Source organism: Ralstonia insidiosa (assembly GCF_008801405.1).
Classification (GTDB): domain Bacteria; phylum Pseudomonadota; class Gammaproteobacteria; order Burkholderiales; family Burkholderiaceae; genus Ralstonia; species Ralstonia insidiosa.
On sequence record NZ_VZPV01000004.1, the window covers coordinates 1 to 112063 of the forward strand.

The 112063-nt window shown below is 63.5% G+C and carries 114 protein-coding genes and 1 tRNA gene (1 of these 115 cut by a window edge); 103 read left to right on the forward strand and 12 right to left on the reverse strand.

Translation table 11 applies throughout. The features are described 5' to 3' along the window. The first annotated feature begins 1 nt into the window (after position 1). The 18 genes from tuf (F7R11_RS24585) to recQ all read left to right on the forward strand — a co-directional run bounded on the left by tuf (F7R11_RS24585) (position 2) and on the right by recQ (position 27589). A complete protein-coding gene (gene tuf / locus F7R11_RS24585) occupies positions 2-1210 on the forward strand; it encodes an elongation factor Tu (protein ID WP_151180573.1) in 1209 nt (402 codons plus the stop codon). 88 nt (positions 1211-1298) lie between these two features. Next, positions 1299-1374: transfer RNA gene (locus tag F7R11_RS24590), tRNA-Trp, on the forward strand. A gap of 56 nt (positions 1375-1430) precedes the next feature. Beyond that, positions 1431-1811, forward strand: a complete 381-nt coding sequence (gene secE / locus F7R11_RS24595; protein ID WP_064805486.1) for a preprotein translocase subunit SecE — start codon at positions 1431-1433, stop codon at positions 1809-1811. Between the two features lie 12 nt (positions 1812-1823). Then, positions 1824-2408: a transcription termination/antitermination protein NusG gene (gene nusG, locus F7R11_RS24600; protein WP_031330221.1), complete on the forward strand. Its 585-nt coding sequence runs from the start codon at positions 1824-1826 to the stop codon at positions 2406-2408. A gap of 175 nt (positions 2409-2583) precedes the next feature. Beyond that, on the forward strand, positions 2584-3015 hold the full coding sequence (gene rplK, locus F7R11_RS24605; protein WP_004634453.1) for a 50S ribosomal protein L11: 432 nt from the start codon (positions 2584-2586) through the stop codon (positions 3013-3015). 2 nt (positions 3016-3017) lie between these two features. After that, positions 3018-3713 carry a 50S ribosomal protein L1 gene (gene rplA, locus F7R11_RS24610; RefSeq protein WP_021197602.1) on the forward strand — a complete coding sequence of 232 codons (696 nt, stop codon included), beginning with the start codon at positions 3018-3020 and terminating at the stop codon, positions 3711-3713. Between the two features lie 370 nt (positions 3714-4083). After that, positions 4084-4590 carry a 50S ribosomal protein L10 gene (gene rplJ, locus F7R11_RS24615; protein WP_021197601.1) on the forward strand — a complete coding sequence of 169 codons (507 nt, stop codon included), beginning with the start codon at positions 4084-4086 and terminating at the stop codon, positions 4588-4590. A 63-nt stretch (positions 4591-4653) separates the two neighbouring features. Beyond that, a complete protein-coding gene (gene rplL, locus F7R11_RS24620) occupies positions 4654-5028 on the forward strand; it encodes a 50S ribosomal protein L7/L12 (RefSeq protein ID WP_021197600.1) in 375 nt (124 codons plus the stop codon). A gap of 472 nt (positions 5029-5500) precedes the next feature. After that, the gene (rpoB, locus tag F7R11_RS24625; protein ID WP_021197599.1) at positions 5501-9607 is read left to right on the forward strand and encodes a DNA-directed RNA polymerase subunit beta; all 4107 of its coding nucleotides are present in this window, start codon (positions 5501-5503) and stop codon (positions 9605-9607) included. 138 nt (positions 9608-9745) lie between these two features. Further along, positions 9746-13981 carry a DNA-directed RNA polymerase subunit beta' gene (gene rpoC / locus F7R11_RS24630; RefSeq protein WP_021197598.1) on the forward strand — a complete coding sequence of 1412 codons (4236 nt, stop codon included), beginning with the start codon at positions 9746-9748 and terminating at the stop codon, positions 13979-13981. A 229-nt stretch (positions 13982-14210) separates the two neighbouring features. Next, positions 14211-16079: a DUF2138 domain-containing protein gene (locus F7R11_RS24635; RefSeq protein WP_064805484.1), complete on the forward strand. Its 1869-nt coding sequence runs from the start codon at positions 14211-14213 to the stop codon at positions 16077-16079. Further along, positions 16076-16792 (forward strand): DUF1175 domain-containing protein, encoded by a 717-nt coding sequence (locus F7R11_RS24640; protein WP_021197596.1) that lies wholly within the window; start codon positions 16076-16078, stop codon positions 16790-16792. Before F7R11_RS24635 ends, F7R11_RS24640 begins: the two co-directional genes overlap by 4 nt. Before the next feature lie 32 nt (positions 16793-16824). Beyond that, positions 16825-21573, forward strand: a complete 4749-nt coding sequence (locus F7R11_RS24645) for an alpha-2-macroglobulin family protein (protein WP_390624429.1) — start codon at positions 16825-16827, stop codon at positions 21571-21573. A gap of 7 nt (positions 21574-21580) precedes the next feature. Beyond that, the gene (locus F7R11_RS24650; RefSeq protein ID WP_064805480.1) at positions 21581-23293 is read left to right on the forward strand and encodes a DUF2300 domain-containing protein; all 1713 of its coding nucleotides are present in this window, start codon (positions 21581-21583) and stop codon (positions 23291-23293) included. 23 nt (positions 23294-23316) lie between these two features. Continuing rightward, the gene (locus F7R11_RS24655) at positions 23317-24099 is read left to right on the forward strand and encodes a YfaP family protein (RefSeq protein ID WP_104577735.1); all 783 of its coding nucleotides are present in this window, start codon (positions 23317-23319) and stop codon (positions 24097-24099) included. A gap of 5 nt (positions 24100-24104) precedes the next feature. Beyond that, positions 24105-24944: a YfaP family protein gene (locus tag F7R11_RS24660; protein WP_064806468.1), complete on the forward strand. Its 840-nt coding sequence runs from the start codon at positions 24105-24107 to the stop codon at positions 24942-24944. A gap of 26 nt (positions 24945-24970) precedes the next feature. Next, the gene (locus F7R11_RS24665; RefSeq protein WP_048935972.1) at positions 24971-25561 is read left to right on the forward strand and encodes a class I SAM-dependent methyltransferase; all 591 of its coding nucleotides are present in this window, start codon (positions 24971-24973) and stop codon (positions 25559-25561) included. A 114-nt stretch (positions 25562-25675) separates the two neighbouring features. Continuing rightward, positions 25676-27589: a DNA helicase RecQ gene (gene recQ, locus F7R11_RS24670; protein ID WP_064805478.1), complete on the forward strand. Its 1914-nt coding sequence runs from the start codon at positions 25676-25678 to the stop codon at positions 27587-27589. On the opposite strand, the gene F7R11_RS24675 is transcribed toward recQ, so the two are convergent. Continuing rightward, a complete protein-coding gene (locus F7R11_RS24675; protein ID WP_064805476.1) occupies positions 27586-28509 on the reverse strand; it encodes a LysR family transcriptional regulator in 924 nt (307 codons plus the stop codon). The two genes, recQ and F7R11_RS24675, sit on opposite strands and share 4 nt — an antisense overlap. 98 nt (positions 28510-28607) lie before the next feature. Here F7R11_RS24675 and F7R11_RS24680 point away from each other — a divergent pair, with 98 nt between their 5' ends. The 37 genes from F7R11_RS24680 to dsbD all read left to right on the forward strand — a co-directional run bounded on the left by F7R11_RS24680 (position 28608) and on the right by dsbD (position 52184). Beyond that, positions 28608-29864, forward strand: a complete 1257-nt coding sequence (locus F7R11_RS24680; protein WP_064805473.1) for an MFS transporter — start codon at positions 28608-28610, stop codon at positions 29862-29864. 296 nt (positions 29865-30160) lie between these two features. Then, positions 30161-30538, forward strand: a complete 378-nt coding sequence (gene rpsL / locus F7R11_RS24685) for a 30S ribosomal protein S12 (RefSeq protein ID WP_021197587.1) — start codon at positions 30161-30163, stop codon at positions 30536-30538. Positions 30539-30737: 199 nt separating this feature from the next. Continuing rightward, the gene (gene rpsG, locus F7R11_RS24690; protein ID WP_004634470.1) at positions 30738-31208 is read left to right on the forward strand and encodes a 30S ribosomal protein S7; all 471 of its coding nucleotides are present in this window, start codon (positions 30738-30740) and stop codon (positions 31206-31208) included. Positions 31209-31327: 119 nt separating this feature from the next. Beyond that, entirely contained in the window at positions 31328-33496 is a 2169-nt protein-coding gene (gene fusA, locus F7R11_RS24695) for an elongation factor G (protein ID WP_064805471.1), read from the forward strand. A gap of 83 nt (positions 33497-33579) precedes the next feature. Beyond that, on the forward strand, positions 33580-34788 hold the full coding sequence (tuf, locus tag F7R11_RS24700) for an elongation factor Tu (RefSeq protein ID WP_021197867.1): 1209 nt from the start codon (positions 33580-33582) through the stop codon (positions 34786-34788). A 107-nt stretch (positions 34789-34895) separates the two neighbouring features. Then, complete coding sequence (gene rpsJ / locus F7R11_RS24705; RefSeq protein WP_004634473.1) at positions 34896-35207, forward strand: 30S ribosomal protein S10; 312 nt, start codon at positions 34896-34898, stop codon at positions 35205-35207. A 286-nt stretch (positions 35208-35493) separates the two neighbouring features. After that, entirely contained in the window at positions 35494-36147 is a 654-nt protein-coding gene (gene rplC / locus F7R11_RS24710) for a 50S ribosomal protein L3 (RefSeq protein WP_021197585.1), read from the forward strand. 11 nt (positions 36148-36158) lie between these two features. Further along, positions 36159-36779, forward strand: a complete 621-nt coding sequence (gene rplD, locus F7R11_RS24715; RefSeq protein ID WP_021197584.1) for a 50S ribosomal protein L4 — start codon at positions 36159-36161, stop codon at positions 36777-36779. Further along, positions 36776-37090, forward strand: a complete 315-nt coding sequence (rplW, locus tag F7R11_RS24720; protein WP_021197583.1) for a 50S ribosomal protein L23 — start codon at positions 36776-36778, stop codon at positions 37088-37090. The genes rplD and rplW overlap by 4 nt, the downstream gene beginning before the upstream one ends. 2 nt (positions 37091-37092) lie before the next feature. Continuing rightward, positions 37093-37923, forward strand: coding sequence for a 50S ribosomal protein L2 (gene rplB / locus F7R11_RS24725; RefSeq protein ID WP_021197582.1), 831 nt, complete (start codon positions 37093-37095; stop codon positions 37921-37923). Between the two features lie 21 nt (positions 37924-37944). Further along, entirely contained in the window at positions 37945-38220 is a 276-nt protein-coding gene (gene rpsS, locus F7R11_RS24730; protein WP_021197581.1) for a 30S ribosomal protein S19, read from the forward strand. A 9-nt stretch (positions 38221-38229) separates the two neighbouring features. After that, entirely contained in the window at positions 38230-38559 is a 330-nt protein-coding gene (gene rplV / locus F7R11_RS24735; RefSeq protein WP_004634479.1) for a 50S ribosomal protein L22, read from the forward strand. A gap of 9 nt (positions 38560-38568) precedes the next feature. After that, the gene (rpsC, locus tag F7R11_RS24740; RefSeq protein ID WP_021197580.1) at positions 38569-39366 is read left to right on the forward strand and encodes a 30S ribosomal protein S3; all 798 of its coding nucleotides are present in this window, start codon (positions 38569-38571) and stop codon (positions 39364-39366) included. A gap of 2 nt (positions 39367-39368) precedes the next feature. Next, a complete protein-coding gene (gene rplP / locus F7R11_RS24745; protein WP_003264123.1) occupies positions 39369-39785 on the forward strand; it encodes a 50S ribosomal protein L16 in 417 nt (138 codons plus the stop codon). 12 nt (positions 39786-39797) lie between these two features. Then, entirely contained in the window at positions 39798-39992 is a 195-nt protein-coding gene (rpmC, locus tag F7R11_RS24750) for a 50S ribosomal protein L29 (protein WP_004634481.1), read from the forward strand. Further along, positions 39989-40258 carry a 30S ribosomal protein S17 gene (gene rpsQ / locus F7R11_RS24755; RefSeq protein WP_021197579.1) on the forward strand — a complete coding sequence of 90 codons (270 nt, stop codon included), beginning with the start codon at positions 39989-39991 and terminating at the stop codon, positions 40256-40258. Before rpmC ends, rpsQ begins: the two co-directional genes overlap by 4 nt. 268 nt (positions 40259-40526) lie before the next feature. After that, on the forward strand, positions 40527-40895 hold the full coding sequence (gene rplN, locus F7R11_RS24760) for a 50S ribosomal protein L14 (protein WP_003264129.1): 369 nt from the start codon (positions 40527-40529) through the stop codon (positions 40893-40895). Positions 40896-40906: 11 nt separating this feature from the next. Beyond that, positions 40907-41215, forward strand: coding sequence for a 50S ribosomal protein L24 (gene rplX / locus F7R11_RS24765; RefSeq protein WP_021197578.1), 309 nt, complete (start codon positions 40907-40909; stop codon positions 41213-41215). A gap of 26 nt (positions 41216-41241) precedes the next feature. Then, positions 41242-41784 carry a 50S ribosomal protein L5 gene (gene rplE, locus F7R11_RS24770; protein ID WP_009241894.1) on the forward strand — a complete coding sequence of 181 codons (543 nt, stop codon included), beginning with the start codon at positions 41242-41244 and terminating at the stop codon, positions 41782-41784. A 9-nt stretch (positions 41785-41793) separates the two neighbouring features. Continuing rightward, positions 41794-42099, forward strand: a complete 306-nt coding sequence (gene rpsN, locus F7R11_RS24775; RefSeq protein WP_004634486.1) for a 30S ribosomal protein S14 — start codon at positions 41794-41796, stop codon at positions 42097-42099. A gap of 27 nt (positions 42100-42126) precedes the next feature. Continuing rightward, positions 42127-42522: a 30S ribosomal protein S8 gene (rpsH, locus tag F7R11_RS24780; protein ID WP_004634489.1), complete on the forward strand. Its 396-nt coding sequence runs from the start codon at positions 42127-42129 to the stop codon at positions 42520-42522. A gap of 12 nt (positions 42523-42534) precedes the next feature. Next, entirely contained in the window at positions 42535-43068 is a 534-nt protein-coding gene (gene rplF, locus F7R11_RS24785) for a 50S ribosomal protein L6 (RefSeq protein WP_021197576.1), read from the forward strand. 11 nt (positions 43069-43079) lie between these two features. Then, positions 43080-43436, forward strand: a complete 357-nt coding sequence (rplR, locus tag F7R11_RS24790) for a 50S ribosomal protein L18 (RefSeq protein WP_021197575.1) — start codon at positions 43080-43082, stop codon at positions 43434-43436. A 21-nt stretch (positions 43437-43457) separates the two neighbouring features. Further along, positions 43458-43976: a 30S ribosomal protein S5 gene (gene rpsE / locus F7R11_RS24795; RefSeq protein WP_013211230.1), complete on the forward strand. Its 519-nt coding sequence runs from the start codon at positions 43458-43460 to the stop codon at positions 43974-43976. Positions 43977-43998: 22 nt separating this feature from the next. After that, positions 43999-44181, forward strand: a complete 183-nt coding sequence (gene rpmD, locus F7R11_RS24800; RefSeq protein WP_003264137.1) for a 50S ribosomal protein L30 — start codon at positions 43999-44001, stop codon at positions 44179-44181. An 18-nt stretch (positions 44182-44199) separates the two neighbouring features. Next, positions 44200-44631 (forward strand): 50S ribosomal protein L15, encoded by a 432-nt coding sequence (rplO, locus tag F7R11_RS24805; RefSeq protein ID WP_021197574.1) that lies wholly within the window; start codon positions 44200-44202, stop codon positions 44629-44631. Between the two features lie 56 nt (positions 44632-44687). Next, entirely contained in the window at positions 44688-46010 is a 1323-nt protein-coding gene (gene secY, locus F7R11_RS24810; RefSeq protein ID WP_021197573.1) for a preprotein translocase subunit SecY, read from the forward strand. Between the two features lie 29 nt (positions 46011-46039). Beyond that, on the forward strand, positions 46040-46258 hold the full coding sequence (gene infA, locus F7R11_RS24815; protein WP_003264140.1) for a translation initiation factor IF-1: 219 nt from the start codon (positions 46040-46042) through the stop codon (positions 46256-46258). Between the two features lie 30 nt (positions 46259-46288). Further along, positions 46289-46405 (forward strand): 50S ribosomal protein L36, encoded by a 117-nt coding sequence (rpmJ, locus tag F7R11_RS24820; protein ID WP_003264141.1) that lies wholly within the window; start codon positions 46289-46291, stop codon positions 46403-46405. Between the two features lie 21 nt (positions 46406-46426). Continuing rightward, the gene (gene rpsM / locus F7R11_RS24825) at positions 46427-46792 is read left to right on the forward strand and encodes a 30S ribosomal protein S13 (protein WP_021197572.1); all 366 of its coding nucleotides are present in this window, start codon (positions 46427-46429) and stop codon (positions 46790-46792) included. Between the two features lie 24 nt (positions 46793-46816). After that, positions 46817-47218 carry a 30S ribosomal protein S11 gene (gene rpsK, locus F7R11_RS24830; RefSeq protein ID WP_021197571.1) on the forward strand — a complete coding sequence of 134 codons (402 nt, stop codon included), beginning with the start codon at positions 46817-46819 and terminating at the stop codon, positions 47216-47218. A 202-nt stretch (positions 47219-47420) separates the two neighbouring features. Further along, the gene (rpsD, locus tag F7R11_RS24835; protein ID WP_021197570.1) at positions 47421-48044 is read left to right on the forward strand and encodes a 30S ribosomal protein S4; all 624 of its coding nucleotides are present in this window, start codon (positions 47421-47423) and stop codon (positions 48042-48044) included. Beyond that, entirely contained in the window at positions 48044-48253 is a 210-nt protein-coding gene (locus F7R11_RS24840; protein ID WP_021197569.1) for a hypothetical protein, read from the forward strand. Before rpsD ends, F7R11_RS24840 begins: the two co-directional genes overlap by 1 nt. A gap of 32 nt (positions 48254-48285) precedes the next feature. Beyond that, positions 48286-49266, forward strand: a complete 981-nt coding sequence (locus F7R11_RS24845; RefSeq protein ID WP_004634508.1) for a DNA-directed RNA polymerase subunit alpha — start codon at positions 48286-48288, stop codon at positions 49264-49266. A 141-nt stretch (positions 49267-49407) separates the two neighbouring features. Further along, positions 49408-49803, forward strand: coding sequence for a 50S ribosomal protein L17 (gene rplQ / locus F7R11_RS24850; RefSeq protein ID WP_031330213.1), 396 nt, complete (start codon positions 49408-49410; stop codon positions 49801-49803). A gap of 167 nt (positions 49804-49970) precedes the next feature. Further along, positions 49971-50309, forward strand: coding sequence for a divalent-cation tolerance protein CutA (gene cutA, locus F7R11_RS24855; RefSeq protein WP_064805469.1), 339 nt, complete (start codon positions 49971-49973; stop codon positions 50307-50309). An 18-nt stretch (positions 50310-50327) separates the two neighbouring features. After that, positions 50328-52184 carry a protein-disulfide reductase DsbD gene (gene dsbD, locus F7R11_RS24860; RefSeq protein WP_064805466.1) on the forward strand — a complete coding sequence of 619 codons (1857 nt, stop codon included), beginning with the start codon at positions 50328-50330 and terminating at the stop codon, positions 52182-52184. Here dsbD and hemB read toward each other — a convergent pair whose 3' ends face one another. Both hemB and yihA read right to left on the reverse strand, forming a co-directional pair. Then, the gene (gene hemB, locus F7R11_RS24865) at positions 52185-53180 is read right to left on the reverse strand and encodes a porphobilinogen synthase (RefSeq protein ID WP_064805463.1); all 996 of its coding nucleotides are present in this window, start codon (positions 53178-53180) and stop codon (positions 52185-52187) included. Between the two features lie 150 nt (positions 53181-53330). Then, positions 53331-54032, reverse strand: a complete 702-nt coding sequence (yihA, locus tag F7R11_RS24870) for a ribosome biogenesis GTP-binding protein YihA/YsxC (protein ID WP_064805461.1) — start codon at positions 54030-54032, stop codon at positions 53331-53333. A 256-nt stretch (positions 54033-54288) separates the two neighbouring features. On the opposite strand from yihA, the gene F7R11_RS24875 reads away from it, so the two are divergent. The 8 genes from F7R11_RS24875 (at position 54289) to msrQ (ending at position 62234) form a co-directional block, all read left to right on the forward strand. Then, positions 54289-54948: a c-type cytochrome gene (locus F7R11_RS24875; RefSeq protein WP_064805459.1), complete on the forward strand. Its 660-nt coding sequence runs from the start codon at positions 54289-54291 to the stop codon at positions 54946-54948. Positions 54949-55059: 111 nt separating this feature from the next. Then, positions 55060-57279, forward strand: coding sequence for a cytochrome c biogenesis protein ResB (locus tag F7R11_RS24880; protein WP_064805457.1), 2220 nt, complete (start codon positions 55060-55062; stop codon positions 57277-57279). A 7-nt stretch (positions 57280-57286) separates the two neighbouring features. Next, positions 57287-58477 (forward strand): c-type cytochrome biogenesis protein CcsB, encoded by a 1191-nt coding sequence (gene ccsB / locus F7R11_RS24885; RefSeq protein ID WP_064805455.1) that lies wholly within the window; start codon positions 57287-57289, stop codon positions 58475-58477. Between the two features lie 113 nt (positions 58478-58590). Beyond that, a complete protein-coding gene (locus tag F7R11_RS24890) occupies positions 58591-59016 on the forward strand; it encodes a COG4315 family predicted lipoprotein (RefSeq protein ID WP_021197560.1) in 426 nt (141 codons plus the stop codon). Between the two features lie 27 nt (positions 59017-59043). After that, positions 59044-59589, forward strand: a complete 546-nt coding sequence (locus F7R11_RS24895) for an RNA polymerase sigma factor (protein WP_064805453.1) — start codon at positions 59044-59046, stop codon at positions 59587-59589. A gap of 8 nt (positions 59590-59597) precedes the next feature. Continuing rightward, complete coding sequence (locus tag F7R11_RS24900; RefSeq protein ID WP_064805451.1) at positions 59598-60473, forward strand: anti-sigma factor; 876 nt, start codon at positions 59598-59600, stop codon at positions 60471-60473. A gap of 98 nt (positions 60474-60571) precedes the next feature. Then, positions 60572-61567 carry a protein-methionine-sulfoxide reductase catalytic subunit MsrP gene (gene msrP / locus F7R11_RS24905; protein WP_064805449.1) on the forward strand — a complete coding sequence of 332 codons (996 nt, stop codon included), beginning with the start codon at positions 60572-60574 and terminating at the stop codon, positions 61565-61567. A 7-nt stretch (positions 61568-61574) separates the two neighbouring features. Beyond that, complete coding sequence (msrQ, locus tag F7R11_RS24910; RefSeq protein WP_064805447.1) at positions 61575-62234, forward strand: protein-methionine-sulfoxide reductase heme-binding subunit MsrQ; 660 nt, start codon at positions 61575-61577, stop codon at positions 62232-62234. A gap of 65 nt (positions 62235-62299) precedes the next feature. Here msrQ and lysA read toward each other — a convergent pair whose 3' ends face one another. Beyond that, on the reverse strand, positions 62300-63559 hold the full coding sequence (lysA, locus tag F7R11_RS24915; protein WP_021197555.1) for a diaminopimelate decarboxylase: 1260 nt from the start codon (positions 63557-63559) through the stop codon (positions 62300-62302). 66 nt (positions 63560-63625) lie between these two features. After that, the gene (gene lptM, locus F7R11_RS24920; protein ID WP_021197554.1) at positions 63626-63856 is read right to left on the reverse strand and encodes an LPS translocon maturation chaperone LptM; all 231 of its coding nucleotides are present in this window, start codon (positions 63854-63856) and stop codon (positions 63626-63628) included. A 126-nt stretch (positions 63857-63982) separates the two neighbouring features. On the opposite strand from lptM, the gene cyaY reads away from it, so the two are divergent. Continuing rightward, on the forward strand, positions 63983-64324 hold the full coding sequence (gene cyaY / locus F7R11_RS24925) for an iron donor protein CyaY (RefSeq protein WP_064805445.1): 342 nt from the start codon (positions 63983-63985) through the stop codon (positions 64322-64324). 69 nt (positions 64325-64393) lie between these two features. Here cyaY and F7R11_RS24930 read toward each other — a convergent pair whose 3' ends face one another. Further along, on the reverse strand, positions 64394-66817 hold the full coding sequence (locus F7R11_RS24930; RefSeq protein ID WP_064805443.1) for a penicillin-binding protein 1A: 2424 nt from the start codon (positions 66815-66817) through the stop codon (positions 64394-64396). 452 nt (positions 66818-67269) lie between these two features. Between F7R11_RS24930 and pilM the strand changes: the two genes are divergently transcribed. The 9 genes from pilM (at position 67270) to F7R11_RS24975 (ending at position 76145) form a co-directional block, all read left to right on the forward strand. After that, positions 67270-68340 (forward strand): type IV pilus biogenesis protein PilM, encoded by a 1071-nt coding sequence (gene pilM, locus F7R11_RS24935; protein ID WP_031330205.1) that lies wholly within the window; start codon positions 67270-67272, stop codon positions 68338-68340. A 10-nt stretch (positions 68341-68350) separates the two neighbouring features. Beyond that, positions 68351-68989, forward strand: a complete 639-nt coding sequence (locus tag F7R11_RS24940) for a PilN domain-containing protein (RefSeq protein ID WP_021197550.1) — start codon at positions 68351-68353, stop codon at positions 68987-68989. Positions 68990-68991: 2 nt separating this feature from the next. Next, positions 68992-69651 carry a type IV pilus inner membrane component PilO gene (locus tag F7R11_RS24945; RefSeq protein WP_064805440.1) on the forward strand — a complete coding sequence of 220 codons (660 nt, stop codon included), beginning with the start codon at positions 68992-68994 and terminating at the stop codon, positions 69649-69651. Continuing rightward, complete coding sequence (locus tag F7R11_RS24950; protein WP_064805438.1) at positions 69648-70193, forward strand: pilus assembly protein PilP; 546 nt, start codon at positions 69648-69650, stop codon at positions 70191-70193. Before F7R11_RS24945 ends, F7R11_RS24950 begins: the two co-directional genes overlap by 4 nt. A 2-nt stretch (positions 70194-70195) precedes the next feature. Beyond that, positions 70196-72337, forward strand: a complete 2142-nt coding sequence (pilQ, locus tag F7R11_RS24955) for a temperature dependent type IV pilus secretin PilQ (RefSeq protein WP_279630103.1) — start codon at positions 70196-70198, stop codon at positions 72335-72337. A gap of 140 nt (positions 72338-72477) precedes the next feature. Next, complete coding sequence (locus tag F7R11_RS24960) at positions 72478-73050, forward strand: shikimate kinase (RefSeq protein WP_192840354.1); 573 nt, start codon at positions 72478-72480, stop codon at positions 73048-73050. Further along, positions 73047-74153: a 3-dehydroquinate synthase gene (gene aroB, locus F7R11_RS24965; RefSeq protein WP_064805434.1), complete on the forward strand. Its 1107-nt coding sequence runs from the start codon at positions 73047-73049 to the stop codon at positions 74151-74153. The genes F7R11_RS24960 and aroB overlap by 4 nt, the downstream gene beginning before the upstream one ends. A gap of 19 nt (positions 74154-74172) precedes the next feature. After that, entirely contained in the window at positions 74173-75339 is a 1167-nt protein-coding gene (locus F7R11_RS24970; RefSeq protein ID WP_064805432.1) for a deoxyguanosinetriphosphate triphosphohydrolase, read from the forward strand. 80 nt (positions 75340-75419) lie between these two features. Next, on the forward strand, positions 75420-76145 hold the full coding sequence (locus tag F7R11_RS24975; RefSeq protein ID WP_064805430.1) for a carbonic anhydrase: 726 nt from the start codon (positions 75420-75422) through the stop codon (positions 76143-76145). Between the two features lie 150 nt (positions 76146-76295). On the opposite strand, the gene F7R11_RS24980 is transcribed toward F7R11_RS24975, so the two are convergent. Beyond that, positions 76296-76970 (reverse strand): OmpW/AlkL family protein, encoded by a 675-nt coding sequence (locus tag F7R11_RS24980; protein WP_064805428.1) that lies wholly within the window; start codon positions 76968-76970, stop codon positions 76296-76298. 273 nt (positions 76971-77243) lie between these two features. On the opposite strand from F7R11_RS24980, the gene F7R11_RS24985 reads away from it, so the two are divergent. From F7R11_RS24985 to tatC, 28 genes are all read left to right on the forward strand, one after another. Next, a complete protein-coding gene (locus F7R11_RS24985; protein ID WP_064805425.1) occupies positions 77244-77969 on the forward strand; it encodes a transposase in 726 nt (241 codons plus the stop codon). A 269-nt stretch (positions 77970-78238) separates the two neighbouring features. Next, positions 78239-82951, forward strand: a complete 4713-nt coding sequence (locus F7R11_RS24990) for a glutamate synthase-related protein (RefSeq protein WP_231973110.1) — start codon at positions 78239-78241, stop codon at positions 82949-82951. Between the two features lie 136 nt (positions 82952-83087). Continuing rightward, on the forward strand, positions 83088-84551 hold the full coding sequence (locus F7R11_RS24995) for a glutamate synthase subunit beta (RefSeq protein ID WP_064805421.1): 1464 nt from the start codon (positions 83088-83090) through the stop codon (positions 84549-84551). A 177-nt stretch (positions 84552-84728) separates the two neighbouring features. Continuing rightward, a complete protein-coding gene (locus tag F7R11_RS25000; RefSeq protein WP_064805419.1) occupies positions 84729-85760 on the forward strand; it encodes a tripartite tricarboxylate transporter substrate-binding protein in 1032 nt (343 codons plus the stop codon). A gap of 260 nt (positions 85761-86020) precedes the next feature. Further along, entirely contained in the window at positions 86021-86854 is an 834-nt protein-coding gene (locus F7R11_RS25005; protein ID WP_064805417.1) for an ABC transporter ATP-binding protein, read from the forward strand. Continuing rightward, the gene (mlaE, locus tag F7R11_RS25010; RefSeq protein ID WP_021197536.1) at positions 86851-87618 is read left to right on the forward strand and encodes a lipid asymmetry maintenance ABC transporter permease subunit MlaE; all 768 of its coding nucleotides are present in this window, start codon (positions 86851-86853) and stop codon (positions 87616-87618) included. The genes F7R11_RS25005 and mlaE overlap by 4 nt, the downstream gene beginning before the upstream one ends. A 28-nt stretch (positions 87619-87646) precedes the next feature. Next, positions 87647-88177: an outer membrane lipid asymmetry maintenance protein MlaD gene (mlaD, locus tag F7R11_RS25015; protein WP_064805415.1), complete on the forward strand. Its 531-nt coding sequence runs from the start codon at positions 87647-87649 to the stop codon at positions 88175-88177. A 3-nt stretch (positions 88178-88180) separates the two neighbouring features. Next, positions 88181-88996: an MlaA family lipoprotein gene (locus F7R11_RS25020; RefSeq protein ID WP_064805413.1), complete on the forward strand. Its 816-nt coding sequence runs from the start codon at positions 88181-88183 to the stop codon at positions 88994-88996. 153 nt (positions 88997-89149) lie between these two features. Continuing rightward, positions 89150-89785 carry an MlaC/ttg2D family ABC transporter substrate-binding protein gene (locus F7R11_RS25025; RefSeq protein ID WP_021197533.1) on the forward strand — a complete coding sequence of 212 codons (636 nt, stop codon included), beginning with the start codon at positions 89150-89152 and terminating at the stop codon, positions 89783-89785. Between the two features lie 64 nt (positions 89786-89849). Continuing rightward, entirely contained in the window at positions 89850-90161 is a 312-nt protein-coding gene (locus F7R11_RS25030; RefSeq protein WP_064805411.1) for an STAS domain-containing protein, read from the forward strand. 253 nt (positions 90162-90414) lie between these two features. Further along, positions 90415-91371 (forward strand): ABC transporter ATP-binding protein, encoded by a 957-nt coding sequence (locus F7R11_RS25035; RefSeq protein WP_021197531.1) that lies wholly within the window; start codon positions 90415-90417, stop codon positions 91369-91371. Beyond that, entirely contained in the window at positions 91368-92156 is a 789-nt protein-coding gene (locus F7R11_RS25040; RefSeq protein ID WP_021197530.1) for an ABC transporter permease, read from the forward strand. The genes F7R11_RS25035 and F7R11_RS25040 overlap by 4 nt, the downstream gene beginning before the upstream one ends. A 58-nt stretch (positions 92157-92214) precedes the next feature. After that, positions 92215-92451 carry a BolA family protein gene (locus F7R11_RS25045; protein WP_021197529.1) on the forward strand — a complete coding sequence of 79 codons (237 nt, stop codon included), beginning with the start codon at positions 92215-92217 and terminating at the stop codon, positions 92449-92451. A gap of 110 nt (positions 92452-92561) precedes the next feature. Further along, the gene (murA, locus tag F7R11_RS25050; RefSeq protein ID WP_064806466.1) at positions 92562-93827 is read left to right on the forward strand and encodes a UDP-N-acetylglucosamine 1-carboxyvinyltransferase; all 1266 of its coding nucleotides are present in this window, start codon (positions 92562-92564) and stop codon (positions 93825-93827) included. 7 nt (positions 93828-93834) lie between these two features. Then, on the forward strand, positions 93835-94524 hold the full coding sequence (gene hisG, locus F7R11_RS25055) for an ATP phosphoribosyltransferase (RefSeq protein WP_064805408.1): 690 nt from the start codon (positions 93835-93837) through the stop codon (positions 94522-94524). Further along, positions 94521-95849: a histidinol dehydrogenase gene (gene hisD / locus F7R11_RS25060; protein WP_064805406.1), complete on the forward strand. Its 1329-nt coding sequence runs from the start codon at positions 94521-94523 to the stop codon at positions 95847-95849. Before hisG ends, hisD begins: the two co-directional genes overlap by 4 nt. A 23-nt stretch (positions 95850-95872) precedes the next feature. Next, on the forward strand, positions 95873-96997 hold the full coding sequence (gene hisC / locus F7R11_RS25065) for a histidinol-phosphate transaminase (RefSeq protein ID WP_064805404.1): 1125 nt from the start codon (positions 95873-95875) through the stop codon (positions 96995-96997). Continuing rightward, the gene (hisB, locus tag F7R11_RS25070) at positions 96994-97584 is read left to right on the forward strand and encodes an imidazoleglycerol-phosphate dehydratase HisB (RefSeq protein ID WP_021197524.1); all 591 of its coding nucleotides are present in this window, start codon (positions 96994-96996) and stop codon (positions 97582-97584) included. The genes hisC and hisB overlap by 4 nt, the downstream gene beginning before the upstream one ends. Positions 97585-97639: 55 nt before the next feature. Next, positions 97640-98263 (forward strand): MarC family protein, encoded by a 624-nt coding sequence (locus tag F7R11_RS25075; RefSeq protein ID WP_021197523.1) that lies wholly within the window; start codon positions 97640-97642, stop codon positions 98261-98263. Continuing rightward, on the forward strand, positions 98260-98913 hold the full coding sequence (gene hisH, locus F7R11_RS25080; RefSeq protein WP_021197522.1) for an imidazole glycerol phosphate synthase subunit HisH: 654 nt from the start codon (positions 98260-98262) through the stop codon (positions 98911-98913). Before F7R11_RS25075 ends, hisH begins: the two co-directional genes overlap by 4 nt. Before the next feature lie 66 nt (positions 98914-98979). Further along, positions 98980-99723: a 1-(5-phosphoribosyl)-5-[(5-phosphoribosylamino)methylideneamino]imidazole-4-carboxamide isomerase gene (hisA, locus tag F7R11_RS25085; protein WP_004634607.1), complete on the forward strand. Its 744-nt coding sequence runs from the start codon at positions 98980-98982 to the stop codon at positions 99721-99723. A 36-nt stretch (positions 99724-99759) separates the two neighbouring features. Further along, the gene (hisF, locus tag F7R11_RS25090) at positions 99760-100536 is read left to right on the forward strand and encodes an imidazole glycerol phosphate synthase subunit HisF (RefSeq protein ID WP_064805402.1); all 777 of its coding nucleotides are present in this window, start codon (positions 99760-99762) and stop codon (positions 100534-100536) included. Continuing rightward, entirely contained in the window at positions 100533-100955 is a 423-nt protein-coding gene (gene hisI / locus F7R11_RS25095; RefSeq protein ID WP_064805400.1) for a phosphoribosyl-AMP cyclohydrolase, read from the forward strand. The genes hisF and hisI overlap by 4 nt, the downstream gene beginning before the upstream one ends. Continuing rightward, the gene (locus tag F7R11_RS25100) at positions 100948-101322 is read left to right on the forward strand and encodes a phosphoribosyl-ATP diphosphatase (protein ID WP_048935332.1); all 375 of its coding nucleotides are present in this window, start codon (positions 100948-100950) and stop codon (positions 101320-101322) included. The genes hisI and F7R11_RS25100 overlap by 8 nt, the downstream gene beginning before the upstream one ends. A 29-nt stretch (positions 101323-101351) precedes the next feature. Further along, on the forward strand, positions 101352-101726 hold the full coding sequence (locus F7R11_RS25105; protein ID WP_031330198.1) for a DUF4870 family protein: 375 nt from the start codon (positions 101352-101354) through the stop codon (positions 101724-101726). 74 nt (positions 101727-101800) lie between these two features. Further along, positions 101801-102052, forward strand: a complete 252-nt coding sequence (gene tatA / locus F7R11_RS25110) for a Sec-independent protein translocase subunit TatA (protein ID WP_021197517.1) — start codon at positions 101801-101803, stop codon at positions 102050-102052. Between the two features lie 20 nt (positions 102053-102072). Next, entirely contained in the window at positions 102073-102591 is a 519-nt protein-coding gene (tatB, locus tag F7R11_RS25115) for a Sec-independent protein translocase protein TatB (protein ID WP_021197516.1), read from the forward strand. A 52-nt stretch (positions 102592-102643) separates the two neighbouring features. Continuing rightward, positions 102644-103444 carry a twin-arginine translocase subunit TatC gene (gene tatC, locus F7R11_RS25120; protein ID WP_064805398.1) on the forward strand — a complete coding sequence of 267 codons (801 nt, stop codon included), beginning with the start codon at positions 102644-102646 and terminating at the stop codon, positions 103442-103444. Between the two features lie 70 nt (positions 103445-103514). Here the strand turns inward: tatC and F7R11_RS25125 are convergent, their stop codons facing one another. The 5 genes from F7R11_RS25125 to F7R11_RS25145 all read right to left on the reverse strand — a co-directional run bounded on the left by F7R11_RS25125 (position 103515) and on the right by F7R11_RS25145 (position 109947). Further along, complete coding sequence (locus tag F7R11_RS25125) at positions 103515-104591, reverse strand: ABC transporter ATP-binding protein (protein WP_021197514.1); 1077 nt, start codon at positions 104589-104591, stop codon at positions 103515-103517. Next, entirely contained in the window at positions 104584-106395 is a 1812-nt protein-coding gene (locus F7R11_RS25130; protein ID WP_082932853.1) for an ABC transporter permease, read from the reverse strand. The genes F7R11_RS25125 and F7R11_RS25130 overlap by 8 nt, the downstream gene beginning before the upstream one ends. 87 nt (positions 106396-106482) lie before the next feature. After that, positions 106483-107589 carry an ABC transporter substrate-binding protein gene (locus F7R11_RS25135; RefSeq protein WP_064805396.1) on the reverse strand — a complete coding sequence of 369 codons (1107 nt, stop codon included), beginning with the start codon at positions 107587-107589 and terminating at the stop codon, positions 106483-106485. 124 nt (positions 107590-107713) lie between these two features. Next, positions 107714-109246 (reverse strand): sensor histidine kinase, encoded by a 1533-nt coding sequence (locus tag F7R11_RS25140; RefSeq protein WP_064805393.1) that lies wholly within the window; start codon positions 109244-109246, stop codon positions 107714-107716. Further along, positions 109243-109947: a response regulator gene (locus tag F7R11_RS25145; protein ID WP_064805391.1), complete on the reverse strand. Its 705-nt coding sequence runs from the start codon at positions 109945-109947 to the stop codon at positions 109243-109245. The genes F7R11_RS25140 and F7R11_RS25145 overlap by 4 nt, the downstream gene beginning before the upstream one ends. Before the next feature lie 107 nt (positions 109948-110054). Between F7R11_RS25145 and F7R11_RS25150 the strand changes: the two genes are divergently transcribed. Both F7R11_RS25150 and F7R11_RS25155 read left to right on the forward strand, forming a co-directional pair. Beyond that, on the forward strand, positions 110055-111197 hold the full coding sequence (locus tag F7R11_RS25150) for an ABC transporter substrate-binding protein (RefSeq protein ID WP_064805388.1): 1143 nt from the start codon (positions 110055-110057) through the stop codon (positions 111195-111197). A gap of 336 nt (positions 111198-111533) precedes the next feature. Continuing rightward, positions 111534-112063: the 5' portion of a porin gene (locus F7R11_RS25155; protein WP_064805386.1), read on the forward strand. It continues 577 nt past the right edge of the window; only the first 530 of its 1107 coding nucleotides appear in the window; it begins with the start codon at positions 111534-111536; its stop codon lies beyond the right edge, outside the window.

A 112063-nucleotide genomic window follows, 5' to 3' on the forward strand; every position in this document is an offset into this window, starting at 1 on the left:
CATGGCAAAGGAAAAGTTCGAGCGGACCAAGCCGCACGTGAACGTTGGGACGATTGGTCACGTTGACCACGGCAAGACGACGCTGACCGCAGCGATCGCCACCGTGCTGTCGAGCAAGTTCGGTGGTACCGCCAAGAAGTACGACGAAATCGACGCAGCGCCGGAAGAAAAGGCACGCGGCATCACGATCAACACCGCGCACATCGAGTACGAGACGGCTAACCGTCACTACGCGCACGTTGACTGCCCGGGCCACGCCGACTACGTCAAGAACATGATCACCGGTGCCGCCCAGATGGACGGCGCCATCCTGGTGTGCTCGGCTGCTGACGGCCCGATGCCGCAAACCCGTCAGCACATCCTGCTGGCCCGCCAAGTGGGCGTGCCGTACATCCTCGTCTTCCTGAACAAGTGCGACATGGTGGACGACGCTGAGCTGCTGGAACTGGTTGAGATGGAAGTGCGTGAACTTCTGTCGAAGTACGAGTTCCCGGGCGACGACACCCCGATCATCAAGGGTTCGGCCAAGCTGGCGCTGGAAGGCGACAAGGGCGAGCTGGGCGAAGTGGCCATCATGAACCTGGCCGACGCACTGGACACCTACATCCCGACGCCGGAGCGCGCTGTTGACGGCACGTTCCTGATGCCGGTGGAAGACGTGTTCTCGATCTCGGGTCGCGGCACCGTGGTGACCGGCCGTATCGAGCGCGGCATCATCAAGGTTGGCGAAGAAATCGAAATCGTCGGTATCGCGATGGACGGCGACAAGCCGAAGATCGACAAGACGACGTGCACGGGCGTGGAAATGTTCCGCAAGCTGCTGGACCAAGGTCAAGCAGGCGACAACGTCGGTATTCTGCTGCGCGGCACGAAGCGTGAAGACGTTCAGCGTGGTCAAGTGCTGGCCAAGCCGGGCTCGATCAAGCCGCACACGGAATTCACGGGCGAGGTCTACATCCTGTCGAAGGACGAAGGTGGTCGTCACACCCCGTTCTTCAACAACTACCGCCCGCAGTTCTACTTCCGTACGACGGACGTGACTGGCTCGATCGCCCTGCCGGAAGGCAAGGAAATGGTCATGCCGGGTGACAACGTGTCGATCACCGTCAAGCTGATCGCCCCGATCGCCATGGAAGAAGGTCTGCGCTTCGCTATCCGCGAAGGCGGCCGTACCGTGGGTGCTGGCGTCGTTGCCAAGATCCTGAAGTAAGTGCTGTAACTCTTCCGTGCGGCTGCCAACCGGCCGCACGTGAAGTGCCAGAGTGGGGTTGACCGAATGGCAACCCCAAAGTTGTTCTAGGGGTATAGCTCAACTGGCAGAGCGTCGGTCTCCAAAACCGAAGGTTGGGGGTTCGATTCCCTCTGCCCCTGCCAATTCATCAGCCGCGTAGCGCGACACAGCGCCACGCGGCTTGTCTCGTTTGGGAAACATGGCCAATCCGAACGTCGAAACCGTTAACACCGCCAGCGGCAAGTGGCTGCTGGTCGTGGCGTTCCTGCTGGTGGTCGCCGGGGTGATCGGTTTTTATCTGCTGGCGCAGCAACCGAGCTACGTCCGTGCCGCTTCGCTGATCGGCGGGCTGGTGCTGGGCGCCGGTGTCGCGCTGGTGTCCTCGCCTGGGCAGAGCTTTATCGAGTTTGCCCGTGAGTCGTACCGCGAAGTTCGCAAGGTCGTTTGGCCGACGCGCAAGGAAGCTGGGCAGATGACCGGTCTGGTGTTTGCCTTCGTGGTGATCATGGCCTTGTTCCTGTGGTCTGCGGACAAGCTCATCGAGTGGGTGATCTTCTCGCTCGTGTTGGGCTGGAAATAATTGGGTGAAGCCATGACGGATAACGTAGCGAACGACACGTCCACGGATTCGTCCGCACCGGCCTCGAAGAAGCGCTGGTATGTCGTGCATGCCTACTCGGGCATGGAAAAAAGCGTGCAACGCGCGCTGCAGGAGCGCATTGAGCGCGAAGGTCTGCAACATCTGTTCGGCCAGATTCTGGTGCCGTCGGAAGAAGTGATGGAGAGCAAGAACGGTCGCAAGACCGTGACTGAGCGTCGCCTGTATCCGGGCTACGTCTTTGTCGAAATGGAAATGACCGACGTCACCTGGCACTTGGTGAAGAATACCGCCAAGGTTACGGGATTCATCGGTGGCACGGCTAACCGTCCGTCGCCGATTTCCCAGCGCGAGCTCGACAAGATGCTGGCTCAAGTCCAGGAAGGGATCGAGAAGCCTCGTCCCAAGACGCTGTTCGAAGTGGGTGAGATGGTGCGCGTGAAGGAAGGCCCGTTCACCGACTTCAACGGCAACGTCGAGGAAGTGAACTACGAGAAGTCGCGCTTGCGCGTTTCCGTGACGATCTTTGGTCGTGCGACGCCGGTCGAACTCGAGTTCGGCCAGGTCGAGAAGGTGTAAAGAATTTGGCGCGACGGCGTAAGCCGTTGTGCCAGTCGCCTAGTCCACTGGACTTGGCGGGCAACGGCGGTGTAGCTGCCTGAGCCAACAGAGGAGCGTCAGCCTCGCGCTGATGCGTTACCACTCAATAGGATTGCCATGGCTTCTTTGCTGGGCAATCCGGATTGGAGTCAAGATGGCCAAGAAAATTATTGGCTTTATCAAGCTGCAAATTCCGGCTGGTAAAGCAAATCCGTCCCCGCCCGTCGGCCCGGCCCTGGGTCAACGCGGTCTGAACATCATGGAGTTCTGCAAGGCGTTTAACGCGCAGACTCAAGGCATGGAACCGGGCCTGCCGGTGCCGGTGGTAATCACCGCCTTCGCCGACAAGAGCTTCACCTTCGTGATGAAGTCGCCGCCGGCGACCGTGCTCATCAAGAAGGCTGCCGGTATCCAGAAGGGTTCGGCCAAGCCGCATACCGACAAGGTCGGCAAGATCACCCGCGCCCAGGCTGAAGAAATCGCCAAGGCAAAGAATGCGGACCTCACCGCTGCTGATCTGGACGCCGCTGTGCGTACGATCGCCGGTAGCGCCCGTTCGATGGGTATTACGGTGGAGGGCCTGTAATCATGGCAAAGATTTCGAAGCGCGTGGCCGCGAACAAGGCCAAGGTCGAACGCACCAAGTTCTACCCGATCGACGAAGCGCTGAGCCTCGTTAAGGAATGCGCCAGCGCCAAATTCGATGAGTCCATCGACGTGGCCGTGCAACTGGGCATCGACGCCAAGAAGTCGGACCAAGTGGTGCGTGGTTCGGTTGTGCTGCCTGCTGGTACCGGCAAGTCGGTGCGCGTGGCTGTGTTCGCCCAGGGCGACAAGGCTGAGCAAGCCAAGGCTGCGGGCGCCGAGATCGTCGGCATGGAAGACCTGGCCGAGCAGATCAAGGCCGGCAACATGGACTTCGACGTTGTGATCGCTTCGCCGGATACGATGCGCGTGGTCGGTACGCTGGGTCAGATCCTGGGCCCGCGCGGCCTGATGCCGAACCCGAAGGTTGGCACCGTGACGCCGGACGTGGCGACGGCTGTGAAGAACGCCAAGGCTGGTCAGGTGCAATTCCGTGTCGACAAGGCCGGTATCATCCACGCCACCATCGGCCGCCGTTCGTTCGAACCGGCTGCGCTGAAGAGCAACCTGGCTGCGCTGCTGGACGCACTGACCAAGGCCAAGCCGGCCTCGAGCAAGGGCGTGTACCTGCGTAAGGTTGCTGTCTCGTCGACGATGGGTGTTGGCGTGCGCGTCGACCAGTCGACGCTGGCTGCCTGATCGTTTGAGAGTATTCGCGCTGGGTGGCCCGATAACCATCCCGGCGTTAGCAGTTTTCTCCGCGTAGCTCCGGCTGCGCGACCCCTTGAAGTTTGAGGGAAGAACTTTGGGCAGTGGCGGATGTGCGTGCAAGCGTGCTGATGCTGCTGGTTATCAAAGACCGTTGGCGGTGGAGGGCTCTTCGGGGCCGACACCTTAATCGCTGCGCAATCCGGCAACGGGGCGTACGGCCAACGCAGATGGCGCCCCCGAAGGGAATAAGTGACTTTGGTATTGCCGAAGTGATTTGTGCCAATCGGACGCCGTACTTTTGGACTGACCGAGGTGACCGCAATGCTTGCGGAAGCCGACGTCGTTTTGGAGCTTAACCGTGGCACTCAATCTCGAAGATAAGAAGGCCGTCGTGGCCGAGGTAACGGCGCAAGTCGCCAAGGCCTCGACCATCGTCGTTGCTGAATATCGCGGTATCACGGTTGGCGATCTGACCAAGCTGCGCGCGCAAGCGCGCCAGCAAGGCGTCTACCTGCGCGTTCTGAAGAACACGCTGGCACGCCGCGCTGTTGAAGGCACGCCGTTTGCCGAACTCGCTGAGCAACTGACCGGCCCGCTGATCTACGGTATTTCCGAAGACGCAGTGGCCCCGGCCAAGGTGCTGAACGATTTCGCCAAGGGCAATGACAAGCTGGTGCTGCGCGCCGGTTCGTACGAAGGCAAGGTGCTGGACGCCAATGGCGTGAAGGCCCTGGCTTCGATCCCGAGCCGCGAAGAACTGCTCAGCAAGCTGCTGTTTGTCATGCAGGCGCCGGTGTCGGGCTTTGCCCGCGCCCTGGCTGCTCTGGCTGCAAAGCAAGGCGAAGGCGAGAGCGCAGCAGCCTAATCGGCCGCAGCACCTCCCACAGATCGCACGATCGATACCGAATCACATTCTGGAGTTATTCAAATGGCAATCACCAAAGACGACATCCTCGAAGCCGTTGGCTCGATGTCCGTGATGGAACTGAACGACCTGGTCAAGGCGTTCGAAGAGAAGTTTGGCGTGTCGGCTGCAGCCGTCGCCGTTGCTGGCCCGGCTGGCGCTGGTGCAGCAGCTGCTGCTGAAGAGCAAACCGAATTCACCGTGACGCTGAAGAGCGCCGGCGCGAACAAGGTTGGCGTCATCAAGGCCGTGCGTGAAATCACCGGCCTGGGCCTGAAGGAAGCCAAGGACCTGGTCGATGGCGCACCGAAGCCCGTGAAGGAAGGCGTCGACAAGAAGACCGCCGACGAGCTGGTGAAGAAGCTGGTGGAAGCCGGCGCGGAAGCCGAAGCCAAGTAAGTGCAGGTCTCGCGTGCCGTATTCGGTACGCGACGGAGGCTGGCAAAGGGAGATTTCCCGGCGCCAGCCTTTTTGCGCTTGTGGGGCCGGTTGTTGAGCGATCCCGCAATCACGCTGTAAGTATCGTTGAAGTCTCGTTTGTGTCTTTCATGCCGGTTTTTCCGGCAGCCGGCCGAGTCAAGGCCAGCAGAGGCCAAACATCAGTGGCACACTAGGCAGTCCGCAGTCCGCTGATGTTTGTCTTCTGAACCGACTGCAGAAGGCAAGTTTGGTCGGGTACTCCCCCGTCCGTGGCATGGGCTCCATGGGTCCATGTGCGGGCGGCGCGCGCAATACCGTCAGCCAGAGGTTGGTAGCGGCCAACCGCCAAATCCCGTCACCAGTCGCTGAACACCTCAAGTGCCAGGCGTACTCATCGTTCTGAGTCCGGCCTTAAGTCCGTCGCGCGCACTTGCGATGATTCGGAGATCCCATGGCGTACAGCTTTACCGAGAAAAAGCGTATTCGCAAGAGTTTCGCGAAGCGCGCAACGGTCCATCAGGTTCCCTTCCTGCTTGCCACCCAGATTCAATCGTATGCTCAGTTCTTGCAGGCCGAGACCGGCCCTTCGCAACGCAAGACCGAAGGCCTGCAGGCTGCATTCAATGCCATCTTCCCCATCGCGTCGCACAATGGTCTGGCGCGCATGGAGTTCGTGTCGTATCACCTGTCCAACCCGCCGTTTGACGTCAAGGAATGTCAGCAGCGTGGTCTGACCTTCCACTCGGCGCTGCGCGCAAAAGTGCGCTTGATCATCAACGACCGCGAGAACCCCACCAAGGTCAAGGAGATCAAGGAGCAGGAAGTCTACATGGGCGAAATTCCGCTCATGACGGACACCGGTTCGTTCGTGATCAACGGTACGGAACGTGTGATCGTGTCCCAGCTGCACCGCTCGCCGGGCGTGTTCTTCGAGCACGACAAGGGCAAGACGCACAGCTCGGGCAAGCTGCTGTTCTCGGCACGGATCATTCCGTACCGTGGCTCGTGGCTCGACTTCGAATTCGACCCGAAGGACATCCTGTACTTCCGCGTTGACCGCCGCCGCAAGATGCCGGTGACGATCCTGCTGAAGTCGATCGGCCTGACGCCGGAACAGATCCTGGCGCACTTCTTCGTGTTCGACAACTTCACGCTCAAGAGCGAAGGCGCACTGATGGAGTTCGTGCCCGAGCGCCTGCGCGGTGAAGTCGCTCGCTTCGACATTGCCGACAAGAACGGCAAGGTGGTCGTCGAGAAGGACAAGCGTATCAACGCCAAGCACATCCGCGACCTGGATTCGGCCGGTACCAAGCTGATCAGCGTGCCGGAAGACTACCTGCTGGGCCGCGTGCTGGCGAAGAACATTGTCGACCCGGACACCGGTGAAGTCCTGGCCAACGCCAACGATGAACTGACCGAAGGCGTGCTCGAGAAGCTGCGCGACGCCGACGTGAAGGAAATCCAGACGCTGTACACGAACGATCTGGATCAGGGTCCGTACATCTCGTCCACGCTGCGCACGGACGATACCGCCGACCAGACCGCCGCGCGTATCGCGATCTACCGCATGATGCGCCCCGGCGAGCCGCCGACCGAAGACGCCGTCGAAGCGCTGTTCCATCGCCTGTTCTACAGCGAAGATTCGTACGATCTGTCGCGCGTGGGCCGCATGAAGGTCAACAGCCGCCTGAACCGCTCGGAAGGTACGGGCCCGATGGTGCTGACGGATGACGACATCCTCGACACGATCAAGCTGCTGGTGAACCTGCGTAACGGCAAGGGCGAAGTGGACGATATCGACCACCTCGGCAACCGCCGTGTGCGTTGCGTTGGCGAACTGGCGGAAAACCAGTTCCGCGCCGGTCTGTCGCGCGTTGAGCGTGCCGTGAAGGAACGTCTGGGCCAGGCCGAGACGGAAAACCTGATGCCGCACGACCTGATCAACTCGAAGCCGATTTCGTCGGCGATTCGCGAGTTCTTCGGTTCGTCGCAGCTGTCGCAGTTCATGGACCAGACCAACCCGCTGTCGGAAGTCACGCACAAGCGTCGTATTTCGGCACTGGGCCCGGGCGGTCTGACGCGCGAGCGCGCGGGCTTTGAAGTCCGCGACGTGCACCCGACCCACTATGGCCGTGTGTGCCCGATCGAAACGCCGGAAGGTCCGAACATTGGTCTGATCAACTCGCTGGCACTGTACGCGCAGCTGAACGACTACGGCTTCCTGGAAACGCCTTACCGCAAAGTCGAGAACGGCAAGCTGACCGATCAGGTCGACTACCTGTCGGCCATCGAAGAAGGCAAGTACGTGGTGGCGCAGGCCAACGCGACGGTGGACGAGAACGGCAACCTGATCGACGAACTGGTCTCCGCACGTGAAGGCAGCGAGCGTGAAACCCGTATGGTCACGCCGGACCGCGTGCAGTACATCGACGTGGCACCGTCGCAGATCGTGTCGGCCGCAGCTTCGCTGGTGCCGTTCCTCGAGCACGATGATGCAAACCGTGCACTGATGGGCGCCAACATGCAGCGTCAGGCCGTGCCTTGCCTGCGTGCGGACAAGCCGCTGGTGGGTACCGGCGTCGAGCGCACCGTGGCAGTGGACTCGGGTACGGCTGTGCAGGCTACGCGTGGCGGCGTGGTTGACTACGTTGACGCGAACCGCGTGGTGATCCGCGTGAACGATGCGGAAGCCGTGGCGGGTGAAGTCGGCGTCGACATCTACAACCTGATCAAGTACACGCGTTCGAACCAGAACACGAACATCAACCAGCGTCCGATGGTCAAGGTGGGCGATATCGTTGCCCGCGGCGACGTGATCGCTGACGGCGCCTCGACCGACATGGGCGAGCTCGCGCTCGGCCAGAACATGCTGGTCGCGTTCATGCCCTGGAACGGCTACAACTTCGAGGATTCGATCCTGATCTCGGAGCGCGTGGTGGCAGAAGACCGCTACACCTCGATCCACATCGAGGAACTGTCGGTCGTTGCTCGCGACACCAAGCTCGGACCGGAAGAAATCACGCGCGATATCTCGAACCTGGCTGAAGCCCAACTGGCGCGCCTGGACGAGTCGGGCATCACGTACATCGGCGCAGAAGTGGAAGCCGGCGACGTGATGGTCGGCAAGGTCACGCCGAAGGGCGAGACCCAGCTGACGCCGGAAGAGAAGCTGCTGCGTGCGATCTTCGGTGAGAAGGCGTCCGACGTGAAGGACACTTCGCTGCGCGTGCCGTCGGGCATGAGCGGTACCGTGATCGACGTGCAGGTCTTCACGCGTGAAGGCGTGACGCGCGACAAGCGCGCCCAGTCGATCATCGACGAAGAGCTGAAGCGCTACCGCCTGGACCTGAACGACCAGCTGCGTATCGTGGAAGGCGATGCCTTCCAGCGTCTGGAGCGTCTGCTGGTGGGCAAGGTTGCCAACGGCGGCCCGAAGAAGCTGGCCAAGGGCACTGCGCTCACGAAGGAATACCTGGCTGACCTCGACAAGTGGCACTGGTTCGACATCCGTCCGTCGGATGACGAGGTTGCCACCCAGCTCGAAGCCGTGAAGGAGGCCATCGAGCAGAAGCGCCACGACTTCGACCTCGCGTTCGAAGAGAAGCGCAAGAAGCTCACGCAAGGCGACGAACTGCCGCCGGGCGTGATCAAGATGGTCAAGGTGTACCTGGCTGTGAAGCGCCGCCTGCAGCCTGGCGACAAGATGGCCGGCCGTCACGGTAACAAGGGTGTGGTGTCGAAGATCACCCCGATCGAAGACATGCCGTACATGGCTGACGGTACGCCGGCAGACATCGTGCTGAACCCGCTGGGCGTGCCTTCGCGGATGAACGTGGGTCAGATTCTCGAAACCCACCTGGGCTGGGCCGCGCGCGGTCTGGGCGAGCGCATTGGCAACATGCTCAAGGCGCAAGCCAAGGCAGCCGAAGTGCGCAAGCTGCTGAACCAGATCTACAACGAGAGCGGCAAGGTCGAAGACCTGGACAGCCTGTCCGACGCCGAAATCCTGGAGCTGGCCGAGAACCTGAAGAAGGGCGTGCCGTTCGCGACGCCGGTGTTCGACGGTGCGCATGAGGACGAAATCCGCCGCATGCTGGACCTCGCCTATCCGGAAGACATCGCGAAGGAAAAGGGCCTGACCGCTTCCAAGCAGCAGGTCACGCTGTTCGACGGCCGCACCGGTGAAGCCTTCGAGCGTCCGGTTACGCTGGGCGTGATGCACATGCTGAAGCTGCACCACTTGGTCGACGACAAGATGCACGCGCGTTCGACCGGTCCGTACTCGCTGGTGACGCAGCAGCCGCTGGGCGGTAAGGCCCAGTTCGGTGGCCAGCGTTTCGGTGAAATGGAAGTGTGGGCACTCGAAGCGTACGGCGCGTCCTACGTGCTGCAGGAAATGCTGACCGTGAAGTCGGATGACGTGAACGGCCGGACCAAGGTGTACGAGAACATCGTCAAGGGCGAGCACTCGATCGATGCCGGCATGCCGGAATCGTTCAACGTGCTGGTGAAGGAAATCCGCTCGCTGGGTATCGACATCGACCTCGAGCGCAACTAAGCGCCCGAGCGATGGGAGCGTGGCAGCATGGGTTGTCCCAGCGGCCACGCTCCGGTAACAGCAAGTAGCCATTGACGAAGATTTAGGGCCGGTGCCTTAGCAACCTAGGGCACCAGCCTCAAACTCAAGGAGTTTGGAATGAAAGCATTGCTCGACCTATTCCGCCAGGTACAGCAAGAAGAGCAGTTTGACGCGATCAAGATTGGCCTCGCGTCGCCTGAGAAAATCCGTTCGTGGTCGTACGGCGAAGTCAAAAAGCCCGAGACCATCAACTACCGTACGTTCAAGCCTGAGCGTGACGGTCTGTTCTGCGCCAAGATCTTCGGCCCGATCAAGGACTACGAGTGCCTGTGCGGCAAGTACAAGCGCCTGAAGCACCGTGGCGTGATCTGCGAGAAGTGCGGCGTGGAAGTGACGCTGGCCAAGGTGCGCCGTGAGCGCATGGGCCACATTGAACTGGCTGCGCCGACCGCGCACATCTGGTTCCTGAAGTCGCTGCCGTCGCGTCTGGGCATGGTGCTCGACATGACGCTGCGCGACATCGAGCGCGTGCTGTACTTCGAAGCATTCGTCGTGGTTGAGCCGGGCATGACCGCGCTCAAGAAGAGCCAGATCATGTCGGAAGACGACTACCTGGCCAAGTGCGACGAGTACGGCGAAGGTGAATTCGTCGCCATGATGGGCGCCGAAGGCATTCGCGAGCTGCTGCGCGGCATCGACATCGAGAAGCAGATCGAGACGATCCGCGCCGAGCTGCAAGCCACGGGTTCGGAAGCCAAGATCAAGAAGTTCGCCAAGCGCCTGAAGGTGCTCGAGGCCTTCCAGCGTTCGGGCATCAAGCCGGACTGGATGATCCTGGAAGTGCTGCCGGTGCTGCCGCCGGAACTGCGTCCGCTGGTGCCGCTGGACGGCGGTCGTTTCGCCACGTCGGACCTGAACGACCTGTATCGCCGCGTGATCAACCGGAACAACCGTCTGAAGCGTCTGCTCGAGCTGAAGGCACCGGAGATCATCGTGCGCAACGAAAAGCGCATGCTGCAGGAAGCGGTGGATTCGCTGCTGGACAACGGCCGTCGCGGTAAGGCGATGACCGGCGCCAACAAGCGTCCGCTGAAGTCGCTGGCTGAAATGATCAAGGGTAAGGGCGGCCGTTTCCGTCAGAACCTGCTGGGCAAGCGCGTGGACTACTCGGGCCGTTCGGTCATCGTGGTGGGCCCGACGCTCAAGCTGCATCAGTGCGGCCTGCCCAAGCTGATGGCGCTCGAACTCTTCAAGCCCTTCATCTTCCACAAGCTGGAAACGATGGGCATCGCCACCACGATCAAGGCGGCGAAGAAGGAAGTGGAAAGCCAGACGCCGGTGGTGTGGGACATCCTGGAAGATGTCATCCGCGAGCACCCGGTGATGCTGAACCGCGCACCGACGCTGCACCGTCTCGGTATCCAGGCGTTCGAGCCGGTGCTGATCGAAGGCAAGGCCATCCAGCTGCACCCGCTGGTCTGCGCGGCGTTCAACGCCGACTTCGACGGTGACCAGATGGCTGTTCACGTTCCGCTGTCGCTCGAAGCGCAGATGGAAGCGCGCACGCTGATGCTGGCGTCGAACAACGTGCTGTTCCCGGCCAACGGCGATCCGTCGATCGTGCCGTCGCAAGACGTGGTGCTGGGTCTGTACTACACGACCCGCGACAAGATCAACGGACGCGGTGAAGGCATGACGTTCGCCGACATCTCGGAAGTGATTCGCGCTTACGAGAACAAGGAAGTCGAACTGGCTTCGCGCGTGAACGTACGGATCACCGAGTATGAGCTGGTGAACCCGGAAGCCGACGGCGACGCCCGTTTTGCCCCGAAGATCACGCTGCAATCGACCACGGTCGGCCGCGCGATCCTGTCGGAGATCCTGCCGAAGGGTCTGCCGTTCTCGGTGCTGAACAAGCCGCTGAAGAAGAAGGAAATTTCGCGCCTGATCAACACGGCGTTCCGCAAGTGCGGTCTGCGCGAAACCGTGATCTTCGCTGACAAGCTGCTGCAGTCGGGCTTCCGCCTGGCAACGCGCGCCGGTATCTCGATCGCCATCGACGACATGCTGGTGCCGCCGGCCAAGGAGAAGATCATCTCCGAAGCCGCCGCCAAGGTGAAGGAATACGACAAGCAGTACATGTCGGGTCTGGTGACGGACCAGGAGCGTTACAACAACGTCGTGGACATCTGGGGTGCCGCTGGTGACCAGGTGGGCAAGGCGATGATGGAGCAGCTCCAGACTGAAGACGTGGTCGATCGCCACGGCAAGACCGTCAAGCAAGAGTCGTTCAACTCCATTTACATGATGGCCGACTCGGGCGCACGGGGTTCCGCAGCGCAGATCCGTCAGCTGGCAGGGATGCGTGGCCTGATGGCCAAGCCGGACGGCTCGATTATTGAGACGCCGATTACCGCAAACTTCCGCGAAGGCCTGAACGTTCTGCAGTACTTCATCTCGACCCACGGTGCACGTAAGGGTCTGGCGGATACGGCACTGAAGACCGCGAACTCGGGTTACCTGACCCGTCGTCTGGTCGACGTGACGCAGGATCTGGTCGTGGTGGAAGATGATTGCGGCACCACCAACGGCGTCCTGATGAAGGCGCTGGTGGAAGGCGGTGAAGTGATCGAAGCCCTGCGCGACCGTATCCTGGGCCGCGTGGTCATTGGCGACGTGGTGAACCCGGAGACGCAGGAAACTGCGATCGAAAACGGCACGCTGCTGGACGAAGACCTGGTCGAGCTGATCGATTCGATCGGCGTGGACGAAGTCAAGGTCCGCACGCCGCTGACCTGCGACACGCGCTACGGCCTGTGCGCCAAGTGCTACGGCCGTGACCTCGGCCGCGGTGTGCTGGTGAACTCGGGTGAAGCGGTGGGTGTGATCGCTGCTCAGTCGATCGGTGAGCCGGGCACGCAGCTGACGATGCGTACGTTCCACATCGGTGGTGCGGCATCGCGTGCGGCAGTGGCATCGAGCGTGGAAGCGAAGGCAACCGGTATCGTGCGTTTCACGGCGACGATGCGTTACGTCACCAACGCGAAGGGCGAGCAGATCGTCATCTCGCGTTCGGGCGAAGCGCTGATCACCGACGACCACGGCCGTGAGCGCGAGCGCCACAAGATCGTCTACGGTGCAACGCTGCTGGTGCAGGATGGCCAGTCCATCAAGGCCGGCACGCAGTTGGCCACGTGGGATCCGCTGACGCGACCGATCATCTCGGAGTACTCGGGCACCATCAAGTTCGAGAACGTCGAAGAAGGCGTGACCGTTGCCAAGCAGATGGACGAAGTGACCGGTCTGTCGACGCTGGTGGTGATCGATGCGAAGCGTCGTACCACGGCTTCGAAGGGCATCCGTCCGCAGGTGAAGCTGCTCGACTCGTCGGGCGCCGAAGTGAAGATCCCGGGCACGGACCACTCCGTGACCATCGGCTTCCAGGTGGGCGCGCTGATCACCGTGAAGGACGGTCAGCAAGTGCACGTGGGTGAAGTGCTGGCACGTATCCCGACTGAATCGCAGAAGACGCGCGACATTACCGGTGGTCTGCCGCGTGTGGCCGAACTGTTCGAAGCCCGTTCGCCGAAGGACGCTGCCGTGCTGGCAGAAGTCACCGGTACGACTTCGTTCGGTAAGGACACCAAGGGCAAGCAGCGCCTGGTGATTACGGACCTCGACGGCAATGCCCACGAGTTCCTGATCGCCAAGGAAAAGCAGGTGCTGGTGCACGATGGCCAGGTGGTCAACAAGGGCGAAATGATTGTTGAAGGCCCGGCTGACCCGCACGACATCCTGCGTCTGAAGGGCGTGGAAGAGCTGGCGACTTACATCGTCGACGAAGTGCAGGACGTGTACCGTCTGCAGGGCGTGAAGATCAACGACAAGCACATCGAAGTGATTGTTCGTCAGATGCTGCGCCGCGTGCAGATCGCCGATGTGGGCGACACCCGCTTCATCCCGGGTGAACAGGTGGAGCGTTCGGACCTGCTCGACGAGAACGACAAGGTGATCGCGCTGGGCAAGCGTCCGGCGACCTACGAGAACCTGCTGCTGGGTATCACGAAGGCATCGTTGTCGACCGACAGCTTCATCTCGGCGGCATCGTTCCAGGAAACCACGCGCGTGCTGACCGAAGCCGCCATCATGGGCAAGGTCGACGACCTGCGTGGTCTGAAGGAAAACGTCATCGTCGGCCGTCTGATCCCGGCCGGTACCGGTCTGGCTTACCACCGTGCCCGCAAGGCCAAGGAAGCCGCCGACCGCGACCGCGCTGCAGCGATTGCCGAAGAAGAAGCCGCTTCGATCTTCGAGACGCCTGTCGTCCACCAAGAGGAAGGCGGCGCCGCCTGAAGTTAGGCAGCGTTCTCCGCATCAAAAGCCCGGCCCCCTCATGGGGTGCCGGGCTTTTTTTTGCCTGCATGTTGCGCAAACAACAATTGCGTCAATGCCGGCGTCAGCACGTTCTGATTTTCTCGAAACGTTAACCTGCCTTAACATCGCAACGGCTATGATCTCGCGGTTATAGACCGGCACTTTTTACAAGCCGCCGGCCCTCTCCAGCCTTGCCGCAGATTCCTCCATGAAGCTCACACGCAAGCAGATCGCCGTTGGCGCGGTCGCCCTGGTCGTTGCCGGCGCGGCGGTGGTGCAGATGGTCTGGCACCCCTTTCACCTGTTCGGCCGCACGCGTGCGCTGCACGCCCGCCAGGTCCAGCTCGACCTGACTTACCCCGATGCCCTGATCGACAGCCAGAGCCTGTCGCAACTGCCGCGCGACGTGCTGCGCGTGCCGTTGCTGCGCGACGTGCTGACCGAAGATTTCGTCGCCTACTACGAGGGCAACGAAGACCGCCTCTCGGTGGCCGGTGCGCTGCGCCGCCTCGCCTACGAGCAGAAGCTCGACCTGGCCGAGACGGTGCTCAAGCACGTGTTTGACGAGCCCGCCCGCGTGATGCTGTGGCGCGGCCCGGACGACAAGCTGCGCTACTGGGTGCTCTCCATGCAGCGCAACGGTCTTGCCAAGGCGCTGGAAGCCGTCGCCACCGTGGCCACGAGCGACACGCAGCTCACCAAGGTGGCCGATGCGCTGGGCGATTCCGGCGCGCCGGTCTATGCGTTGCGGCTCTCGGCCACGCGCTCGATCCTGATTGCCAGCAAGGGCGACCGGCTGATCGCGTTGTCGGAGCCGGGCATCCTGCTGGACAAGGACGGCAAGCCCGTCTCCAAGCAGGCAAACGCGCTCGCCGCACTGCTGTCGGATGACGCCGGCAAGCGCAACGTGCAGGGCAATGCCTATGCGCTGCCGACCGCAGAGACCACGGGCCACCACGTCGTGGTGAGCGCCAACTATCTGTCGTTTGGTTATCAACAGTACTTCCCAGGCATCGAGGCGTTGCGCTTCGACTTTGCTGCGGGGGCGTCTGGCAACGGCTGGCAAAGCGCCGCACTGATCGACCCGGGCCGCCTGTCCGGCAAGTGGGATAACGCTGCGTTGTGGCACGCCTTGCCTGCGGACCCCGCTGCCTGCGCGACCTTGCCGGTCGACTGGAAGGCCGCCGGAGCGCTGCTGCGCAATGTGGCCGGCGATGCCAAGGAGGTGACCGAAGCCGCCGCGCATGTTGGCGATGCGTTTGCCGGCCCGGCTGCCGCGTGCTGGTATGGCAAGTCATCGCTGGTGGCGCCTTTGTTTGTCGCCAAGCTGTACTCGCCTGCGCAAGCCGAAGCGGTGAAGCCCGCGCTGGGCGCGCTGTTCGGCCAGATCGTCGGGTCCTATGAAGCCAAGGCGCAGGCCGATGACAAAGCCGGTGCGTACAAGCGCCTGCCGGTGACCACGAAGCAAGGCCCGGCCAACGCCACGCTGTGGCAGCGCCCGGTGAGCGCGCGCTACGGCACGGCGCAGTCGGCCGGCGCGCCGTTCGCGGCGCAACTCTCGTCGGATCGCTACTTCCCGGTCACGCTGGCGATTGCGGGTGACGTGGTGGTGTTCTCGCCGGATGCCCGTCTTGTCGACGACGCATTGGCCGTGCTCGCCAAGCGCTTCCCTGCAGTGGCGGACAGCCTGCCGCGCGACAAGACCGACCGCATCGTCCTGACAATGACGCCCGCATCGCTGGCGCCGCTCGTCCGCCGCGAAGCCGGTGCCGCGCTGCCCGCCGACCAGGAAGCCGTCTTCCTGAACGCCGCGCAGACGCACTTGTTCCCGAAACTCAAGGCGCTGGCGCGATATGCCCCGGTGTCGCTGGCGCTGGATGGCGGCGTGCCGTCGTCGCGCGGCTGGGTGCCGGTGACGTGGCTGTCGAGCGGACGCGGCCTGCCTGCTGGTGGTGACGGTACGCCGCCTGCGCCAACCGATACGGCTGCAGCGTCGGCCCCGTCGGCGGCGCCTGCCGATGCGCCGGCCACCGAGGCGGCTGCGCCCGTTGCTGCAGACAACGTCAGTACGCAATGACACCGCGCGCCTCGGCCGCCGTGCTGAACCGCCGCCGCTGGCTGGCGGTGGCCGGCGGCTGCCTGCTCGGTCAAGCGGTCGTCACCCCGGCGCGCGCGTTGTCCGGCTGGGCGGACGCCGCACCGGCAGACCCCGACGCGCTCACGCCGGATCAATCCAGCGTGTTCCGCGCGTGGTTCGTGCGCATTGTCAACGAGCAGCTCCGCCAGGGGCCGACGCCGCGCTGGACGCATCGCGACTGCGCCGGCCTCGTGCGCTTCGCTGCTGGCGAGGCCTTGCGCTCGCACGACGCCCACTGGCTGCGCGCCAACGGCATGCGCGATGCGGAATCCGCACGGCAACTGCCGCCCGAGCTGAACCTCACGCCCGCCCAGCGCACGCTCACGCAGCGTTGGGCACGCATTGACGGCAGCACCGGTGCGTACGTCTCCGCGCTTGGCCTCATTCAGCAGAACAGCCGTTTTATTGCCAAGGACGTCAACCACGCGCTCCCCGGCGATCTGCTCTTCTTCGATCAAGGCGACGACCAGCATCTGATGATCTGGATGGATCGCTACATCGCTTACCACACTGGCACCGTCACCCGCACCGACAACGGTTTGCGCGCGGTCCCGGTCTCTGAATTGATGCAATGGAAAGACTCGCGCTGGCAGCCGCAGGGCGGCAATCCCAACTTCATCGGCGTGTTTCGTCTGGCCTTTTTGACACGGTAGAAAAATTCATGCGCAACCGCGGATGGTCATTCATGTCGTTCAATCTTGTTGCCGTCGTCTGCCTGACCGTGCTGGCGCTGGTCGGCCCTGCGCATGCGGCCGACGCACCCGAAAAGCCGAACCCCACGTTCGCCGATGCACCCCCCAGCGGCTACGAGCCGTTCAAGGGCCAGCCGTTCTTCCTGCTCTCGGACGCCAGCTACGGCACCGATCAGGAAGCGATGGTGCGCCTGGAAGCGCCGGGGCGTGAATACAAGGATGAACTCTCCCGCTACGGCGGTGCGGACATCCTCGTCTACCGCGTGCCGCAGCCGCTCGAGTTTTTGAAGGCGCAGAAGAACCTGCACCGCATCGACGTCAAGGCCAACTACACGGGCGAAGGTCTGGCCAACACGCTGGCGTATCTGTGGGACAACTGGACGCGCCAGGCTCGCCGCGCCTGGCAGCGCGTACTGTCGTTCGCCACGCGCACCAAGGCCGTGGAGACCGCGCCGCAGTTCAGCATGGGCGACCAGATGACCGCGCCCACACGTTTCTCGAACAACCCGCAGTACGCGCCGCTCAAGGGCTACGAACTGCTCGGCCGCTTCCGCTACCCGATCTGGGATGCCAAGCCGATTGCGCCGCCCAAGGACGTGAAGCTCGAAGGCAGCAGCAGCGAGTGGATGCCGCAGAACGTCGGCAACGTGATGATTCCGGTGGGCAAGCTGCCGGCGGGTTTGTACATCGTGGAAGCCGTGATTGGCGCGTACCGTGCGCACACGCTGCTGTTCGTGTCGGACACCGTGGCCGTCACCAAGGGCACCTCGCAAGGGATGATGGTGTGGACGGCCGAGCGCAAGAGCGGCAAGCCGGTGAGCGGTTCGGCCGTGAGCTGGACCGACGGCGTGGGCGTGCTCGCATCGGGCACCACCGATAGCGATGGTACGGCGGACCTGCGTCACGTCTCGCCCGAGCGCAGCTACGTGATCGGCAACGATCGTGCGGGCGGCGTGTTCATCTCCGAGAATTTCTATTACGACAGCGAGATCTACAACACCAAGCTGTACGCCTTTACTGATCGTCCGTTGTATCGCCCGGGCGATGAAGTGCGCGTCAAGTTCATCGGTCGCAACTTCAAGAACGCGACCGAATCGACCGTGCCGGCGGCTGGCGACATCAAGCTGCAGGTGCTCGATCCGAACGGCGCGCCGGTGGCCACGTCCACCACGCGCCTGGTCGGCGAGACGGGTGCTGACGCGCGCTTTACGCTGCCGTCCAACGCACCGGCCGGTGGCTACTCGCTGCGCTTCGATTACAACGGCGGCACGTACGGCGGCGCCTTCCGCGTGGCCGAATACATCAAGCCGCACTTTGACGTGAACCTGTCGCTGGACAAGGCCAGCTATGGCACGGGTGAGGCGGTCAAGGGCAAGATCAGCCTGCGCTATCCGGACGGCAAGCCGGTCAAGAACGGCAAGGTGTCGGTCAGCCTGCGTGCACAGCAGGTGACGATGGTGGAGGGCGAGCTGCGTTACGCCGGCCTGTTCCCCGTCAAGCTGGAGCAGCAGGAGCTGACCACCGACGGCGATGGCAACGCCAAGCTGGAGCTGCCCGCTGCCAAGGAACCGAGCCGCTACGTGGTGACCGTGTTCGCCAACGATGGTGCGGCCTACCGCGTGAAGGTCACGCGTGAACTGCTGATCGCGCGCGGTGCCACGCCGTACAAGCTGTCGACCACGTCGAATTTCACGACGCCAGGGCAGGACGTGTCGTTCAACCTGACGCCGATGCCGGTCGTGGGTGGTGCCAGCGGTGCCACTGCGCCGCCCGCCAAGTGGGACTTGGTGCGCCTGGAAACACGCGCCCGCACCGAAGGCACGTTGGCCCCGGATGCCAAGGGCAACGCGACCTTCCCGGTCAAGTTCGACCAACCAGGTTCGTACACGCTGTCGGTGCGCGATGCTGCCGGCAACCTGCTCGCAGCCGCCAGCCACTGGGTGGCCGGCGACGGCGTGCAGACCGTGCCCGGCAACATCGAAATGGTGTTCGACCGCGACCGCTACCAGATTGGCGACACCGCCGAGGCGCTGATCACTTTCCCGCTGCCGGTGGACGACGCGCTGCTCACGTTGGAGCGCGACAAGGTTGAGCGCCATGGGCTGCTCTCCAGCCCTGGCGACTGGCTCAGCCTGAAGAAGGTCACGCCCACGCAATACCGCGCCCGCATCAAGATCGGTGCCGAGTTCGCACCGAACATGACGTTCTCGGTGCTGTACGTGCGCGATGGCGACATGGTGTTCCAGAACGCCGGCATCGTCGTCACGCAACCGACGCTGGACCTGACGGTGCGCGCCGACAAGGCCGTGTATGCGCCGGGCGAGACGGTCACGCTGGACCTGACCAGCGCGCTGGCGGGTAAGGCCGTGCCGGCCAACCTGACGGTGTCGGTGGTCGACGAGATGATCTACGTGCTGCAACCGGAAGTGGCACCCAGCATCGTCGACTTCTTCTACCACCCGCGCCGCAACAGCGTCCGCACCACGTCGAGCCAGAGCTTCATCAGCTATGACTTAGCGCTCGCCTCGCTGCCGGGCAAGCCGGGCGGTACGTACGGTCGCCACAACGAGCGTGGCGTGAAGGTGCTGGAGCGCCCGCGTCGCGACGAGCAGGACACCGCCGCGTGGGTTGCCAACCTGCAGACCGATGCGGATGGCCGCGCGCGCATGACCTTCAAGATGCCGGATTCGCTGGCACGCTGGCGCATCACCGTGCGCGCCGTCTCGACCACCGGCGCCTCGGACGGCATCGTCGGCCAGCGCACAGCGAGCATCCGCTCCGACAAGCCGCTGTACCTGAAGTGGACCGGCCCGCAGCGCTTCCGCGAAAGCGACCAGCCGCGCCTGGACATGGTCGCCTTCAACCAGACCGACAAGGACATCACTGCCGACTGGATCGTCTCGGGCGCCGGCCTGAACATCAACCAGCGCGTGACGCTCAAGCGCGGCGCCAACTACCTGCGCGCGCCGGTCACGGCGTTGCAGGCGGGCGTCATCAATGCCGAGCTCAAGCAGGGCGATGCCGTGTCGGACCGCCTGCAGACCACGCTCAAGCTGGATGCCACCGGCTGGCTGGCGGACCGCGAAAACGTCGTCCCGCTCACGCAGCTGCAAGGCACCCGCTTGCCGCTCGGCCTGCCCGCCGATGCACGCGATGTGCGTCTGCGTGTGGTCGGCAACACGGCCAGCCAGTTCGCTCGCGTGGCGGATGACCTGATCGAGTACCCGTACGGTTGCGCCGAGCAGACTGCCAGCCGCCTGATTCCGCTGGCACTCGCCCAGCAGAGCCTGGCCGCCACCGGCACGCGCCTGGGTGATGGCGGCCCGGCCGGCACGCAAGGTGTCGACGCGCTGCTGCGCACGCAGCGCCAGCGCCTGGCACTGCTGGCCGGTACCAACGGCACCTTCGGCTGGTGGGGCGAGTTGACCACCAGCAGCGCGCTGATCACGTCGTACGCCTACTACGCGGATTGGCTGGCCAGCCGCTCGGTCGGTATCAGCCTGCCGGCCGACAACTGGAAGCAGGTGCTCGAAGCGTACAAGCGCACCAGCCAGAACGAGCCGCTGCTGCACCGCGCGCTGGCGCTGTGGTTTGCCAACGAGATGGGCCTGCCGGTGGCAACGCCGCTGTCGGGCGTGGCCAACGAGTTGGCTCGCAACGCCAAGGCCCCGGCCGATGCTGAGCCTGCTGCGGGCGACAGCCTGATCTTCGTCGCGCCGGACTCCCCGCGCGGCCGCCAGGTTGCGACGGTGTTGACCGCTCAACTGATGCGTCAGATCGGCCAGCCGGTGCCGGAAGCGCTGGTCTCCGCAGACATTGCCGCACGCAATGCGCTGGCGGCCGACAACTCGCCGCTGGTGCAAAGCCTGCTGCTGATGGGCGGTGGCCGTTCGGCTGCGGACCCGGCACCGCTGCTGGCCCGCGCCAGCGCCGCGATGCCGACGATGGATCGCGCCATCGCGCTGGTCTGGCTGCAGAAGGGCCTGGGCGGTCTGCAAGGCGCGAGCGTGGCTGCCATCCAGCCGGCGGTGTCGGCCGGCGGCTGGCAAGCGACGCGTTCGCCGGTGGGTGTGCCGACGTGGCGCTGGACGGGCGCCCAGGTGCCCGCCGCGCTGGACCTATCGGCCGCACCGTCCGACGTGACCACGCAATCGGCCATCGTGTCGTATCGCAGCCGGGCGCCGGAAGTCTCCAAGCTGCCGATTACGGTGGAGCGCAAGCTGTACCGCCTGGAGCCGATCGATTCCGCGCCGGCCAAGGCGGACCCGAAGGCACCCAAGCAGCCGGCAGCGGACGCCAACAGCAGCGGCATCGCCTTCAAGGCCAAGCCGGTCAAGCCGGGTGACACGCTCGACAGCAACGCACTGTATGTCGACGAGGTGGTGCTGACGCCGCGCCAGGGTACGTACCGCTACGGCCTGGTCGAAGTGCCGCTGCCGCCGGGCGCCGAAGTGGAAGCCACCACCTGGGGCATCCAGATCGACGGCCTGAAGGGCGAGCCGAACGAAGGCAACGGCCCGCAGCCGTTCGAGCGCAAGGCCGCCTACGAAATGGGCCAACTGTCGTACAACCAGCCGGTGCCCGCGCTGGAGCGCCCGACCGTGCTGCGTCAGCTTGTGCGCTTCTCGCTGCCGGGCAGCTTTGCGCTGCCGCCGGCGCGTTACTTCCGCATGTATCAGCCGGAAGCGAAGGCGTTGCAGGGCGACGGCAAGACGGCCAGCTATCCGTACAAGGTGGAGTGACGCGGCAATGCGCTTCGGCCTGCTTGCGCGCAGTGTGCTGACCGGCCTGATCTGGGCCGGCGGCGCACTTGCGTCTGCGGGCCACGCCATCGCGGCACCCGCGTCGGAGCCGCTGCGCTATGCCGCCCTGCAAGGCGATGAGGCTAAGCTCTGGCAATTCAGCACCAGCACAGTCACAAGCGCACCACAGGCCACCCCTTTGCCGCGCGACACCGAAACGCCGCTCGGCAGCGTCTGGAAACTCTTCGTCTACAGCTACCTCGTCTCGCGCCACATCAACACGCCCGACTACACGTGCCACGGCAACGATGCCGAAGAGGTCTACTGCTGCACGGCCGGCCAAAGCATCGACCGCGAGCGCGCGCTTATCCAATCGTGCGGTCGCTATTTCGAACCGGCGCGCCTCGGCCTCGATAGCGCCGACTGGCGCCGGTTCTGGCAGCAAGCCAACGCGCCCGCGTGGTTGCGCGACCTGCGTGCCATGCAGCCTGCGCGCCGCGTTCCTGTCACCGACTTGTTGACCGCGCTGCACAGCGTTCCCGCCGATGGGCGCGAGACGGCTGCGCAAACGCTCGTCTCCGTGCTGACTGTCGGGCGCGGTGAGGGCACCGTGTCGTACTTTGGCGGCTTGCTGCGCGCCAAGACATGGACCATGCCTGACCCGCAGCGCCCCGGCGCGTCGATCGGCGGCGCAGCCGGTTGGCTGGCCGATGGCACACCCGTGTGGTTGGGCGGCGCGGGTTCGAGCAATCAGGTGCTGGCTGCGGCTGCACCGCGCCTCACACCGCTGATTGCGCAGACGCCCGTGCCCGACGACGACGCCTGCGTGGCGGTCGATTTCTTTACGCGCTACCCCGTGCGGGAGGTGCGTGATGCCGATGGCAGGCCCGCTGTCCCCGGTCGGTTGGAAGGCCGCTACACCGTGCGCTTCGCCAATGGCAATACGCTGCCGATCGAGAGCCGCGGCGAGTTGGCGCTCGCACGCGAGAACAACGCGCCCACCATCACCGGTCGGCTCGGCATGAACGACTACGTGGCGCGCGTTGTGGAGCGCGAGGGCGATCTGGCCGAGCCGCAGGCCGCCCGCGCGTTGGCGGTGGCCGCGCGCAGCTACCTCGTGCAGCATGCCTCGCGTGGCAAGGGCTGCTACCGGATCGCGGATAGCTCGCGCACGCAGCGCGTGTTGCCGCGCCCGCCCGCGGCTGCCGCACGCAACGCGGCGGAATTTACCGATGCGCTGGTGCTGGTCGGCCAGTCTGTGCAGTACCACGGCACGATCAGCGCGCGTGGCCAGATGAGCTGGACTGCTGCACGCGCTGCCGCCCAGCGTGGCCAGGGGTTTGACGGCATCCTCGCGCGGTGGTGGCCGCAGGCCACGTTGACGTCGTTCCAGAGCCCGGTCGCGGGCGATTGCTCGCCGGTGGCGGGCGCGCAGCAATGGCTGCAGGCGCAGGCACCGCGTTGGTCCGCCCGACTGGGCGCCGAGCCCGGTTATGAGACGCCGCCGTTGCCCGCCGTGTGTGTGGTGCATGAAGGCCGCCCGTACGCCGATGCGCGCCGCAACCGGCTCTACATCCATCGGCTTGCCAGCGAGGAAGACCGCATCGCGCTGACGCACGAATACCTGCACCTGGCCTTTGCGCACCATCCGCTCGGGCAGGACGAACAGTTTGTTGAGGCGACAGCGCGCCGCCTGATTCGAGGGGAGGGCTTGCTGTGAACGTGAAGGCATGGACAGCGCGGATGGCCATGGGCGCCGCGGCCTTGCTGCTGGGTGCCTCGGCCGTTGCCGAGCCGGTGGTCGATCTGGAAGGCCCGATCGGCGGCTGGCGCAACAGCAAGCTGACCAACGAGCTGGAGCAGTACACCGCCGCATATCCGAAACCGCCGGTCGATCGTGGTGCGCAGAAATACCGCACGCTCATCGCAGGGCGCATTCGTGCGGCAGGCAAGCAGCGCCGCCCGCCGGTGCTGATCGTCAACGGCAATGCCATGCCGCTGTATGGCGACAGCGAAGGCCGCTTCGCGCGTCCGTGGGCATTCGGCCCGGGCTCGAACAGCGTGGAGATCGTCAGCCCCGATGGCCAGTCGCGCCAGCGCCTGCAGTTCTACGAGGCCGACACCACCAAGACGTCGGCCAAGCTGCGCGCCATCCTCACCTGGGACGACCCGCGCGCCGAGGTCGACATGCACGTCATCTCGCCGATTGGCGATCACGCGTTCTGGGCCGAGCCGCTGCTGTCCGACGGCGGCGGGCTCGACGTGGACAGCGTCGATGGCGCCGGCCCTGAGATTTTCTCCACCGCCGCGCCGCGCCCCGGCGTGTGGCTGTTCTACGTGAACTACTGGGGCAACTTCAACGCCGGCGGCTACAACTTCGACGAAAAGGCGCACGACCGCGATCTCATCACCGCGCAACTGACGCTGATCTATAACGAGAACACGCCCAACGAGCGGCGCGAGTTCGTCACCGTGCCGCTGCGCAAGATCGGCGAGCTGGCGTTGATGAAATCGATCCGCTTCTGATGCTCATGATGCCTTCCACATTCCGCCTCGCATTCGCCATTGCACTCGCCACGCTCGGGGCGTCGGGCGCATTTGCGCAAACCGATGCCAGCAATATCGAGATCACCACGCCGCTCAACGGCTGGCGCAACTCGGCCGGCGACGATTCGCGCTACACGCAGGACGTGCACTACCCGGCCGTGTCGGTCTCGACGCCGCAAGGGCAGGGCACCGCCTCGATGATTGCCGGGCGCATCCGCAACCAGCCCAAGGCCGCCGCGTCCGCCGATGAGAACAAGCCGCGCCGTCGTCGCGGTGCAGACGGCTCGTCGGTCGGCACGCTCGTCGTCAATGGCGTGGCGATGCCACAGCGCATCGAGGCAGACGGCACGTTCTCGCGTCCGTACGCATTTGGCGCCGGCAGCAACAGCGTCGAAGTGCGCAGCGCACGTGGCGATGCCAAGCGCGTGCAGTTCTACGACAGCTACGCTGGCAAGCAGCGCCCGCGTCTGCGCGTGGTCCTGTCGTGGGATACGGATGGCACCGATCTCGACCTCCACGTTGTCTCGCCCGATGGCCAGCACGCCTGGTACGGCAACCGCGTGGTCGAGAATGGCGGCGCACTCGACGTGGACGTCACCACCGGCTATGGCCCCGAGATCTATTCGAACCCGGCGCCCGTGCCCGGCACGTACCTCGTCTACGTGAACTACTACGGCAGTGGCAGCGATAACAGCATCATCACCACGGCCACCGTCAGCATCATCACGGATGAGAACACGCCGTCCGAGCGCCAGCAGACCTTTGTCGTGCCGATGCGCAAGGCCGGCGATCTGACGCTGTTACGCAGTTTCACGATGAAATAAGAACCGAGGCTCAGGAGCCCACCGCCATGGACACGCAGACCGTCGCCGCCTACGACACCCTCGCCGAAACCTTTGCGCAGGAGTGGCGCGAGCAGCCGGCGCCGGAAGACATGTACGCGTTGTTCCGGCGCGAGTTCAAGGCAGGCGGGGCCACGGCGGACATCGGCTGTGGCGCCGGGCGTGAGGTGGCCTGGCTCAACGCCAACGGCTATCCGGCCGTCGGCTACGATGCCTCGGCCGGGCTGCTGGAGGCAGCGCGCTCGCAATATCCGGGGCTGGCGTTTCGGCGGTCGCAGTTGCCCGAGCTGGTGGGCATTGCCGAAGGCGCTTTCGACAACGTCGTCTGCGAGACCGTCATCATGCACCTGCCACCTGAGCAGATCGGTGCGGCAGTGCAGCGGCTGGTGTCCTTGTTGCGGCCGGGCGGTACGCTGTATCTGAGCTGGCGCGTGACGCCAGACGCCGATCAACGCGATGGCCGTGGCCGGTTGTTCACCGCATTCGATGCGGCACCCGTGCGCGAGGCGCTGGCCGGCACCACGCTCGTTTTTGACGAGGCAGCCGTCAGTCGCTCGTCGGGGCGGACGATCCATCGCATCGTCGCGCGCAAAGCCTGACGGCATCATCCGCGGACAATCCGATTGTCCTGATTGACCATCCCTCGGCGGGGTTTGTCACAATAGCGGTTTCGCCTAGCCCGCGCGTGACACCACGTGCACTCCGCCGTCCCGATGTACGACTCTCCCGCCATAGACCACGCGCTGCAGGCGCTGCCCGAAGACACCGCTGCCGCCACGCGCGCCGTGCTGCACGATGTGTTCGGCTACAGCGCGTTCCGCGGCCCGCAGGCAGAGATCGTCACCCACGTGGCTGACGGCGGCGATTGCCTCGTGCTGATGCCCACGGGCGGCGGCAAATCCCTCTGCTACCAGATCCCGGCGCTTGTGCGGCATCGGCGCGGCCAGGGCGCGGGCATTGTTGTCTCACCGCTGATCGCGCTGATGCAGGACCAGGTGGCCGCGCTGGAGGAGGCCGGCGTGCGCGCCGCGTACCTCAACTCCGCGCTCACCGGCGCCGAGGCCGCACAGGTCGAGCGCGATCTGGCGGCGGGGCGGCTGGACCTCGTCTACGTCGCGCCCGAGCGGCTGATGACGCCGCGCTTCCTGGACTTGCTGGAGCGCTCGCGCATCGGCCTGTTTGCCATCGACGAGGCGCACTGCGTGTCGCAATGGGGGCACGACTTCCGGCCCGAGTACATCCAGCTTTCCGTGCTGCACGAGCGCTTCCCGCAAGTGCCGCGCATCGCACTCACTGCCACGGCTGATGCTGTCACGCGCGATGAGATTGTCGAGCGCCTCGCGCTCACGGGTTCGCGCGTCTTCCTCTCCAGCTTCGACCGCCCGAACATCCGCTACACCATCGTCGAGAAGGACAGCGCGCGCCAGCAGCTCCTGCGCTTCATCCGCGCCGAGCACATGGATGGCGAGTCGTGCGACGCCGGCATCGTCTACTGCCTGTCGCGCAAGAAGGTGGAAGAGACCGCGCAGTGGCTGGCCGAGCAGGGCATCCGCGCGCTGCCGTACCACGCCGGGATGGATTCGGAGATCCGCGCCCGCCATCAGGCCATCTTCCGCAAGGAGGAGGGCGTCGTGATGGTGGCAACCATCGCCTTCGGCATGGGCATCGACAAGCCGGACGTGCGCTTTGTCGCGCATCTGGACTTGCCCAAGAGCCTGGAGGGGTACTACCAGGAAACCGGCCGCGCCGGCCGTGACGGCATGCCTGCCAACGCGTGGATGGCCTATGGCCTGGCCGACGTCGTGCAGCAGCGCCGCATGATCGACGAGTCCGAGGCGGACGACGTGCACAAGCGCGTGTCCACCGCCAAGCTCGACGCGCTGCTCGGCCTGTGCGAAGCCGCAAGCTGCCGCCGCGTGGCGCTGCTCGCCTACTTTGGCGAGAGCAGCCAGCCGTGCGGCAACTGCGATACCTGCCTCACGCCACCGCAAACCTGGGATGCGACACGCGAGGCGCAGATGGCGTTGTCGTGCGCTTACCGCGTGCAGCAGGCCAGCCGCGTGAGCTTCGGCGCCGGGCAGCTCATCGACATCCTGCGCGGCAACGCGACCGAGCGCGTCAAGCAATGGCATCTCGAGACGGTGTCCACCTTCGGCATCGGCAGCGAGCTGTCGGAACCGGCGTGGCGCAGCGTATTCCGCCAACTGGTCGCGCAGGGTTTGTTTGCCGTCGACCACGGCGGCCATGGCGCCCTGATCCTGACTGACGCGGCGCGCCCCGTGCTCAAGGGGCAGCAGTCGGTGATCCTGCGGCGTCAGGCGGAGAAGGTGCGTGGTGCATCGTCATCGTCGGCCAAGAAGGAGCGACGCGCGGACCCAGCCGCCGATCTCTCCGATGAGGCGCAGGCGCGCTGGCAGGCGTTGCGTGCCTGGCGCGCCCAGACGGCACGCGAACACAGCGTGCCGGCCTATGTGATCTTCCACGACAGCACGCTCGCCCGCATTGCCGAGACCGATCCGGACTCGCGTGAGGCGCTGGGCGAACTGCCGGGCATCGGCGTGGCCAAGCTGGACCGCTATGGCCAAGCGTTGCTCGACGTGCTGGAGAAGTGCCGCGAGCAGGCCTAGGTGGCCGCTGTTGGCAGTGGTCCCATCACGCCGGTACGTGTCAGGTGTTCGCCCAGGAAATCTACAAACGCGCGCACCTTCGGCAGCAGATGCACGCGCTGCGTGAACACGGCGTGCAGCGGGACCTCGCGCGCGGTGTAGTCGGTCAGTACCGCCTGCAGACGCCCGGCCGCGATGTCCTCGCGCACCAGATACGCCGGTCCCAGCGATACCCCCAACCCTGAACGCGCCGCCTCACGCAGCACGAGGCTGTTGTTGGCCAGCATGGACCCCCTCACGTGCGCGACATGGCGCTGGCCCGCAGGGTCGGTTAACACCCAGTCGTACGGCCCATCGTAGTTGGCGTAGACGAGGCAGTTGTGCTCGCGCAGATCGTCAGGCGTTTGCGGAATGCCGCGCTCACGGAAATACGACGGCGCACCGTAGATGGCGTGTGCGCAATTTGCTAGCCGTCGCGCCACGAGCGATGAATCCTCCAGCATGCCGATGCGGATCGCCACGTCAATGCGTCCCGCCACCAGATCGGCGTAACGGTCGTTCATGTCCAGATCGATCTGCACGGCGGGATAGCGCGCCTGGAACGCGCCCAGCAGCGGCGCCAGTAGCGTCACCGCAAACGACGCCGGCGCCGACACCCGCAGCGTGCCACGGGCCTCATCGCGCAAGGCGGTCACGGCTTGCTCGGCGGCGTCCACCAGCGCCAGGCCCTCGCGGCTTTTCTCGAAGAAGGCCGCACCGGCTTCGGTCAGTGACAGGCGCCGCGTGGTCCGCTGCAGCAGGCGGGTGTCCAGCCGCGCTTCCAGTCGCGCCAGCGCCTTGCTGATGACCCCGCGGGATACCCCGATCGCATCGGAGGCCGCCGACAAGCTGCCACACTCCACCACCCGCACAAAGATCACCACGTCGGAGAGTCGATCCATATTTGCGCGTTTCTGGAAACAATATGACGCCAGAGGCTACCTTAATCTGCGCGAATCGGCTGGCTACGATGGGGCGTCCCGACCTTCCTCCCGCCATCATGACGACTGAAGCCCCTGACGTTGCCGTATCTCATCCCCTCGCAGATCGCTTGCCGCGCGGCGCAACGCCGTTGTTTGCGGCGGCGGTGGGGCTCATTGTCGTCAACCTGTTCGGCATCCAGCCGCTCGTCGCCGAGATTGCCGCCAGCATCGGCTGGACCACGGCCGCTACCGGATTGCTGGTGACTGCCACGCTGTTCGGCTACGGCATCGGTCTGCTGCTGTTGATGCCGATGACTGATCTGCAGGACAACCGCGCGCTGGCCTCGCGCACACTATGGGGCGCGGTCGCGTCGCTCGCGCTGACTACCGTGGCGCACAGCGGGCAGGTGCTGATGCTGGCCGCGTTCGCCATCGGGCTCACGTCGACCGTCATCCAGATGCTGATCGCGCTGGCCGGGCGCCTGGCGGCCGACCATCGGCGCGGGCGCGTGCTCGGCGACATCATGATCGGCCTGAATCTGGGCATCCTGCTGTCGCGTCCCGCAGCGAGCCTGATTGCGGCGCAATGGGGGTGGCGTGCGTTCTATGGTGCGTCGGCAGTGGCTATTGCGGTCTTGGCGATTGTCCTGCCGCGTGTGATGCCGACCTTTGTGCCGCCGCGTACGCAGTCGTACGGCGCGCTGCTGGGCTCGTACGGCCGCTTGCTGCGCAGTGAGCCGTTTCTGCGCCGGCGCGCCGCCACCCAGGCCTTGCTGATGGCGGCATTCACGCTCTTCTGGACGGCCGTGGCACTACGGCTGGCGGCAGCGCCGTTTCATCTGTCGCAAAACGGCATCGGCATCTTCGCGCTGTGTGGCGCGGCGGGTGTCCTGGCGGCACCTGTTGCCGGGCGACTGGCGGATCGCGGCTTGGTACGGTTCGGCACGCTGCTCGCGCACGGTAGTGCGGCCACTGGGCTGCTGCTCGCGCTGGCCTCGGCGCTGGTGCCAGGGTTGAGCGTTCCCGTCATGCTGGCGATGCTGGTGGTCGCCGCGCTGTTGCTGGACTTCGGCGCCATCGGTGACCAGGCGCTCGGTCGCTATCTGGTCAACACGCTGTCGCCGGAGATCCGCGGGCGTGTGAATGGCTTGTACACGGGCGCATTTTTCTTTGGTGCGGCGGCGGGCGGCGGTTTGGCCGGCGTGGTCTGGGCGCGTGCCGGCTGGATTGGCGTCTCGGTGCTCGCGCTGGGGTTTGTGTCGGCTGCAGCACTCGTCTTTCTCTGGCCCAGCGCGGCCCCGCGTGCCATTGGCGCCACACCGCGCCGCTGTTGATCTGCAACGCGCGTCGCCAGACTGGCGGCGTGCTTGACGCTTGCAAAACACCCCGCTATAGTGCCAGATTCGAGTTTTTGGCTTCTGGCTTCGCACGTCCATGCCCGGCAAAGCGCTGTGCAAGGCATCTGAACCAGACGGGCTCGCGCTCTTTGGTCTCGATCTGTTCCCGCAGGTCCTCTCTCTAGAGCGTTCTGCTCGCCACTTCCAAAACCCGATTGCGCCGATTGCCTCACATGTGAGGCTGCCACGTCATGTGGTCCGGCGATTTTTCAAAAACCAAGCTGGATTGAACAATGCCAACTATCAATCAATTGGTTCGCAAGCCCCGCGTCTCTGAAAAGCTGAAGAGCAAGAGCCCGGCGCTTGAGAACTGCCCGCAGCGTCGCGGCGTGTGCACCCGCGTGTACACCACGACGCCGAAGAAGCCGAACTCGGCACTGCGTAAGGTCGCCAAGGTGCGCCTGACCAACGGTTTCGAAGTCATTTCGTACATCGGCGGTGAAGGCCACAACCTGCAAGAACACAGCGTCGTGCTGATCCGCGGCGGCCGTGTGAAGGATTTGCCGGGTGTGCGTTACCACATCGTGCGCGGCTCCCTTGACCTGCAAGGCGTCAAGGACCGTAAGCAAGCGCGTTCGAAGTACGGCGCGAAGCGCCCGAAGAAGGCCTAAGTGGTCAGTGAGATCGGTCCGCGCGTGTTGTGCGAATGCGGGGTCACGGTCTTGTCATGAGCAGGCGGTACAACGGTGCGTTTTTTGACCGCACTGGCACCGTCGAGTAAGTGGTCACCCGGCTCAGATTGTTGGAAGACAAGCTAGTTGGTGGCCGGAGAACCGAAGCGGTTCTCAACTGAACAGAGAAGGAAAGAAGATGCCACGTCGTCGTGAAGTCCCCAAGCGGGAAATTCTGCCGGACCCGAAGTTCGGCAATGTGGAAGTCGCCAAGTTCATGAACGTCCTGATGCTGGACGGCAAGAAGTCGGTGGCTGAACGTATCGTTTACGGTGCGTTCGACCAGATCGAAAAGAAAGCAGGCAAGGCGCCCATCGAGGTGTTCACGCTGGCAATCGGCAACATCAAGCCGGTGGTCGAAGTGAAGAGCCGTCGTGTTGGTGGTGCTAACTATCAGGTGCCGGTCGAAGTCCGGCCGTCGCGTCGTCTGGCATTGGCGATGCGTTGGCTGCGGGAAGCTGCGAAGAAGCGCAGCGAGAAGTCGATGGCCCTGCGTCTGGCTGGTGAACTGCTCGAGGCCTCGGAAGGCCGCGGCGGCGCCATGAAGAAGCGCGACGAAGTGCACCGTATGGCAGAAGCCAACAAGGCGTTCTCGCACTTCCGCTTCTAAGCGACTCACGAACGTTGTTGGTTGCTGGGCGGGTTGTGCGCGCACATCTCGCCCATTTGTATTAGGGGCGCTTGCTATCCGGCAGCGCCCCGTTGACGAATCAGAGCAAAGGATTAACCGTGGCTCGTAAGACCCCCATTGAGCGCTACCGTAACATCGGTATTTCCGCTCACATCGACGCCGGCAAAACCACCACGACCGAGCGGATCCTGTTCTACACCGGTGTGAACCACAAGATCGGTGAAGTGCATGATGGCGCAGCCACCATGGACTGGATGGAGCAGGAGCAAGAGCGCGGCATCACCATCACGTCCGCTGCGACCACCGCCTTCTGGAAGGGCATGGGCGGCAACTACCCCGAGCACCGCTTCAACATCATCGACACCCCGGGCCACGTGGACTTCACCATTGAGGTGGAGCGCTCCATGCGTGTGCTGGACGGCGCGTGCATGGTGTATTGCGCAGTGGGTGGCGTGCAGCCGCAGTCGGAAACCGTCTGGCGCCAGGCCAACAAGTACAAGGTGCCGCGTCTGGCGTTCGTCAACAAGATGGACCGTACCGGCGCCAACTTCTTCAAGGTCTACGACCAGCTGAAGACTCGCCTGAAGGCCAACCCGGTGCCCGTGGTGGTGCCGATTGGTGCGGAAGAAGGCTTCCAAGGCGTCGTCGATCTGCTGGAGATGAAGGCGATCATTTGGGACGAAGCCAGCCAAGGCGTGAAGTTCGAATACACCGACATCCCGGCCGAACTCGTTGACACCTGCAACGAGTGGCGCGAGAAGATGGTCGAGTCGGCTGCTGAAGCCAGCGAAGAGCTGATGGAAAAGTACCTGGGCGGCGAAACGCTGACCCGTGCTGAGATCGTCAAGGCGCTGCGCGACCGTACCATCGCCTGCGAAATCCAGCCGATGCTGTGCGGCACCGCGTTCAAGAACAAGGGCGTGCAGCGCATGCTCGACGCCGTGATCGACTTCCTGCCGTCGCCGGTCGACATTCCGCCGGTCCAGGGCATCGACGAAACCGACGAAACGAAGAAGCTCGAGCGCAAGGCTGACGACAGCGAAAAGTTCTCGGCACTGGCGTTCAAGATCATGACCGACCCGTTCGTGGGTCAACTGATCTTCTTCCGCGTCTACTCGGGCAAGATCAACTCGGGCGACACCGTGTACAACCCGGTGAAGCAGAAGAAGGAACGTCTGGGCCGGATTCTGCAGATGCACGCCAACCAGCGCGAAGAAATCAAGGAAGTGCTGGCCGGTGACATCGCCGCTGCAGTGGGCCTGAAGGACGCCACCACGGGTGACACGCTGTGCGACCCGGCCGCGCCGATCATTCTCGAGCGCATGGTGTTCCCGGAGCCGGTGATCTCGCAGGCTGTCGAGCCGAAGACCAAGGCTGACCAGGAAAAGATGGGCATCGCCCTGAACCGCCTGGCCGCTGAAGATCCGTCGTTCCGCGTGCGTACCGATGAAGAATCGGGCCAGACCATCATTTCGGGCATGGGCGAGCTCCACCTCGAAATTCTGGTTGACCGCATGAAGCGCGAATTCGGCGTGGAAGCCAACATCGGCGCGCCGCAAGTTGCCTACCGCGAAACCATCCGCAAGAAGGTTGAAGACGTCGAAGGCAAGTTCGTCAAGCAGTCGGGCGGCCGCGGTCAGTACGGTCACGCTGTGATCACGCTGGAACCGCTGGACGAAGAAGGCAAGGCGGCAGCGAAGGCGGCAGCGACCACGTCGGCAGCAGCAGCTGCTGCTGCCAATGGTTTCGTCTTCGTCGACGCCATCAAGGGCGGTGTGATTCCTCGCGAATACATCCCGGCGGTCGAAAAGGGTATCGTCGACACGCTGCCGGCCGGTATTCTGGCTGGCTTCCCGGTGGTGGACGTGAAGGTCACGCTGACGTTCGGTTCGTACCACGATGTGGACTCGAACGAAAACGCGTTCCGCATGGCCGGCTCCATGGCTTTCAAGGAAGCCATGCGCAAAGCCACGCCGGTTCTGCTCGAGCCGATGATGGCTGTGGAAGTGGAAACGCCGGAAGACTACACGGGTACCGTGATGGGCGACTTGTCGTCCCGCCGCGGCATCGTGCAGGGCATGGACGACATGGTCGGCGGCGGCAAGGTCATCAAGGCCGAAGTCCCGCTGTCGGAAATGTTCGGCTATTCGACGTCGCTGCGTTCGGCCACGCAAGGCCGCGCCACGTACACCATGGAATTCAAGCAATACGCTGAGGCACCGAAGAACATCGCCGAAGCTGTGATGGCTGCCAAGGGTACGAAGTAATCAACGTGTTTTGGGCGATGCGCGCGTGCGTGTCGCCCACATCTAAATCTAGCAATTAGCCAATTCCGAATTGAGGAGCTGACATGGCAAAGGAAAAGTTCGAGCGGACCAAGCCGCACGTGAACGTTGGGACGATTGGTCACGTTGACCACGGCAAGACGACGCTGACCGCAGCGATCGCCACCGTGCTGTCGAGCAAGTTCGGTGGTACCGCCAAGAAGTACGACGAAATCGACGCAGCGCCGGAAGAAAAGGCACGCGGCATCACGATCAACACCGCGCACATCGAGTACGAGACGGCTAACCGTCACTACGCGCACGTTGACTGCCCGGGCCACGCCGACTACGTCAAGAACATGATCACCGGTGCCGCCCAGATGGACGGCGCCATCCTGGTGTGCTCGGCCGCTGACGGCCCGATGCCGCAAACGCGTGAGCACATCCTGCTGGCCCGCCAAGTGGGTGTGCCGTACATCATCGTCTTCCTGAACAAGTGCGACATGGTGGACGACGCTGAGCTGCTGGAACTGGTTGAGATGGAAGTGCGTGAACTTCTGTCGAAGTACGAGTTCCCGGGCGACGACACCCCGATCATCAAGGGTTCGGCCAAGCTGGCGCTGGAAGGCGACAAGGGCGAGCTGGGCGAAGTGGCCATCATGAACCTGGCCGACGCACTGGACACCTACATCCCGACGCCGGAGCGCGCTGTTGACGGCACGTTCCTGATGCCGGTGGAAGACGTGTTCTCGATCTCGGGTCGCGGCACCGTGGTGACCGGCCGTATCGAGCGCGGCATCATCAAGGTCGGCGAAGAAATCGAAATCGTCGGTATCGCCATGGACGGCGACAAGCCGAAGATCGACAAGACGACGTGCACGGGCGTGGAAATGTTCCGCAAGCTGCTGGACCAAGGTCAAGCAGGCGACAACGTCGGTATTCTGCTGCGCGGCACGAAGCGTGAAGACGTTCAGCGTGGTCAAGTGCTGGCCAAGCCGGGCTCGATCAAGCCGCACACGGAATTCACGGGCGAGGTCTACATCCTGTCGAAGGACGAAGGTGGTCGTCACACCCCGTTCTTCAACAACTACCGCCCGCAGTTCTACTTCCGTACGACGGACGTGACTGGCTCGATCGCCCTGCCGGAAGGCAAGGAAATGGTCATGCCGGGTGACAACGTGTCGATCACCGTCAAGCTGATCGCCCCGATCGCCATGGAAGAAGGTCTGCGCTTCGCTATCCGCGAAGGCGGCCGTACCGTGGGTGCTGGCGTCGTTGCCAAGATCCTGAAGTAAAAGGCGGATCGATGCGCTGTTCCTCGTAAGGGGCGCGGCGCATCGCCTGTTGCATCGCTCTTTCAATCTCCCGGCGGCTTGGCCGCCATGCTCTTTAAGGAAACATCATGCAGAACCAGAAGATCCGTATCCGCCTGAAGGCCTTCGACTATCGCCTGATCGACCAGTCGGCCGCTGAAATCGTCGAAACCGCCAAGCGCACTGGCGCGATCGTCAAGGGCCCGGTGCCCCTGCCGACCCGCATCCAGCGTTTCGACGTTCTGCGTTCGCCGCACGTCAACAAGACCAGCCGCGACCAGTTCGAAATCCGCACGCACCAGCGCCTGATGGACATCGTCGATCCGACGGACAAGACCGTCGACGCGCTGATGAAGCTGGACCTGCCGGCTGGCGTGGACGTTGAGATCAAGCTGCAGTAAGCAAGACAACGCTGCCGGATCACTTCGGCAACGGGCAAACGGCGAGCCAAGTGCTCGCCGTTTTGCTTTTTGGTGACGGATGTTGTGCCGCACGCCACGCCTGGGCGTGTATTCCGCAATCGTGCTTGCGGATTGTCCGCAACCGGGATATAGTGTAGGGCTACCCCTTTAGTCAAGGGGAGTGGGCTGGCCATTTGGCCGCGCGCTGTCTCTTTAGGCGCAGTCCAGTTCAAGATTCGTAGTATCAATCAGCCCCGGCCAATCGCAGCTGGGAATGGAGCAAACCATGAGCCTTGGCCTTGTAGGTCGCAAGGTTGGCATGACCCGTATTTTCACGGACGACGGCGATTCGATTCCCGTTACCGTGCTTGAGGTCGGCGACAACCGCGTGACGCAAATCAAGACGGACGAGACCGACGGTTATACCGCCGTTCAAGTCACCTTCGGCACCCGACGCGCCAGCCGCGTCACCAAGCCGCTGGCGGGTCATCTCGCCAAAGCCGGCGTGGAAGCGGGCGAAGTTATCAAAGAATTCCGAGTGGATGCCGCTCGTGCCGCTGAATTCCAGCCTGGCGCGAACATCAGCGTCGACCTGTTCGAAGTCGGTCAGAAGATCGACGTTCAGGGTGTGACGATTGGTAAGGGCTACGCCGGTACCATCAAGCGTTACAACTTCTCGTCGGGCCGCGCCACGCACGGTAACTCGCGCTCGCACAACGTGCCGGGCTCGATCGGTATGGCGCAGGATCCGGGCCGCGTGTTCCCGGGTAAGCGCATGACCGGTCACATGGGTGACGTCACCCGTACCGTTCAGAACCTGGAAATCGCCAAGATCGACGCAGAGCGCAAGCTGTTGCTGGTCAAGGGCGCGATCCCGGGCGCCAAGGGCGGTCAAGTCATCGTCACGCCGGCCGTGAAGGCCCGCGCTAAGAAGGCATAAGGAGCAAACGCATGGAACTGAAGCTGCTCCAGGACAACGGTCAACTCGGCGCTGGCGTTGCTGCCTCGCCGGAAGTGTTCGGCCGTGACTATAACGAAGCCCTCGTTCACCAGATCGTCGTCGCTTATCAGGCCAACGCTCGCAGCGGTAACCGTAAGCAGAAGGATCGTGAAGAGGTCAAGCACACGACCAAGAAGCCGTGGCGCCAAAAGGGTACGGGCCGCGCCCGTGCAGGTATGAGCTCCTCCCCGCTGTGGCGCGGGGGTGGTCGTATCTTCCCGAACAGCCCGGAAGAAAACTTCTCGCAGAAGGTCAACAAGAAGATGTACCGCGCCGGCATGCGCTCGATTTATTCGCAGCTTGCCCGTGAAGGTCGCATCAACGTCGTTGACAGTCTGTCCGTCGAAGCTCCGAAGACCAAGCTGCTGGCCGACAAGCTCGGCGCCATGGGCCTGGACTCGGTGCTCGTGATTACCGATAACCTGGACGAAAACCTCTTCCTGGCATCGCGCAACCTGGCGCACGTGCTCGTGGTTGAGCCGCGTCACGCTGACCCCCTGTCGCTCGTGCACTACAAGAAGGTGCTCGTGACGAAGGGTGCCGTCGCGCAGATCGAGGAGTTGCTGAAATGACGCAAGTTGCCAAGAACGACCATCGCCTGATGCAGGTGCTGCTGGCGCCCGTGGTGTCTGAAAAGGCAACCCTGGTGGCCGAGAAGAACGAACAGGTTGTGTTCGAAGTGGCTCCCGACGCCAACAAGATCGAGGTGAAGGCTGCCGTCGAACTGCTGTTCAAGGTGGAAGTCGCTGCCGTCCAGATCCTGAACCGCAAGGGCAAGCAAAAGCGCTTCGGTCGCTTCATGGGTCGTCGTAACCACGTGAAGATGGCCTATGTCTCGCTGAAGCCGGGCCAGGAAATCAATTTTGAAGCGGAGGCCAAGTAATCATGGCACTCGTCAAGACCAAGCCGACATCGCCGGGCCGCCGCTCGATGGTGAAGGTCGTCAACCCCGACCTTCACAAGGGTGCGCCGCACGCTCCGCTGCTGGAAAAGCAATTCCAGAAGTCGGGTCGTAACAACAACGGCCACATCACAACCCGTCACAAGGGCGGTGGTCACAAGCATCACTATCGCATCGTCGACTTCAAGCGTAACGACAAGGACGGTATCCCGGCCAAGATCGAGCGCCTGGAATACGATCCGAACCGTAGCGCCAACATCGCGCTCGTGCTGTTCGCCGACGGTGAGCGCCGCTACATCATCGCCCCGAAGGGCGCTGTGGTTGGCCAAGCCATCGCCAACGGCTCGGAAGCGCCGATCAAGGCCGGTAACAACCTGCCGATCCGCAACATCCCGGTCGGTACGACGATTCACTGCGTGGAAATCCTGCCGGGCAAGGGCGCTCAAGTTGCCCGTTCGGCTGGTACGTCCGCCGTGCTGCTGGCTCGCGAAGGAATCTACGCTCAAGTGCGTCTGCGCTCGGGTGAAGTGCGCCGCGTGCACATCGAGTGCCGCGCGACCATCGGTGAAGTCGGCAACGAAGAGCACAGCCTGCGCCAGATCGGCAAGGCCGGTGCAACCCGTTGGCGCGGTATTCGCCCGACCGTTCGCGGTGTGGTGATGAACCCGGTCGATCACCCGCACGGTGGTGGTGAAGGTAAGACTGCTGCTGGCCGTGATCCGGTGTCCCCGTGGGGTACGCCGACCAAGGGCTACCGCACCCGTCGTAACAAGCGCACGGACAGCATGATCGTCCAACGCCGTCACAAGCGTTAATCGGTAGGTAGGAGCTAAGAAATGACTCGTTCCGTAAAGAAAGGTCCGTTCATCGACGCCCACCTGCTGAAGAAGGTGGAAGTGGCGGTGCAGACGAAGGACAAGAAGCCCATCAAGACGTGGTCGCGTCGTTCGACCATTCTGCCGGACTTCATCGGCCTGACGATCGCCGTTCACAACGGCCGTCAGCACGTGCCCGTGTATGTCACGGAAAACATGGTTGGCCACAAGCTCGGCGAATTTGCGCTCACGCGTACGTTCAAGGGCCACGCTGCCGACAAGAAAGCGAAGCGATAAGGGGCAATCATGGAAGTTAAAGCGATTCATCGCGGCGCCCGTATCTCCGCACAGAAGACGCGCCTGGTTGCTGACCAGATCCGCGGCCTGTCGATCGAGCGCGCGCTCAACGTGCTGACGTTCAGCCCGAAGAAGGCGGCTGGCATCGTGAAGAAGGTGGTTGAGTCCGCCATCGCGAACGCCGAGCACAACGAAGGCGCCGATATCGATGAGCTGAAGGTCAAGTCGATCTACATCGACAAGGCAACGTCGCTCAAGCGCTTCACCGCGCGTGCGAAGGGCCGTGGCAACCGCATCGAGAAACAAACCTGTCACATCACTGTGACGTTGGGCAACTAAGGGGTCACGATGGGACAGAAGATTCATCCGACTGGCTTCCGTCTGGCTGTCAGCCGTAACTGGGCTTCGCGTTGGTACGCCAACAACACCCAGTTTGCGGGCATGCTCAAGGAAGACATCGAAGTTCGCGAGTTTCTGAAGAAGAAACTGAAGAACGCTTCGGTGGGCCGCGTGGTCATCGAGCGTCCGGCCAAGAATGCACGTATCACCATTTACAGCTCGCGTCCGGGCGTGGTGATCGGCAAGAAGGGCGAGGACATCGAGCTGCTGAAGGCAGAACTGCAGCGTCGCATGGGCGTGCCCGTGCACGTGAACATCGAAGAAATCCGCAAGCCGGAAGTCGATGCGCAGCTGATCGCCGATTCGATCACGCAGCAGCTCGAGCGCCGCATCATGTTCCGTCGCGCCATGAAGCGCGCGATGCAGAACGCAATGCGTCTGGGTGCCCAAGGCATCAAGATCATGAGCTCGGGCCGTCTGAACGGCATCGAAATCGCCCGTACCGAGTGGTACCGCGAAGGCCGTGTGCCCCTGCACACGCTGCGCGCCGATATCGACTACGGCTTCTCGGAAGCAGAAACCACCTACGGCATCATCGGTGTCAAGGTGTGGGTGTACAAGGGTGACCACCTCGGTCGCAACGACGCACCCGTCGTGGAAGAGCCGAAAGAAGACGAGCGTCGCCGCCGCCCGGGTCGCCCGGAAGGTCGTCGCCGTGAGGGCGATCGCCCGGCCGGTCAGCGCCGCGGTGCTGGTGCAGGTGCTCCCCGCCGTAGCGGTGGCGCCGACGCCAAGACTGGAGAATAAGCATGCTGCAACCTAAGCGCAGGAAGTACCGCAAGGAGCAGAAGGGCCGTAACACCGGTATCGCCACGCGCGGTAACGCCGTGTCGTTCGGCGAATTCGGCCTGAAGGCGATGGGCCGCGGCCGTCTGACCGCACGTCAGATTGAGTCGGCCCGTCGTGCGATGACCCGCCACATCAAGCGTGGCGGCCGCATTTGGATCCGGATTTTCCCGGACAAGCCGATCTCGAAGAAGCCTGCTGAAGTCCGTATGGGTAACGGTAAGGGCAACCCGGAATACTACGTGGCTGAAATTCAGCCGGGCAAGATGCTGTACGAAATGGACGGCGTCGGCGAAGAACTGGCACGCGAGGCGTTCCGCCTGGCTGCTGCCAAGCTGCCGATCGCGACCAGCTTCGTGGTGCGTCAGGTCGGAACGTAAGGAGCACACACCATGAAAGCATCCGAACTGCGCGACAAAGATGTCGCAGGGCTGAACCAGGAGCTCTCTGAGCTGCTGAAGGCTCAATTTGGCCTGCGCATGCAAAAGGCGACGCAACAGCTGCAGAACACCAGCCAGCTGAAGAAGGTGCGTCGTGACATCGCGCGTGTCCGCACCGTGCTGGGCCAGAAGGGGAACCAGAAATGACTGAAGCAGCAACGTCCCTGAAGCGCACGCTCGTCGGTCGCGTTGTCAGCAACAAGATGGACAAGACCGTGACGGTCCTGGTCGAAAACCGCGTCAAGCATCCGCTGTACGGCAAGTACGTGGTGCGCTCGAAGAAGTACCATGCGCACGACGAAGCCAACCAGTACAACGAAGGCGACAAGGTTGAGATCACGGAATCGCGTCCGATCTCGCGCACCAAGTCGTGGGTGGTGTCGCGCCTGCTTGAAGCCGCACGCGTGATCTAAAACAACAGCTAAGCAGTTTGCTGTTGCAAGACCGAGATTATGTGCTATAGTCTCGGTCTTTCCCTTTGAGAGGGTTACTGGCGATTCGGCTGGTGGCTCGGGCAAAGAGAAGAGTGAATGGGTCTGGTGGCACTCGCTGCCAGGCAGCTACCGACTTCAAGTTGATCAACCCAATCGCGGTTGGCGCAATGCCAGCAGCCGGCGGGACCAAGACTGATCGCTTCTACGCATTGTGCGTAAGGGCGAATTAAGTTGGGACGAGAACACCATGATTCAGACAGAAAGCCGGCTCGAAGTGGCCGATAACACGGGTGCGCGTGAAGTCATGTGCATCAAGGTGCTGGGCGGTTCGAAGCGCCGCTACGCCAGCGTCGGCGACATCATCAAGGTCAGCGTCAAGGATGCTGCCCCGCGTGGTCGCGTGAAGAAGGGCGATATCTACAACGCCGTGGTGGTGCGTACCGCCAAGGGCGTGCGCCGTCCTGACGGCTCGCTCATCAAGTTCGACGGCAATGCCGCCGTGCTGCTGAACACCAAGCTTGAGCCGATCGGCACCCGCATTTTCGGGCCGGTCACTCGCGAACTCCGTACCGAGCGCTTCATGAAGATCGTGTCGCTCGCGCCGGAAGTGCTGTAATCGGAGGCCGCATGAACAAGATTCGCAAGGGCGATCGCGTCATCGTCCGCACCGGTAAAGACAAGGGTAAGCAAGGGACCGTGCTGTCGGTGCTTGCTGAGCACGTGACGGTGGAAGGCGTGAACGTTGCGAAGAAGCACGTGCGCCCGAACCCGATGCTGGGTACCACGGGTGGTGTGGTCGACAAGGTCATGCCCATCCATATTTCGAACGTTGCGCTCGTGGATGCCAATGGCAAGCCGTCGCGCGTCGGCATCAAGGTTGAAGGCGGCGTGAAGACGCGTGTCCTGAAGACTACTGGTGCTGGCGTCGGCGCTTGATTCTGGGCAATAGAGAGGAGTTGAGCATGACTGCACGTCTGCAAGAGTTTTACAAAGAGAAGGTTGTGCCCGAGCTGATCAAGCAGTTCGGTTACAAGTCCGTGATGGAAGTGCCGCGCATCACCAAGATCACCCTGAACATGGGTCTTGGCGAAGCCATCAATGACAAGAAGGTCATTGAGCACGCCACCGGCGACCTGATCAAGATTGCTGGCCAGAAGCCCATCGTGACGAAGGCCCGCAAGGCTATCGCCGGCTTCAAGATTCGCCAGGGTTACCCGATCGGCACGATGGTCACGCTGCGTGGCCAACGCATGTACGAATTCCTGGACCGCTTCATCACCGTGTCGCTGCCGCGTGTGCGCGACTTCCGCGGTGTGTCGGGCAAGGCATTCGACGGTCGTGGCAACTACAACATCGGTGTGAAAGAGCAGATCATTTTCCCCGAGATCGAGTACGACAAGATCGACGCACTCCGTGGTCTGAACATCAGCATCACGACGACTGCGAAGAACGACGAGGAAGCAAAGGCGCTCCTCAATGCGTTCAAGTTCCCGTTCCGTAATTAAGGGGTTACCGTGGCTAAATTGTCTCTGATCGAACGCGAGAAGAAGCGTGCCAAGCTCGTGGCCAAGTACGCTGAGAAGCGCGCCGCTCTCGAAGCCATCGTGGCAGACCAAAGCAAGTCGGAAGAAGAGCGTTACGAAGCGCGCCTGAAGCTGCAAGCACTGCCGCGCAACGCGAATCCGACTCGTCAGCGCAACCGCTGCTCGATCACCGGTCGTCCCCGCGGTACGTTCCGCAAGTTTGGCCTGGCGCGTAACAAGCTCCGTGAGATCGCCTTCAAGGGCGAAATCCCGGGTCTGACGAAAGCCAGCTGGTAATCACGCACAGGCTACAGGAGAAACACTATGAGCATGAGCGATCCGATCGCCGATATGCTGACGCGTATCCGCAACGCGCAAGCGGTGGAAAAAGCGTCGGTGGTCATGCCGTCGTCGAAGCTGAAGGTGGCAATCGCCAAAGTCCTGAAGGACGAAGGCTACATCGACGAATTCGCCGTGACCGAGCAGGGTGGCAAGTCCACGCTGACGATTGGTCTGAAGTACTACGCCGGCCGTCCGGTCATCGAGCGCCTGGAGCGCGTCTCGAAGCCTGGTCTGCGTGTGTACAAGGGCCGTAATGAAATCCCGCAAGTGATGAACGGCCTGGGCGTCGCCATCATCTCGACCCCGCAGGGTCTGATGACGGACCGCCGTGCGCGCGCAACCGGTGTCGGTGGCGAAGTCATTTGCTACGTCGCCTAAGGGAGGGGAACCATGTCTCGCGTAGGTAAGGCTCCCATCGCGCTGCCCAAGGGCGCCGAAGTTAATTTTGCTGGTGGTCTGCTGACCGTCAAGGGCCCGCTGGGCACGCTGACGCAGCCGATTCACTCGCTGGTCAAGGTCAACACCGACAACGGCACGATCACGTTCGAGCCGGCAGATGAGTCGCGTGAAGCCAATGCGTTGCAAGGCACGATGCGCGCCCTGACGGCCAACATGGTCAAAGGCGTGACGACGGGCTTCGAGCGCAAGCTGAACCTGGTCGGCGTGGGTTACCGTGCTTCACTTCAAGGCACTGCCCTGAAGCTGCAACTCGGTTTCTCGCACGACGTGATCCATGAGATGCCGGAAGGCGTGAAGGCGGAAACGCCGACGCAGACCGAAATCATCATCAAGGGTTCGGACAAGCAGAAAGTTGGTCAGGTCGCCGCTGAAGTGCGTGGCTATCGTCCGCCTGAGCCCTACAAGGGCAAGGGTGTGCGCTACGCAGACGAGCGTGTGATCCTGAAGGAAACCAAGAAGAAGTAAGGGTGCACATCATGAACAAAAATGACTCGCGTTTGCGCCGTGCACGTCAGACCCGCCTGAAAATTGCGGAGCTGAACGTCGCTCGCCTGGCTGTGCACCGTACTAACCTGCACATCTACGCGCAGGTCTTCTCGGAAGACGGCACGAAGGTTCTGGCTGCGGCCTCGACGGCAGAAGCCGAAGTCCGCAAGGAGCTGAACGGCAACGGTGGTAACACCGCGGCTGCCACTCTGGTGGGTAAGCGTATTGCTGAGAAGGCGAAGGCTGCTGGCATCGAAGCCGTGGCGTTCGATCGCTCGGGTTTCCGTTATCACGGTCGCGTGAAGGCACTGGCTGACGCGGCACGCGAAGCTGGCCTGAAGTTCTAAGCCGGCATAGAGGATATCGTCATGGCAAAAATTCAACCTAAGGTCCAAGGGGACGAACGCGACGACGGTCTTCGCGAGAAGATGATCGCGGTCAACCGCGTGACCAAGGTGGTCAAGGGCGGCCGGATTCTCGGTTTCGCTGCTCTGACCGTGGTCGGCGACGGCGACGGTCGTATCGGCATGGGCAAGGGCAAGGCGAAGGAAGTGCCCGTGGCCGTGCAGAAGGCAATGGACGAAGCCCGTCGCAAGATGGTCAAGGTCCCGCTGAAAAACGGTACGCTGCAGCACGAAGTGGTTGGCAAGCATGGCGCCGCTAAGGTGCAAATGATGCCCGCGAAGGACGGTACTGGCGTGATCGCCGGCGGTCCGATGCGCGCCATCTTCGAAGTGATGGGCGTGACGAACATCGTGACCAAGTCGCACGGTTCGACCAATCCTTACAACATGGTGCGCGCAACGCTGGACGGCCTGCGCAAGATGAGCACCCCGGCTGAAATTGCTGCCAAGCGTGGCAAGTCGGTCGAAGAAATCCTCGGCTAAGCCGAAGGGATAGGTGAACGATATGTCGCAGAAAACCGTGAAAGTCCAACTCGTGCGTAGCCTGATCGGTACGCGCGAAGACCACCGCGCCACGGTGCGTGGTCTGGGCCTGCGCCGCATGAACTCGGTGTCCGAATTGCAGGACACGCCGGCAGTGCGCGGCATGATCAACAAGGTGTCCTACCTGGTCAAGGTCATCGGCTAAGGCAAGACGGAGAAGAACATGCAACTGAATAACCTGAAGCCGGCAGCCGGCTCCAAGCATGCCAAGCGCCGCGTTGGTCGCGGTATTGGCTCGGGCCTGGGCAAGACGGCTGGTCGTGGTCACAAGGGTCAGAAGTCGCGTTCGGGTGGTTTCCACAAGGTCGGCTTCGAAGGCGGCCAGATGCCCCTGTATCGTCGTCTGCCCAAGCGTGGTTTCACCTCGCTGACCAAGGAATTCACCGCCGAAGTGCGTCTGGGCGACCTGGCGGGTCTGCCGATCGAAGAAATCGATCTGCTGTCCCTCAAGCAAGCCGGCCTCGTTGGCGAGATGGTCAAGAGCGCCAAGGTGATCCTGTCGGGCGAGATCGACAAGAAAGTGGTTCTGAAGGGCCTGGGTGCAACGGCTGGGGCGAAAGCCGCAATCGAAGCGGCTGGTGGCTCGCTGGCCTAATGCCTGCTGTTTCACACTGACGGAGCATCCGTTTGGCCACGGCGAAACCTAATGTGATGGCCCAAGCCAAGAACACGGCCAAGTACGGCGACCTTCGCCGTCGGCTGGTGTTCCTGGTCCTGGCACTGCTGGTGTATCGGATCGGCGCGCACATTCCTGTGCCTGGCATCGATCCGGATCAACTGGCGCAGCTTTTCCAACGGCAGTCAGGCGGCATCCTCGGGATGTTCAACCTGTTCTCCGGTGGTGCGCTGTCGCGGTTCACGGTGTTTGCGCTGGGGATCATGCCGTACATTTCGGCGTCGATCATCATGCAGCTGCTGACGATCGTGCTACCGCAGCTGGAATCGCTCAAGAAGGAAGGCCAAGCCGGCCAGCGCAAGATTACGCAGTACACGCGCTACGGTACGGTCCTCCTGGCGACGTTCCAGGCGCTTGGGATTGCGGTGGCGCTCGAAGCACAGCCTGGTCTGGTTCTGGATCCGGGTCTGATGTTCCGAGCGACCGCAGTGATCACGCTGGTGACGGGCACGATGTTCCTGATGTGGCTGGGTGAGCAGATTACCGAGCGCGGTCTGGGCAACGGGATCTCGATCATCATCTTTGGCGGGATTGCAGCAGGTCTGCCCAATGCCATCGGCGGGCTGTTTGAGCTGGTGCGCACGGGATCGATGGGGATTTTCTCCGCGATTCTGGTGGTGGCGATCATTGGCGCGGTGACTTTCGTGGTGGTGTTCATTGAACGCGGCCAACGCAAGATCCTCGTCAACTACGCCAAGCGGCAGGTCGGTAACAAGATTTATGGCGGTCAGTCGTCGCATTTGCCGCTGAAGTTGAATATGGCTGGGGTGATTCCGCCGATCTTTGCATCGTCGATCATTCTGTTCCCGGCCACGATCGCGGGCTGGTTTACAGCCGGCAACTCGACGAATCCGGTCACCCGATTCGTCAAGGACCTGGCAGCAACGCTGTCGCCAGGTCAGCCGGTGTACATCCTGCTGTATGCGGCTGCGATCATCTTCTTCTGTTTCTTCTACACGGCGCTGGTCTATAACAGCCGCGAAGTGGCAGATAACCTGAAGAAGAGTGGGGCGTTCATTCCGGGCATCCGCCCGGGCGAGCAAACCACGCGGTATATCGACAAGATTCTGGTGCGTCTGACCCTGGCGGGTGCGATCTACATCACGCTGGTGTGTCTGTTGCCGGAGTTCTTGGTGCTGCGCTGGAATGTGCCGTTCTACTTTGGTGGGACGTCGCTGTTGATCATCGTGGTGGTCACGATGGACTTCATGGCGCAAGTGCAGTCCTACGTGATGTCTCAGCAGTACGAGTCTTTGATGAAGAAGGCGAATTTCAAGGGCAACCTGACGCTCCGTTAAAAAGAGCGGTCGCACGAAGCTAAAGAGACATGGCTAAAGACGACGTGATTCAGATGCAGGGTGAGGTGCTGGAAAACCTTCCCAACGCAACGTTTCGCGTCAAGCTAGAGAACGGCCACGTAGTGTTAGGCCATATTTCCGGCAAGATGCGGATGCATTACATCCGCATCTTGCCCGGGGACAAGGTGACGGTCGAATTGACCCCGTATGATCTGTCCCGCGCGCGCATCGTATTCCGGGCGAAGTGAGCGGACTGGAATTGAAGGAAGAGGAAAATCATGAAAGTGCTGGCTTCTGTTAAGCGCATTTGCCGCAACTGCAAAATCATCAAGCGCAAGGGCGTGGTGCGTGTGATCTGCTCGTCGGACCCGCGTCATAAGCAGCGCCAAGGCTAATTTCGCAAAGAGGATTGACGAATGGCACGTATCGCAGGGGTCAACATCCCCAACCACAAACATACCGTGATTGGCCTGACGGCGATCTACGGTATCGGCCGCTCGCGCGCTCAGAACATTTGCGAGGCTACTGGCATCCCGACCGACAAGAAGGTCAAGGACCTGACGGATTCGGACCAGGAAGCGCTGCGTAAGGAAATCGAGAAGTTCCTCGTCGAAGGCGATCTGCGCCGTGAAACGACGATGAACATCAAGCGCCTGATGGATCTGGGCTGCTACCGTGGCGTGCGCCATCGCAAGGGCCTGCCGATGCGTGGTCAACGTACCCGCACCAACGCCCGTACCCGTAAGGGTCCGCGCAAGGCCGGCGTCGCGCTCAAGAAGTAATCCGTCGGGTAAAGGATAGGAACTATGGCAAAAGCAGCGAATACCGCCGCCCAGCGCGCGCGTAAGAAGGTTCGCAAGAACGTCGCCGACGGCATCGCGCACGTTCACGCGTCGTTCAACAACACGATCATCACGATCACCGACCGTCAGGGCAACGCTCTGTCGTGGGCGACGTCGGGTGGCCAGGGCTTCAAGGGCTCGCGTAAGTCGACGCCGTTCGCGGCTCAGGTCGCTGCTGAAAGTGCTGGCCGCGTGGCGCAGGACCAAGGCATCAAGAACCTGGAAGTGCGCATCAAGGGCCCGGGCCCGGGCCGTGAGTCGGCTGTGCGTGCACTGAACAACCTGGGTATCAAGATCGCCGTGATCGAAGACGTGACGCCGGTGCCGCACAACGGCTGCCGTCCGCCGAAGCGTCGTCGTATCTAAGTGATTCGACCGGCCGCGCCAGTTGCTGGCGAGGTCGGTCTGCGGGTGCTATACTTGCCCGCCTGCCTGTCTTCCGGATTTTTCTGGAAGGCGGGTTTCGTCTTTTCATAAGCCCACCGTTCGCCTCGTTCCGATTGTGGAAGCGCTGGCGGACCATTCGCAGAGTTCAAGCTGCGGATGACTGATAACAAAGGAACGCAACGTGGCACGCTATACCGGCCCCAAGGCGAAACTGTCTCGCCGCGAAGGTACTGACCTTTTCCTGAAGAGCGCACGCCGCTCGCTCGCCGACAAGTGCAAGCTGGACAGCAAGCCTGGCCAGCACGGTCGCACTTCCGGTGCTCGCACCTCCGACTACGGCAACCAACTGCGCGAAAAGCAGAAGGTCAAGCGCATCTACGGCGTGCTGGAGCGTCAATTCCGCCGCTACTTCGCTGAAGCCGATCGCCGCAAGGGCAACACGGGTGAAACCCTGCTGCAACTGCTGGAATCGCGCCTGGACAACGTCGTCTACCGCATGGGCTTCGGCTCGACCCGCGCTGAAGCGCGTCAGCTGGTGTCGCACAAGGCGATCCTGGTGAACGGCGTGGCACTGAACGTGCCGTCGGCCCAGATCAAGTCGGGCGACGTGGTTGCCATCCGCGAAAAGTCGAAGAAGCAAGTGCGTATCGCTGAATCGCTGACGCTGGCTGAGCAAAGCGGTTTCCCGACCTGGGTTGCCGTGGATGCCAAGAAGATGGAAGGTACCTTCAAGCAAGTCCCGGATCGTGCAGATATCGCCGGTGACATCAACGAAAGCCTGATCGTCGAATTGTATTCGCGTTAATGACGACGCCCGTGCCGAAAGGTGCGGGCTTCTTGCGCTTTTTGGGGACGCTCATCGTCAACAAAATTGTGTTCGTGCGCCTGCCGTATCTTGGCGCCGTCCCAATCTGGTTCGTTACGTGCCGCAACGCGATTGCGGCACGCGCGTCTTCCGTCGCGGTGGACGCGACGGAATCTTTCCAGTCCAATCCGTCAGCCTTATCGGTGTAACGAGCCGAGGGTATTGAAACAGGACAACCTACATGCAAACAGCACTCCTCAAGCCCAAAATTATTGCGGTTGAGCCGCTTGGCGATCATCACGCGAAGGTCGTCATGGAACCGTTCGAGCGCGGCTACGGCCACACGCTCGGTAACGCGCTGCGCCGCGTGCTGCTGTCGTCGATGGTCGGCTATGCCCCGACCGAAGTCACGATCGCTGGGGTCGTCCACGAGTATTCCACCATCGACGGCGTGCAAGAAGACGTCGTCAACCTGCTGCTGAACCTGAAGGGCGTGGTGTTCAAGCTGCACAACCGTGATGAAGTCACGGTGTCGCTGCGCAAGGAAGGCGAAGGTGTGGTGACCGCTGCTGATATCGAGCTGCCGCACGATGTCGAGATCATCAACCCGGGTCACGTGATCGCCAACCTGTCGGCTGGCGGCAAGCTTGACCTGCAACTGAAGGTCGAGCAAGGCCGTGGCTATGTGCCGGGTAACGTGCGTAAGTTTGGCGACGAGTCGAGCAAGGTCATTGGCCGCATCGTGTTGGACGCCTCGTTTGCGCCGGTGCGCCGCGTGTCGTACGCCGTTGAGTCCGCTCGTGTGGAACAGCGTACCGATCTCGACAAGCTGGTGATGAACATCGAAACCAACGGCGTGATCTCGCCGGAAGAGGCGATTCGCCAGTCGGCTCGCATCCTGGTGGACCAACTGTCGGTGTTCGCTGCCCTGGAAGGCACGGAAAGCGCTGCTGAGGCCGCCGCCGCCCGCGCACCGCAGATCGATCCGATCCTGCTGCGCCCGGTTGACGACCTGGAGCTGACGGTGCGTTCGGCCAACTGCCTGAAGGCCGAAAACATCTACTACATCGGCGACCTGATCCAGCGTACCGAGAACGAGCTGCTGAAGACCCCGAACCTGGGTCGCAAGTCGCTCAACGAGATCAAGGAAGTCCTCGCTTCGCGTGGCCTGACGCTCGGCATGAAGCTCGAGAACTGGCCGCCTGCAGGTCTCGAGAAGTAATTGCAAGTTGTCGGCCGGTGCGTGTGCATCGGCCGGTTTTTCCGCCGTTGTTGTCTGGGCGGCTCATTGTTAAAGCTACCGGCCCGCGCCTCGCAAGGGGTGATAGAAGAGCTGGTCAAACACTCTTAAGAAGGAATCATCATGCGTCACCGTCATGGTTTGCGGAAACTGAACCGCACCTCGTCGCACCGTCTCGCGATGCTGCGCAACATGTCCAACTCGCTGCTGCAGCACGAGCTGATCAAGACCACCCTGCCGAAGGCCAAGGAACTGCGCAAGGTTGTCGAGCCGCTGATCACGCTGGCCAAGAAGGACACCGTTGCTAACCGCCGTCTGGCTTTCGCCCGCCTGCGCGACCGCGACATGGTCACCAAGCTGTTCACGGAACTGGGCCCGCGTTTCGCGACCCGTCCGGGTGGCTACACCCGTATCCTGAAGTTCGGCTTCCGTCAGGGCGACAATGCGCCGATGGCATTGGTCGAGCTGCTGGACCGTCCGGAAGTTGCCGAGGCTGTGGACGCCGAAGCCGCTGAGTAAGATCAGCCGAGGTTTGCCGGTGCGACACGTCGTCGCGCCGGGTGAGCCGAAAGTGCGCCGAATGTCCCTTTCGAGCGCGCATTACAATGAAGCCAGGATTCGCATCCTGGCTTTTTTGTTGTCTGCGCTCGGCTATTTGGCCATGGGAGCGCATCTGTGGAGTTTCCATGTCTGCCGGAACCGATGTGCTGCTGGTGCTGACCAATCTGCCGGATGCCGACAGCGCCGACCGTGTGACCAAAGTCGTGCTCGAATCTCGGCAGGCCGCGTGCGTCAATCGCTTGCCTGCCTGCGCGTCGGCATACTGGTGGAATGGCGCGATCGAACAGGCGACCGAGATTCCGCTGTTGATCAAGACCACGCGTGCGACGTATTCCGCGCTCGAAGCGGTGTTGCGCAAGGCACATCCTTACGAGGTGCCCGAGATCATCGCCGTGCCGGTGACCGCGGGCCTGCCGGCGTATCTTGCGTGGGTGGCCGGCGAGACGCGACCACCTTCTGTTTGAAGTTAGATTGCCGTTGATATGACCTTCTCTTCGTCCCCGCCAATGCGCCGTGTGCTGCAGTTGCTGATGCTGCTGGTCGCCGTGCTGATGCTGCGCGTACCGGTGCACGCTGCTGACGATTTCCTGCCGCCCGAGCAGGCGTTCCGCTTCTCAGCCAAGCAACTCGATGGGCAGACGGTCGAGGTCAAGTTCGCCATTGCCGACGGTTATTACATGTACCGCGAGCGCTTGGCCGTGGTGGCGGACCCCGCAACAGTCACATTCGCGCCGCTTGAACTGCCTGCGGGCAAGATCAAGCACGACGAGAACTTCAACAAGGAGGTCGAGACCTATCGCCATGAGCTCGTCTTCCACGTCAAGGCGCAAGACGCATCGGCGCCGTTCACGTTGGTCGTCACCTCACAAGGCTGTGCGGACCAGGGCCTGTGCTATCCACCGATGAAGAGCCGATTCCAGGTGGAGCCGGCCTCTGTGTCGAGTGTGCCAACGGCACCGGGCGCCGCAGTAGTCAGCGGGGCCGAGTCCTCTTCCGACGACAAGCTCGGCCGCATCGCCAGCACGCTGGGCAGTGGCAACCTCGGGGCAATTGCCTTGCTGTTCTTCGGCTTTGGTTTGCTGCTGACATTCACACCGTGTGTGCTGCCCATGTTGCCGATCATCTCGGCCATCGTGGTGGGCGAGCATGCCACGCGCATGCGTGCTGCGGTGGTGTCCGTGGCATATGTGCTAGGGATGGCGACGGTCTACACGGCGCTTGGCGTGGCGGCGGGCTTGGCGGGGCAGGGGCTTCAGGCTGCGCTGCAGAACCCTTGGGTGTTGGGCGCGTTTGCGTTGCTGATTGCATTGCTGTCGCTGTCGATGTTCGGCTTGTACGAGCTGCAGTTGCCGGCGTCGTGGCATCACCGGTTGACGCAGGCATCCAACAAGCTGAGTGGCGGCCAGATTGCGGGCGCCGCCGTCATGGGGGCATTGTCGGCGCTGATCGTTTCACCGTGCGTGACGGCACCCTTGGCGGGGGCGCTCGCTTACATTGCACAAACCGGCAATGCGGCAACGGGTGGTACAGCGCTGTTTGCCCTGTCCATGGGGATGGGTGTGCCGCTGATTCTGGTGGGCGTGGGTGCCGGCAATCTGCTGCCGCGGTCGGGGCATTGGTTGACCGTCACCAAGGCGATCTTCGGCTTCATTCTGCTGGCCGTGGCCCTGTACATCGTGCAGCCGGTGCTGCCCGCATGGGCTGCAATGGTGGCCTGGGGCGCGCTGCTGATCGGTGCGGCCGTGTTTCTGCGGACGTTCGATTCGCTGCCAGACGGCGCGGGCAACGTGCAGCGTCTGGGCAAGGTGGTGGGCGTGGTACTGGCGCTGGCGGGCGCGGCGCAACTGGTGGGCGTGGCCGCAGGTGGGCGAGATCCGCTGCAACCGTTGGCCGGCGTGCTGCGCGCATCGACCGGTGCATCCGCGCAAGCCGAGGCGCATGGCCTGACCTTCAAGCGCGTGAAGAGCACGGACGAACTCGACGCCGAGGTACGCAACGCCAGTGCGTCGGGTCGCGCGGTGATGCTCGACTTCTACGCCGACTGGTGCGTGAGCTGCAAGGAAATGGAGCGCCTGACCTTCACGGATGCGCGGGTGCGCACGGCGCTCGCCGATGTGGTGCTGCTGCAGGCCGATGTGACGGCCAACAGCGCGGATGACCAGGCGCTGCTCAAGCGCTTTGGCCTGTTTGGCCCGCCCGGCACGATCTTCTTTGATACGCAGGGTCGTGAGGCGCAGGCCCGCGTGGTCGGCTTCGAGCGCGCCGACACCTTCCTCGCCAGTCTGCGCCGCGCTCTCGGTGCAAGCGGCGCAGCACAGACGGCAAAAACTTCTACCTGATCACCCGCGCAGCAAGCGGGCGGCGTCCAGTGCGAAGTACGTCAGGATGCCGTTCGCGCCGGCGCGCTTGAACGCCAGCAACGATTCCAGCACGACCTTGTCGTGATCCAGCCAGCCGTTCTGCGCGGCGGCCTTCAGCATCGCGTATTCCCCGCTGACTTGGTACACGTAGGTCGGGAAGCGGAATTCATCCTTCACGCGGCGCACGATGTCGAGGTACGGCATGCCGGGCTTGACCATCACCATGTCGGCGCCCTCGGCGATGTCGAGCGCCACTTCGCGCAGCGCCTCGTCCGAGTTGGCCGGGTCCATCTGGTAGGTCATCTTGTTGCTCTTGCCCAGGTTGGCCGCCGAACCCACCGCATCGCGGAACGGGCCGTAGAACGCTGAAGCGTACTTGGCCGCGTAGGCCATGATGCGCGTGTAGATGTGGTCGTCGTGCTCCAGCGCCAGGCGGATGGCGCCGATGCGGCCGTCCATCATGTCGGACGGCGCGACGATGTCCACGCCCGCCGCGGCTTGTACCAATGCCTGCGCGGTGAGGATCTCCACCGTCTCTTCGTTCAACACATAGCCGTTGGCATCGAGCACGCCGTCCTGGCCGTGGCTCGTATATGGGTCGAGCGCCACGTCGGTCAGGATACCCAGCTCGGGGAAGCGCGCCTTGAGCGCCTTCACCGCACGTGGGATCAAGCCTTCGGGGTTGGTCGCCTCGATGCCGTCCGGCGTCTTGATCGACGGCTCGATCACGGGAAACAGTGCCAGCACCGGAATGCCCAGCTGCACGCACTGTTCGGCCACGCCCAGCAGCACATCAACCGACACACGTTCGACGCCCGGCATCGACGGCACGGCCTGGCGCACGTTGGTGCCTTCGAGGATGAAGACGGGGTAGATCAGATCGTCGGGGGTGAGGCGCGACTCGCGCATCATGCGGCGGGAGAAATCGTCGCGGCGCATACGGCGCGGGCGATGGTCGGGGAAGCTTGCAGTCATGTCAGCGGACTCTAAGAACACACTGTGAAGTTTGAAAACTTTCGTGGCGATTATCCATCCTATGCACGGACAATGCGCCCGCGACGCTGGTGCAGCGTCCCCCGCGGCTCCTCCCTGACGCGGGTTCCCATCGATGGCTCGATGGGGTCGTTACCCCCGTTGCGCTTTTGGCGACGGGGTTTTTTTTGCCGGTTCGCTTTGCAGCGCGGGCTCCAGGGCTTCGGGCAGACACAGCCAACCTGCGACAATTCGCTGCGCCTCTTCGATGCCGCGGCGCTTCAGGCTGGAGAACAGCTGCACCGTGAGTGACACGTCACCTTCGATCTGCGCGCGGTAATCGGCCAGCACCTTGCGTGCCGCCATCAGCGCGCGCGACGCATCGTTGTTGGTCAGCTTGTCGGCCTTCGTGAGCAGCACGTGGATCGGCTTGCCCGTCGGCAGGAACCACTCGACCATCTGGCAATCGAGGTCGGTGAAGGGGCGGCGCGCGTCCATCATGATGACCAGGCCGGCCAGTTGCTGGCGCGCCTTGACGTAGTCGCCCAGCAGATGGACCCAGTGCGATTTGGTTTCGCCCGGCGCTTCGGCATAGCCGTAGCCGGGCAAGTCGACCAGGAAGCCGAGCGGGTCTTCCGCCTTGGCCGGCATCACGGAGAAATAGTTGATGTGCTGTGTGCGACCGGGCGTCTTACTGGAGAACGCCAACCGCTTCTGGTTGCACAGGATGTTGATTGCGGTGGATTTGCCTGCGTTGGAGCGGCCCGCAAACGCGACTTCCGGCACAGCGGTTGCCGGTAAATCACGCAAATGATTGACGGTGATGAAGAAACGGGCTTGATGCAGGAGCGACATGCGCGGCAGTACCTGTAGACTGCAGTTCAGAACTGCGTGGTTGCTGCGCCGCGAGGTCGCATTGCAGAGGCGTTATTGTACAATATGCCGGTTTACGGACGTCCCCTCCAGATCCGTCGCAGGACCGCCCCGAGGCCCGGGCCGGTCCGTTTTCATGCACGGTTCCGGTACGAGGAGAAGGGGATGCCCGGCGCCGCAGGGTCCGGCATTGGGCGGCGCACGCAGCATTCGAAAACAATCTAAACAAGGTGTGCGAATGAACCGCATCGCGAACGTTCTTGCTGTCGCAGCGCTGTCCCTGGCATCGGCCCTTTCCGTGGCCCACGCTGAAGAACAAAAGATTGCCAAAGCCGATGCTGCACGCGGCGAAACGCTCTTCAACACCGGCGTTCCCGCCAACGGCGTGCCGGCCTGTACGAGCTGCCACGGTGCTGGTGGCAACAGCGCCATGAACGTCAACCCGAAGCTGGCGGGTCAGCACGCCGAGTACATCGAGAAGCAACTCAAGGATTTCAAGGCCAAGACCGACCGTAACTACGCGGTCATGTCGCTGTACGCGGGCGCGCTGTCCGATCAGGACATGAAGGACATCGGCGCGTACCTGGGCAAGCAGGCTGCCTGGAAGCCGGGCTCGGCCAAGAGCAAGGACACCATCGAGCTGGGCCAGAAGCTGTACCGCGGCGGTGACGCCAAGCGCGGCATCGCAGCCTGCGCAGGCTGCCACGGCCCGACCGGTGCCGGTATTCCGGCGCAGTATCCGCGTATCGCAGGTCAGTTCTCTGAATACACCGAGGCGCAATTGGTGGCGTTCCAGAACGGCACGCGCAAGAACAGCGTGCAGATGCATGACCTGGCCAACCGCATGACGACTGAGCAGATCAAGGCGGTGGCCGACTACATCGCCGGCCTGCGCTAATCTGCCGCACCTGACCGTCTGGCAGGCGGTCGCACAATCAACAAGAAGAACAGGGTGGCAATGCGCCTGGCATCGCCGCCCTGTTTTCGTTTCTGAACAGGCTTTCTTCGCATGTCTTCGGTCTCCACTTCCGGCGTCCAGATCCGCTCCCGCCGCCGTGCACTGCGCGAGACGGTCGAGCTGCTGTCGTCGATGCGCTTTGCGATCAGCTTGCTGACCGTCATCGCCATCGCCAGCGTGATCGGCACGGTGCTCAAGCAGAACGAGCCGTACCCGAACTACGTCAACCAGTTCGGGCCGTTCTGGGCGGAGGTGTTCCGCTCGTTGACGCTGCCCACGGTGTACAGCGCGTGGTGGTTCCTGCTGATCCTGGCGTTTCTGGTGGTGTCGACCTCGCTGTGCATCGTGCGCAATGCGCCCAAGATGCTGGCCGACATGCGTACCTGGCGCGAGAACGTGCGCGAGGGCAGTTTGCGCGCGTTCCATCACAAGGACGAGTTCGACGCGCCCGCCGACGCGGCCACCGTCACGGCGCGCTTGGCCGCGCTGGCGCAGAACCGAGGCTTTCGCATCAAGGCGTTTTCGCGCGACGGTGGGGCCACGCTCATCACGGCCAAGGCCGGCGCCGGCAACAAGATCGGCTATATCCTGGCGCATTCGGCCATCGTCATCGTCTGCATCGGCGGGTTGCTCGACGGCGACATGATGATCCGCGCGCAGATGTGGTTTGGCGGCAAGTCGCCCATCAAGGGCAACGCGGTCATCAGCGAGATCGGGCCGGAGCACCGGCTCTCGGTGTCCAACCCGGGCTTCCGGGGCAATGCGTTCGTGCCGGAGGGCTCGACCGTCAGCACTGCGATCCTGAACATCGCCGACGGGGCGCTGATCCAGGACCTGCCGTTCATGATTACGCTCAAGAAGTTCACCGTTGAGCATTATTCGACCGGCATGCCCAAGCTGTTCGCCAGCGATATCGTCGTGACCGACCGCCGCACCGGCAAGCAGGTCGATGCGCGTGTCGAGGTGAACAAGCCGTTCGTGTATGACGGCGTGGCGATCTACCAGTCGAGCTTTGAAGACGGCGGCTCCAAGCTCAAGCTGACCGGCTTCCCGATGGCGGGGGGCGAGGCCAAGACGTTCACGCTGTCCGGCGTGGTTGGCCAAGACACCAAGCTGACCGGCCACGGTGCTGACTACACGGTCGAGTTCACCGATTTCCGCCTGATGAACATCGAGACGGTGACGGACGCCTCCGGCAAGCCCGACGCACGGGGCGTGGGCAAGAAGGGCGGCAATCAGGGGGACGATGCGAGCGGCCTGCGCGCCGAGCTGGGCAACGTCACCAAGATGACGCACGACCGTGACCTGCGCAACGTCGGCCCGTCGGTGCAGTACAAGCTGCGCGATGCAAACGGCCAGGCGCGCGAGTTCAGCAACTACATGCTGCCGGTCACGCTGGATGGGCAATCGGTGTTCCTGGCCGGCATGCGCACGCAGCCGGACGAGCCGTTCCGCTATCTGCGCATTCCGGCGGATGCGCAAGGCACGGTGAACGACTGGATGCGCCTGCGCGCCGCGCTGCAAAACCCGGCGATGCGTGCGGAGGCGGCGCGCCGCTTTGCACTGCTCTCCATGCCCGGCGAGGATCGCGCCGCACTGCGCAGCCAGTTGACCGACAGCGCCCGTCGCGCGCTCGACCTGTTCGCCGGTGCCGCTGCTGACCTGAAAGATGCCCCTGCCGAAGCGCAAGGTGGTTTTACAGCGATCGCCACCTTCCTGCAAAAGTCAGTGCCCGAAGGCGAGCGCGAGAAGGCGGCCGACGTGCTGATGAAGATCATCAACAGCGCGATGTGGGAGCTGTGGCAACTGGCCCGCGCGCAGGATGGCCTGCCCGCGCCTACTGTCGATGCGACGAGCAGCCAGTGGCTGCAGACCGCCATCAACTCGCTGTCGGACAATGTTTTCTACGGCGCACCTGTGTATCTGCAGCTTGCCGACTTCCAGCAGGTGCAGGCCAGCGTGTTCCAGCTCACGCGTGCGCCGGGCAAGAACATCGTGTATCTTGGGTCGCTGCTGCTGGTGCTGGGCGTGTTCTCAATGTTCTACGTAAGGGAGCGCCGCTGGTGGCTGTGGGTCAAGCCGCAATCCGGTCAGACCAACGAACGCACCTCCGGCGCACATGTGCTGACCGCCATGTCGACCATGCGCCGCACGCTCGACTTCGACCGCGAGTTCGAGCGCCTCAAGCAAGATGTTCGCGCCGTGACGGGCGCCCCCGCGATCCCCGGTTCTGCCAGTGCAGCAGACACCGACCCCAAACCAATGAAGTGAGCAGGTGATGGAAGCGACGAATCCTCCCCAAACGACCGTGGCGAGCGCTGATCTGGGTGCACTAGAGCGTGCGTCGTATTTCCGCCGGCTGGGCTGGTTCGACTGGCTGTTTGCCGCGGTGCTGGCTGCCGGCGCTGGTTATGCGTTCTCGCGTTACGGCGCCTACATGGATGGCTACGAGCGCGGCATTCTCGTCGCGGCTGTCCCCGCCTTCGCATGGCTGGGCTGGACGTGGAAGCCGGTGCGGGTGCTGATGATCGGCATTGCCGTGCTGTCGCTGTTCGGCATCTCGCAGTACAGCGGTGCGAACGGCCCCGAGCTCGCTCGCGCTGAGCACGCCTTCTTCCTGAAGTACTTCCTCGCCAGCCAGTCGGCCATCCTGTGGATGAGCGCGCTGATCTTCCTGTCCACGCTGTTCTTCTGGACAGGGTTGGCGCTGCGCTGGGAAGCGGGCAGCTCGATTGGTAGCAAGCTGTGCTGGGCGGCCGTGGTGCTGGGTCTGACTGGCATGCTGGTGCGCTGGTACGAGTCCTACCTGGTGGGGGCGGATATTGGCCACATTCCCATCTCGAACCTCTACGAAGTTTTCATCCTCTTCACGCTGATCACGTCGCTGTTCTACCTGTACTACGAGCAGCGCTACAAGACGCGCGCGCTTGGCCCGTTCGTGATGCTGGTGGTGTCGGCGGCGGTGGGCTTCCTGCTGTGGTACACGGTGTCGCGCGGCGCGCAGGAGATCCAGCCGCTGGTGCCGGCGCTGCAAAGCTGGTGGATGAAGATTCACGTGCCGGCCAACTTCATTGGCTACGGCACGTTTGCGTTGGCTGCCATGGTGGGCGCGGCTTACCTGCTCAAGGAGCACGGCATCCTGGTCGATCGCCTGCCGTCACTCGAAGTGCTGGATGATGTGATGTACAAGGCCATCACCGTCGGCTTTGCGTTCTTCACCATCGCCACAATTCTGGGCGCGCTGTGGGCGGCGGACGCCTGGGGCGGGTACTGGAGCTGGGATCCGAAGGAAACCTGGGCGCTGATCGTCTGGCTGAACTATGCGGCCTGGCTGCATATGCGCCTGATGAAGGGCCTGCGTGGCCGCATGGCGGCGTGGTGGGCGCTGATTGGCCTGCTGGTGACGACCTTCGCCTTCCTGGGCGTGAACATGTTCCTGTCGGGCTTGCACAGCTACGGCGAACTCTAAGTCACAAAAAATCCTCAGCGGACTGGAATAAAGACGCGCCTAGCGTGTTTACTGCTCTGTGAGGGCGCCTCATTTTTCCCCTTCCGGCGCCCCTCCCACCCAAGGAGAACAAGATGAGCCAGTCCGCAGCTTCCCCCCTGTTGTTTAACGCACGCCTGGCATTTGCCGGGGCCGTGGCGCTTGCCGCGTTCGGCTTGGCCGGTTGCAGCAGCATGGGCATGGGGATGTCCACGCCGATGGCCGTGAAGGTGACCAACGGCACGCTCACCGACGCACACGGCATGACGCTGTACACGTTCGATCGTGATGCCGCGGCCGGCAAGAGCGCCTGCAATGGCAAGTGCGCCGACAACTGGCCGGCGCTGGCCGCCAATGATGCCGATCAGCCATCCGGCGACTACACCATCATCACCCGCGACGACGGCAAGAAGCAGTGGGCCTACCACGGCAAGCCGCTGTACCTCTGGAGCAAGGACAAGATGCCTGGCGACCAGACTGGCGATGGCTTCATGAACGTCTGGCACGTGGCCAAACCGTAAGCACCGCCGCCCGACTGCCCGCGCTTCATGACCGACCTTGCCGGCCGCCTGATCGCGCTGACGCCGCGCTTGCGCCGTCACGCCCGCGGCCTGGTGGGTGACGCCACCCGCGCCGACGATCTCGTGCAGGACACGCTGGAACGCGCCTGGCGTTACCGCTGGCGTTTCCAGTTGCGCCCGAGGTTTGGTGCCGCGAGCGGCGAGAGCGACGGGCTGTTCGCGTGGCTGCTGACCATCATGCACCGCCTGCACCTAAACGCCGTGCGCCGGCCGGATCGGATTGAGTTGACCGACACGCTGCCCGACATCCCTGTCGACGAAGACCCCGGTCTGCGCCGTGATCTGCTGCGCGCGCTGGCCTCGCTGCCGGAGGATCAACGCGCCGTGCTGCTACTCGTTGGACTGGAGCAACTCGCCTACAAGGAAGCCGCCGACGTGCTCGGCGTGCCGCTGGGCACGGTGATGTCGCGCCTGTCGCGGGCGCGCGAGCGGATGCGTGTAGCGCTGGAAGGGACGTCCACCGCGCCGGGCGCTTCCGGTGATGGCAGCACTGCGCTGCACCGAGTGAAGTGAGGCCGACCATGTCTGCCGATGTTTCCCACACCGCCATCCACATCGACGAGCTCCATGCTTACGCCGACGGCCGCCTGGCTGCTGCGCGCCGTGCCGCCGTGGAGGCGTACCTTGCCGCGCACCCCGGTGCCGCCGCCGAGGTGGCCGGTTGGCGCAAGACCGATGCGCAGCTCCATCGCGCGCTTGATCCGCTTCTCAACGAACCGGTGCCGCCGCGGCGCATTCCGGCCGCCATTCTGGCCGCTGCGCAGCAACCACCGCGTGCGCGCGGCTTCGGCACGATGCGCGGTTGGAGTGTGCTGGCCCTGGGCGTGGCGTGTCTGGCGATTGGTACCGGCGCGGGCTGGCTAGGCCGGGGTGCGTTTGAGCCGGCCGTGCCGATGCAACGCTTTGCCAACGATGCACTCGTATCGCACGTCGTCTTTGCGCCCGAGTCGAAGCATATGGTGGAGGTGCCGGCTAACGAAGAGGCTCATCTCGTCACATGGCTGTCGCGGCGGCTGGATGCGCAACTGCGCATCCCCGACCTGACGCCGCTCGGCTACCGGCTCATCGGCGGGCGCCAGACCGTATCGGCGGATATGCCCACGGCCATGCTGATGTACGAAGGGCCGGACGGCACGCGCATCTCCGTGCAGTTGCGGCGCATGCCGAACAACCGCGATACCGGCTTCCGTTTGGAGACGCTGACGCCAGGCAACCGTGTGCTGCAGGCGATTCACCCGGCGGTGGATCACCCGCAGCCGATGGCGTTCTACTGGGCGGATCACGGGCTGGGGTTTGCGGTGTCTGGGCCGCTGGCGCGGGCGCAGTTGCTGGAAGTGGCGCAGGCGGTCTTTCGTCAGTACAGCGAGTTCACCGGGGCGCCGCAGGGAAAGGAATAGCGCCACAGAAATTTTTCGCCTTGCGCTGTCAGGTCGGCGGCGCTGGCACGACCAAGGACCATGGGAGCCAGACTCCCGCACAACGAGGACCACTGATCATGCTGATCAAGACCGACCGCTGGCTGCACGGTGACGACATCCCTGCCAGCGAGATCACCCCGCAGCACATCTTCGAGCAGCGCCGCCGCTTCCTGGCCGCTGCCGCCATGGGCGCGGCCGGCGCGACGCTGGCGCCGTGGGCATCGCGCGAGGCTTTCGCCGCCAATGCGCCGCTGGCCAAGCTGGCCGCCAAGTCCAACCCGGCCTACACCACGGTCGAGAAGGCCACGCCGTACGATCAGGTCACGACGTACAACAACTTCTACGAGTTCGGCACCGACAAGTCCGACCCGGCGCGTTATGCCGGCACGCTGCGCCCGCACCCCTGGCAGGTCAGCGTGGAAGGGCTGGTGAAGACGCCCAAGACCTATGACCTGGACGACCTGATGAAGCTCGCGCCGATGGAAGAGCGCGTCTACCGCCTGCGCTGCGTCGAGGGCTGGTCGATGGTGATTCCGTGGGTGGGTTTTCCGCTGGCCGAACTGATCAAGCGGGTGGAGCCGCAGGGCAGCGCCAAGTACATCCAGTTCATCTCGCTGGCCGACAAGCGCCAGATGCCGGGCGTCAGTAGCCCGGTGCTGGAGTGGCCGTACAGCGAGGGCCTGCGCCTGGACGAGGCAATGCACCCGCTGGCGCTGCTCACCTTTGGCCTCTACGGTCAGGTGCTGCCGAACCAGAACGGCGCGCCGGTGCGCGTGGTGCTGCCGTGGAAGTACGGTTTCAAGAGCGCCAAGTCCATCGTGAAGATCCGCTTTGTCGACAAGCAGCCGCCCACCAGCTGGAACATCGCCGCGTCCAACGAATACGGCTTCTACTCCAACGTGAACCCGACCGTGGATCACCCGCGCTGGAGCCAGGCCACCGAGCGCCGCATCGGCGAGGACAAGGGCGGCTTTGGCGGCCTGTTCGCACCCAAGCGCAAGACGCTGATGTTCAACGGCTACGACCAGGTCGCCCCGCTCTACGCGGGCATGGACTTGCGCAAGAACTTCTGAGGACGACATGAAACTGCTGCCGCCCATGCTGTCGCCCAAGCAACTGCGTGTGATGAAGATCGCCGTGTGGCTGGTGGCGCTCGTGCCGTTCCTGCGCATCGTCTTTCTGGGGGCGACTGATCAGTTCGGGGCGAACCCGCTGGAGTTCGTCACGCGCTCGACCGGCACGTGGACGCTGGTGCTGCTGTGCTGCACGCTGGCCATTACGCCACTGCGTCGCATCACCGGCATGAACTGGCTGATCCGCATCCGCCGCATGCTGGGCCTGTACACGTTCTTCTACGGCACGATCCACTTCCTGATCTGGCTGCTGGTCGATCGCGGGCTCGACCCAGCGTCGATGTTGAAGGACATCGTCAAGCGTCCGTTCATCACGGTGGGCTTCGCGGCTTTCGTGCTGATGATTCCGCTGGCGGCGACATCCACCAACGCGATGATCAAGCGCCTGGGCGGCAAGCGCTGGCAGTGGTTGCATCGGTTGGTGTACGTGACAGGCGTGCTGGGCATCCTGCACTACTGGTGGCACAAGTCCGGCAAGCACGACTTTGCGGAGGTGTCGATCTACGCAGCGGTGATGGCGGTGTTGCTGGGGTTGCGCGTTTGGTGGGCATGGCGTGGCGCACGGCAAGGCGCGATGGCGGCCGGCGCAATGCCGGCGCGTGATTGACCGGCGCGGATCGCCAAAGAAAAAGCCTCGCAACTGCGAGGCTTTTTCTTTGCGGTGATGCTGCCTTATGCCGGGAACAGATGCTCGCCGCGGATCTGGTCTTCAAAGCGCTCGCGCTCGCGCGCCAAGTGCACCTTGTCGCCATCCACGATGACTTCCGCCGCACGATTGCGCGTGTTGTAGTTCGAGCTCATCGTGAAGCCATACGCGCCGGCCGATAGGATTGCCAGCAAGTCGCCCGCCTGCACCGCCAGCGAACGATCGCGGCCGAGCCAGTCGCCCGATTCGCACACCGGGCCGACCACGTCGTAGACGACCGGTGCGCTTTCACCTTCGCGCACCGCAACGATGTGGTGATACGCCTCGTACATGGCCGGGCGGGCCAGGTCATTCATCGCCGCATCGACGATGCAGAAGTTCTTGCTGGCACCCGGCTTGAGGTATTCGACACGGGTGAGCAGCAGACCGGCGTTGCCCACCAGCGAGCGGCCCGGCTCGAACAGCACGGTGCGATCGCCAAAGCCGCGTTGCTCCACACGATCCAACAGCGTGCGTGCGAAGGCGGTGATGTCCGGCGGCGTCTCGTCGGTGTAGGTGATGCCCAGGCCGCCGCCCACGTCGATGTGCGACAGGCGGATGCCTTCGGCATCAAGCTTGCTCACCACGTCGAGCACCTTGTCCAGCGCGTCCAGGTATGGCGACACCTCGGTGATCTGCGAGCCGATATGGCAATCGATGCCGACCACATGCAGGTTGGGCATGGCGGCAGCGGCGCGGTAAGTCGGCAGCACTTCGTCAAAAGCCACGCCGAACTTGTTGCCCTTCAGGCCCGTCGAGATGTACGGGTGCGTCTTGGCATCCACGTCCGGGTTGATGCGCAGCGACACAGGCGCAGTCTTGCCCATCGATGCAGCCACATCGTTCAGGCGATGCAGCTCCGGGATCGACTCCACGTTGAAGCACGCCACGCCGACTTCCAGCGCGAAGCGCATATCATCCGCGTTCTTGCCCACGCCCGAGAACACCACCTTCGAGGCCGACACGCCGGTGGCGAGTACGCGCTTGAGTTCGCCGGCCGAGACGATGTCAAAACCGGCGCCCAACTGCGCGAAGATTTGCAGGAGCGCAAGGTTCGAATTGGCCTTGACGGCGTAGTGCACATGCGCGTTGCGACCCTCGCACGCGGCGGCGTAGGCGCGATAGTTGGCTGTGAGCGCAGCGCGCGAATACACGTAGGTGGGCGTGCCGAACTGCGCGGCAATCGCGTCGAGCGCGACACCTTCGATCATCAGGGCGCCGTCCTGGCGGATCAGGGACTCGGACATGGGTGGAGAGCAATCAAGGCGCTGCGTTGCATGAGGCAGGCAGCGCCGGTTGAAAAGAGAAACAGATCAGCGGTTGGCGGGCACCGCGCTGGCGGCGTCTGTCGCAGGTTTGGCGCCAGGCACCGGCGGCTGCGGCACGGCGTTCGGTCCGGCGATGCCAGGGTCGGTTGTCTGGGGTGCAGTCGGTGCCTGGGGCACCTTGGGCATGTACAGCGGCCCGCGAATCCCGCAGCCGGATAGACCTGCGGCCGTCAGGGTCAGGCCGACAGTGGCTACAATGGCGGCGATTCGTGTCATCGGATGGTGGTGCGGAAAAGAGCCACAAGGGTGCAACCTTGCGGCAATCAGAGTCACATGGGGCGAGGCGCCAAACGGTCGAAAAAGGCCGCGATGCCGCGCCCGCGCAAGATTTTGGAGTGTAGCATGCCCCCCCTGACCGAATCGGAGTTCCTGGCGCTGGCCGACGCGGAGCTTTCCCGCATCGAAAGCATCGTCGAGATTGCTGCTGACGAAGCTGACGCCGACATCGAAGTCAGCCGTGTTGGCAACGTGCTGACGCTGGAATTCGACGATGGCTCCAAGATCATCGTCAACAGCCAGGCGCCGATGCAGGAACTGTGGGTGGCCGCACGTGCCGGCGGATTCCACTTCCGCCACACCGACAGCCGCTGGACAGACACCCGCAGCGGCGAAGAACTCTACGTTGCCCTGTCGCGCTATGTCAGTCAGCAGTGCGAAGTGGATGTGACGCTGGCGGCCAACTGACCGCCACGCCCATCCGCCGTGCAAAAGAGAAGCCGCCCCGAAGGGCGGCTTTTTCGTTGGCGATGAAGCTCAGTTACCGCGGAACATGTCGAGAATCTTTTGCTTCTCCTGTTCCGGCGTCGGCGCCAGGCTGCCGCCCGGCTGCGGCTGGTCGCCGCCTGGTGCCGAGGCAGGGCCAGCGGCGCCCGGCATTGCATCGCCCAGACCCACCGAGGCAATGCCCTGACCGTTGGCGTATTCCTCGTAGGCCCAGTCGCCGGCCATTTGCACCACACCTTCGGGCGGCTGGCGATCTGTCTCGGGCTGACCCTTGAGGGCATAGCTCATGTAGTTGATCCAGATCGGCAAGGCCAGGCCGCCGCCGGTTTCGCGGTCACCCAGGCTGCGCGGGTTGTCGTAGCCCATCCAGGCCACGCCGACCAGCTTGGGCGTATAGCCGCAGAACCACGCGTCGAACGAGTCGTTGGTGGTGCCGGTCTTGCCGGCCATGTCGTTGCGGCCCAGCTTGGCCTTGGCCTGATAGCCCGTGCCGTTCGATACCACACTGCGCAGCAGCGAGTCCATGATGAAGTCGTTGCGTGGGTCGATCACGCGCACGGCGTCCTTGGCGGCCGTCATCGGGTGCGTTTGCTGGATGACCGTGCCGCGTGCATCGACCACGCGATCAATGATGTACGGGTTGACGCGGTAGCCCCCGTTGGCGAACACCGAATACGCGCCGGCCATCTGCAGGATCGTCACCGAGCCCGCGCCCAGCGCCATCGGCAGGTAGGCGGGGTGCTTGTCCGCCTCGAAACCGAAGCGCGTGATGTATTGCTGCGCGTACTGCGTACCAATGGTGCGCAGGATCCGCACGGACACGAGGTTCTTCGACTTCTGCAGCGCGCGGCGCATCGTCATCGGGCCGTCGTAGCCGCCGCCGTAGTTCTTCGGCTCCCACACCTGGCCGCCGGTGTCGCCCGTCGGGATCGACAGCGGCGCATCGTTGATCACCGTGGATGGCGAGAAGCCCTTGTCCACCGCCGCCGAGTAGATGAACGGCTTGAAGCTCGAACCCGGCTGGCGCCACGCTTGCGTGACGTGGTTGAACTTGCTGCGGTTGAAGTCAAAACCGCCGACCATCGAATAGATCGCGCCTGTCTGCGGGTCCAGCGAGACAAAGCCCGAGGCCACCTCCGGCAACTGCGTGATCGACCACTTCTGTGTCTTCGTGTCTTGAGTCACGCGAATGACCGCGCCCGCACGCAGCTTGATCTTTGGCTGCGCATTGGCCGACAGCGCAGCCTGTGCGAATTTCAGGCCATCGCCCGCCAGATCGATCGTTTCGCCCGACAGCATCGTCGCGCGCACCAGCTTCGGCGCCACACTCACCACCACGGCCGATTGCAGATCGTCGCTGCTCGGGTGCTCGAGCAGGGCATCGTCGATGGCCTGTTCGCGGTCATCCGCGTCGGCCGGCAGGTCAATGAAGGCCTCGGGGCCGCGGTAGCCGTGACGGCGCTCGTAGTCGAGGATGCCGCGACGCACCGATTGATAGGCCACGTCCTGATCGCCCTTGCGCAGCGTCGTATAGACGTTCAGGCCGCGCGTGTAGGTCTCTTCGCGGTATTGCGCATACATGAGCTGGCGCACCATTTCCGCCACGTACTCGGCGTGCACATCGAATTCATGACCTTCGCTGCGCACCGGCAGTTGCTCGTTGATGGCCTGGGTGTACTGCTCCGGCGTGATGTAGTGCAGGTCGCGCATGCGCTGCAGGATGTACTCCTGGCGCACCTTGGCGCGCTTCGGGTTCACCACCGGGTTGTACGCCGACGGCGCTTTGGGCAGACCGGCCAGCATGGCGGCCTCGGCCAGGGTAATGTCCCTGATGTTCTTGCCAAAATAGATCTGTTCGGCGCTGGCAAAGCCGTACGCGCGCTGGCCGAGGTAGATCTGGTTCATATAAAGCTCGAGGATCTGGTCCTTGCTCAGGCTGGCTTCGATCTTGTACGAGAGCAGCATCTCGTAGATCTTGCGCGTGAACGTCTTCTCGCTCGAGAGGAAGAAGTTGCGCGCCACCTGCATGGTGATAGTCGACGCGCCCTGCGACAGGCCGCCGTGCAGGTTGGCCAAGCCAGCGCGCAGTACGCCAACGAAGTCCACGCCGCCGTGCTCGTAGAAGCGATCGTCCTCGATGGCGAGCACCGCGCGTTTCATCACGTCGGGGATCTGCGCAATCGGCACGAAGCTGCGGCGTTCCTCGCCGAACTCGCCGATCAGGACGTTGTCCGCGGTGTAGACGCGCAGCGGAATCTTCGGCCGGTAATCGGTGATGACGTCGAGCGACGGCAGGTTTGGCGCGGCCACCAGCAGGGCATAACCCACCAGCAGCGCCCCGACGACCCCCATGGCAACGAACAGGCCGAACATCCAGAGGAGCAGACGCGCCCACAGCGGGCGGCGGGCTTTGGGCGGCTTGGGCGAAGCTGGGGTGGTTTGGGCAGTAGCCATTACAGGTGGGCACCGGGGGTGTCAGTCAGCGTGGCGGGGATTATATCTTCGGGACCCATGGGGTCCGCCCGATGAGGGGGTAACAGCGCGTAACGGCTGTCACGACTGCAGCGTGTGCTGCACTCGGGTGGCGTATCCGGCACCGCGTGCGCGCGGATTGTGCGCCTGCGTTAGCCTGATTCAAGGCGGAGAAGAATCCGCCGTTAGAAGTAGACGAAGCGGAAAGCAAGTCAGACGAAAGGGGTATCCCTCGATCGTGGGGTTTTGACAACGCTTTACGAATCGGCACCTGCGAAATGCACTGCGGTCCGCCGGAGCGTTTGCCTGTTCTAAAGGATTTTGTGAGAATCCAGCAGCAAATCCATGCAGGCTATGGCGCACGTTGGACGTGGAGCGGGCGCCAGGGTTCAAAAATATATAAACGGTGGGGTGTCTCTGTGCGACGGGGTTTGTTGTCCGGCCTGCTGCGCCGCAATATCGTCGGGATTGATATCGGGTCTTCCAGCGTCAAAGTGGTGGAGCTATCCGCCAATGGCAAGCAGGGGGATTTCCGTCTCGAGAAATGCGCTAGCGAGCTCATTGAACGCAGTGCCGTCGCGGACGGCAATCTGGTCAATATCGACGCGGTGGGCAGCGCACTCAAGCGCGCCATCGCCAAGGCAGGCATCCGCAGCAAGGATGCGGTACTGGCCATTCCGTCCAGCCTGACGGAATCACAAACCGTCAGCCTGCCCGACAACCTGACCGAAGACGAGCTCTTCGTGCAGGTCGAGAGCGAGGCCAACCGGCTGTTTCCGCCCTCGCAGAACGTCAATTTCGACTATGTCGTGATCGGCCCGTCCGAAACCGAGGGCGGGGTCGGTGTGCGCGTGACGGCAACGGTGTCCGAGCGTGTGACCGAGCGCGTGACCGCTGCCGAGATGGCAGGCCTCAAGCCGATCGTCATGGACGTGGAAGAAAACGCCATCCAGCGCGCCATGACCCACATGCTGGCGGTCAAGCATGACGCCACCGAAACCGAGATGCGCGACATGCCCGTGGTGGCGATGTTTCATCTGGGCGGCGCCCGCTCGCACGCACTGTTCTATCAAGGTTGGAAGGAACTGTACGAGCAACCGCTTTCTGGCTCGGGTGACCAACTCACACAGAGCATCTCGCGCTTGTTCTCGCTCGACCTGCTCAAGGCCGAGGTAAAGAAACGCAAGAACACGCTGCCCGACGAATACCGCAGCCAACTGCTCAAGCCGTCGCTGGAGACGCTGGCGATGGAAATCAGCCAGGCCATCCAGAACTTCATGTCGACCTCGAGCGTTGGCCGGGTCGATGAGATCGTGCTCTCGGGCGGCCATGCATCCCTGCTGGGCGTGCAGACCGCCATTCAGCAGCAGACGCAGATCAACACGACGCTGGCCAACCCGTTTGCCAACATGGGTGCGGCCAAGAACGTCAACGCGCGCTATCTGCAACGCGATCTGCCGGCGTACATCGTCAGCGCGGGCCTGGCCCTGCGCGGGCTGCAATAAGGAGCGGGCGATGGCCAATGAAAGCGCGAATGCCGTGAATGCGCTCCCGAGCGTCAACCTGCTGCCGTATCACGCCGAGCGGCGTGCGGACAAGCGCAAGAAAGTCTTCATGAGCCTAGGCGGCGCGGCCGTCGCGGGCGCCGTGGTGGTGTTTCTGGGCGGCATGGTGATCGATCACCAGACCGAAGAGGCGCAGCGCATCAACGATGTTCTCACGCAGAAGAACGCGGAGATGGACAAGCAGATCGTTGAGGTGAACACGCTCAAGAAAGACATCGAAGACCTGCTACAGCGTCAGCAGGCTGTCGAGAGCCTGCAGAACGAACGCAACCGCCCGGTGCAGTTGCTCGAGGAGCTGGTGCGCCAAGTGCCGGAAGGTGTCTACCTGACCTCGCTCAAGCAGGATGGTGACAAGTTCACGATTTCCGGCGTGGCGCAGTCCAACGAACGCGTGTCGGATCTGCTGCGCAACCTGGGCGCGGTGCCCTGGCTTGACCGTGCTGAACTGGGGGAGTCCGTCGCCACCACGATGACGAACAACCTGAAGGAGCAGCGTCGTCTGTTCAATTTCACCGTCCGTTTCCAGTGGAAGGCTGAGGTGGCAACGCCCGCCAAGCCAGGAGCGGCCGGCGCAGGGGCAGGGAAATAATCATGGCGCTCTCGACCGAAATTTCGCTGGAAGACCTGGTCAGCCAGTTCCGTGGACTGAACCTGAACGAGCCTGAAACGTGGCCGATCGCGCCGCGCATCCTGTTCATGATCCTGGCCGCCGTGCTCGTGATCGTGCTGGGCTGGCAGTTCTACTGGAGTGGCAAGTTCGACGAGCGCGATGCCAAGCGCACCGAGCAAGAGCAACTGAAGTCTGCCTACCAGAGCAAGCTCGCTCAGGTGGTGAACCTCGAGGCACTGCGCAAGCAGAAGGCAGAGGTGGAGCAGCGCGTTGCCAAGCTCGAACTGCAACTGCCCAACAAGACCGAGATGGATGCGCTGCTGGCCGACGTCAACCACGCCGGTATCGCGCGTGGGCTGACATTCGATCTGTTCCGCCCGTCCGCCGCTGTGGTTAAACCGTACTACGCCGAGATCCCCGTCGCCGTGAAGGTGAATGGCCGCTACCACGACATGGCACTGTTTGCTGCCGATGTGGCTGCACTGTCGCGGATCGTCACGCTCCAGAACATCGCACTGACGGGCAACAAAGACGGTGGCATGGTGATGGAAGCGCGCGCAGAAGCGTATCGCGCGCTCGATCCGGACGAGCAGGCTGCTCAGCGCAAGGCCAACGCAGCCGCCAAGGGAGGCGCCAAATGAGGGGCCAGACCATGAGCCGCCGCCGGATGCCGCGCCTCGCGCGTATCGCCCCGCTGTGCCTGGTTGTTGTGCTGGGTGCCTGCGGCGCGAACGCCGATGACGAATTGCAGCAGTGGATGCAGCAGGCGCGCAACAACGTCAGCACAAAGCTGGCACCCCTGCCGGAACCCAAACCTTACGCGCCGCGTGAATACACGACCACCAAGCAGACTGACCCGTTCAGCGTGCAGAAGGTGGCGGAACTTTCGCGCGCGCAAAACGAATCGCCAGAACCGAACCGCCGTCGCGAGCCGCTGGAAGACTATCCGCTGGAAGCCTTCAAGCTGCTCGGGACGATGAAGCGCAATGGCGAAACGGAAGGCGTCGTGTCTGTCGGGGACAAGACGCAACACGTGCATGTGGGGCAGTACATCGGACAAAACTATGGTCGTATCGTCCGCATCGGCGATCAGGAACTCACCCTGCGAGAGCTGGTGCGCGAAGGCACGACCGAATGGAAAGAAAAAATGACTACCCTGAAAGTTCAGGAGGGCGCGCAATGACGATGCGTCTTGTGAAGGGAGGCCTGGCGCAGGCAGCCCGAGTGGCCCGGGGGGGCGCAGCTGCATGGCTTTCGCTGTGCATGTTCATGGTGGCGGGTCAGGCGCTCGCGCAGCAGGCCCCCGTCGCCGGCAATGTCATCGAAAAGGTGGAGCAGGCCACGGCCGGTGAGTCCACCGTCGTGACGGTCACCCTGAAGGACGCACCCGCACAGAAGCCGGTGGAGTTCAGCACGCAGCAGCCTGCGCGCATCGCCATCGACTTCTTTGGCGCGAGCTTCGCCCAAGGGCGCGCTAACTATCAATATGGCGGCAAGCTGCTGCGCTCGGCCAACGTTGTGCAGATCGGCGACCGCACGCGTGTCGTGCTCGACCTGGCGCGCCAGACGCAATACAAGTCGGAAGTGCGTGGTAACCAGTACGTGCTGACGCTGGAAGCGGCGCCGGTGGCGGCTGCAGTGGCTGCGCCGACTTTCTCCGCCCCGACACCCGTAGCGGGCGCTGTGCGCCCGGCCGTGCGCAACGTTGATTTCCGTCGTGGTGAGGATCTCGCTGGCCGTGTGGTGGTGGACCTGTCGACCGCCAACTCTGCGATCAACATTGCCCAGCAAGGTCAGAACCTTGTGGTCGACTTTGTTGGCGCGACACTGCCGCAATCACTGCGTCGTCGCTATGACGTGAGCGATTTCGGTACGCCGGTGCAGGCTATGCGCGCCACCGATACAGGTACCGGTGCCCGCTTGGTGATTGAGCCGCGTGGCAACTGGCAATACAGCTCGTACCAGACCGATACGCAGTTCGTGGTGGAAGTGCGCCCGACCAAGGAAGATCCGAACAAGCTGATCTCCGGCCCCGGCTACCGCGGTGAGCGCCTGTCGCTGAACTTCCAGAACATTGACGTGCGCTCGCTGCTGCAGGTCTTTGCGGACTTCACCAACCTGAACATCGTCACCAGCGACAGCGTGACGGGCACCCTGTCCCTGCGTCTGAAAGACGTGCCGTGGGACCAGGCGCTGCAGATCGTGCTGGACTCCAAGGGCCTGGCCTCGCGTCGCAATGGCAACGTGCTGTGGGTTGCGCCGCGTGGTGAGCTGGCGACGAAGGAAAAGGCCGAGTTGGAGTCGCAGCAGCAAGTGACTGAACTGGAGCCGCTGCGCAGCCAAGTGTTCCGCCTGAACTATCAGCGTGCGGATGATGTGCGCAACATGCTGCTGGGTACGGGGGCGGGGGCTGCCGGCGGTGCAGCAGGCGGTACTGCGTCTCGGATTCTCTCCAAGCGCGGCTCGCTGACTTCGGATGCGCGCACCAATCAGCTGTTTGTGTCGGACATTCCGAGCAAGCTGGAAGAGGTCCAAGCGTTCCTGCTGAAGATCGACATCCCGGTTCGCCAGGTGATGATCGAGGCACGTATTGTCGAGGCTGACGACACGTTCAGCCGCAATCTGGGTGCCAAGCTGGGTTTTGCTTCCAAGACCAACGGTGCAGGCTACGGCAACACCTATACCAACGTGGTGTCGCCGGTGACGCAGGGCGCCACGTGGGATAACAGCCCGGCCATCAGCTTTCCGGCCAACGGCATCAACGGCGTGAACGCCGCCAGCGTGGCCGTAAGCCTGTTCAATGCCGGTGCGGGCCGCTTCTTGGCATTGGAGCTCTCCGCGCTGGAAGCCGATGGCCGTGGCAAGATCATCTCCAGCCCGCGTGTTGTCACCGCTGACAACATCAAGGCGCTGATCGAGCAGGGTACTGAGATCCCGTATCAGCAGGCGACGTCTTCCGGTGCGACCTCGGTGTCGTTCAAGAAGGCCAACCTGAAGCTGGAAGTGACCCCGAAGATCACGCCGGACGGCAATGTGTTCCTGGACGTTGATGTGAACAAGGACAGTGTGGGTATCCAGACCACCAACGGCTTCGCCATTGACACCAAGCACGTGCAGACGCAGGTGCTGGTGGAGAACGGCGGCACGGTCGTGATCGGCGGGATCTTCACGCAGAACGAGCGGACCGACATCAACAAGGTGCCGTTGCTGGGCGATATCCCGGTGGTGGGCAACCTGTTCAAGAGCACCAACAAAATTAACAACCGCACCGAGTTGCTGGTGTTCCTGACACCGCGCGTGGTGTCAGACCAACTGTCGCTGAAGTAATCGGCAGCTCGGCGTCGCGAGCCGCAAAGCCCGGCCTCCTCACGGAGCGCCGGGCTTTTTTGTGTTCTGCAGCCGGGTTTGCGCTGGATGATGGGCAAATGCCACTACAATCAGGCTCAAATTCCTGATTTCACGCGATTTTGTCAGTTTCCAACGTTTTTTTCGTCGGCCTGATGGGCGCCGGTAAGACGACGGTCGGCCGTGCGGTGGCGCGCCGGCTCGATCTGCCGTTTTTCGACTCCGACCACGAGATCGAAACGCGTTGTGGCGTACGTGTTCCCATCATCTTCGAGCATGAAGGCGAGGTGGGCTTTCGCGATCGCGAGACCCATGTGATCGACGAGTTGACTGCGCGCAGCGGCGTGGTCGTCGCGACGGGCGGTGGTGCCGTGCTGCGGCCCGAGAATCGCGCCTTCCTGCGCGAGCGTGGCACCGTCATCTACCTGCGCGCCAATCCGCACGACTTGTATCTGCGCACGCGGCACGACAAGAACCGGCCGCTGCTGCAGACAGAAAACCCGCGCGCCAGGCTTGAAGAACTGCACGCGATTCGCGATCCTCTGTACCGCGAGGTGGCACACTTTGTCATCGAGACCGGCAAGCCCACCGTCGCCCAGCTTGTTAATATGGTGCTGATGCAACTTGAGGTGGCCGGCATCGTGGCGCCGCCAGCGGATTCCTCCACCTCCTCGCAAGTCTCCCCTCAGTCATGATTACCGTCGATGTCGACCTCGGCGATCGCGCCTATCCGATCCATATCGGCTCGGGGCTGATCTCCCAGGCAGCGCTGTTTGCCCCCCATATTCGCGGCGCGCGCGCCGTGATCGTCACCAACGAGACCGTTGCACCGCTGTATGCCGCCAAGGTTGAAGCGGCTGTCCGTTCGCTCGGCAAGGCTGTCGATACGGTTGTGCTGCCCGATGGCGAGTCGTTCAAGAAGTGGGAAACGCTCAACCGCATTTTTGATGCGCTGCTGACGGCGGGCGCCGACCGCAAGACCACACTCATTGCCTTGGGTGGTGGCGTGATTGGTGATATGACCGGCTTTGCTGCCGCTTGCTATATGCGCGGCGTGCCGTTCATCCAGGTGCCGACGACGCTGCTGTCGCAGGTGGACTCCTCCGTGGGTGGCAAGACGGGGATCAACCACCCGCTGGGCAAGAACATGATCGGCGCATTTCACCAGCCGCAGGCGGTGCTGGCCGACATCGACACGCTGCGCACGCTGCCTGCACGTGAACTGGCCGCCGGCATGGCCGAAGTCATCAAGCACGGCGCGATTGCCGATGCCGATTACTTTGCCTGGATCGAGCAGAACATCACCGGCCTCAACAGCTGCGACACCGGCCTGATGGCCGAAGCCGTGCGCGGCTCGGTACGCATCAAGGCATCTGTGGTGGCGCAGGACGAGCGCGAAACCGGCCTGCGTGCCACGCTCAATTTCGGCCACACCTTCGGGCACGCCATCGAGGCCGGCCTGGGTTACGGCGAGTGGCTGCATGGCGAGGCCGTCGGCTGCGGCATGGTGATGGCGGCCGATCTGTCGCATCGCCTGGGCTTTATCGATATCGACACACGCAACCGCATCACTGCGCTCACGCGGGCGGCCAACCTGCCAACCGTGGCGCCGGATCTGGGCATCGATCGTTTCATTGAGCTAATGCGCGTCGACAAGAAAGCCGAAGCCGGCGAGATCAAGTTCGTGCTGCTGCGCAAGCTGGGCCAGGCGTTCGTGACCACCGTGCCCGACAGCGACTTGCGCGCTACCCTGCAGCATGCGGTGCTGCACCCACCCACCGAGGCGCCCGTCGCCTGACGCCAGAAGAGATGGCCCGATGAACGATCGACTCGATTTGCCGCCCGCGCCGTTCGATCTCGAGGGCCATCTCGCTCCCTACGCCGCGCATGCGGCGCAGACGCGCGGCCGTATCCACGTGGAGCCGCCCTCCACCTCGCGCACCGAGTTCCAGCGCGACCGCGATCGCATCATCCACAGCACCGCCTTTCGCCGGCTCGAGTACAAGACGCAGGTCTTCGTGAACCACGAGGGCGACCTGTTCCGCACGCGTCTGACGCACAGCCTCGAAGTCGCACAGATTGCCCGCTCGATTGCCCGTAGCCTGCGGTTGAACGAAGATTTGGTTGAAGCGATTTCGCTCGCGCACGACCTGGGCCACACGCCGTTCGGGCACGCCGGGCAGGATGCGCTCAACGATTGCATGAAGCCGTACGGCGGCTTTGAGCACAACCTGCAGAGCCTGTTGGTGGTGGATCGACTGGAGGAGCGTTACGGCGGTTTCGACGGTCTGAACCTGACGTTCGAGACGCGTGAGGGCATCCTCAAACATTGCTCGCGCAACAACGCCGCCACGCTGGGCGATCTGGGGCGGCGTTTTCTCGAAGGGCGGCAGCCTTCGCTGGAGGCGCAGCTGGCCAACCTCGCGGATGAGGTTGCGTACAACAACCACGATATCGATGATGGCCTGCGCTCCGGCCTGATCACCCTAGAGCAACTGGAAGACGTGCCGCTATGGGCGATCCAACGCCGCGAGGCGGAGGCGGCGTTTCCGAATGCGGGTGGCCGGCGCCTGATCAACGAGACGATCCGCCGGATCATCAATGCGCTGATCGTCGATCTGATTGCCTCGACGCGCGCGGGCATCGCCGGGGTTGCGCCGCAAAATATCGATGACGTGCGTGCGGCGCCCGCACTCGTGGCGTTCTCTGAACCGATGCGTGAAGAGGCGCGCGTGCTCAAGCGCTTCCTGTTCGACAACCTCTACCGCCACTATCTCGTGATGCGCATGGCCGCCAAGGCACGTCGCATCATCGATGACCTGTTTGGCGCGTTCCTGGATGATCCGCGTCTGCTGCCGCCGCAGTATCAGGCCAAAGCCCACCCCGAGGAGCAGCCGCGCTGGATCGCGCATTACATCGCCGGCATGACGGATCGGTATGCCATCAAAGAGCATCGGCGCATCTTTGCGGTCGATGCCGCCTGAACCCGATATCGGACAATTCTGACTGACGGGGCTTTAGACGGTGCCTAGGATGACAGCCAATCTGTCATCCAGCTTATCTTATGCGCCGCCTCCTTTTGCCGTTGCTGATCGCCTCGGCGTTCAACGCTCATGCCGCCAGCCCGGCGGATCATTTCGATTACCAGCACCAGGCCGAATGGCACGCAGTGCACGATGCATTTCAGTCGCCCATCAACATCCATACCGCTGATGCGGTGGCCGTGGATGAAGATGAGCCCGATGCCGTGCAACCGCACTACGGTACGCTTGCCGGCATGGTTGTCGATACGGGCCACGCCCTGCAGGTGAACGTGCCCGGTGGTGATGCGAAGATTCGCGGGCGTCGCTTCATGTTGCGCCAGTTCCACTTCCACGCGCACAGCGAGCACACCATCGACGGCAAGTCGTTTCCGGCCGAGGTGCACCTCGTGCATGTGGCCAAGGATGGTCGCATGGCGGTGATCGGCGTGATGCTGGAAGAGGGTGCTGCTAACCCCGCGCTCGACGCCGTTCTCAAGGCTGCGCGCAAGGGAGCGGCGCACGAAGTGCCTGCTGTCGCCCCGGCTGATCTGCTGCCCAAGAGTGACGCCTACTATCACTACCTCGGCTCGCTCACCACGCCGCCGCTGACCGAGAACGTCGAGTGGTATGTGCTGAAGCAACCGATTACGGCGTCGCGTGCACAGCTTGACGCGCTACGCGGCTTCTACGCCGATAACTTCCGTACGCCTCAGCCGCTTGACGGTCGCATCGTCACGCAGTTCGATCCGGCACCGCTCAAAAGGTAAGCGCCCAAAAAAAATGCCCGGCCGCCCCAACGCATGCCGGGCCGAACGCGCCAACCACCGTCGACGAGCGCCCCCGCCGTCGACGACCCCTGCGGCACGTCGGAAAAGTCGATCAGAAGAAGGTCTGTTCGCTGATCGTCTCCCTCAAAGTTAAAAGCGGTAGCCCAGGCCGATACCCAGCAGCCACGGGTCGACCTTGACCTTGCTGATGGTCTGGCCGGCCATCTTCACGTCGGCGCTGATCCAGGTCTTCTTCAGGTCCATGTTGAAGTAGATGCGATCGGTCAGGCGGTAGTCGAAACCCACCTGCAGCGCGGGGCCGAAGCTGTTCTTGCTCAAGTCCAGCTGGCCGACTCCCGGCACCTGCAGGTTCACGTTCGAGATGCGTGTGTAGTTGATACCGGCGCCCACGTACGGCTTGAAACGCGATTCCGGCGTGAAGTGGTATTGCAGCGTCAGGATTGGCGGCAGGTGGCGGAAGTCGCCAATCTTGGTCGGGCCACCCAGCGCGCTCTTCATGACCGTCACGTCCTGTTGTTGCGGATAGGTCAGGATCAGCTCGGCCGCGATGTGCGGCGTGAAGAAGTACGAGACGTCCAGCTCGGGGAACGCCTTGTTGTTGATCTGGATGGCGTCGGCCGGAATGGCCAGTGCGTTCACCGGGTCGGATTTATTGGCGGCCATCAGGTTGACGGCGCGCAGGCGCACCATCCAGTTGCCGGTGGCCGGCGCCAGGTCGGTGCTCTGCGCAAACGCGGTTGGGCTGAAGATGCCAGCAAGGGCACCGGTAATTGCCGCAGCTGTGGCGAGGCGTGCAAAAGCCATGAAACGCTCCCTCTCGATATCGTCTTGTGAATGTGACGGGAGCCAGTCTCGCGGCAATGCGGGCGGGTCGATTTGCGCGGGATCAATTCGAGGCGCGGGCCGAAGCTCCCGCGCTTCGCGGTTTGATATCGGGCAAATCCGGCCGCGAATGTGGGCGATTCTCGTTGCGCTCGGGCGACAGCCGAAACGCAACCGTTTGCCCTGTGAAAAATTGGGGACAGATTCGGCGCTATCACGCTAGGATGTGCGCTTTCTCTGCCCGCTTTTTCCGTCATGGCACGCCTGCCTCGCCTTAGCCCGATCGATGTTCCCGTGCACGTGTTGCAGCGCGGCAACAATCGCCAGGCCGTTTTTCGCACGGACGAGGACTATGCCTTCTACCTCGACACGTTGCGCATGGCTGCGCGCGAGCACGATTTCGCCATCCACGCCTTCTCACTGATGCCCAATCACGTGCACCTGGTGGGCACGCCCAAGGTGGTAGATAGCCTGTCGCGCACGCTGCAAGCCGTGGGGCGACGCTATACGCGCTACTTCAATGGCGCGGCCGACCGCAGCGGCACGCTGTGGGAGGGGCGCTTCCGCTCGACCGTGCTGGACCCGGCCGAGTGGGTGCTGCCAATGCTGCTGTACGTGGAGTCCAATGCAGTACGAGGTGGTCTCGTCACCACGCCGGACGACGACCGGTGGAGCACGTATCGCCACCACGTTGGCATCCAGTCGATTCCGTGGGTGAGTGACCACTATTGCTATTGGCGCCTTGGCAACACACCTTTCGAGCGCCAGTCACGCTATCGGACGCTCTGGCACGAGGGGCTCGGCTCCGATCAACTCGCGCAGATCCGGCAGCACGTGCATAGCGGCTGGCCGCTGGGCGGCGAGGCTTTCCTGACCACCCTGGCGCGTTCAGGTGGTCGCCGTGTCGCGCCGCTGCCCAAAGGCCGTCCGCCGCGTAAAACCGCAGAGGTGGGAGCAGAGGACGCCGCCCCCGTGGAATAGCCGGGCGCCAAGGTGGTCGGTGCAGGGCGCACCAATCCGCACCAAATTAACCTGTCCCCATTTATTAACCCGCACCGATGGTGTGCATTTATTAATTTACTCCGACCCCATTTAAAAACTTTTGCCTGTTACGAATCGCTCTTTTATATTCGTTCCACCCCGCATTCATGGTGCGGCGCGCCATTGTTATCTGTCTACGCCCTGCACCCATGTGAGGGCCAAGGTGTGGACTCCTCGGCGCGCTGTACCCACAACATCGGAAGATCGCCGTGGAACAACATTCTTTCCCTACCCAGCCGTCGGCCCAGGGTCTGTACGACCCGACCAATGAACACGACGCTTGCGGCGTCGGCTTCGTCGCTCACATCAAGGGCAAGAAGAGCCACGAGATCGTCCAGCAAGGCTTGCGTATCCTGCACAACCTCGACCACCGGGGCGCCGTCGGCGCTGACCCGCTGATGGGCGACGGCGCGGGCATCCTGCTGCAGATTCCCGATCAGTTCTTCCGCGAAGAGATGGCCAAGCAGGGCATCAACCTGCCGCCGGCCGGCGAATACGGCGTCGGTATGATCTTCCTGCCAAAGGAACACGCTTCGCGCCTCGCTTGCGAACAGGAGCTGGAGCGCACCGTGCGCCTGGAAGGCCAGGTCGTGCTGGGCTGGCGCGATGTGCCGGTCGACAAGACCATGCCGATGTCGCCCACGGTGCAGAAGACCGAGCCGGTGATCCGCCAGATCTTCATCGGGCGCGGCCGCGACATCATGACCACCGACGCGCTGGAGCGGAAGCTGTACGTGATCCGCAAGACCGCCAGCCACGCCATCCAGGCGCTCAAGCTCAAGCACGGCAAGGAATACTTTGTGCCGTCGATGTCGGCGCGCACGATCGTCTACAAGGGCCTGCTGCTGTGCGAGCAGGTCGGCCGCTACTACCAGGATTTGGCTGACCCGCGCACGGTCTCGGCGCTGGCGCTGGTGCACCAGCGTTTCTCGACCAACACCTTCCCGGCCTGGGAACTGGCGCACCCGTACCGCATGGTCGCCCACAACGGCGAAATCAACACCGTCAAGGGCAACGTCAACTGGATCAACGCCCGCACGGGCGGCATCTCGTCGCCGGTGCTGGGTGACGACCTGCCCAAGCTGTGGCCGCTGATCTATCCGGGCCAATCGGATACGGCATCGTTCGACAACTGCCTCGAACTGCTGACGATGGCCGGCTACCCGCTGGCCCAGGCGATGATGATGATGATTCCGGAAGCGTGGGAACAGCACACGCTGATGGACGACAACCGTCGCGCCTTCTACGAATACCACGCCGCGATGATGGAGCCGTGGGACGGCCCCGCCGCCATCTGCTTTACCGACGGCCGCCAGATCGGCGCAACGCTCGACCGTAACGGCCTGCGTCCGGCGCGCTACTACGTGACCGACGACGACATGGTCGTGATGGCGTCGGAAGCCGGCGTGCTGCCGATCCCTGAGTCGCGCATCGTCAAGAAGTGGCGCCTGCAGCCGGGCAAGATGTTCCTGATCGACATGGAGCAGGGCCGCATCATCGACGACAAGGAGCTCAAGGACAACCTGGCCAACGCCAAGCCGTACAAGAGCTGGATCGACGCCGTGCGCATCAAGCTCGACGAGCTGGAAGCCAAGCCGGAAGACGTGGCTGCCGAAACCAAGCCGGCCGCCAAGCTGCTCGATCGCCAGCAGTCGTTCGGCTACACGCAGGAAGACGTCAAGTTCTTGATGGCGCCGATGGCCGCCAACGGTGAAGAAGCCGCCGGCTCCATGGGCAACGACAGCCCGCTGGCTGTCCTGTCCTCCAAGAACAAGACGCTCTACAACTACTTCAAGCAGCTGTTCGCGCAGGTCACGAACCCGCCGATCGACCCGATCCGCGAAAACGTGGTGATGTCGCTCGTCTCGTTTATCGGGCCGAAGCCGAACCTGCTCGAGCTGAACAACATCAACCCGCCGATGCGCCTTGAAGTGAGCCAGCCCGTGCTGGACTTCAAGGACATGGCGAAGATCCGCAACATCGAGCACTACACCGGCGGCAAGTTCATGGCTTACGAGCTGAACATCTGCTACCCGGTGGCGTGGGGCAAGGAAGGCATCGAAGCACGCCTGGCCTCGCTGTGCGCCGAGGCGGTCGATGCCGTCAAGTCGGGCTACAACATCCTGATCGTGTCGGACCGCGCCGTGGACGAAAAGCAGGCTGCTATTCCGGCGCTGCTGGCCACGTCCGCCATCCACCATCACCTGGTGGAGAAGGGCCTGCGCACGAGCACGGGTCTGGTCGTCGAAACGGGTTCGGCCCGCGAAGTGCACCACTTCGCCCTGCTGGCTGGCTACGGCGCCGAAGCCGTGCACCCGTACCTGGCGATGGAAACGCTGGCCGAGCTGGCCCCGGGCCTGGGCGTGACGGCCGAGAAGGCGGTCTACAACTTCACCAAGGCGATCGGCAAGGGTCTGCACAAGGTGATGTCGAAGATGGGCATCTCGACGTACATGTCGTACACCGGCGCGCAGATCTTCGAAGCGATCGGCCTGTCGCGTGAACTGGTGGACAAGTACTTCCACGGCACCGCATCGAACGTGGGCGGCATCGGTATTTTCGAAGTGGCGGAGGAAGCGCTGCGCCTGCACCGCGACGCCTTTGGCGATGCGCCGGTGCTGGCCAACATGCTCGATGCCGGCGGCGAATACGCCTACCGCGTCCGCGGCGAAGAGCACATGTGGACCCCGGATTCGATCGCCAAGCTGCAGCACGCCACGCGCGCGAATTCGTACCAGACGTACAAGGAATACGCCAACCTGATCAACGACCAGAGCAAGCGCCACATGACGCTGCGCGGCCTGTTCGAGTTTAAGGTGGACCCGGCGCGCGCCATTCCGCTGGAAGAAGTGGAATCGGCCAAGGAGATCGTCAAGCGTTTCGCGACCGGTGCGATGTCGCTGGGCTCGATTTCGACCGAGGCACATACCACGCTGGCCGTGGCGATGAACCGCATCGGCGGCAAGTCGAACACGGGTGAAGGCGGTGAAGACGAGCGCCGCTATCGCAACGAGCTGCGCGGCATTCCCATCAAGCAGGGCACCAAGCTGTCGGACGTGATCGGCCGCGAAGTGGTCGAGCGCGATCTGGAACTGCAAGAGGGCGATTCGCTGCGCTCGAAGATCAAGCAGGTGGCCTCGGGTCGCTTTGGCGTGACGGCCGAGTACCTGGCCTCCGCTGACCAGATCCAGATCAAGATGGCCCAGGGTGCCAAGCCCGGTGAAGGCGGTCAGCTGCCCGGCCACAAGGTCACGGACTACATCGGCAAGCTGCGTTACGCCGTGCCGGGCGTGGGCCTGATCTCGCCGCCGCCGCACCACGACATCTATTCGATTGAAGATCTGGCGCAGCTCATCCACGACCTGAAGAACGTGAACCCGCGTTCGGACGTGTCGGTCAAGCTGGTGTCGGAAGTGGGCGTGGGCACGGTGGCTGCGGGTGTCGCCAAGGCCAAGGCTGATCACGTGGTGATCGCTGGTCATGACGGCGGCACGGGTGCTTCGCCGTGGTCGTCGATCAAGCATGCCGGTACACCGTGGGAACTGGGCCTGGCCGAGACGCAGCAGACGCTGATGCTCAACGGCCTGCGCAACCGCATCCGCGTGCAGGCTGATGGCCAGATGAAGACCGGCCGCGACGTCGTGATCGGCGCGCTGCTGGGCGCAGACGAATTCGGCTTCGCCACCGCACCGCTGGTGGTCGAGGGCTGCATCATGATGCGCAAGTGCCACCTGAACACCTGCCCGGTGGGCGTGGCGACGCAGGATCCGGTGCTGCGCAAGAAGTTCTCGGGCAAGCCCGAGCACGTGGTGAACTACTTCTTCTTCGTGGCCGAAGAAGTGCGCGAGATCATGGCGCAGCTGGGTATCCGCTCGTTCAACGAGCTGATCGGCCGCGCGGATCTGCTGGACACCAAGGCCGGCATCGAACACTGGAAGGCACGCGGTCTGGACTTCGCGCGCATCTTCTACCAGCCGGCCAAGAAGGAAGGCGAGCCGTGCTACCAGGTCGACGTGCAAGACCACGGCCTGGATCGCGCGCTGGATCACCAGCTCATCGAGAAGGCCAAGGCAGCGCTGGAGAAGGGCGAGCGTGTCTCGTTCATCCAGCCGGTGCGCAACGTCAACCGTACCGTGGGCGCGATGCTTTCGGGCGAAGTGGCCAAGCGCTACGGCCACGAAGGTCTGCCGGATGATTCGATCCATGTGCAGATGCAGGGCACGGCCGGGCAGTCGTTCGCGGCGTTCCTGGCGCACGGCATCACGCTGGACCTGGTGGGCGACGGCAACGACTACGTGGGCAAGGGCCTGTCGGGCGGTCGCGTGATCGTGCGTCCGCCGCATGAGTTCCGCGGCGAGCCGACCAACAACATCATCGTCGGCAACACCGTGCTGTACGGCGCGCTGGCGGGTGAGGCGTTCTTCAACGGCGTGGCCGGCGAGCGCTTCGCGGTGCGTAACTCCGGTGCCACCACGGTGGTGGAAGGCACGGGCGATCACGGCTGCGAATACATGACCGGCGGCACCGTCGTCGTGCTGGGCGCGACCGGCCGTAACTTTGCGGCAGGTATGTCGGGCGGCGTGGCTTACGTCTATGACGAAGACGGCCTGTTCGACAAGCGCTGCAACACCGCGCAGGTCGCGCTGGAATCCGTGCTGTCGGCGGCGGACCAGGAGAAGGCGCATACGCAGGCGACCTGGCACAAGGTGGGCGGCGAGCGCGTGCTCGACGAGCAACTGCTCAAGGCGCTGGTGGAAAAGCACTTCCGCTACACCGGCTCCGAGCGTGCCAAGGAGTTGCTGGCCGACTGGAGCAACGCACGCCGCCGCTTCGTCAAGGTCTTCCCGACCGAGTACAAGCGCGCACTGACTGAGATGTACGAGCGCGAACAGGAAGCCGCCCGCGAGCAGATCGCGGCCTGATTCCAAGCGACTTGGCGAATGGTTGGTCTTCGTGACCAGCCATTCGCCACCACCGAATACAACGCAACCTCACAAGATAGGCTCGACCGCCTGAACAGCACGGCTGTGCCGGCAAGGTCGAGACAGGAAGGACACCATGGGCAAGGCGACCGGTTTTCTCGAATTTCCCCGCCAGAACGAGGGATACGAAGCGCCCGAAGCGCGCGTGAAGCACTACAAGGAATTCGTGTTCGCACTGGCGGACAACGAAGCCAAGATCCAGGGCGCACGCTGCATGGACTGCGGCATTCCGTTCTGCAACAACGGCTGCCCGGTCAACAACATCATCCCGGACTTCAATGACTTGGTGTATCGCCAGGACTGGAAGACCGCGATCGAGGTGCTGCACTCGACCAACAACTTCCCCGAGTTCACGGGCCGCATCTGCCCGGCACCGTGCGAAGCGGCTTGCACGCTGGGCATCAATGAACTGCCGGTCGGCATCAAGTCGATCGAGCACGCCATCATCGACAAGGCTTGGGAAGAAGGCTGGGTCGCACCGCAAGTGCCCAAGCACAAGACCGGCAAGACCGTGGCCGTGGTCGGTTCGGGCCCCGCTGGCATGGCTGCCGCGCAGCAACTGGCACGCGCCGGTCACGACGTGACGCTGTTCGAAAAGAATGACCGCATCGGCGGCCTGCTGCGTTACGGCATCCCCGACTTCAAGCTGGAGAAGGCACAGATCGATCGCCGCATGCAGCAGATGGAAGCCGAAGGCGTGACGTTCCGCACCGGCGTGATGGTGGGCGACAAGACCGTGCCGGCCGGCATCGTCAATGACGCACGCGAAGTTATCTCCGCCGACGACATCCTCAAGCAGTTCGATGCCGTGGTGCTGACGGGCGGTTCGGAAGTGCCGCGCGATCTGCCGGTGCCGGGCCGCGATTTGGATGGCGTGCACTACGCGCTCGAATTCCTGATCCCGCAGAACAAGGAAGTGGCCGGCGATGCGCCGAACCCGATCCGCGCGGATGGCAAGCACGTCATCGTGATCGGTGGTGGTGACACGGGTTCGGACTGCGTGGGCACGTCCAACCGCCATGGCGCCGCATCGGTCACGCAGTTCGAGCTGCTGCCGCGTCCGCCGGAAGAAGAGAACAAGCCGCTGGTGTGGCCGTACTGGCCGATCAAGATGCGCACGTCGTCGTCGCACGACGAAGGTTGCGAGCGCGATTGGTCGGTCGCCACCAAGGAACTCATTGGTGAGAACGGCCGCGTGACCGGCCTTAAGGCCGTTCGCCTGGAGTGGAAGGACGGCAAGATGAGCGAAGTCGAAGGCAGCGAGTTCACGCTCAAGGCCGACCTCGTGCTGCTGGCAATGGGCTTTACCAACCCGGTCGGCGGTGTGCTGGATGCGTTTGGCGTGACCAAGGATGCGCGCAACAATGCACGCGCCGCCACCGAAGGTGACAACGCCTACGCCACCAACGTGCCGAAGGTGTTTGCCGCCGGTGACGTGCGCCGCGGCCAGTCGCTGGTCGTGTGGGCCATCCGCGAAGGCCGTCAGGCTGCTCGCTCGGTGGACGCGTTTCTCATGGGCCATACGGAACTGCCGCGCTGACCACGCGGTTGACCGTTTGACTCAGGGCCCGCTTCGGCGGGCCTTTTTCTTTGCGGCGCGCGAGTTGCGTTGTGACAGGGCCGTTATGCCTCATGGTTTACATCGACATGGTTTACCGGGGTTCAGCGCGGCAGGGCGGATTTCTAGAATGAAATGCCCCCCGACCTCCAAGCCACGATGCGAGCCTGCGACAGCAACTTGCGCGCAGATGTGCCCGATACGCCCGACCCGCGGCGACGCCGGGCTATTGCCTGGCTGGGTGCGCTGCCGGCAGCGCTGGCATTGCCGGCGCGCGCGGAACTGCTGGGCTATCCTTCGCATCCGCTGCGATTGGTCGTGCCGGCCGCCGAGGGCAGCGTGTTCGACGCGGTCGCCCGGGCGCTGGCCACGCAATTGCAGCAGCAGATCGGTCGCCTGGCCGATGTGGACGACCGCCCGGCTGCCAACGGCATGGCCGCTGGTGATCTGGTCGCACGTGCGCCGTCCGATGGTCATACGCTGCTGCTCCAGCAAACCACCTTTGTCATTCAGCCGGCGTTGGAGCCCGCGCCATATGATCCGCTGCGCGACTTCCAGCCGGTGGCCATGGTGGCCACGCTACCGTTGTTCCTGGCAGTCGATGCGCGACTGCCCATCACTTCTGTCACCGAACTGATCGCCCAGGCGCATGGGGAGTCCGTTTCCGTCAACTGCGGTTCGGACGTCATCGGCACCTGGTCCCACCTCGTCGCCGAGCAGTTTGTGCGTGACTACGCCTTCCACGCACCGCACGTCGCTGTCCGCGGCGAAGCGGGACTCGTGCAGCAGGTGCTGGCGGGGCGCATGGCAGCGTGTTTCGCCTGCTATCCAAGCCTGTCGACGGGGGTGTCCAACGGTCAGTTGCGGCTGTTGGGCGTGACGGGATTGGCGCGTTCGACGTTCGCGCCCACCACGCCGACCTTGCGCGAGACGGGGCTCGCCGGGTTCGACTACAGCGCGTGGGTTGGGGCGTTCATGCCGGCACGCACGCCCAAGCCGCTGTCGATGCGCGCAGCTGCCGAATTCCGTCGTGCGCTCACTTCAAGCGATGTTCTCGCCACATTGCGAGCGGGGGGCTTCGAGCCGGAGTGGAACACGCCCGATACCCTCGCCCAGGCCGCACGCCGCGATGCCAGCCACTGGCAGGGGCTGATCCGCCAAGTGGACTTGCGCGTCGATACCGGTGAGTGACACATAGGGGGGGGGCGCCGCGCCTTGCGCACTACTTTCAGCGGGCGGCAAGACCACGTGCCAACAGCGCGGCGCTCAAGCCACACAAACTGTAGGTAAGCATGGAGTGACTGACGGGCTGCACGGGTTTCCACCTATAATGGCGGGCCGTATCGAGCCGGTACGGCTAGCGAACATAACAAGATGCGGCCCGCCTCAAGCGTCACCCAGGGCCGCAAATCGACCGCAAACGAGCCGAGCCCTCAGCACCGAACTCCACCGTGTCCACCCAGCCTACCAACGCCGTCGTCGAGCTTGACCAGGTCGATTTCGCCTACCAGCCAGGCGCGCGGAGCATCTTGTCCGGCCTGTGCATGCGCGTGCCCAAAGGCAGCGTGGTGGCCGTCATGGGCGGTTCGGGCTGCGGCAAGACAACGATCCTGCGGCTGATCGGCGGGCAGGTTGGGGCGGCAGCCGGCACTGTGCGCGTGCTCGGTCAGGACATTGGCGCCATGGACAAGCCGGCGTTGTACGCCGCCCGCCGCCAGATGGGCATGCTGTTCCAGTTCGGCGCGCTGTTTACCGATATGTCCGTGTTCGACAATGTGGCATTTCCGCTGCGCGAACACACTGAACTGCCTGAACTCCTCATCCGCGATCTCGTGCTGATGAAGCTCAACGCCGTCGGCCTGCGCGGTGCGCGCGACCTGATGCCGTCGCAGATTTCCGGTGGTATGGCGCGGCGCGTGGCGCTGGCGCGCGCGATTGCGCTGGACCCATCCCTCATCCTCTATGACGAGCCGTTCGCCGGGCTGGACCCGATCTCCCTGGGCCTGACCGCCTCGCTCATCCGCAAGCTGAACGACGCGCTGGGCGCGACCAGCATCATCGTCTCGCACGATGTGCAGGAGACGTTCCACATCGCCGACTACGTCTATTTCATTGCCAACGGTGGCATTGCGGCCGAGGGCACGCCGGCCGAGTTGACGGCGTCGACGGACCCGTTCGTGCGCCAATTCGTGCACGGCGAGGCGGACGGTCCCGTGCCGTTCCACTATCCGGGCGTGCCGCTGGCCGAGGACTTCGGCCTGGGCAAGAACGGAGGCGGGCGATGATTTCCTCCATCGGCTTCCTCGTTCGCGGGCTGATCAGCCGCTTGGGCTACGCGACGCGTACGCTGTTCGCGCTGTTTGCTGCCTCGGGCGACGTGCTGCGCCGCCCGCGTCTGGTGATCGAGCAACTGCGCTTCATCGGCAACGATTCGTTCATCATCATTGCCGTGTCCGGGCTGTTTGTTGGCTTCGTGCTGGGCTTGCAGGGCTACTACACGCTCAATCGCTATGGTTCCGAGCAGGCGCTGGGCTTGCTGGTGGCGCTGTCGCTGGTGCGCGAGCTGGGTCCGGTGGTGACGGCGCTGCTGTTTGCCGGCCGCGCTGGTACGTCGCTCACCGCTGAAATCGGCCTGATGAAGGCCGGCGAGCAACTGATCGCCATGGAAATGATGGCCGTCGACCCGCTGGCCCGCGTGCTGGCGCCGCGCTTCTGGGCGGGTTTGATCGCCATGCCGCTGCTGGCGGCGATCTTCAGCGCGGTGGGTATTCTGGGCGGATACTTTGTGGGTGTAGGCCTGATCGGCGTGGATCCTGGTGCATTCTGGTCGCAGATGCAGGCTGGCGTGGATGTGATGAGCGACGTCGTCAACGGCGTCATCAAGAGTGTGGTGTTCGGCGTGGCCGTGACCTTTATCGCGCTCTATCAGGGCTACGAGGCCAAGGCGACGCCCGAGGGCGTGTCGCGCGCGACGACCCGTACCGTGGTGATCGCGTCGCTGGCCGTGCTGGCGCTGGACTTTGTGCTGACGGCGCTGATGTTCAGCTGACCCGTCAGACATTCAACGAGAAAGAATCATGCGTAAGAGCCTCCTCGATTTCTGGGTCGGACTGTTCGTGCTGGTGGGCATCGTGGCGCTGCTGTTCCTGGCGCTCAAGGCCGGCAACATGAGCGCGTTCTCCTTTTCCAAGACCTACCAGGTGAAGGCTGCCTTCGACAACATCGGTGGCCTGAAGGTGCGTGCGCCGGTCAAGAGCGCGGGCGTGGTGGTCGGCCGGGTGTCGCAGATCCTGTTTGACGACAAGACCTACCAAGCCAGCGTCGTGCTCGACATGGATCAGCGCTACCAGTTTCCGAAGGACAGCTCGGCCAAGATCCTGACCTCGGGCCTGCTGGGCGAGCAGTACATCGGCATCGAGCCGGGTGGGGATGAGGCCATGCTGGCCAGCGGCAGCAAGATCACGATGACGCAGTCGGCGGTGGTGCTGGAGAACCTGATCAGCCAGTTCCTGTACAGCAAGGCCGCAGATGCCGGTGCTGGCGGCAACGGTAGCAACGGTAGTAGCGCTGGCGGAGCCAAGCCGGCCGAGGGCAGTGGGAGCAAATAAACCATGAAAACAAGAACGTCCATCCACACATTGCGCGGTTTGGCGCTGGCCCTGACAGCTGGTGTCTCACTGTTGGCGGGCTGCGCCACGGGCCCGAACGCCAATCCGGCCGATCCGATCGAGCCGTTCAACCGCGAAGTCTTCCGCATCAACGAAGACCTCGACAAGGGCGTGCTCAAGCCCATCGCGCAAACGTATGTTGACGTGGTGCCGTCGCCGGCGCGCACGGCGGTGTCGAACTTCTTCTCCAATGCGGGCGATGTCTACTCGGCCGTCAACAACCTGCTGCAGTTGAAGGGCACTGCCGCGCTGGAAGACACGATGCGCGTGGCGATCAACACCGTGCTGGGCCTGGGCGGCTTGATCGACATTGCGTCGGACGCCGGTTTGCCCAAGCACAAGGAAGACTTCGGCCAGACGCTGGGCGTGTGGGGTGTGCCGGCTGGCCCGTATGTGGTGTGGCCGCTGTTGGGGCCGAGCACCGTACGTGACACGGCGGGCTTCCTGGTCGACTGGCAGTTGGATCCGCTGACGTATTGGCACAACGACACCATCACGTATTCGCTGGCTGCGGTGCGCGTGGTTGATGCGCGAGCGAACTTGCTCTCGGCTGGCAATGTGCTTGATGCCGCCGCCCTCGACAAGTACACATTCCTGCGCGATGCCTACCTGCAGCGCCGCCGTTATCTGATCTACGACGGCAACCTGCCGGAAGATCAAGACAACACGAAATCGTCGGACAAGTCGTCCGATTCCGGCGATGCCACCGTGTCGCCGTATCACCGCTTCACGCCCAACTGGCCGGTGTTCCGCCGCTGATCACCACACGTAACAGCGTCGCCTCAAAGGTGACAAGGCGTAAAACTGACCGCCTTTGGGCGAACTCCCGACCGGGCGGTCTGTTCTAATCGCCAACAAGATTGTGGCCAGCGTGCTGCAAGCGACCCATAAATCACACTAGAAGGACGCGCTATGTTGAAGAAACTCCTCCGCTCCCTGTTCACTGGCCTGGCGCTGACGGCTGCTGTGGCAACCGCCCCCGTACACGCTCAAGAGGCTGACGCGCAAACCACCGTCAAGACTGCGGTGGACGACGTGCTGACCACCATCAAGGGCGACCCGGACCTGCGCGGCGGCAACATGGCCAAGGTCTTCCAACTGGTCGACCAGAAGATCGTGCCGCGCGCTGACTTCAAGCGCACCACGCAGATCGCCATGGGCCGTTTCTGGAACCAGGCATCGCCCGAGCAGCAGCAACAGATTCAGGACGGCTTCAAGACGCTGCTGATCCGCACCTACGCTGGCGCACTGTCCAACGTGAAGAACCAGACCGTCACGTACAAGCCGTTCCGTGCTGACCCGGCCGACACTGACGTGGTGGTGCGCTCGACCGTCAACAACAACGGCGAGCCGGTGGCCCTGGACTACCGCATGGAAAAGACGGCCAACGGCTGGAAGGTCTACGACATCAACATCAGCGGCCTGTGGCTGTCGGAAACATACAAGAACCAGTTTGCCGACGTGATTAGCAAGAAGGGCGGCGTGGCTGGCCTGGTGCAATTCCTGGATGAGCGCAACGCACAGCTCGCCAAGGGCCCGGCAAAGTAAGTCGGACTCCGGTAGAATCGACGCAGCGGTCAATTCGGCCGCTGTTTCTTTTTCTGACTCGACCATGTTGACCTTGTCCGGCCCGCTGACTCAGCTCGAAGCGCCGCGCGTTCTGCGCGAGGGCGAGGCGAAGCTCGGCCAGGCGCGCGAGGCGGGCACTCCCACGCTGCGTGTCGATTGCGCGGGGCTGTCGCAGGTTGATTCTTCCGCGCTGGCGGTGCTGCTGTCGTGGCAGCGCACGGCGCAGTCCGCCGGTATCGCCCTCGATATCGCAGGCGCCCCGGAGGCGCTGTCCAATCTCGCCGCGCTTTACGGCGTCGAATCTCTGCTGGCCACCGTGCCGGCGTCTGCTGAACACCACCACGCACGACATTGAGGCGGCGTCCGGTGCTGGGCAGTGTCTTCCCCAACACCGCGATGCCGCGCCCCGGCCAGGGCGCCGCGCGCGCCGCTTCTGGCATTTCGTGCAGCTTCGGTGCCGCGCTGTAAGCCGCGCCGCCGTCTGTTGGTGCAGTTCCCCTATAATTCTGGGTTTGTCGCTCTGCCGCCGTTCTGTGCGGCGTCCGGGGCCGCGGTGATCATGTGGATCAGCGGTCACGAGATGCGCAGAGTAGTTCACTTTGTCGGCCATGAAAGCCATCGAAATCGCTGACGTCCGCAAGCGCTACAAGTCGTTGCAAGCGCTCAAGGGCGTGAGCCTGTCTGTCGAGCAGGGCGAGTTTTTTGGCCTGCTGGGCCCCAACGGCGCGGGCAAGACCACGCTGATCTCCATCCTCGCGGGCCTGAATCGTGCCGATTCCGGTAGCGTGCGCGTGCTCGGTCACGATGTCGTGTCCGACTACCGCACGGCGCGCCGCAAGCTCGGCGTGGTGCCGCAGGAACTGGTGTTCGATCCGTTCTTCACGGTGCGCGAAACGCTGCGCCTACAGTCGGGCTATTTCGGCCTGACCAACAATGACGATTGGATCGACGAGGTCATGGCCAATCTGGACCTGACCAACAAGGCCGATGCCAACATGCGCGCGCTGTCGGGGGGCATGAAGCGCCGCGTGCTCGTCGCGCAGGCGTTGGTACACCGCCCGCCGGTGATCGTGCTGGACGAGCCGACCGCCGGTGTAGACGTCGAATTGCGCCAGACGCTGTGGAAATTCATTTCGCGCCTGAACCGCGAGGGCCACACCGTCGTGCTGACCACGCACTACCTGGAAGAAGCCGAATCCCTGTGCGACCGCATCGCCATGCTCAAGTTTGGCGAAGTGGTGGCGCTCGATCGCACGGCCAACCTGCTGTCGCAATTTGCCGGGCTGCAACTGGTGCTGAGCTTCGCGAACGGCACGTTGCCCGCGTCGCTCGAAGGTCTGCGTCAACCCGGCAACCACGGCGAGCGCAGTGTGCGCCTGCGTCTGTCGGGCTACGGCGAGGTCGAGCAGATTCTCTCGACCTGCCGTCAGGCCGGGTGCGAGATCGACGACATGGAAATCGCCAAGGCTGACCTGGAAGACGTGTTCGTGCAGATCATGCGCCGCGAAGGCGGCATTCCCGCCGTACCGCAAACACCCGAGACCGCACTGGAGCCTGCAGCATGAGCGCCATTCCCGAGAGCCTGCCGGGCCGCTGGGTCGGTTTCCGTACGCTGCTGTACAAGGAGGTGCTGCGCTTCTGGAAGGTGAGCTTCCAGACCGTGGCTGCGCCGGTGCTGACCGCGCTGTTGTACCTGCTGATCTTCGGCCACGTGCTGGAAGACCGCGTGAAGGTGTTCGATCAACTCAGCTACACCGCTTTCCTAGTGCCCGGTCTCGTGATGATGAGCGTGCTGCAGAACGCGTTTGCGAACAGTTCGTCCTCGCTCATTCAGTCGAAGATCACCGGCAACTTGGTGTTCATCATGCTGCCGCCGCTGTCGCACTGGGAGATGTTCGGAGCCTACGTGTGTGCCTCCGTCATCCGCGGTCTGGCAGTGGGGACGGGCGTGCTAATCGTGACGACCTTGTTCGCACATCTGCACTTCGCACAGCCGCTGTGGATTATCGTTTTTGCCGTGCTGGGCGCCGCCGTGCTCGGTACGCTGGGGTTGATCGCGGGTATCTGGGCGGAGAAGTTCGACCAGCTCGCCGCGTTCCAAAACTTTCTGATCGTGCCGGCCACCTTCCTGGCGGGCGTGTTCTATTCGATCCATTCACTGCCGCCGTTCTGGCAGGCAGTGTCCCACGCCAACCCGTTCTTCTACATGATCGACGGCTTCCGCTACGGCTTCTTCGGCGTGTCCGATGTGCCGGTGGCGACGAGCCTCGGCGTGATGCTGATCGCGCTGGTCGTGGTGGGGGGGATTGCCCTGCAGATGCTGCGCACGGGCTACAAGCTGCGCCATTGATGCGTCCATAAAACCAACACGACGCACCACCCTAACGTTTTGCAGGAGAGGGAAGGCCATGTTGCCCACACCCGAACAAGTCAAGCAGTACATCGAAACCGGCCTGCCGTGCCAGCACCTCGAAGTCGAGGGCGACGGCCAGCATTTCTTCGCCACCATCGTCAGCGCGCAGTTTGAAGGCAAGCGGTTGATCCAGCGTCACCAGCTCGTCTATGCCGCACTGGGTGATCGCATGCGCGCGGAGATCCACGCGCTGTCCATGAAGACGCTCACCCCGGCGGAGTGGCAATCCTGATGGCCGAGCTTGATCCCGCTGTTGTTACCGCTGAAGTTTCCGCTGAATCCGATTCCGACCTGGCGCTCGCTGAGCGCCCCACCCAACGTGCACGACGAGACGTCTCGCTCATGGACAAACTGCTGATTGAAGGCAATGGCCCGCTGTCGGGCGAAATCCGCGTGTCTGGCGCCAAGAACGCCGCGCTGCCCATCATGTGTGCCGCGCTGCTGACGCCCGAGGCGCTGGCGCTGAACAACGTGCCCAACCTGCAGGATGTGCGCACGATGCTCAAGCTGCTGCGTCAGATGGGCGTGGAAGGTGCGCTGGATGGCCACAACCTCACGCTGGACGCCGCGAACATCCACTCGCCGGAAGCGCCGTATGACCTGGTGAAGACCATGCGTGCGTCGATCCTGGTGCTGGGGCCGCTGCTGGCGCGCTTCGGCCATGCGCGTGTGTCGCTACCGGGCGGCTGCGGCATCGGCGCGCGTCCGGTCGATCAGCACATCAAGGGCCTGCAGCAGATGGGCGCCGAGATCGTCATCGAGCACGGCTACATCGAAGCGAAGCTCGCCGATGGCGCCAAGCGTCTGCACGGCGCGCGCATCGTCACCGACATGGTGACGGTGACGGGCACCGAAAACCTGCTGATGGCCGCCGCACTGGCTGACGGCGAAACCGTGCTGGAAAACGCCGCACGCGAGCCGGAAGTGACCGACCTCGCCAACCTGCTCGTGAAGATGGGCGCGCGCATCGAGGGCATCGGTACCGACCGCCTCGTGATCCAGGGCGTGGAAGCGCTGCACGGCGCCGAGCACACGGTGATTGCCGATCGCATTGAAGCCGGTACGTTCCTGTGCGCCGTGGCTGCAGCCGGCGGCGACGTGACGCTGCGCGGCGTGCCACCGGGCATCCTGGATGCCGTGCTCGATAAGCTGCGCGAAGCTGGCGTGACGCTCACCACGGGCGACGACTGGATCCGCGTGCAGATGACGGGTCGCCCGAAGGCCGTGAGCTTCCGCACCTCGGAATACCCGGCCTTCCCGACCGACATGCAGGCGCAGTTCATGATGCTCAACGCCGTTGCCGAGGGCTCTGCCACGGTGACGGAGACCATCTTCGAAAACCGCTTCATGCACGTGCAGGAACTGAACCGCCTGGGCGCCAACATCGTCATCGACGGCAAGACGGCCGTGGTGACGGGCGTTGAGCAACTGTCGGGCGCGACTGTCATGGCGACGGACCTGCGTGCTTCGGCCAGCCTCGTCATTGCCGGCCTGATTGCGCAGGGTGAGACGCTGGTCGATCGCATCTATCACCTCGACCGCGGCTACGACCGCATCGAAGACAAGCTCTCCGCTGTCGGCGCGAAGATCCGCCGCATCCAAGGTTAAGTCAGCCATGAACGCAATCCAGTCCGCTCCCGATCAGCTCACGCTGGCGCTGTCCAAAGGGCGCATCTTTGAAGAGACGCTGCCGCTCCTGAAGGCCGCCGGCATCGAGGTGACGGAAGACCCGGAAACCTCGCGCAAGCTGATCCTGCCGACGTCGGACCCGGCGCTGCGCGTGATCATCGTGCGTGCTTCCGACGTGCCGACCTACGTGCAATACGGCGCGGCGGATTTCGGCGTGGCCGGCCGCGACGTGCTGATGGAGCACGGCATGGCGGGCCTGTATGCGCCCATCGACCTGAACATCGCCCGCTGCCGCATGTCGGTGGCGGTGCCCAAGGGCTTCGATTACGCCAACGCGGTGCGCCAGGGTGCGCGCCTGTCGGTGGCGACGAAGTATCTGAACACCGCGCGCGAGCACTTCGCCAAGAAGGGTGTGCACGTCGACCTGATCAAGCTGTACGGCTCGATGGAGCTGGGCCCGCTGGTGGGCCTGGCCGATGCCATCGTCGACCTGGTCAGCACCGGCGGCACGCTGCGCGCGAACAACCTCGTCGAGGTGGAGGAGATCGTGCAGATCTCGTCCCGACTGGTCGTCAACCAGGCTGCGCTGAAGCTCAAGCGCGAGCGGCTGGCGCCGATCCTCGACGCTTTCGAGCGTGCTTCCGCCCAGGACGCGCTTGTTGGGGAAACCGCATGAGCTTGAGTATCCGTAAGCTGGATTCGGCCGACGCCGGATTCGCGGCGCAACTGCGCCAGGTGCTCGCTTTCGAGGCGAGCGAAGACGAAGCCATCGACCGCGCTGCCGCGCAGATCCTGGCCGACGTGAAAGCGCGCGGCGATGCTGCCGTGCTGGAAGCCACGCAGCGCTTCGACCGTATCGAAGCCGACAGCGTGGCCGCGCTGGAACTGTCGCCCACTGTGCTGCAAGCCGCGCTGGACGGCCTGGAGCCTAAGCGCCGCGCGGCGCTGGAAGCGGCAGCCGCCCGTGTGCGTGCGTACCACGAGAAGCAGAAGATCGAGTGCGGCACCCACAGCTGGGAATACGCAGAAGCCGACGGCACGGTGCTCGGCCAGAAGGTCACGCCGCTCGATCGCGTGGGCATTTACGTGCCTGGCGGCAAGGCGGCGTATCCGTCGTCGGTGCTGATGAACGCGATTCCGGCACGCGTGGCCGGCGTCAAGGAAATCATCATGGTGGTGCCCACGCCGGGTGGCGTGCGCAATGAGCTGGTGCTGGCCGCGGCGTGCATCGCCGGGGTGGACCGCGTGTTCACGATTGGCGGCGCGCAGGCTGTGGGTGCACTCGCTTACGGCACGGACACCGTGCCCGCCGTCGACAAGATCGTTGGCCCGGGCAATGCGTATGTGGCCGCCGCCAAGCGCCGCGTGTTCGGCACGGTCGGCATCGACATGATCGCCGGGCCGTCGGAAATCCTCGTCATCTGCGACGGCACGACCGACCCGGACTGGGTGGCGATGGACCTGTTCTCGCAGGCCGAGCACGACGAGCTGGCCCAATCGATTCTGCTATGCCCGAACGCCGAGTTCATCGCACAGGTGGAAGCCAGCATCAACCGCCAACTCGAAGACATGCCGCGCCGGGGCGTGATTGCAGAATCGCTGTCGGGCCGCGGTGCGCTCATCAAGGTGCGCGACATGGAAGAGGCGTGCGAGATTGCCAACGACATCGCGCCCGAGCACCTGGAGATTTCCGCCGAGAACCCGCGCCAGTGGGCCGAACGCATTCGCCACGCCGGCGCGATCTTCCTTGGCAAGTACACCAGCGAATCGCTGGGCGACTACTGCGCGGGCCCGAACCACGTGCTGCCGACCTCGCGCACGGCGCGCTTCTCGTCGCCGCTGGGCGTGTACGACTTCATCAAGCGCTCGAGCCTGATCGAGGTGAGCGAAGCCGGCGCGCAGATGCTGGGTGAGATTGCCGCCGAGCTGGCCTACGGCGAAGGTCTGCAGGCGCATGCACGCAGCGCTGAATACCGCCTGCAACGCACCGCCTCTGAATAAACACGACTCCGCATCCCACAAGCATGAACGTCTCCGCGCCAGTCCAGCCCTCTCTTGATGACCTGCTCGCCCGTATCGTGCGCGACGACGTGCGTGCCATGGGCGCGTACCACGTGCCCGACGCGACCGGCATGGTCAAGCTGGACGCGATGGAGAACCCGTACCCGCTGCCGGCGATGCTGCGCGAGGCGCTGGGCAAGCGCCTGGCCGACGTAGCGCTCAACCGTTACCCCGTGCCGACCGCTGATGCGCTCAAGGCGCAGCTCAAGCGCGTGATGCACGTGCCGGCGGGTGCCGAGGTACTGCTGGGCAACGGTTCAGACGAGATCATCAGCCTGATCGCCATCGCAGCCGCCAAGCCAGGGGCGACGGTCATGGCGCCCGTGCCGGGCTTCGTGATGTATGCGATGTCGTCGCAGTTGCTGGGGCTGAAGTTCGTCGGCGTGCCGCTCAAGGCGGACCTCACGCTCGACCGCGAAGCGATGCTGGCTGCCATGGCTGAGCACCAGCCCGCCGTCATCTACCTGGCCTATCCGAATAACCCGACCGGCAATCTGTTCGACGCGGCTGACATGGATGCCATCATCCGCGCCGCACGCGGCCCGGTGTGCCAGAGCCTGGTGGTGGTTGACGAGGCCTACCAGCCGTTCGCGCAGCACAGCTGGATGCCGCGCCTGCGCGACTTCGACCACCTGCTGGTGATGCGCACCGTCTCCAAGCTGGGCCTGGCGGGTATCCGCCTCGGCTACGTGGCCGGCCATCCCAAGTGGATTGCCGAGCTGGACAAGGTGCGCCCGCCGTACAACATCAATGTGCTGACCGAGGCCACCGCCCAGTTCGTGCTCGATCACGTCGATGTGCTCGATGCCCAGGCAGCGACTCTGCGCGCCGAGCGGACCAAGCTGATCGACGCGCTGGCTGCGCTGCCGGGTGTTGAAGTCTTCCCGAGTGCCGCCAACTTCATCCTATTGCGCGTACCCGATGCAGCGGGAATGTTCGATCGCCTGCTAAAACGGCGGGTTCTTATCAAAAACGTCAGTAAAATGCACCCGTTGCTGGCCAACTGTCTGCGCGTGACGGTCAGCAATCCCGAAGAAAACGCGCAATTTCTCGATGCCTTTGCCGCATCGATGCAGGAAGCCCCATGAGCCGCCGTGCCGAGGTTACTCGCAACACCTCTGAAACGCAGATCCGCGTCGCCCTTGATTTGGACGGCACGGGCAAGCAGACGCTGAACACCGGCGTCCCGTTCCTCGACCACATGCTCGACCAGATTGCCCGCCACGGCATGGTCGACCTGGAAGTCACGGCCACCGGCGACACCCATATCGACGATCACCACACCGTGGAAGACGTCGGCATCACGCTCGGCCAAGCCGTCGCCAAAGCAGTTGGTGATAAGAAGGGCATCGTGCGCTACGGCCACAGCTACGTGCCGCTGGACGAAGCCCTGTCGCGCGTTGTGATCGACTTCTCCGGCCGTCCGGGCCTGGAGTTCCACGTGCCGTTCACGCGGGCGCGCGTCGGCAGCTTTGACGTGGACCTGTCCATCGAATTCTTCCGCGGGTTCGTCAACCATGCCGGCGTGACGCTGCATATCGACAACCTGCGCGGCATCAACGCGCATCACCAGATCGAAACCGTGTTCAAGGCCTTTGGCCGCGCGCTGCGCATGGCCGTTGAACTGGACCCGCGCGCTGCCGGCACCATTCCGTCGACCAAGGGCACGCTCTGATCCTACGCGTCGGCCTGGCCGCGCCTACCCGACTCCAAAAACGGCCACCGGTCCCATGGATCTGACCAAGAGCTTTTTCTCGCTGCTCGCGCTGATCAACCCGATCGGGGCGATCCCGTTCTTCATCAGCCTGACCGAAAGTCAGACGGATGCGGAAAAGCGCCGCACCATCAAGGTCGCATCGATTTCGGTGGCGATCGTGATTGGCCTGTCCGCGTTGCTGGGCGAGCAGATCATCGGCTTTTTCGGGTTTTCGGTCGGCTCGCTGCAGGTGGGCGGCGGGATCATCATGATCATGATCGCGCTGAACATGCTGAACGCGCAGACCAGCCGCACCAAGGCCACGCCCGAAGAAGAGGATGAGGCCGGTGCCAAGGCCAGCATTGCCGTCGTGCCGCTGGCGATTCCCCTGCTGACGGGCCCTGGCTCGATCAGCACGGTGATCGTCTATGCGGGCAAGACCCGCCACTGGTGGGAGTTGTTTTTGCTGGCTGGCGTGGGCGTGGCGATCGCGCTGGTGGTATGGATCGTGCTCCGTGCCGCCGAGCCCATCGCCCGGGTCATCGGTCGCACCGGCATCAACGTCGGCACGCGGTTGATGGGTTTGATCCTGGCGGCGCTGGCCGTGGAATTCATTGTCGACGGGCTGAAAACCCTGTTGCCTGTTCTCAAATCATGACTACGATTGCAATTGTCGATTACGGCATGGGCAACCTGCGCTCGGTAGCGCAGGCCCTGCGTACGGTGGCTCCGGAAGCCGATGTGCGCATCAGTGCGCAAGCCGACGAGATTCGCGCGGCCGACCGCGTGGTGCTGCCGGGGCAGGGCGCCATGCCCGACTGCATGGCTGCTTTTGACCAATCGGGCTTGCGCGAAGCCGTGCTCGAGGCGTCTCGCACCAAGCCGATGCTCGGTGTGTGCGTGGGGGAGCAAATGCTGCTCGAGCGCAGCACCGAGGCGCGTCCGGGCCAGGAGTACACCCAAGGGTTGGGTCTGATCGGCGGCGAAGTGATTCGTTTTGATCTGGACGGCCAGTTGCAACCGGACGGTTCGCGGTACAAAGTGCCCCAGATGGGCTGGAACCGCGTGCGTCAGAGTCGCCCCCACGCGCTGTGGGCCGGCGTGCCGGACGACAGCTACTTTTATTTCGTGCACAGCTACTATGCACGACCCGCGCGGGCTGAAGAATCGGTCGGGGAGACCGAGTACGGGGTGCTGTTTACCTGTGCCATCGCCCGGGATAATATTTTTGCCACACAGTTTCACCCGGAAAAAAGTGCACAGGCCGGTTTGCAGATTTACCGCAACTTCGTGCACTGGAACCCCTGAATCTGGCGTCACCGTCACAAGCAGCCCTGTTTTCCCCTTTACCCCCTCAACTTTGTCGTCACGCTTATGTTGCTCATCCCGGCCATCGACCTGAAGGACGGTCAATGTGTGCGCCTCAAACAAGGCGATATGGATCAAGCCACCGTGTTCTCGGAAGACCCCGCTGCCATGGCGCGGCATTGGGTCGAGCAGGGCGCGCGCCGCTTGCACCTCGTCGACCTGAATGGCGCTTTCGCGGGCAAGCCGCGTAACGAGGCGGCCGTCAAGGCCATCCTCGCTGAGGTGGGTGACGAGATTCCCGTGCAACTCGGCGGCGGCATCCGCGATCTGGGCACCATCGAGCGCTGGCTCGACGACGGCCTGTCGTACGTGATCATCGGTACGGCGGCGGTCAAGGATCCGGGCTTTCTGCGCGACGCATGCACGGCATTTGGCGGCCACATCATCGTCGGGCTCGATGCCAAGGACGGCAAGGTGGCGACCGACGGCTGGAGCAAGCTCTCGGGCCACGAAGTCGTGGACCTCGCCAAGAAGTACGAGGACTACGGCGTCGAAGGCATCATCTACACCGACATCGGCCGCGACGGCATGCTGCAGGGCATCAACATCGATGCCACCGTCAAGCTGGCACAGTCGGTGAAGATTCCGGTCATCGCCAGCGGCGGCTTGTCGAACCTGAAGGACATCGACCACCTCTGCGCGGTCGAAGAGCATGGCGTGGAAGGCGTGATCTGCGGCCGCGCCATCTATTCGGGCGACCTGAACTTCAAGGAAGCGCAAGCTCTCGCGGACAAACTCGGCGCAGCCTAAGCTGCGCTCAACGGGTGCCTCGGCACCCGACTCATCATGCTAGCCAAACGAATCATCCCCTGCCTGGACGTGACCAACGGCCGGGTGGTCAAGGGCGTCAACTTCGTCGAGTTGCGCGACGCGGGCGACCCCGTTGAAATCGCCCGTCGCTACGACGAGCAGGGCGCCGACGAAATCACCTTCCTCGACATCACCGCCACGTCTGATGGACGCGACCTGATGCTGAACATCATCGAGGCGGTGGCGTCGCAGGTCTTCATTCCGTTGACCGTCGGCGGTGGCGTGCGCGCGCTGGAAGACGTGCGCCGGCTGCTCAATGCCGGTGCGGACAAGATCAGCATGAACTCGTCTGCTGTGTCGAACCCGCAGCTCGTGTCGGACGCCAGCGCCCGCCATGGTGCGCAGTGCATCGTCGTGGCGATCGACGCCAAGAAGGTGTCGGCTGAGGGCGAAGCCCCGCGCTGGGAGGTCTTCACGCACGGTGGCCGCAAGGGCACGGGCCTGGACGCCGTGGCGTGGGCGCGCGAGATGGCACAGCGCGGTGCGGGCGAGATCCTGCTCACCAGCATGGACCGCGACGGCACCAAGGCTGGCTTCGACCTTGAACTCACGCGTGCGGTGTCTGATGCCGTGCCAGTGCCTGTGATCGCCTCCGGCGGCGTCGGCAATCTGCAGCATCTGGCAGAAGGCATCCAGCAAGGTCACGCCGATGCGGTGCTGGCCGCCAGCATCTTCCACTACGGTGAATACACCGTCGGCCAGGCCAAGCAATTCATGGCTGAAAAAGGCATTCCAGTACGGATCGGACTATGAGTAAGAAGTGGCTGAATAAGGTCCACTGGGACGACAACGGCCTCGTGCCTGTGATCGTGCAGGAGCAGGGCAGCAACGACGTGCTGATGTTCGCCTTCATGAACCGCGAGGCGCTGCAGAAGACCGTGGAGACCGGCGAGGCCGTGTTCTGGTCGCGTTCGCGCAAGCGCCTGTGGCACAAGGGCGAGGAGTCCGGCCACATCCAGAAGGTGCACGAGATCCGCCTGGACTGCGACGAAGACGTGGTCTTGCTCCGCGTCACCCAAGTTGGCGGCATCGCCTGCCATACTGGCCGCCACGCGTGCTTCTTCCAGAAGTTCGAAGGCAGTGCGGAAGACGGTGACTGGCTCACCGTTGAACCCGTGCTCAAAGACCCCGACGAAATCTATGCCGGCAAGCCCGGCCACAACCATGAGTGACACCCTGCGCCGTCTGGGCGAGGTGCTCGAATCCCGCAAGCTCGCCAATGGCGGTGACCCGGACAAGAGCTACATCGCGCGCCTGTTCAACAAGGGCGATGACGCCATCCTCAAGAAGATCGGCGAGGAGGCCACCGAGACGGTCATGGCCGCCAAGGACGCCCGCGCCGCCGGCATGACCGACGAGGCGCGCGGCAAAGTCGTCTACGAAGTGGCCGACCTGTGGTTCCACACCATGGTGCTATTGTCGCACTTCGACCTCACGCCGGATGATGTGGTTAACGAACTGGCACGCCGCGAAGGACTCTCGGGGTTGGAAGAGAAGGCGTTGCGCAAGTCGCAGGCTCGCGACGCTGCAGGTGACTGATCGGTGACGCATCGTCGCAGGGAGGCAGCGTGGACAACTACGGATCAGCGGTGACAGTGACGACAGACGAAGAACGTCTGGCCGGGCTGCGGCGGCTGACGCATATCCTGTATGCGCTCTACGCCATTTTTTGGCTGACCGGCGGCATCACTGCATTGATTGCCATCATCGTCGGGTATGTTAAGCGCGACGATGTGCGCGGCACGCTGTACGAGTCGCACTTTCGTTGGCAGATCCGTTCGTTCTGGTGGTGCGTACTATGGGCTGCGATCGGCGTGATGCTCATTCCGCTGGCCTTTATCGGCTTTGCGGTGCTGTGGGTTCTGGGCATCTGGATGCTGTATCGTATTGTGAAGGGCTGGCTGTACCTCAACGACAGCAAGCCGATGTACGCCAATCAGTAAAATCTATCAATGGCGCCGCCACCGTTGCTGCAGTCATGGCGCCAGTCGCAGTCATATTTACGTGGGAGTAGGACATGGGTTCCTTTAGCATTTGGCACTGGCTGATCGTGCTGGTGATCGTCATGATGGTGTTCGGCACGAAGAAGCTGCGTAACATCGGTTCAGACCTCGGTGGTGCCGTGAAGGGCTTCAAGGACGGCATGAAGGAAGGCGCCGCGGACGACAAGCCGGCCGCCCCGCAACAGACCGCTGGCCAGCCGCCGCGCGAACTGCACGACTCGACGACGATCGACGTCGAGGCGCGCGAAAAGTCCAAGCAAGGCTGAGCACTGTCGCTCGCTGACTGATGATCGATCTCGGCATTTCCAAGCTGGCGCTGATTGGCATGGTGGCGCTTGTCGTCATCGGGCCGGAGCGCCTGCCCAAAGTGGCGCGCACGGCCGGTGCGTTGCTCGGTCGCGCGCAGCGTTACATCGCCGATGTGAAGGCCGAGGTGAGCCGCGAGATCGAGCTCGAAGAGCTGCGCAAGATGCGCACCGATTTCGAGCAGGCCGCGCGCAATGTCGAGCAGACCATCCACCAGGAGGTCAGCAAGCACACGTCGGAAATCAACGAACGCCTGAACGAGGCGCTCGGCGATCCGGCGTTGCGCGAGACCGCCACCTCCGCCCCTGACTGGCGCCCGGCGCCGGGCAAGTCGCGCAATGGCCGCAACAGCTGGCGCAACAAGCAGTTGTCGATGCCCAAGTGGTATCGCCAGAAGCAGGGCGTGCGCATGTGGGCGCAATCGGGTGCCGCGCGCGTCAAGCGCCATCGTCCGCCTATCGTTGCCGCGCAGTCGCGTGGGCGTTCCTTCTTCGAATGATTCTCCGAGCACCCACCGCTGGGTGCTCTGACCGCATCCCCCTCCAGCCGACATGAGTGCTGCTCCGCTCGATCCGCAATCGCCCGAGGACGGCGCGCAGGAAACCTTCATCTCGCACCTGGTCGAGTTGCGCGAGCGCATCGTCAAGGCCGGTGCGGGTGTGCTGCTGATCTTCCTGGGCCTCGTCTACTGGGCACCGGACATCTTCAACCTGTTCTCGCGGCCGCTGATTCAGGCGCTGCCCAAGAACGGCCACATGATCGTGACGGACGTCACCGGCTCGTTCTTCGTGCCGATGAAGGTGACGCTGCTGGCGGCCTTTCTGATCGCGCTGCCGTGGGTGCTGTATCAGATCTGGCGTTTCGTGGCGCCGGGGCTGTACTCGCACGAGAAGCGCATGATCATGCCGCTGGTGGTCAGTACCTACATCCTGTTCCTCTGCGGCGTGGCGTTTGCGTACTTCCTCGTCTTCCCGACCGTGTTCAAGGTCATGGCGCACTACAACGCGCCATTGGGCGCGGAAATGTCGACCGATATCGACAAGTACCTCAGCTTTGCGATGACCACGTTCCTTGCCTTTGGCATCACCTTTGAGGTGCCGGTGGTGGTGATGGTGCTGGTGCGCTTTGGCATCGTCAGCCTGGACAAGCTGCGCCAGGCACGCCCGTACGTGGTGGTGGGTGCGTTCGTGATTGCGGCCGTAGTGACTCCGCCGGACGTGATGTCGCAGTTGTTGCTGGCGGTGCCGCTGTGGTTGCTGTACGAGCTGGGGCTGATTCTGGCGGCGATCTTCCTGCGCAAGACGGTCGCGCCAGAAGAGACCCCGGAGCATCTACCAGCGGTGAAGGACTGACGGGCCGATTCAACGATCGCCCAAAGAAAAAGGCAGCCTCGGCTGCCTTTCTCGTTTCTGCGATGCCTGCTTACGCGGCGTACAACCAGAATTGCTCGCGCGGGAAGGTCAGCGCATATTGGCCCTCGCTTGGCGCGCTGCTGGCGTAGGCGCGCAGACCCGTGCCAGCATCGCCCGTTGCGCGGAACAGGCATTCCCAACGGTCGCCCAGGTACATGCGGGTGGCCAGCGGCAGGCGGATGGTGTTGTCGGCGTTGTCCACGCCCACACGCACCTGCTCCAGGCGGATCACGCCATGCGCCGATGCACCCGGCTTCAGATCGCCGCGCGCCACACCCCACAGCGACCAACCGCCAGCCTCATCGACCAGCCGGGCCATGCCATCACGCACTTCGGCGATCTTGCCGTTGACGCGGTTATTGCTGCCCATGAACTCGGCGGTGAAGAGGGTTTGCGGCGCGCCGTACATCTCTTCGGGCGTGCCTTGTTGCTCGATCACACCGTTGTTGAGCAGCAGGATGCGATCGGACATGGCCATCGCTTCGCTTTGGTCGTGGGTGACCATCAGCGCGGAGAGGCCCAGGCGCACGATCAGCTCGCGCAGGAAGGCGCGGGCTTCTTCACGCAGCTTGGCGTCGAGGTTGGAGAGCGGCTCGTCGAGCAGGATCACAGGCGGGTTGTAGACCAGCGCACGGGCGATTGCCACGCGCTGTTGTTGGCCGCCGGAGAGCTGGCTCGGGAAGCGCTCGCCCAGGTGGCCGAGGCCCAGTTGCTGCAGCACGGCCTGCACGCGTTCCTTGATCTGTGCGGACGGCGTCTTGCGCAGCTTGAGCGGGTAGGCGACGTTCTCGGCCACGGTCTTGTGCGGCCACAGTGCGTACGACTGGAACACCAAGCCCAGGTTGCGCCCTTCGGCCGGCACGTCGAGCTTCTTGGCGCCATCGAACATGACGCGATCGCCGATCTGGACGGTGCCTTGGCTGGCCTGTTCGAGGCCGGCGACGGCGCGCAGCAGCGTGGTCTTGCCCGAACCGGACGGACCCAGCAGCGAGACGACCTCGCCCTTCTGCAACTGCATCGAGACACCCTTGAGGACCGGGTTGTTGCCGTATTGCAGGTGCAGGTCGTTGACAGTGAGTTCAATCATGGAGCTTTACCCCGAAACGCAGTGCGATGCCGAGGCCGACGGCCACCAGCACGATATTGACGAAGGACAGCGCGGCGACGATATCGATGGCGCCGCCCGCCCACAGGGAAACCAGCATCGAGCCGATCGTCTCGGTGCCCGGCGACAGCAGGTACACACCGGTCGAGTACTCGCGCTCGAAAATCAGGAAGATCAGCAGCCAGGCGCCGAGCAGGCCGTAGCGCGTGAGCGGCACGGTCACGTCGCGCGTGGTGCGGGCACGGGTGGCGCCCACCGAGCGTGCCGCCTCTTCCAGCTCAGGGCCGACCTGCAGCAGTGCCGCTGAGATCAGGCGCAAGCCGTAGGCCATCCACACCACCGTATAGGCGATCCACACGCTGAAGATCGTGCTGCGCAGGTCGCGCAGGCTCGGCACGACGTGCTCGATGATCCAGTTGGCGAAGGGCAGGCCGCTGTCGGTCAGGCCGGTTTCGATCCAGTTCGGCACGAACAGGAACACCCACAGGAAGGCCAGACCGGCCAGCAGGCCTGGCACCGCACGCGGCACGAGCACGCTGTAGTCGAGGAAGCGCGTCCAGCCGTCCGGTTTGCGGTGCATGGCCAGGCCGATGCAGGTGTAGCTGGCCACCGCGATCGCACCGCCGATCACGCCGATCAGCACCGTGTTGACCATCGCACGCAGGAACTGCGGCTGCTCGAAGATTTGCTGGAACGCCGTGGTCGAGAAGGCCTCGACCAGCGACACGCCTTCCCCCCAGTTCGACACGAAGGCGCGCAGCGCGATACCCGAAAGCGGCACCACCACCGTGACGAAGAACCAGAACACGACGATTGCCCACGCGGGCCAGCGCCACTTGCCCAGCGGCAGCGGGCGGCTGCGCGTGACCTTGCCCTTGACGGTGACAAAGCGGTTGGCCGACTTCAGCATGTAGCGCTGCAGCAGCACCAGCGGGAAGGTCACCATCACCAGGCAGACTGCCACGGCGGCCATCAGGTGATAGGCCGGTGTGCCGAGCTTATTGGTCAGCTTGTACAGATACGTGGCCAGCACCAGGTGGCCTTCCGGATCGCCCAGCACCAGCACCAGGCCGAACACTTCGAAGCCCAGGAAGGTCACCAGCACGGCTGCGTACAGCAGGGCGGGGCGCACCATCGGCAGGCTCACGTTCAGCGCGACCGACAGCGGCGATGCACCCGCGATACGCGCGGCTTCTTCCACATCCGAGCCGAGGCTGCGCAGCGCCGACGAGACATACAGGTACACGTGCGGCACGTGCGTCAGGCCGGCGATGATGATGATGCTGGTGAACGAATACACGTTCCACGGCGCACCCCCAAACAGGTGCTTGAACCACACCGTGTAGAAGCCCACGGGGCCAGCCGAGACGACGTAGCCGAACGCCAGCACCATCGGCGAGACAAACACCGGGATCATCAGCAGCGGCTCAAGGATGCGGCGGCCGGGCAGGTCCGAACGCACCATCAGGAACGCCAGGATGCCGCCCAGTGGCACCGAGATCGCTGCCAGACCAAATGCCAGCGCAGCCGACTTCTCAAAGGCGTGCCAAAAATCCGAATCCGTAAAGATGAAGCGATACGCATCGAGCCCCGCCAGCGCGTCGGGCATGAAGAACGGCGCGGAGAGGAAGCTCTGGTAGAAGATCAGCGCCAGCGGCGTGAAAATCGCCAGCGCGGTAAGCAGGATGACCACGCCGCGCGGCAAAGCCTGTCCCACACGCGTCCAGGGCGAGCGCTTGAGGGAGACTTCCGAAGCGGCGGCACGGTCTTGCGCTAGAGAACGCATGGTGCCTCCAAGAGGGGCTGGCGCCAGAGTCGGATGGCGCCAGCGGGTCGGTCAGATGAGAGGAATCGCGATCAGCAAGTCAGCAGATCAACGACCGGCGGCAGTGCGCCATTGCTTGATGAAGTCCAGGCGCTTCTTCGGTTCCAGGAATGCCAGGATCGATTCGTCCACCGGAATCGGCTTGATCGTGTTGCCGAGAATCTTCTTCAGGCCGGCGGCAGTCGCTTCGCCCGTCACGTCGTCACGCAGCGAGTGCAGATCCGACTTGTTGGCGAGGATGTCCTGGCCGCGTTTGGACAGGATGTAGTCCAGCCACAGCTTGGCGGCGTTCGGGTTCTTCGCCTTCTTGGCAATCATCGCCACGCGCGAAACCACCAGCGTGTAGTCCTTCGGATAGACGATGCCGATCGACGGGTCCTTCTTCGCGCGCGCAATCGCGTACGAGCCGAGGATGTTGTACGCCACCAGGTTTTCGCCCGAGGCCACGCGTTCCATCATCGTGCCGGTGGACGACTGCAGCACCAGGTTCGGGCCGACCGCCTTGATGAAGTCGAAGTACTGCGGCGAATCCAGGTTGTCCTGCGCAGCCATCATGAAGCCCACGGCGGACTTCTCGATGTCGTACGTCGTGACCTTGTTCTTGAAACGCTCGCCCTGACTGCCCACCAGCTTGGCGAGGTCGGCGTGCGTTTGCGGGACTTCGCTGTCCTTGATCAGGCGCTTGTTGTACAGAAACACAGCCGGCTCATACGTGGTGCCGTAGGCCAGGCCCTTGTAGACGGCCCACGTCGGCAGGTGCGGCACTTCGGGCGAGTCGTACTTCAGCGCGTAGGTCTGCGCGAGCTTGAGCTGCGAGTCCATCGACGAGTTCCACATCATGTCAGCTGAGGCGCCGCCGGCGGCCTGCTCGCTGATGAAGCGGTTGTACAGCTCGCTGCTGTTCATGTCGTTGTATTCGACCTTCACGCCGGGGTAGAGCGACTCGAAGTCCTTGATCAGCGGGTCGGCCGCTTTGGTATCGGTCGTGGCGTAGACCACGACTTTGCCTTCCTTCTTGGCGGCGGCGATGGTGTCGGCGTAGCTGGCGGGATAGCCAGCCGGGACTTGCGCGAGTGCAGCGGTGCTGAGGGTCAGAGCGGCAGCTGCAATCGAAGCGAGAGCGGCGTGCGCGGGCACAAAGCGGCCACGAAGCATGGGTTTGTCTCCTGTTTGCTTAGGTGTCGTGGGGCTGGCTACTTATGGCGATGTGCGTGTAGCTCGGGCGGATGGCCCCAGGTGCGGCGCAGTATAGAAGTCGCGCGCTTTCGTCACGCTTTCATTAAAGCTGCTGCGTTGCAACATGCTCAGGAAGCGCCGCTGATGTTGTGAGCGGCACGCGAATCCGCGCAGATAGGCCCACGCCGCCATGCCCGTTCGGCTCGCCATCGGCCAGTTCGATTTGCCCGCCGCTGCGCGCCGCATACGCCCGCGCGATCGCCAATCCCAGGCCAGAACCCTCTGCGGCATAGCGCGCATCCTTCGGCGCGCTGTTGGGCGCATTTTTCAACTTCGCCGCACGACCACCACCTTCATGCGCACGGCGGAATCGCTGAAACGCGTGCGCGCGCTCGTCGGCGCTCATGCCGGGGCCGGTGTCATCCACGCTGACGAGCGCGGTGTCGCCGTCGGCAATTGCCCGCACGGTGATGCGTCCACCGGCGGGGGTGTAGCGGATCGCGTTGTGTACCAAGTTGGACAGCGCTTCACGCAGGAAGGCAGGGTAGCCCGTGACGGACAGGGTTGCGGCGAGCCCTGCATCGTCCCAACCGAGGTCCTGCTGCTTTTCGCGTGCCAGCGGCAAGGCATCGACCACCACGTCGCGTGCTAGCTCGCCCAGGTCGAACGTCTCGGCCGGTGCATCCTGCCCCGCGTGGCGCGCGCGGGCGAGCGCGAGCAACTGCGAGGTCAGCCGATTAGTCGACTGCAACCGCGCGATGATGGCTGTCAGGCTTTCTCGCACGCGCGCCGGGTCAGTTTCGCGCAGCGCGTATTCGGCCTGCGTGAGCAGCACGGCCAGCGGCGTGCGCATCTGATGCGATGCATCGGCGAGGAACTGGCTCTGCGCCTCCGCCAGTTCTGCGTAGCGCTGGATGTGGTGGTTGATCGCTTGCACCAGCGGGCGCACCTCGGCGGGGACGTCCGCGGCATCGAGCGGCCGCAAGTCGTCAGAAGCGCGGACTGCGATGCTGCGCGCAAGACGGTTCAGCGGGCGCAGCGCCACGGTTACGCCCAGCCACAGCAGCGCCGCGCTCACTACCACCAGCGCCGCATCGCGCAGCAGGGTGCCGCGCCAGACGGCCTGCTGCAGCGCACGCCGTGTCTCGATGGTTTCGGCCACCTGGATCACGATGCGTGCCGGCAGCCCCGGCTGATACAGCGGCTTGGCAACGGCCACCACACGCACCGGCTCACCGTGATACAGCGCATCGTAGAAAAACTCGGTGTCGTTCTCCAGGCGCGTGGTGGGCAGCGGCAGGTCGTCATACCCGGTGAGCGCGGCCTCGGGGGCTTTGCCCGGTGCCGGCTCGAAGGCGACGCGGTAGTAGACGCTGCTCTGCGCGGTCGACTCGAACATCGACAAGGCAACATACGGCACGTTGACCTGCACTTGGCCGCGCTCGATCGTCACGCCGTTCTCGATGGCGCGCACCGAGCCGAGCAGAGCGCGGTCGTACGCGCGATCGGTGGCGCTGCGCAGCGCCTGGTACGCACTCACGATGTCGATCGCCAGCACGCCGATCAACCCGGGCAGCAGCAGCCACAGCAGCGTGAGTTTCAGACTGCGCGGCAGCAGGGCAAGCCGTTGCGTCATGAGGCGGTGTTGTCGCCGACGGTGCTGACGTCGCTCGCGCCGGCTTCGAGCATGTAGCCCAGACCCCGCACGGTGACGATCTGCACGCCCGTGCCGGCCAGCTTCTTGCGCAGGCGGTGCACGACGACCTCCACCGCGTCGGGGCTCGAATCGCTGTCGAGGTTGAAGACCTTGTCGAACAGATGCACCTTGGCGATCGGCTGGCCGGTCTTGTGCAGCAGCGCCGACAGCGCAGCGTGCTCGCGCGGCGTAAGCGAGAGCGGCTCGCCTGACAGCAGGAACGCCTTGCGCCCGGTGTCGAACTCCAGCGGTCCGCAACGCAGACGCGGGAACGCCCGGCCGCGGCTGCGCCGAATCAGCGCCATCAGTCGCGCTTCCAGCTCGGCCAGCGCGAACGGTTTGGTGAGAAAGTCATCCGCGCCTGCATTGAGACCGCGCACGCGCTCATCCAGCGCACCCTGCGCCGTGAGGATCAACACCGGCGTGCGGTCATCCCGCGCACGCATGTCGGCCAACACGGCAAAGCCATCCTTGCGCGGCAGCCGCAGGTCCAGCACCACCGCGTCAAATTCTCCGGAGCCGAGGAAGGCTTCCGCAATCACGCCATCGGCTGCGCGCTCGATCACGAAGCCGCTTTGTGCCAGCGCGCGCGCCAGCCATGCCGCCAATTCGTCCTCATCCTCCACCAGCAAAATCCGCATCGGGTGTCTCTCAATATCGTTCTGTGTGCTTTTTCATGATAATGCGTGCGCCCGCATCGCGATTACACCGTCAAATCACACCAACTCATGGATGCGGACTGACCTGCATGTCGTCCATCCCAAATTCCCGTCGCCGCTGGCTGTGCCAGGCCGCCGCGCTGTTGGCCGCGGGGGGTGCCGTTTCGCTTGAGGGTCATGCGCAATGGCTGGCGGGCTCCGCGCCCGAACTGCCGTCGTACTACCCGCGCGACTACGGCGCGATGATCGACGCCGCCCGACGCGAAGGCCGCGTCACGGTCTATTCGACGACGGACTTTGCTGCCGCCCACCCGCTCATCCGCGCATTCGAGGCGCGCTACCCCGGCATCACCGTCGACTACCGCGAGCAGAACAGCGACGACATCTACCGACGCTTCCTCGCAGAACTTGCCTCCAAGTCGCCCGGCGCCGACGTCGTGTGGAGCTCGGCGATGCCCGAGCAGTTCAAGCTCGTCAACGATGGCCACGCGCTGTCGTATGCATCACCCGAGCGGCCCTACCTGCCGTCGTGGGCCATCTGGAAGAACGAAGCCTATGGCACGAGCTACGAGCCGGTCGTCTTCGTCTACAACGCGCGTCAGTTGTCCGCCGACTTGGTGCCGTCCACGCACGCCGATTTCGCCCGCATCCTCAACAGCCATCGCGACTTGCTGCGCGGCCGCGTTGCCGCGTACGACATCGAGCACTCGGGCTCCGCCTTCCTGTTTGCGGCGGAAGATGCGCGCACCTCCCCCGTGTTCTGGGATGTTGCCAAGGCATTGGGTGGCGTCAACGTCAACCTGTACATCACCACGGCCGCCATGCTCGAGCGCGTCGCCTCCGGTGAAAGCCTGCTTGCCTATGACGTGATCGGCTCGTACGCCGCGCGCTACGCCGATCGCAATCCCGCGCTCGCCATCAAGATGCCGGCCGACTACACGCTGGTCGCCACCCGCGTCGCCTTCATTGCTCGCCGCGCTGCCCGGCCGAACGCTGCGCGCCTGTGGCTCGACTTCATGCTCTCGCGTGACGGCCAGAGTGTGATGGCCGACCGCGCATTCCTTTTCTCGCTGCGTCAGGACGTCGAGACCGGGTTGACCGCCAAGCGCCTGCTTGCCGAACTGGGCAATACGCATCGGCCCATTCCGGTTGGCCCGGGTTTACTCGCCCATCAAGATCAGCTGCGCCGTGCCGATTTCCTGAAGCGATGGCGCGCTGCGCTCGGTCGTTAAGTGAAAGAGATCTAAGGGGCTCTTTTTGGGTGAGCGTGGCGAGAAGGCGACAATTTCTGTCGGCACCCGGGTGACAAAAATGGCACGCCGCCAGCCCCCGACAATTGGCCGCCAACCCCCGCGCCATCGCGCCAAAAGCCCGTCTCGGCCCCTGTCCGAGGGGGGCTCCCGCGTGTTGCCCATGAGCAACAACTTGGCCGCAAATCGTGCTCCAGAGCCAGAAAGGGTTTCCGGAATCTGTCAACGCTGGCCCATAATGCGGTCAGACGTGAGGTATCTACGTCGTCCATAAGGACAGTCAAGATTTCCCAATCAGTTGACAAGGAAAGTGTCGATATGAAGATGAAACTGTTTGCAGCTGCTGTTGCAGCTCTGGCCGCCGGTGGCGCCTATGCACAATCCTCCGTGACCCTGTACGGTGTGGTCGACGCTGGTCTGACCTACGCAAACAAGGTGCCGGGCGCAACCGCTGGTTCGAGCGGCTCGCGTATTGGCCTGGATTCGGGCGGCCTGTCGGGCTCGCGTTGGGGCCTGCGTGGCGTTGAAGACCTGGGCGGTGGCCTGAAGGGTATCTTCAACCTGGAAAGCGGCTTCAACATTGACACCGGCACGTCGGGTCAAGGTGGCCGTCTGTTCGGTCGTAACGCTTACGTTGGTCTGCAAGGCCAGTGGGGTCAACTGACCCTGGGTCGTCAGCAAAACCTGCTGTACGACTTCTCGCTGATCTATGACCCGATGGCAATTGCCACGCGTTACTCGCTGGCTTCGCAAGACGCCTTCTTCTCGGGTCGTGCTGACAACGCCGTCAAGTACATCGGCACGTTCGGTGGCCTGAGCGTCTCGGCTCTGTACTCGTTCAACAACAA

Excerpts from the sequence above, each read along its gene's own strand:
- rplX (WP_021197578.1), top strand. The coding sequence starts at position 40,907 with ATGAACAAGATTCGCAAGGGCGATCGCGTCATCGTCCGCACCGGTAAA.
- mlaD (WP_064805415.1), top strand. The coding sequence starts at position 87,647 with ATGCGTAAGAGCCTCCTCGATTTCTGGGTCGGACTGTTCGTGCTGGTG.
- lptM (WP_021197554.1), bottom strand. The coding sequence starts at position 63,856 with ATGACACGAATCGCCGCCATTGTAGCCACTGTCGGCCTGACCCTGACG.
- F7R11_RS24985 (WP_064805425.1), top strand. The coding sequence starts at position 77,244 with ATGGCACGCCTGCCTCGCCTTAGCCCGATCGATGTTCCCGTGCACGTG.
- F7R11_RS25135 (WP_064805396.1), bottom strand. The coding sequence starts at position 107,589 with ATGCTTCGTGGCCGCTTTGTGCCCGCGCACGCCGCTCTCGCTTCGATT.
- hisI (WP_064805400.1), top strand. The coding sequence starts at position 100,533 with ATGAGTAAGAAGTGGCTGAATAAGGTCCACTGGGACGACAACGGCCTC.
- ccsB (WP_064805455.1), top strand. The coding sequence starts at position 57,287 with ATGGAAGCGACGAATCCTCCCCAAACGACCGTGGCGAGCGCTGATCTG.
- msrQ (WP_064805447.1), top strand. The coding sequence starts at position 61,575 with ATGAAACTGCTGCCGCCCATGCTGTCGCCCAAGCAACTGCGTGTGATG.
- rpsC (WP_021197580.1), top strand. The coding sequence starts at position 38,569 with ATGGGACAGAAGATTCATCCGACTGGCTTCCGTCTGGCTGTCAGCCGT.
- F7R11_RS24895 (WP_064805453.1), top strand. The coding sequence starts at position 59,044 with ATGACCGACCTTGCCGGCCGCCTGATCGCGCTGACGCCGCGCTTGCGC.
- tatC (WP_064805398.1), top strand. The coding sequence starts at position 102,644 with ATGAGTGCTGCTCCGCTCGATCCGCAATCGCCCGAGGACGGCGCGCAG.
- F7R11_RS25075 (WP_021197523.1), top strand. The coding sequence starts at position 97,640 with ATGGATCTGACCAAGAGCTTTTTCTCGCTGCTCGCGCTGATCAACCCG.
- hisA (WP_004634607.1), top strand. The coding sequence starts at position 98,980 with ATGTTGCTCATCCCGGCCATCGACCTGAAGGACGGTCAATGTGTGCGC.
- rpmC (WP_004634481.1), top strand. The coding sequence starts at position 39,798 with ATGAAAGCATCCGAACTGCGCGACAAAGATGTCGCAGGGCTGAACCAG.
- rpsS (WP_021197581.1), top strand. The coding sequence starts at position 37,945 with ATGACTCGTTCCGTAAAGAAAGGTCCGTTCATCGACGCCCACCTGCTG.
- rpsG (WP_004634470.1), top strand. The coding sequence starts at position 30,738 with ATGCCACGTCGTCGTGAAGTCCCCAAGCGGGAAATTCTGCCGGACCCG.
- rplA (WP_021197602.1), top strand. The coding sequence starts at position 3,018 with ATGGCAAAGATTTCGAAGCGCGTGGCCGCGAACAAGGCCAAGGTCGAA.
- F7R11_RS24950 (WP_064805438.1), top strand. The coding sequence starts at position 69,648 with ATGAGGGGCCAGACCATGAGCCGCCGCCGGATGCCGCGCCTCGCGCGT.
- yihA (WP_064805461.1), bottom strand. The coding sequence starts at position 54,032 with ATGTCGCTCCTGCATCAAGCCCGTTTCTTCATCACCGTCAATCATTTG.
- rplL (WP_021197600.1), top strand. The coding sequence starts at position 4,654 with ATGGCAATCACCAAAGACGACATCCTCGAAGCCGTTGGCTCGATGTCC.
- secY (WP_021197573.1), top strand. The coding sequence starts at position 44,688 with ATGGCCCAAGCCAAGAACACGGCCAAGTACGGCGACCTTCGCCGTCGG.
- F7R11_RS24995 (WP_064805421.1), top strand. The coding sequence starts at position 83,088 with ATGGGCAAGGCGACCGGTTTTCTCGAATTTCCCCGCCAGAACGAGGGA.
- rpsJ (WP_004634473.1), top strand. The coding sequence starts at position 34,896 with ATGCAGAACCAGAAGATCCGTATCCGCCTGAAGGCCTTCGACTATCGC.
- rpsQ (WP_021197579.1), top strand. The coding sequence starts at position 39,989 with ATGACTGAAGCAGCAACGTCCCTGAAGCGCACGCTCGTCGGTCGCGTT.
- tatB (WP_021197516.1), top strand. The coding sequence starts at position 102,073 with ATGATCGATCTCGGCATTTCCAAGCTGGCGCTGATTGGCATGGTGGCG.
- rpsL (WP_021197587.1), top strand. The coding sequence starts at position 30,161 with ATGCCAACTATCAATCAATTGGTTCGCAAGCCCCGCGTCTCTGAAAAG.
- nusG (WP_031330221.1), top strand. The coding sequence starts at position 1,824 with ATGACGGATAACGTAGCGAACGACACGTCCACGGATTCGTCCGCACCG.
- F7R11_RS24980 (WP_064805428.1), bottom strand. The coding sequence starts at position 76,970 with ATGGCTTTTGCACGCCTCGCCACAGCTGCGGCAATTACCGGTGCCCTT.
- F7R11_RS24970 (WP_064805432.1), top strand. The coding sequence starts at position 74,173 with ATGAACGATCGACTCGATTTGCCGCCCGCGCCGTTCGATCTCGAGGGC.
- F7R11_RS24945 (WP_064805440.1), top strand. The coding sequence starts at position 68,992 with ATGGCGCTCTCGACCGAAATTTCGCTGGAAGACCTGGTCAGCCAGTTC.
- rplB (WP_021197582.1), top strand. The coding sequence starts at position 37,093 with ATGGCACTCGTCAAGACCAAGCCGACATCGCCGGGCCGCCGCTCGATG.
- F7R11_RS25030 (WP_064805411.1), top strand. The coding sequence starts at position 89,850 with ATGTTGACCTTGTCCGGCCCGCTGACTCAGCTCGAAGCGCCGCGCGTT.
- F7R11_RS25020 (WP_064805413.1), top strand. The coding sequence starts at position 88,181 with ATGAAAACAAGAACGTCCATCCACACATTGCGCGGTTTGGCGCTGGCC.
- aroB (WP_064805434.1), top strand. The coding sequence starts at position 73,047 with ATGATTACCGTCGATGTCGACCTCGGCGATCGCGCCTATCCGATCCAT.
- hisH (WP_021197522.1), top strand. The coding sequence starts at position 98,260 with ATGACTACGATTGCAATTGTCGATTACGGCATGGGCAACCTGCGCTCG.
- F7R11_RS24890 (WP_021197560.1), top strand. The coding sequence starts at position 58,591 with ATGAGCCAGTCCGCAGCTTCCCCCCTGTTGTTTAACGCACGCCTGGCA.
- rplK (WP_004634453.1), top strand. The coding sequence starts at position 2,584 with ATGGCCAAGAAAATTATTGGCTTTATCAAGCTGCAAATTCCGGCTGGT.
- murA (WP_064806466.1), top strand. The coding sequence starts at position 92,562 with ATGGACAAACTGCTGATTGAAGGCAATGGCCCGCTGTCGGGCGAAATC.
- hemB (WP_064805463.1), bottom strand. The coding sequence starts at position 53,180 with ATGACTGCAAGCTTCCCCGACCATCGCCCGCGCCGTATGCGCCGCGAC.
- F7R11_RS24675 (WP_064805476.1), bottom strand. The coding sequence starts at position 28,509 with ATGGATCGACTCTCCGACGTGGTGATCTTTGTGCGGGTGGTGGAGTGT.
- rplV (WP_004634479.1), top strand. The coding sequence starts at position 38,230 with ATGGAAGTTAAAGCGATTCATCGCGGCGCCCGTATCTCCGCACAGAAG.
- F7R11_RS24635 (WP_064805484.1), top strand. The coding sequence starts at position 14,211 with ATGAAGCTCACACGCAAGCAGATCGCCGTTGGCGCGGTCGCCCTGGTC.
- F7R11_RS25045 (WP_021197529.1), top strand. The coding sequence starts at position 92,215 with ATGTTGCCCACACCCGAACAAGTCAAGCAGTACATCGAAACCGGCCTG.
- rpmD (WP_003264137.1), top strand. The coding sequence starts at position 43,999 with ATGTCGCAGAAAACCGTGAAAGTCCAACTCGTGCGTAGCCTGATCGGT.
- rplE (WP_009241894.1), top strand. The coding sequence starts at position 41,242 with ATGACTGCACGTCTGCAAGAGTTTTACAAAGAGAAGGTTGTGCCCGAG.
- F7R11_RS24645 (WP_390624429.1), top strand. The coding sequence starts at position 16,825 with ATGTCGTTCAATCTTGTTGCCGTCGTCTGCCTGACCGTGCTGGCGCTG.
- F7R11_RS25025 (WP_021197533.1), top strand. The coding sequence starts at position 89,150 with ATGTTGAAGAAACTCCTCCGCTCCCTGTTCACTGGCCTGGCGCTGACG.
- F7R11_RS25145 (WP_064805391.1), bottom strand. The coding sequence starts at position 109,947 with ATGCGGATTTTGCTGGTGGAGGATGAGGACGAATTGGCGGCATGGCTG.
- rpoB (WP_021197599.1), top strand. The coding sequence starts at position 5,501 with ATGGCGTACAGCTTTACCGAGAAAAAGCGTATTCGCAAGAGTTTCGCG.
- pilQ (WP_279630103.1), top strand. The coding sequence starts at position 70,196 with ATGCGTCTTGTGAAGGGAGGCCTGGCGCAGGCAGCCCGAGTGGCCCGG.
- F7R11_RS24930 (WP_064805443.1), bottom strand. The coding sequence starts at position 66,817 with ATGGCTACTGCCCAAACCACCCCAGCTTCGCCCAAGCCGCCCAAAGCC.
- rplR (WP_021197575.1), top strand. The coding sequence starts at position 43,080 with ATGAACAAAAATGACTCGCGTTTGCGCCGTGCACGTCAGACCCGCCTG.
- rplD (WP_021197584.1), top strand. The coding sequence starts at position 36,159 with ATGGAACTGAAGCTGCTCCAGGACAACGGTCAACTCGGCGCTGGCGTT.
- rpsE (WP_013211230.1), top strand. The coding sequence starts at position 43,458 with ATGGCAAAAATTCAACCTAAGGTCCAAGGGGACGAACGCGACGACGGT.
- tuf (WP_151180573.1), top strand. The coding sequence starts at position 2 with ATGGCAAAGGAAAAGTTCGAGCGGACCAAGCCGCACGTGAACGTTGGG.
- rpmJ (WP_003264141.1), top strand. The coding sequence starts at position 46,289 with ATGAAAGTGCTGGCTTCTGTTAAGCGCATTTGCCGCAACTGCAAAATC.
- F7R11_RS24660 (WP_064806468.1), top strand. The coding sequence starts at position 24,105 with ATGATGCCTTCCACATTCCGCCTCGCATTCGCCATTGCACTCGCCACG.
- hisC (WP_064805404.1), top strand. The coding sequence starts at position 95,873 with ATGAACGTCTCCGCGCCAGTCCAGCCCTCTCTTGATGACCTGCTCGCC.
- mlaE (WP_021197536.1), top strand. The coding sequence starts at position 86,851 with ATGATTTCCTCCATCGGCTTCCTCGTTCGCGGGCTGATCAGCCGCTTG.
- F7R11_RS25150 (WP_064805388.1), top strand. The coding sequence starts at position 110,055 with ATGTCGTCCATCCCAAATTCCCGTCGCCGCTGGCTGTGCCAGGCCGCC.
- hisG (WP_064805408.1), top strand. The coding sequence starts at position 93,835 with ATGAACGCAATCCAGTCCGCTCCCGATCAGCTCACGCTGGCGCTGTCC.
- cutA (WP_064805469.1), top strand. The coding sequence starts at position 49,971 with ATGTCTGCCGGAACCGATGTGCTGCTGGTGCTGACCAATCTGCCGGAT.
- F7R11_RS24845 (WP_004634508.1), top strand. The coding sequence starts at position 48,286 with ATGCAAACAGCACTCCTCAAGCCCAAAATTATTGCGGTTGAGCCGCTT.
- F7R11_RS24640 (WP_021197596.1), top strand. The coding sequence starts at position 16,076 with ATGACACCGCGCGCCTCGGCCGCCGTGCTGAACCGCCGCCGCTGGCTG.
- F7R11_RS25100 (WP_048935332.1), top strand. The coding sequence starts at position 100,948 with ATGAGTGACACCCTGCGCCGTCTGGGCGAGGTGCTCGAATCCCGCAAG.
- F7R11_RS24680 (WP_064805473.1), top strand. The coding sequence starts at position 28,608 with ATGACGACTGAAGCCCCTGACGTTGCCGTATCTCATCCCCTCGCAGAT.
- cyaY (WP_064805445.1), top strand. The coding sequence starts at position 63,983 with ATGCCCCCCCTGACCGAATCGGAGTTCCTGGCGCTGGCCGACGCGGAG.
- rplW (WP_021197583.1), top strand. The coding sequence starts at position 36,776 with ATGACGCAAGTTGCCAAGAACGACCATCGCCTGATGCAGGTGCTGCTG.
- infA (WP_003264140.1), top strand. The coding sequence starts at position 46,040 with ATGGCTAAAGACGACGTGATTCAGATGCAGGGTGAGGTGCTGGAAAAC.
- F7R11_RS24875 (WP_064805459.1), top strand. The coding sequence starts at position 54,289 with ATGAACCGCATCGCGAACGTTCTTGCTGTCGCAGCGCTGTCCCTGGCA.
- tuf (WP_021197867.1), top strand. The coding sequence starts at position 33,580 with ATGGCAAAGGAAAAGTTCGAGCGGACCAAGCCGCACGTGAACGTTGGG.
- recQ (WP_064805478.1), top strand. The coding sequence starts at position 25,676 with ATGTACGACTCTCCCGCCATAGACCACGCGCTGCAGGCGCTGCCCGAA.
- F7R11_RS24940 (WP_021197550.1), top strand. The coding sequence starts at position 68,351 with ATGGCCAATGAAAGCGCGAATGCCGTGAATGCGCTCCCGAGCGTCAAC.
- F7R11_RS25000 (WP_064805419.1), top strand. The coding sequence starts at position 84,729 with ATGCGAGCCTGCGACAGCAACTTGCGCGCAGATGTGCCCGATACGCCC.
- hisB (WP_021197524.1), top strand. The coding sequence starts at position 96,994 with ATGAGCCGCCGTGCCGAGGTTACTCGCAACACCTCTGAAACGCAGATC.
- rplQ (WP_031330213.1), top strand. The coding sequence starts at position 49,408 with ATGCGTCACCGTCATGGTTTGCGGAAACTGAACCGCACCTCGTCGCAC.
- F7R11_RS25040 (WP_021197530.1), top strand. The coding sequence starts at position 91,368 with ATGAGCGCCATTCCCGAGAGCCTGCCGGGCCGCTGGGTCGGTTTCCGT.
- rpsH (WP_004634489.1), top strand. The coding sequence starts at position 42,127 with ATGAGCATGAGCGATCCGATCGCCGATATGCTGACGCGTATCCGCAAC.
- F7R11_RS25125 (WP_021197514.1), bottom strand. The coding sequence starts at position 104,591 with ATGATTGAACTCACTGTCAACGACCTGCACCTGCAATACGGCAACAAC.
- rpsK (WP_021197571.1), top strand. The coding sequence starts at position 46,817 with ATGGCAAAAGCAGCGAATACCGCCGCCCAGCGCGCGCGTAAGAAGGTT.
- hisF (WP_064805402.1), top strand. The coding sequence starts at position 99,760 with ATGCTAGCCAAACGAATCATCCCCTGCCTGGACGTGACCAACGGCCGG.
- F7R11_RS24650 (WP_064805480.1), top strand. The coding sequence starts at position 21,581 with ATGCGCTTCGGCCTGCTTGCGCGCAGTGTGCTGACCGGCCTGATCTGG.
- rpoC (WP_021197598.1), top strand. The coding sequence starts at position 9,746 with ATGAAAGCATTGCTCGACCTATTCCGCCAGGTACAGCAAGAAGAGCAG.
- F7R11_RS24975 (WP_064805430.1), top strand. The coding sequence starts at position 75,420 with ATGCGCCGCCTCCTTTTGCCGTTGCTGATCGCCTCGGCGTTCAACGCT.
- rpsM (WP_021197572.1), top strand. The coding sequence starts at position 46,427 with ATGGCACGTATCGCAGGGGTCAACATCCCCAACCACAAACATACCGTG.
- rplP (WP_003264123.1), top strand. The coding sequence starts at position 39,369 with ATGCTGCAACCTAAGCGCAGGAAGTACCGCAAGGAGCAGAAGGGCCGT.
- msrP (WP_064805449.1), top strand. The coding sequence starts at position 60,572 with ATGCTGATCAAGACCGACCGCTGGCTGCACGGTGACGACATCCCTGCC.
- hisD (WP_064805406.1), top strand. The coding sequence starts at position 94,521 with ATGAGCTTGAGTATCCGTAAGCTGGATTCGGCCGACGCCGGATTCGCG.
- F7R11_RS24840 (WP_021197569.1), top strand. The coding sequence starts at position 48,044 with ATGACGACGCCCGTGCCGAAAGGTGCGGGCTTCTTGCGCTTTTTGGGG.
- dsbD (WP_064805466.1), top strand. The coding sequence starts at position 50,328 with ATGACCTTCTCTTCGTCCCCGCCAATGCGCCGTGTGCTGCAGTTGCTG.
- F7R11_RS24880 (WP_064805457.1), top strand. The coding sequence starts at position 55,060 with ATGTCTTCGGTCTCCACTTCCGGCGTCCAGATCCGCTCCCGCCGCCGT.
- rplC (WP_021197585.1), top strand. The coding sequence starts at position 35,494 with ATGAGCCTTGGCCTTGTAGGTCGCAAGGTTGGCATGACCCGTATTTTC.
- F7R11_RS24665 (WP_048935972.1), top strand. The coding sequence starts at position 24,971 with ATGGACACGCAGACCGTCGCCGCCTACGACACCCTCGCCGAAACCTTT.
- F7R11_RS25140 (WP_064805393.1), bottom strand. The coding sequence starts at position 109,246 with ATGACGCAACGGCTTGCCCTGCTGCCGCGCAGTCTGAAACTCACGCTG.
- rplO (WP_021197574.1), top strand. The coding sequence starts at position 44,200 with ATGCAACTGAATAACCTGAAGCCGGCAGCCGGCTCCAAGCATGCCAAG.
- lysA (WP_021197555.1), bottom strand. The coding sequence starts at position 63,559 with ATGTCCGAGTCCCTGATCCGCCAGGACGGCGCCCTGATGATCGAAGGT.
- F7R11_RS24900 (WP_064805451.1), top strand. The coding sequence starts at position 59,598 with ATGTCTGCCGATGTTTCCCACACCGCCATCCACATCGACGAGCTCCAT.
- rplN (WP_003264129.1), top strand. The coding sequence starts at position 40,527 with ATGATTCAGACAGAAAGCCGGCTCGAAGTGGCCGATAACACGGGTGCG.
- rplF (WP_021197576.1), top strand. The coding sequence starts at position 42,535 with ATGTCTCGCGTAGGTAAGGCTCCCATCGCGCTGCCCAAGGGCGCCGAA.
- F7R11_RS25130 (WP_082932853.1), bottom strand. The coding sequence starts at position 106,395 with ATGCGTTCTCTAGCGCAAGACCGTGCCGCCGCTTCGGAAGTCTCCCTC.
- tatA (WP_021197517.1), top strand. The coding sequence starts at position 101,801 with ATGGGTTCCTTTAGCATTTGGCACTGGCTGATCGTGCTGGTGATCGTC.
- secE (WP_064805486.1), top strand. The coding sequence starts at position 1,431 with ATGGCCAATCCGAACGTCGAAACCGTTAACACCGCCAGCGGCAAGTGG.
- F7R11_RS24655 (WP_104577735.1), top strand. The coding sequence starts at position 23,317 with ATGGCCATGGGCGCCGCGGCCTTGCTGCTGGGTGCCTCGGCCGTTGCC.
- F7R11_RS25035 (WP_021197531.1), top strand. The coding sequence starts at position 90,415 with ATGAAAGCCATCGAAATCGCTGACGTCCGCAAGCGCTACAAGTCGTTG.